The organism is Tildeniella sp. (assembly GCF_059505325.1).
The window spans coordinates 57,672-157,404 of the sequence record NZ_JCACKI010000050.1 but is presented as its reverse complement, the minus strand read 5'-3'; the positions used below and the strand labels follow the sequence as shown (position 1 = coordinate 157,404).

76 protein-coding genes and 1 pseudogene (1 of these 77 running past the window's edge) are annotated in these 99,733 nt (G+C 52.0%); 32 read left to right on the top strand and 45 right to left on the bottom strand.

Features of this window, described 5'->3' with window-relative positions; all coding sequences use genetic code 11:
* Positions 1-203: 203 nt before the first annotated feature.
* The 3 genes from AC5JO6_RS17075 (at position 204) to AC5JO6_RS17065 (ending at position 5,144) form a co-directional block, all read left to right on the top strand.
* Positions 204-3,725 carry a GAF domain-containing protein gene (locus tag AC5JO6_RS17075; RefSeq protein ID WP_496082267.1) on the top strand — a complete coding sequence of 1,174 codons (3,522 nt, stop codon included), beginning with the start codon at positions 204-206 and terminating at the stop codon, positions 3,723-3,725.
* A gap of 50 nt (positions 3,726-3,775) precedes the next feature.
* Positions 3,776-4,723 (top strand): diguanylate cyclase domain-containing protein, encoded by a 948-nt coding sequence (locus AC5JO6_RS17070; protein WP_496082266.1) that lies wholly within the window; start codon positions 3,776-3,778, stop codon positions 4,721-4,723.
* Positions 4,724-4,820: 97 nt separating this feature from the next.
* Entirely contained in the window at positions 4,821-5,144 is a 324-nt protein-coding gene (locus AC5JO6_RS17065) for a hypothetical protein (protein WP_496082265.1), read from the top strand.
* Between the two features lie 113 nt (positions 5,145-5,257).
* Here AC5JO6_RS17065 and AC5JO6_RS17060 read toward each other — a convergent pair whose 3' ends face one another.
* Positions 5,258-6,319, bottom strand: coding sequence for a threo-3-hydroxy-L-aspartate ammonia-lyase (locus AC5JO6_RS17060; protein ID WP_496082264.1), 1,062 nt, complete (start codon positions 6,317-6,319; stop codon positions 5,258-5,260).
* A 220-nt stretch (positions 6,320-6,539) separates the two neighbouring features.
* The gene (locus AC5JO6_RS17055; RefSeq protein WP_496082263.1) at positions 6,540-6,707 is read right to left on the bottom strand and encodes a metallothionein; all 168 of its coding nucleotides are present in this window, start codon (positions 6,705-6,707) and stop codon (positions 6,540-6,542) included.
* Positions 6,708-6,984: 277 nt separating this feature from the next.
* Here AC5JO6_RS17055 and AC5JO6_RS17050 point away from each other — a divergent pair, with 277 nt between their 5' ends.
* Positions 6,985-7,197 (top strand): hypothetical protein, encoded by a 213-nt coding sequence (locus AC5JO6_RS17050; RefSeq protein ID WP_496082262.1) that lies wholly within the window; start codon positions 6,985-6,987, stop codon positions 7,195-7,197.
* A gap of 110 nt (positions 7,198-7,307) precedes the next feature.
* Positions 7,308-9,308, top strand: coding sequence for a potassium channel family protein (locus AC5JO6_RS17045; RefSeq protein WP_496082261.1), 2,001 nt, complete (start codon positions 7,308-7,310; stop codon positions 9,306-9,308).
* 8 nt (positions 9,309-9,316) lie between these two features.
* On the opposite strand, the gene AC5JO6_RS17040 is transcribed toward AC5JO6_RS17045, so the two are convergent.
* The 4 genes from AC5JO6_RS17040 to tal form a co-directional block, all read right to left on the bottom strand.
* On the bottom strand, positions 9,317-10,831 hold the full coding sequence (locus AC5JO6_RS17040; RefSeq protein ID WP_496082260.1) for a cobyrinic acid a,c-diamide synthase CobB: 1,515 nt from the start codon (positions 10,829-10,831) through the stop codon (positions 9,317-9,319).
* A 70-nt stretch (positions 10,832-10,901) separates the two neighbouring features.
* Positions 10,902-12,236 carry a glucose-6-phosphate dehydrogenase assembly protein OpcA gene (opcA, locus tag AC5JO6_RS17035; RefSeq protein ID WP_496082259.1) on the bottom strand — a complete coding sequence of 445 codons (1,335 nt, stop codon included), beginning with the start codon at positions 12,234-12,236 and terminating at the stop codon, positions 10,902-10,904.
* Between the two features lie 161 nt (positions 12,237-12,397).
* A complete protein-coding gene (gene zwf / locus AC5JO6_RS17030) occupies positions 12,398-13,927 on the bottom strand; it encodes a glucose-6-phosphate dehydrogenase (protein ID WP_496082258.1) in 1,530 nt (509 codons plus the stop codon).
* Between the two features lie 97 nt (positions 13,928-14,024).
* Positions 14,025-15,167 carry a transaldolase gene (gene tal / locus AC5JO6_RS17025; RefSeq protein WP_496082257.1) on the bottom strand — a complete coding sequence of 381 codons (1,143 nt, stop codon included), beginning with the start codon at positions 15,165-15,167 and terminating at the stop codon, positions 14,025-14,027.
* A 523-nt stretch (positions 15,168-15,690) separates the two neighbouring features.
* Between tal and AC5JO6_RS17020 the strand changes: the two genes are divergently transcribed.
* Positions 15,691-16,233, top strand: a complete 543-nt coding sequence (locus AC5JO6_RS17020) for an REP-associated tyrosine transposase (protein WP_496082256.1) — start codon at positions 15,691-15,693, stop codon at positions 16,231-16,233.
* Positions 16,234-16,340: 107 nt separating this feature from the next.
* On the opposite strand, the gene AC5JO6_RS17015 is transcribed toward AC5JO6_RS17020, so the two are convergent.
* Positions 16,341-17,513, bottom strand: a complete 1,173-nt coding sequence (locus AC5JO6_RS17015) for a leucine-rich repeat domain-containing protein (protein WP_496082255.1) — start codon at positions 17,511-17,513, stop codon at positions 16,341-16,343.
* 8 nt (positions 17,514-17,521) lie between these two features.
* Positions 17,522-18,169 (bottom strand): Uma2 family endonuclease, encoded by a 648-nt coding sequence (locus AC5JO6_RS17010; protein ID WP_496082254.1) that lies wholly within the window; start codon positions 18,167-18,169, stop codon positions 17,522-17,524.
* A gap of 641 nt (positions 18,170-18,810) precedes the next feature.
* On the opposite strand from AC5JO6_RS17010, the gene AC5JO6_RS17005 reads away from it, so the two are divergent.
* Positions 18,811-20,430: an ATP-binding protein gene (locus tag AC5JO6_RS17005; RefSeq protein WP_496082253.1), complete on the top strand. Its 1,620-nt coding sequence runs from the start codon at positions 18,811-18,813 to the stop codon at positions 20,428-20,430.
* Between the two features lie 134 nt (positions 20,431-20,564).
* On the opposite strand, the gene AC5JO6_RS17000 is transcribed toward AC5JO6_RS17005, so the two are convergent.
* Positions 20,565-21,659: a Gfo/Idh/MocA family oxidoreductase gene (locus AC5JO6_RS17000; RefSeq protein WP_496082440.1), complete on the bottom strand. Its 1,095-nt coding sequence runs from the start codon at positions 21,657-21,659 to the stop codon at positions 20,565-20,567.
* Positions 21,660-21,954: 295 nt separating this feature from the next.
* On the opposite strand from AC5JO6_RS17000, the gene AC5JO6_RS16995 reads away from it, so the two are divergent.
* The 4 genes from AC5JO6_RS16995 to AC5JO6_RS16980 all read left to right on the top strand — a co-directional run bounded on the left by AC5JO6_RS16995 (position 21,955) and on the right by AC5JO6_RS16980 (position 27,910).
* Positions 21,955-23,631 carry a hypothetical protein gene (locus tag AC5JO6_RS16995; protein WP_496082252.1) on the top strand — a complete coding sequence of 559 codons (1,677 nt, stop codon included), beginning with the start codon at positions 21,955-21,957 and terminating at the stop codon, positions 23,629-23,631.
* 115 nt (positions 23,632-23,746) lie between these two features.
* Positions 23,747-24,235, top strand: a complete 489-nt coding sequence (locus AC5JO6_RS16990; RefSeq protein WP_496082251.1) for an MgtC/SapB family protein — start codon at positions 23,747-23,749, stop codon at positions 24,233-24,235.
* Between the two features lie 31 nt (positions 24,236-24,266).
* A complete protein-coding gene (locus tag AC5JO6_RS16985) occupies positions 24,267-25,976 on the top strand; it encodes an ArnT family glycosyltransferase (RefSeq protein ID WP_496082250.1) in 1,710 nt (569 codons plus the stop codon).
* Positions 25,892-27,910 carry an ArnT family glycosyltransferase gene (locus AC5JO6_RS16980; protein WP_496082249.1) on the top strand — a complete coding sequence of 673 codons (2,019 nt, stop codon included), beginning with the start codon at positions 25,892-25,894 and terminating at the stop codon, positions 27,908-27,910. Before AC5JO6_RS16985 ends, AC5JO6_RS16980 begins: the two co-directional genes overlap by 85 nt.
* Positions 27,911-28,221: 311 nt before the next feature.
* Here the strand turns inward: AC5JO6_RS16980 and AC5JO6_RS16975 are convergent, their stop codons facing one another.
* Positions 28,222-28,419, bottom strand: coding sequence for an NblA/ycf18 family protein (locus tag AC5JO6_RS16975; RefSeq protein ID WP_496082248.1), 198 nt, complete (start codon positions 28,417-28,419; stop codon positions 28,222-28,224).
* A gap of 542 nt (positions 28,420-28,961) precedes the next feature.
* Between AC5JO6_RS16975 and thrC the strand changes: the two genes are divergently transcribed.
* Positions 28,962-30,263 (top strand): threonine synthase, encoded by a 1,302-nt coding sequence (gene thrC / locus AC5JO6_RS16970; RefSeq protein ID WP_496082247.1) that lies wholly within the window; start codon positions 28,962-28,964, stop codon positions 30,261-30,263.
* 67 nt (positions 30,264-30,330) lie between these two features.
* On the top strand, positions 30,331-30,606 hold the full coding sequence (locus AC5JO6_RS16965; protein ID WP_496082246.1) for a MoaD/ThiS family protein: 276 nt from the start codon (positions 30,331-30,333) through the stop codon (positions 30,604-30,606).
* Positions 30,607-30,636: 30 nt separating this feature from the next.
* On the opposite strand, the gene priA is transcribed toward AC5JO6_RS16965, so the two are convergent.
* The gene (gene priA / locus AC5JO6_RS16960) at positions 30,637-33,204 is read right to left on the bottom strand and encodes a primosomal protein N' (protein ID WP_496082245.1); all 2,568 of its coding nucleotides are present in this window, start codon (positions 33,202-33,204) and stop codon (positions 30,637-30,639) included.
* 863 nt (positions 33,205-34,067) lie between these two features.
* Here priA and AC5JO6_RS16955 point away from each other — a divergent pair.
* Positions 34,068-35,333, top strand: coding sequence for an RpoD/SigA family RNA polymerase sigma factor (locus AC5JO6_RS16955; RefSeq protein WP_496082244.1), 1,266 nt, complete (start codon positions 34,068-34,070; stop codon positions 35,331-35,333).
* Positions 35,334-35,431: 98 nt separating this feature from the next.
* Complete coding sequence (locus AC5JO6_RS16950) at positions 35,432-37,006, top strand: glycoside hydrolase family protein (protein ID WP_496082243.1); 1,575 nt, start codon at positions 35,432-35,434, stop codon at positions 37,004-37,006.
* Between the two features lie 6 nt (positions 37,007-37,012).
* Here the strand turns inward: AC5JO6_RS16950 and leuS are convergent, their stop codons facing one another.
* Positions 37,013-39,688 (bottom strand): leucine--tRNA ligase, encoded by a 2,676-nt coding sequence (gene leuS, locus AC5JO6_RS16945; protein WP_496082242.1) that lies wholly within the window; start codon positions 39,686-39,688, stop codon positions 37,013-37,015.
* A gap of 284 nt (positions 39,689-39,972) precedes the next feature.
* Between leuS and AC5JO6_RS16940 the strand changes: the two genes are divergently transcribed.
* Positions 39,973-40,911, top strand: coding sequence for an exopolyphosphatase (locus AC5JO6_RS16940; protein WP_496082241.1), 939 nt, complete (start codon positions 39,973-39,975; stop codon positions 40,909-40,911).
* Positions 40,912-41,403: 492 nt separating this feature from the next.
* Here AC5JO6_RS16940 and AC5JO6_RS16935 read toward each other — a convergent pair whose 3' ends face one another.
* A complete protein-coding gene (locus AC5JO6_RS16935; protein ID WP_496082240.1) occupies positions 41,404-42,159 on the bottom strand; it encodes a PspA/IM30 family protein in 756 nt (251 codons plus the stop codon).
* Between the two features lie 109 nt (positions 42,160-42,268).
* Positions 42,269-43,585 (bottom strand): hypothetical protein, encoded by a 1,317-nt coding sequence (locus tag AC5JO6_RS16930; protein ID WP_496082239.1) that lies wholly within the window; start codon positions 43,583-43,585, stop codon positions 42,269-42,271.
* A 334-nt stretch (positions 43,586-43,919) separates the two neighbouring features.
* Between AC5JO6_RS16930 and AC5JO6_RS16925 the strand changes: the two genes are divergently transcribed.
* Together AC5JO6_RS16925 and AC5JO6_RS16920 are read left to right on the top strand one after the other, a co-directional pair.
* Positions 43,920-44,474 carry a DciA family protein gene (locus AC5JO6_RS16925; protein WP_496082238.1) on the top strand — a complete coding sequence of 185 codons (555 nt, stop codon included), beginning with the start codon at positions 43,920-43,922 and terminating at the stop codon, positions 44,472-44,474.
* Between the two features lie 491 nt (positions 44,475-44,965).
* Positions 44,966-45,361: a hypothetical protein gene (locus tag AC5JO6_RS16920; RefSeq protein ID WP_496082237.1), complete on the top strand. Its 396-nt coding sequence runs from the start codon at positions 44,966-44,968 to the stop codon at positions 45,359-45,361.
* A gap of 333 nt (positions 45,362-45,694) precedes the next feature.
* Here AC5JO6_RS16920 and AC5JO6_RS16915 read toward each other — a convergent pair whose 3' ends face one another.
* The 4 genes from AC5JO6_RS16915 to AC5JO6_RS16900 all read right to left on the bottom strand — a co-directional run bounded on the left by AC5JO6_RS16915 (position 45,695) and on the right by AC5JO6_RS16900 (position 52,892).
* Positions 45,695-48,346, bottom strand: a complete 2,652-nt coding sequence (locus tag AC5JO6_RS16915) for a chloride channel protein (protein WP_496082236.1) — start codon at positions 48,344-48,346, stop codon at positions 45,695-45,697.
* A 146-nt stretch (positions 48,347-48,492) separates the two neighbouring features.
* Entirely contained in the window at positions 48,493-49,197 is a 705-nt protein-coding gene (locus tag AC5JO6_RS16910; protein ID WP_496082235.1) for an undecaprenyl-phosphate galactose phosphotransferase family protein, read from the bottom strand.
* Positions 49,198-49,319: 122 nt separating this feature from the next.
* The gene (locus tag AC5JO6_RS16905; RefSeq protein WP_496082234.1) at positions 49,320-50,468 is read right to left on the bottom strand and encodes a glycosyltransferase; all 1,149 of its coding nucleotides are present in this window, start codon (positions 50,466-50,468) and stop codon (positions 49,320-49,322) included.
* Between the two features lie 669 nt (positions 50,469-51,137).
* Complete coding sequence (locus AC5JO6_RS16900) at positions 51,138-52,892, bottom strand: Rqc2 family fibronectin-binding protein (RefSeq protein ID WP_496082233.1); 1,755 nt, start codon at positions 52,890-52,892, stop codon at positions 51,138-51,140.
* 156 nt (positions 52,893-53,048) lie between these two features.
* Between AC5JO6_RS16900 and remA the strand changes: the two genes are divergently transcribed.
* Both remA and gmk read left to right on the top strand, forming a co-directional pair.
* Positions 53,049-53,312: an extracellular matrix/biofilm regulator RemA gene (gene remA / locus AC5JO6_RS16895; RefSeq protein WP_496082232.1), complete on the top strand. Its 264-nt coding sequence runs from the start codon at positions 53,049-53,051 to the stop codon at positions 53,310-53,312.
* A 213-nt stretch (positions 53,313-53,525) separates the two neighbouring features.
* The gene (gene gmk / locus AC5JO6_RS16890) at positions 53,526-54,083 is read left to right on the top strand and encodes a guanylate kinase (protein WP_496082231.1); all 558 of its coding nucleotides are present in this window, start codon (positions 53,526-53,528) and stop codon (positions 54,081-54,083) included.
* 82 nt (positions 54,084-54,165) lie between these two features.
* On the opposite strand, the gene AC5JO6_RS16885 is transcribed toward gmk, so the two are convergent.
* The 4 genes from AC5JO6_RS16885 to AC5JO6_RS16870 all read right to left on the bottom strand — a co-directional run bounded on the left by AC5JO6_RS16885 (position 54,166) and on the right by AC5JO6_RS16870 (position 55,886).
* Complete coding sequence (locus tag AC5JO6_RS16885; protein WP_496082230.1) at positions 54,166-54,708, bottom strand: photosystem I reaction center subunit XI; 543 nt, start codon at positions 54,706-54,708, stop codon at positions 54,166-54,168.
* A 265-nt stretch (positions 54,709-54,973) separates the two neighbouring features.
* Positions 54,974-55,108, bottom strand: coding sequence for a hypothetical protein (locus AC5JO6_RS16880; protein WP_496082229.1), 135 nt, complete (start codon positions 55,106-55,108; stop codon positions 54,974-54,976).
* Between the two features lie 6 nt (positions 55,109-55,114).
* Positions 55,115-55,243, bottom strand: a complete 129-nt coding sequence (gene psaJ, locus AC5JO6_RS16875; protein ID WP_190449101.1) for a photosystem I reaction center subunit IX — start codon at positions 55,241-55,243, stop codon at positions 55,115-55,117.
* A 157-nt stretch (positions 55,244-55,400) separates the two neighbouring features.
* A complete protein-coding gene (locus AC5JO6_RS16870) occupies positions 55,401-55,886 on the bottom strand; it encodes a Photosystem I reaction center subunit III (RefSeq protein ID WP_496082228.1) in 486 nt (161 codons plus the stop codon).
* 210 nt (positions 55,887-56,096) lie between these two features.
* Here AC5JO6_RS16870 and tsaD point away from each other — a divergent pair, with 210 nt between their 5' ends.
* The 7 genes from tsaD to AC5JO6_RS16835 all read left to right on the top strand — a co-directional run bounded on the left by tsaD (position 56,097) and on the right by AC5JO6_RS16835 (position 69,393).
* Positions 56,097-57,143 carry a tRNA (adenosine(37)-N6)-threonylcarbamoyltransferase complex transferase subunit TsaD gene (gene tsaD, locus AC5JO6_RS16865; protein ID WP_496082227.1) on the top strand — a complete coding sequence of 349 codons (1,047 nt, stop codon included), beginning with the start codon at positions 56,097-56,099 and terminating at the stop codon, positions 57,141-57,143.
* A gap of 337 nt (positions 57,144-57,480) precedes the next feature.
* Positions 57,481-59,619: a molecular chaperone HtpG gene (htpG, locus tag AC5JO6_RS16860; protein WP_496082226.1), complete on the top strand. Its 2,139-nt coding sequence runs from the start codon at positions 57,481-57,483 to the stop codon at positions 59,617-59,619.
* A 167-nt stretch (positions 59,620-59,786) separates the two neighbouring features.
* On the top strand, positions 59,787-60,023 hold the full coding sequence (rpmB, locus tag AC5JO6_RS16855; RefSeq protein ID WP_496082225.1) for a 50S ribosomal protein L28: 237 nt from the start codon (positions 59,787-59,789) through the stop codon (positions 60,021-60,023).
* 586 nt (positions 60,024-60,609) lie between these two features.
* A complete protein-coding gene (hpsA, locus tag AC5JO6_RS16850) occupies positions 60,610-66,696 on the top strand; it encodes a hormogonium polysaccharide biosynthesis protein HpsA (RefSeq protein WP_496082224.1) in 6,087 nt (2,028 codons plus the stop codon).
* Positions 66,662-67,537, top strand: coding sequence for a type IV pilus modification PilV family protein (locus tag AC5JO6_RS16845; RefSeq protein ID WP_496082223.1), 876 nt, complete (start codon positions 66,662-66,664; stop codon positions 67,535-67,537). The genes hpsA and AC5JO6_RS16845 overlap by 35 nt, the downstream gene beginning before the upstream one ends.
* 37 nt (positions 67,538-67,574) lie before the next feature.
* Positions 67,575-68,732, top strand: a complete 1,158-nt coding sequence (locus AC5JO6_RS16840; protein WP_496082222.1) for a PulJ/GspJ family protein — start codon at positions 67,575-67,577, stop codon at positions 68,730-68,732.
* 28 nt (positions 68,733-68,760) lie between these two features.
* Positions 68,761-69,393, top strand: coding sequence for a pilus assembly FimT family protein (locus tag AC5JO6_RS16835; RefSeq protein WP_496082221.1), 633 nt, complete (start codon positions 68,761-68,763; stop codon positions 69,391-69,393).
* A 164-nt stretch (positions 69,394-69,557) separates the two neighbouring features.
* Here the strand turns inward: AC5JO6_RS16835 and AC5JO6_RS16830 are convergent, their stop codons facing one another.
* Positions 69,558-71,348, bottom strand: a complete 1,791-nt coding sequence (locus tag AC5JO6_RS16830) for an ABC transporter substrate-binding protein (protein WP_496082220.1) — start codon at positions 71,346-71,348, stop codon at positions 69,558-69,560.
* A gap of 256 nt (positions 71,349-71,604) precedes the next feature.
* On the bottom strand, positions 71,605-72,930 hold the full coding sequence (locus tag AC5JO6_RS16825; RefSeq protein ID WP_496082219.1) for a TldD/PmbA family protein: 1,326 nt from the start codon (positions 72,928-72,930) through the stop codon (positions 71,605-71,607).
* A 5-nt stretch (positions 72,931-72,935) separates the two neighbouring features.
* On the opposite strand from AC5JO6_RS16825, the gene AC5JO6_RS16820 reads away from it, so the two are divergent.
* Entirely contained in the window at positions 72,936-73,067 is a 132-nt protein-coding gene (locus AC5JO6_RS16820) for a hypothetical protein (protein WP_496082218.1), read from the top strand.
* Between the two features lie 227 nt (positions 73,068-73,294).
* Here AC5JO6_RS16820 and AC5JO6_RS16815 read toward each other — a convergent pair whose 3' ends face one another.
* The 3 genes from AC5JO6_RS16815 to AC5JO6_RS16805 all read right to left on the bottom strand — a co-directional run bounded on the left by AC5JO6_RS16815 (position 73,295) and on the right by AC5JO6_RS16805 (position 76,616).
* Entirely contained in the window at positions 73,295-74,158 is an 864-nt protein-coding gene (locus AC5JO6_RS16815; protein ID WP_496082217.1) for a Tab2/Atab2 family RNA-binding protein, read from the bottom strand.
* 173 nt (positions 74,159-74,331) lie between these two features.
* Positions 74,332-75,231, bottom strand: coding sequence for a S1 RNA-binding domain-containing protein (locus tag AC5JO6_RS16810; protein WP_496082216.1), 900 nt, complete (start codon positions 75,229-75,231; stop codon positions 74,332-74,334).
* Positions 75,232-75,845: 614 nt separating this feature from the next.
* Entirely contained in the window at positions 75,846-76,616 is a 771-nt protein-coding gene (locus AC5JO6_RS16805; protein WP_496082215.1) for a dienelactone hydrolase family protein, read from the bottom strand.
* A 414-nt stretch (positions 76,617-77,030) separates the two neighbouring features.
* On the opposite strand from AC5JO6_RS16805, the gene AC5JO6_RS16800 reads away from it, so the two are divergent.
* The gene (locus tag AC5JO6_RS16800; RefSeq protein WP_496082214.1) at positions 77,031-78,014 is read left to right on the top strand and encodes a GntR family transcriptional regulator; all 984 of its coding nucleotides are present in this window, start codon (positions 77,031-77,033) and stop codon (positions 78,012-78,014) included.
* 5 nt (positions 78,015-78,019) lie between these two features.
* Here the strand turns inward: AC5JO6_RS16800 and clpB are convergent, their stop codons facing one another.
* The 5 genes from clpB to AC5JO6_RS16775 all read right to left on the bottom strand — a co-directional run bounded on the left by clpB (position 78,020) and on the right by AC5JO6_RS16775 (position 87,140).
* Positions 78,020-80,719, bottom strand: a complete 2,700-nt coding sequence (clpB, locus tag AC5JO6_RS16795) for an ATP-dependent chaperone ClpB (RefSeq protein WP_496082213.1) — start codon at positions 80,717-80,719, stop codon at positions 78,020-78,022.
* Positions 80,720-80,942: 223 nt separating this feature from the next.
* Positions 80,943-82,565 (bottom strand): iron uptake porin, encoded by a 1,623-nt coding sequence (locus AC5JO6_RS16790; RefSeq protein WP_496082212.1) that lies wholly within the window; start codon positions 82,563-82,565, stop codon positions 80,943-80,945.
* Between the two features lie 380 nt (positions 82,566-82,945).
* A complete protein-coding gene (gloA, locus tag AC5JO6_RS16785) occupies positions 82,946-83,374 on the bottom strand; it encodes a lactoylglutathione lyase (protein ID WP_496082211.1) in 429 nt (142 codons plus the stop codon).
* Between the two features lie 766 nt (positions 83,375-84,140).
* On the bottom strand, positions 84,141-84,914 hold the full coding sequence (locus AC5JO6_RS16780) for a toll/interleukin-1 receptor domain-containing protein (protein WP_496082210.1): 774 nt from the start codon (positions 84,912-84,914) through the stop codon (positions 84,141-84,143).
* 33 nt (positions 84,915-84,947) lie between these two features.
* Positions 84,948-87,140: a COR domain-containing protein gene (locus AC5JO6_RS16775; protein WP_496082209.1), complete on the bottom strand. Its 2,193-nt coding sequence runs from the start codon at positions 87,138-87,140 to the stop codon at positions 84,948-84,950.
* On the opposite strand from AC5JO6_RS16775, the gene AC5JO6_RS16770 reads away from it, so the two are divergent.
* Positions 87,105-87,338: a hypothetical protein gene (locus AC5JO6_RS16770; protein WP_496082208.1), complete on the top strand. Its 234-nt coding sequence runs from the start codon at positions 87,105-87,107 to the stop codon at positions 87,336-87,338. The genes AC5JO6_RS16775 and AC5JO6_RS16770 overlap by 36 nt on opposite strands.
* Here AC5JO6_RS16770 and AC5JO6_RS16765 read toward each other — a convergent pair.
* The 3 genes from AC5JO6_RS16765 to cobO form a co-directional block, all read right to left on the bottom strand.
* Positions 87,332-87,616, bottom strand: a complete 285-nt coding sequence (locus AC5JO6_RS16765) for a type II toxin-antitoxin system RelE/ParE family toxin (protein ID WP_496082207.1) — start codon at positions 87,614-87,616, stop codon at positions 87,332-87,334. The two genes, AC5JO6_RS16770 and AC5JO6_RS16765, sit on opposite strands and share 7 nt — an antisense overlap.
* A complete protein-coding gene (locus tag AC5JO6_RS16760) occupies positions 87,613-87,840 on the bottom strand; it encodes a hypothetical protein (RefSeq protein ID WP_496082206.1) in 228 nt (75 codons plus the stop codon). Before AC5JO6_RS16760 ends, AC5JO6_RS16765 begins: the two co-directional genes overlap by 4 nt.
* Before the next feature lie 111 nt (positions 87,841-87,951).
* Positions 87,952-88,599 (bottom strand): cob(I)yrinic acid a,c-diamide adenosyltransferase, encoded by a 648-nt coding sequence (gene cobO / locus AC5JO6_RS16755; RefSeq protein ID WP_496082205.1) that lies wholly within the window; start codon positions 88,597-88,599, stop codon positions 87,952-87,954.
* A 780-nt stretch (positions 88,600-89,379) separates the two neighbouring features.
* On the opposite strand from cobO, the gene AC5JO6_RS16750 reads away from it, so the two are divergent.
* The gene (locus AC5JO6_RS16750) at positions 89,380-90,582 is read left to right on the top strand and encodes a homospermidine biosynthesis protein (protein WP_496082204.1); all 1,203 of its coding nucleotides are present in this window, start codon (positions 89,380-89,382) and stop codon (positions 90,580-90,582) included.
* Between the two features lie 141 nt (positions 90,583-90,723).
* Here the strand turns inward: AC5JO6_RS16750 and AC5JO6_RS16745 are convergent, their stop codons facing one another.
* The 8 genes and pseudogenes from AC5JO6_RS16745 to AC5JO6_RS16710 all read right to left on the bottom strand — a co-directional run bounded on the left by AC5JO6_RS16745 (position 90,724) and on the right by AC5JO6_RS16710 (position 95,739).
* Positions 90,724-91,371: a YqiA/YcfP family alpha/beta fold hydrolase gene (locus tag AC5JO6_RS16745; protein WP_496082203.1), complete on the bottom strand. Its 648-nt coding sequence runs from the start codon at positions 91,369-91,371 to the stop codon at positions 90,724-90,726.
* A gap of 5 nt (positions 91,372-91,376) precedes the next feature.
* On the bottom strand, positions 91,377-92,612 hold the full coding sequence (locus AC5JO6_RS16740; protein WP_496082202.1) for a DUF1501 domain-containing protein: 1,236 nt from the start codon (positions 92,610-92,612) through the stop codon (positions 91,377-91,379).
* 21 nt (positions 92,613-92,633) lie between these two features.
* Positions 92,634-92,918 carry a hypothetical protein gene (locus AC5JO6_RS16735; protein WP_496082201.1) on the bottom strand — a complete coding sequence of 95 codons (285 nt, stop codon included), beginning with the start codon at positions 92,916-92,918 and terminating at the stop codon, positions 92,634-92,636.
* 15 nt (positions 92,919-92,933) lie between these two features.
* Positions 92,934-93,602, bottom strand: a pseudogene (locus tag AC5JO6_RS16730) (DUF1800 family protein); the annotation flags it as partial.
* A 15-nt stretch (positions 93,603-93,617) separates the two neighbouring features.
* Entirely contained in the window at positions 93,618-94,076 is a 459-nt protein-coding gene (locus AC5JO6_RS16725; protein WP_496082200.1) for a DUF1800 family protein, read from the bottom strand.
* 74 nt (positions 94,077-94,150) lie between these two features.
* Positions 94,151-94,681, bottom strand: coding sequence for a Spy/CpxP family protein refolding chaperone (locus AC5JO6_RS16720; protein WP_496082199.1), 531 nt, complete (start codon positions 94,679-94,681; stop codon positions 94,151-94,153).
* Between the two features lie 105 nt (positions 94,682-94,786).
* Complete coding sequence (locus AC5JO6_RS16715) at positions 94,787-95,164, bottom strand: hypothetical protein (RefSeq protein ID WP_496082198.1); 378 nt, start codon at positions 95,162-95,164, stop codon at positions 94,787-94,789.
* Positions 95,161-95,739, bottom strand: coding sequence for a sigma-70 family RNA polymerase sigma factor (locus tag AC5JO6_RS16710; RefSeq protein WP_496082197.1), 579 nt, complete (start codon positions 95,737-95,739; stop codon positions 95,161-95,163). The genes AC5JO6_RS16715 and AC5JO6_RS16710 overlap by 4 nt, the downstream gene beginning before the upstream one ends.
* Positions 95,740-96,120: 381 nt before the next feature.
* Between AC5JO6_RS16710 and AC5JO6_RS16705 the strand changes: the two genes are divergently transcribed.
* Positions 96,121-97,026 (top strand): SDR family NAD(P)-dependent oxidoreductase, encoded by a 906-nt coding sequence (locus AC5JO6_RS16705; protein WP_496082196.1) that lies wholly within the window; start codon positions 96,121-96,123, stop codon positions 97,024-97,026.
* Positions 97,027-97,140: 114 nt separating this feature from the next.
* Here AC5JO6_RS16705 and AC5JO6_RS16700 read toward each other — a convergent pair whose 3' ends face one another.
* Positions 97,141-98,784 carry a DUF2079 domain-containing protein gene (locus AC5JO6_RS16700; protein WP_496082195.1) on the bottom strand — a complete coding sequence of 548 codons (1,644 nt, stop codon included), beginning with the start codon at positions 98,782-98,784 and terminating at the stop codon, positions 97,141-97,143.
* A gap of 176 nt (positions 98,785-98,960) precedes the next feature.
* On the bottom strand, positions 98,961-99,733 hold the 3' end of the coding sequence (locus tag AC5JO6_RS16695) for a hypothetical protein (protein ID WP_496082194.1). It continues 1,114 nt past the right edge of the window; the window shows 773 of its 1,887 coding nt (coding positions 1,115-1,887); the start codon falls outside the window, past its right edge; its stop codon occupies positions 98,961-98,963.

The window sequence follows — 99,733 nt, the reverse complement described above, 5'->3', positions numbered from 1 at the left end:
ATTTTAGCGGGTGCCTCCTACCTGTTTCCTGAGAAAAAAGTGGGCACTCTATAAACGTCATAAAATTGCGTATTTTAGCGGGTGCCTCCTACCTGTTTCCTGAGAAAAAAGTGGGCACTCTATAAAGATGATGTTGTTTGTCTACGTTTTTGGTGAAGACAACATCTTTGTGCAGCTTTTTTCTTCTCAATGGTTGCCCAGCCATGCAGGCTCCTCTTCCCTCTAATGAAGCTCAACGCCTCGAAGCACTCCTGAGTTATGACGTGCTCGACACAGCCGCAGAAGCTGCTTTTGATGACTTGACAAAGCTAGCGGCTTTGATCTGCGGCACACCGATCGCGTTGGTCAGTCTGCTTGATCAGCGCCGCCAGTGGTTTAAAGCTCGTGTGGGGTTAGAGGCAACAGAAACGAGTCGTGATGTGGCATTTTGTGCCCACGCCATTCTGCAACCGGATGTGTTTGTCGTACCAGATGCGTTAGACGATCAGCGGTTTGCTAACAATCCGTTAGTAACGGGGGCACCGCATGTGCGATCGTACGCTGGGGTACCTCTGGTCAATCCAGAAGGTTATCCACTGGGAACGCTTTGTGTGCTGGACTATGGTCCTAGACAACTGACGGCTCAGCAACTCGAAGCACTGGCAGCGATCGCCCGTCAGGTGGTCGCGCAACTAGAGCTACGGCGTATGGTTGCGACGTTGACCCGAACCATTCTGTTGCAGCAACAGACCGAAACAGAGTACCGTCATCTCTTTGAAAATGCCGTCGAGGGACTCTATCAAACAACGCTAACAGGACGGTATCTCAAGGCAAATCCAATGCTGGCAACCCTCTACGGTTATCGATCGGCAGACGAGTTAATTGCCTCGCTGACACAGATTTCGCACCAGCTTTATGTCCAGCCTGAGCAGCGACAGGCGTTCATGCAGTTAATTGAGGCAAACGGCAAAGTCTCAGGCTTTGAGTCTCAGATTTATCGTAAAACGGGGGAACGCATCTGGATTTCAGAAAATGCACGCCGTGTCTACGATGCCTCAGGAAAACCGCTTGGCTATGAAGGGAGCGTCACTGATATCAGCGATCGCAAGCAGGCAGAAGCCGCCCTGCAATACCAGAACCATCGCGCCAGTTTACTCAACGCCATTACGTTGCGGATTCGCCAATCACTGAACCTGGACGAAATTCTCAACACGACTGTAACTGAAGTGCAGCAGTTTCTCCAGACCGATCGGGTGGTCATCTACCGCTTTGCACCAGACTGGGACGGTACCGTTGTCGTCGAATCTGTTGCCCCCGGATGGACATCGACTCTGGGCATCACGATTCAAGACACTTGCTTCAAAGACGGCGGCTGGCAGCAGTATAACGCTGGCAGAACTCGGGCGATCGATGATATCCAACAGTCATCCTTAGCTGACTGCCACAAAAAACTGCTGACTCAATTTCAGGTCAGAGCCAATCTGGTTGTACCCATTCTTCAGGCGCAGGGCGCGATCGGGCAACCTCAACTCTGGGGGCTTTTAATCGCACATCAGTGTGCTCATCCCAGACATTGGCACACTGACGAAATCACCCTCCTGACGCAACTGGCAGACCAGGTTGGCATTGCCCTGGCGCAAGCGCAACTGCTCGAACAAGAGATGCAGCAGCGCGAGCAACTCACCATTCAAAACCTCGCCCTCCAGCAAGCGAGATTGGCGGCTGACAGAGCTAATCAAGCAAAAAGCAACTTTTTAGCGACCATGAGCCACGAAATTCGTACTCCGATGAATGCGGTCATTGGCATGACTGGGCTGCTGCTCGATATGGCGCTGCCCCCGCAACAGCAAGAGTATATTGAGATCATTCGTACCAGCAGTGACTCTCTTCTAACCATCATTAATGACATTCTCGATTTCTCAAAAATCGAATCGGGCAACCTGGAACTGGAGCAGCAGCCCTTCAGACTGGCGACCTGTATTGAAGAAGCACTGGATTTATTGGCAGCAGGAGCGACAGAAAAAGGGCTAGAACTGGCTTACTGGAGTACCCCTGCTGTACCCCCAATGTTGATAGGCGATGTCACTCGGCTACGGCAGATTCTGGTTAATTTGCTCAACAATGCCATCAAATTTACAGAGACAGGGGAGGTTGTGGTGACAGTTGATGCCCAACCGCTCCATGCTGTGCCGCTTAAAGCAACTGATACCCAATACCTCACCCCACGGTACGAAATTCGGTTCGCTATCAAGGATACGGGCATTGGCATTTCAAGCACTAAGCTAGAACGCCTCTTCAAAGCCTTTAGCCAGGTTGACGCTTCGACCACTCGCCAGTACGGGGGGACAGGGCTGGGTCTGGTCATCAGCAAGAGACTGAGTGAGCTGATGGGTGGCAAGATGTGGGTCGAAAGCCAGCCAGAGGTCGGCTCTACCTTTTACTTCACGATCGTCGCTCAAGTGGCACCAGCGGTCACAGCACCAGCAACGCCGCAATCTCTAACAGGTAAGCGTGTTTTGCTGGTGGATGATAACGCTACCAATCGACAGATTCTGACTCAGTATGCTCAATCCTGGCAAATGCTGTCTCAGTCGGCGGCTTCTGGAGCAGAGGCTCTGGCATTAATGCATCAGGGCGATCGCTTTGATCTGGCAATTTTAGATATGCAAATGCCTGCCATGGATGGCTTGATGCTAGCGGCTGCCATTCATGCTATATCGGATTGCCAGTCGTTACCGCTAGTGATGCTGACCTCGATCGGCAAGCCCGAAAATCTGTCTGAGGAAGACCAGCGACACTTTGCAGCGTTTCTCAATAAGCCCATCAAAGCCGCTCAACTCTACAAAATTTTGACCGATAGCTTAAGTGGACAGCCAATGCCAATATCACAACCGTTCGTGAAAAGCAGCGCGATCGCTGACTCCGATCGCGCCCAGCCCCTCAGAATTTTGTTAGCAGAAGATCACCTAATCAACCAGAAGATTGCCCTGCTGATGTTGCAGCGGCTAGGCTACCGGGCAGATGTTGCAGGGAATGGGCTAGAAGTGTTAGAAGCTCTGCATCGCCAGCCTTATGACGTGGTGTTGCTGGATGTACAAATGCCAGAGATGGATGGACTCGAAGCCGCTCGCTGTATCTGTCAGCAGTGGCAACCGCAGGCGCGCCCTTACCTGATTGCCATGACTGCCAATGCCATGCAGGGCGATCGCGAAATTTGCCTTGCAGCGGGCATGGACAACTATATCAGTAAGCCAGTCCACATGGAGGGACTGGCTCAGGTACTCAGTCGCTGCCAACCGTTGAAGCCGCCGATCGACTCCCTCACACGCAGTCACTCCGTAGACGCTCCAGTCGGTGCTCCAACTGCTGTAACGCCGAGCACGCAAAAATCCATCTTAGATTTAACGGTGCTCGCCTCTTTTCGACAGGAAATGGGGGAAATGGGAGATGAAGTGATCGCTGAATTGATTGATTGCTATCTCACTGAAGCGCCCCTACTCTTACACACAATCCGCAGTGCCATCAATCAACATGACCTTAAAGACATGCAACGCGTTGCTCACGGACTCAAAGCCAGCAGTGCCGCCCTCGGTGCGATTAATCTCAGTCAGCTTTGTCAAGCATTAGAAACCATTGCGCTCAGCGCCCCGATCGATCAAAGCTTGGCAATCATTGCGCGACTGGAGTCTGAGTACAAGCGTGTTGCAGCCGCTCTAAAGCACGAACAGTTACCTCCACTACTATGAACCCTTCTGTAGACCTCTCGTTGATTCGAGCACCCTTGTCCCTTCCTTTTATGCCTAAAGCATCACCGCTGATCCTGCTCGTTGATGACGAAAAAACCATCCGCACTCAAATTCGGCGCTTTCTAGAGAAGGGAAGCTATCAGATTATTGAGGCAAACAATGGCGAAGAAGGCATCAATGCTTGTATTCGCTTTCAACCAGACATCGTTCTGTTAGACGGCATGATGCCGATCATGGATGGATTTGAATGTTGCGCTCAATTACAGTCGTTGCCGGGTGCAGACCACACACCCGTCCTGATGATCACAGGTTTGGATGATCAGGTTTCGGTCGATCGGGCGTTTGCTGCTGGAGCAACCGACTATGTGACCAAACCCATTCACTGGGCAGTCCTGCGTCAACGCGTCCGCAGGCTCATTCAACAATCTCAACTGCTGAAACAACTGGAAACAGCAACTAAAATGTTCCATCGTCTGGCAACTGTGGATGCCTTGACGCAACTCGCTAATCGCATGATGCTAGATGCTCATCTTGATCAGGAATGGCGACGGATGATGCGGAATCAAGAACCATTATCCTTGATTCTCTGTGACGTTGATCTCTTCAAACGGTATAACGACGCTGATGGGTATGGGCACTTAGCTGGGGATGCGTGCTTGCGACAGGTCGCCAACGCCATCGGTGCTGTAACAAAACGTCCTGGCGATCTGGCAGCACGCTACGGTGGGGAAGAGTTTGCGGTGATTCTGCCCAACACTCCGATCGGTGGGGCAGTAGAGGTTGCTGAAATGATTCGATCGGGCGTGAAAGCACTACAGTTAGCCCATCCCAACTCTGACGTGAGTCGGTATGTGACGCTCAGTTTGGGCGTGGCTAGTGGAGTACCCAATCGCACTTTAAACTTTTTGCCCGAAACGCTGATCACCGCAGCAGACAAAGCATTGTATGAGGCGAAGGCGGCGGGACGCGATCGTCTCTGCGTGCACTTACTGTCTTAACTAGAGAGCATAAGCAGTTATAGCCATAGTCACAGGGGTTAGGGCGGGATGCTTGGTGCTGCTAGAACGGCTCTGGGTATTGGTCATAGAGTCTAAGATGAGCGACTTCTCTTTGACTAAAGCGTTGCCTCAAGCACTCAGCTATCTGCTATCAAGTCCCAATCGTCCCTGCTTTGGCTTGATTACCAACGGTAGCGATTTTGTTTTCATCAAGCTTGACCAGACCGAACAGCCCATCTACGCAACATCCAAAGTCTTTTCGCTGTTGGCACCGGATAATGAGTTGGTAGATGTATTGCGCGTCCTTAAGCACTTAGAGGACGTTTTAAAAGTCCGTATACTTGTAGCCTTGGCGACTGAAGTCGCGGCTACACGGACAAAACCTGCCGTCGCAGGTTATAAAGCCCTCGCGTTTCGGTAGTCCGTGTCGGCGGACTTTGTTTACGTAGTCGCGGTTTTAACCGCCAGACGCTTTTCAAACAGCCTCTTAAGACAGTTGATGAGAAGTCAACTACCCGCATAGACCCTATGCTCCTAACTCAGTTCTGCTGCCCACGGAACGCGCGGCTGGGATTTAGGCAGTTTCGTCACTTTGGTAAACAGTTTGCCTGCTTGTTTAAGATCCACATTGCCACCGCTGATGATGACTCCGATACGGGCACCCGGCTCGTTGACAATGCCTTCCAATAAAGCTGCGGTGGCTAAGGCTCCGGTAGGTTCGACGACCAACTTCAGGCGTTCCCATAAAAAGAACATGGCGCGGACGATCGCAGTTTCGGAGACCGTCACCATATCGTGGACATGGTGCAAAATAATGGGGAAGGTGAGTGTGCCGAGCGAGGCAGTACGCGCCCCATCGGCGATCGTGTTCGGATTCTCTACCGTTTGCAATGTTTTGGCATAGAACGATCGCGTGGCATCATCGGCGCGTTTCGGCTCTACGCCAATCACTCGACACGAGGGCGAAAGGGTATGAGCGGCAATCGCGCAGCCCGACAGCAAGCCACCCCCACCACAGCAGACCAGCAGCAAGTCCAGCGCGCCGACTTCTTCGATCAGTTCTTTTGCTGTGGTGCCCTGTCCGGCGATGACGTGAGGATGATCGAAGGGTGGAATGAGTGTCAAGCCCCGATCGCCTGCCAATTGCTGACCTAATGCTTCCCGCGAGTCAGTGAGGCGATTATAGGTTACGACTTGGGCACCATAGCCGCGAGTGGCTGCCAGTTTGACGGCTGGTGCATCCTCTGGCATGACGATCGTCGTGGGAATGTCAAGCAATTGACCCGAAAGCGCGATCGCTTGAGCATGATTCCCCGACGAAAATGCCAGCACACCGCGCCGACGTTGTTCTGCCGACAACTGCACCAACGCATTATATGCACCTCGAAACTTGAATGCCCCAATCCGCTGAAAGTTCTCGCACTTGAAAAAAACGTGGCTCCCCGTCTGGCGATCGACGGTCGTCGAAGTCATTACGGGGGTACGATGCGCCTGACCATTAAGGCGGGCTGCTGCCGCTTCCACATCTGCATAGGTCACAGGTAAGTCAGTAGCGGCAAGGGTCGTTATGCTATCTGGTTGAATGAAGTCCGCCATAGCAACACTGCTAAATCGATACGTACACCCTACACAAATTCAAACGTTGCAGGCACGCGCCTTCGATTCATTCACGGTCGATCGGCAATGTTCACCTCATCGGCTGGCTCACTGAATGATGCGTGTTTCAGCTCTGAACGATTCATTTGAACGGGTGTAGAGCATATTCTGTGGGGGAGTCGAATGGAGCATTCACTCCCCTTTTTCGGTTGAGCGTGGATTAGGTGTTACAGGTGCAACCTTTATGTCCACAGCCTTCTCCAGCCGGATGACCGTTAGCACAGGCTTCCCCGCAGTAAGCTTTGTCATCTTTCATGACGGCATCGGCAACGGGAACAATACAAAGGCAGGAATCGCAAGCACACTTCATTTGAGTCACAGTTGCCATAGTTTTCACCCTATTTGATCTACCAAGTACCATAACATATGAACAGCTATTCATGCATTGTTGAAGCGTCTTTTTGAAGCGCGCTTTGCTAACGCTACTTAGGATTAAATAACATCGAATTTTGTAGGATGTGTTAGGCGCTAGCCGTAACGCATCAAAGTCCGGAGTCGATGCGTTACGCTACGCTTTTCTTGAATGCCGGAACGGCTATACGGCATCCTACGCAGAATTACAGGTTATTCAGTTCACGCTCCTTAAGGGCTGCAAAAAATATGTTATGGATTATGGCAGTCAGCGGTTAGCGGTTAGCCGTCAGCGGTCAGCCTATGATTTAAAGTTGAACGTTACACCGTCACCTTCAGCTAACCCCCAGTACGCGAATGTGGATGCTGCCTCAGATACGGTCGGTGATTTGGCGATCGCCAAGTTCCGCTGTGACTGCAATCCGTGCCGGGTAGCAGTGATGCAAATGCTGCAGACAGGGCAGTGATCTCTTTAGGGCGCAATTGATCGACTCAAACTGTGCTATTACGTTGCTAAAGCCTTCAGCAACGCATAGATGTCTCAACTCTCACGGCGTTGTCACTTAGGATAGACAACATGGGAGAGAGTTCTACAAACCGGAAAGATTCGTTTTTGGTCTGCGGGCTTGGCAGTTTGGGGCAGTACTGTGTCTCGGTACTCAAGGAGTTTGCCGTTACGGTCAATGCGATCGAAGCCTCCCAAGCGCCCATCTGGGAAATTCCAGACCTGACTGATCTGGTTGATTGTCTGCTGATTGGGGACTGTCGGCAGCCAAAGCTACTAGAGCAAGCGGGCATTCGTGACTGTCGGGCGATTCTACTGGTCACTAGCGATGAGCGCGTCAATATTGCGGCGGCATTTGCAGCACGATCGCTCAACCCAAACATTCGCTTAGTGGTGCGATCGGCACAGGAGAATCTCAACGAGCTATTGGGTCACCAGTTGGGCAATTTTATCGCTTTTGAAGCCACACAACTGCCTGCCCCTAGCTTTGCATTGGCGGCTCTGGACAGTGAAACGCAAGGGTTGTTTACGCTGGAAAAGCAGCGTCTGCGGATCACTACTACGCATATTCAGCCAGACCATCACTGGTGCGATCTGCGCCTCCTTTATGAACTGAATACGCCCAATCGTCGTGTGCTGAGGCATTTCAGAGCGACTGTGCTGCCGCCTGCCAATTCCTTTTACCAGTGGGATCCCGATACCCGCGTCCAGGCTGGAGACACCATTACCTACATTGAAGCAACGGAGGCGATCGCAACGACCCCAGTGCTGTCCCATCGACGACGTGGTGCACTTTGGCAGGAACTGTCTCCCGCTTTAGTCTGGCAAAGCCTGCGGCAAACGCTGCATCAATTCTGGCGTGAAGGCACACAAACACAACGGGTTGCCCTGCTTTCTAGCTTTGTGATGCTCAGCCTCTTTGTTAGTGGTGCCGCGCTTTACAAGCTGCAATATTCTGAGCTTACTTTGCAAGAGGCGCTCAATGTCTCGCTGGTTTTAGTCATTGGCGGTTTTGACAATTTGTTTGGGGATCTGAAGTTACCGTTTGCCATCCCCTGGTGGCTGCATTTGTTTAGTGTGGGCATGACCGTTGCTGGCACAATTTTTATCGGTATCCTCTATGCAACGTTGACGGAGCGAGTCTTAGCGTCACGTTTCCAGTTTTTGAAGCGTCGTCCACCCATTCCAAAAGCTGATCATGTCGTGTTGGTGGGTCTGGGACGGGTGGGACAGCGCATTGCCACGCTTTTACAAGACCTGAAACAACCCTTAGTAGGCGTACATGCGATCGCGCTTGATCCAGGCGTACTGCCGCAAATACCACTGGTAACAGGCAATTTTCGCGATACCTTGATGCGTGTAAATCTGGCGACTGCCAAGAGTATGGTTATCGTCACCGATGATGAGGTCGCCAATCTGGAAATCGCGCTGATGGCGCAGGCAGCTAATCCAAACTGCAATCTGGTCGTGCGCGTTTTTGATCCTGCGTTTACTGAGCATGTGGCACAACTATTGCCTGCCGCTAGAGTGATGGGAGCCTACGCGCTGTCAGCAGCAGCGTTTGCTGGAGCCGCCTTTGGTGAAAATATTCTTAGTCTATTTCGCCTGAACGATCGCACGACGCTTGTCACTGAGTACCAAATTGAGCCAACCGATACTCTCAACGGGTGCTTGCTGGCTGAAATTGCTTATGGCTATGGCGTTGTGCCCATCCTGCACCAAAAAGGCGACCATGAACCCGCCCGACTGATGCCGTCTGATGATATCCGGCTACGAGTGGGCGATCGGCTGGTAGTGCTGGCGACTCTTTCCGGTCTACAACGCGTTGAGCGTGGTATCAGCAAAGCTCCCCGTTGGCAGGTGCAGGTCGAAAAAGCCGTTTCTGAAGAAGCTGTTTTTGCAGGAGCAGGCGCGATCGCACGTATTTCTGGCTGTAGTATTGGCACCGCTAGAGAACTGATGAGCCACTTGCCAGCCGTCACGCCCACGTTGCTTCACAAACATCAGGCACAGCGCCTTGTCCGCGAACTGAACAAGCTACAAGTGCTTGCCAGTCTGCTACGCGCCTCCTAGATTGCCGCCTATATCTGAGTGAGACCATACGCGTGGGCTGCACACTGCTTCAAGAAGCGATCGGGGATTTCGGGTCGCGCTCCCCAATGAAGATGGAGGTAGGATGCATGGAGATTGGGGCGATGCCAGCCTTCGTTGGGGAGCGGGGAGTGGGGAGTGGGGAGTAGGGCAAATAACGGAGAATCAGGTTCCTGGGCTAGGTGCGATCGATGAAACTCGTGACCCCAAACGGTTGTGCCTTTGTCTAAAAGGAGACTGTCGTGGAGGGCGATCGCCTGTCGATAGCCCAACGTCAGTCGCTTACCCATCACCGCTGTTGTGGGCAGTATCCCCACCATTGGAAACGCTTGATCCTCAAAGTTGGTAATTTTTTCGCACAGATACATCAACCCGCCACACTCAGCATACGTAGGCATTCCTGACAGGATCGCCGATCGCACAGCCATACGAGCAGCCTCATTCGCGGTCAGTTGCTCAGCAAACACTTCAGGAAAACCGCCGCCAAAGTAAAGCCCCTGCACGTTGTCGGGTAAGGCACGATCGCGCATCGGACTCCAAGGCACGAGTTCGGCTCCCAGCGCTTCGAGCAGATCCAGGTTGTCGGCGTAGTAGAAGCTGAAGGCAGCGTCTTGGGCGATCGCGATGCGGGGGGAGGGTTGAGGGGATGGGGAAGCAGGGGAAGCAGACGGAACAGACGGAGTTTTGAGTTTTGAGTTTTGAGTAGCACTTCGTGCCGCTGCGCTAGAGAGTTTTGAGTTTTGAGTCTTCCCCTGCTCCCCTTGCTCTCCTTGCTTCCCTTGCCCATCTTCTGCCTTCTGCCCTCTGCCTTCTGCCTTCCTCTCCAACAACGGCATCAACTGCTCCCAATCAAAACACGTCTTTCCCAAATGAGCTAGTTGAGCAACGATCGCATTTAAATCTTCCAGTTCGTCGGTAGGCACTAACCCAAGATGTCGATCGGGGATCGTAATCCCATCTTCGCGGCGCAGAACTCCTAGAATCGGTATGCTGAGTGGTTCTAAGGCAGTTTTGAGGAGTTCCAGGTGACGATCGCTGCCGACTCGGTTCAGCACCACGCCAGCAACGTTGAGGCGAGGATCAAACGAACGGTAGCCATGAGCGATCGCCGCGATCGAGTGTGATAAACCACTACAGTTCAGCACCAGAAGGATCGGCAAGTCCAGCAAACGGGCAATGTGAGCCGTGCTAGCAAACCCGTCTCGCCCTGTTGCACCGTCAAACAGACCCATCACACCTTCTACTAACGTGTGGGTGGCAGTTTGACTGTGGGTTTGAGTGTGGTGATCGAAGCACTGCTGCACATAGGCTTCGGAAGTCAGCATCGGATCGAGATTGCGGCACGATCGTCCCGTCACATACCGATGAAACATGGGATCGATGTAATCGGGACCCACCTTAAACGACTGTACCTGCAAACCTTGCTGTCTCAGAAAAGAGAGAATAGCAAGCGTGACGGTTGTTTTACCAACGCCACTACGTTCTCCAGCAATAATTAGCCCCATCTCAATAGTAATTAGTGGTTAGTTGTTAGAGTCTAGAACCAACAACTAACCACTAACAACCAACCACTGCTTACTGCCCATGCAGCTTCAGTACTTTGGCAACAACTGCCAGACTTTCCTCGTAAAGCACATCATGACCCCAGCGCTGTAATTGCTGACTGAGTAGAAACTCAGCTTTCTGATCAGACAGCGATGAAACGACTTCCGTCTGGCACGCTTGGGCGCTACCACCCGCTTCCATTCGCATACAGCCTGTGGTTTCAGAGCAAAGAATGGTGCAGCAGTTTGCCTGTAAGTTGGTGGACGTAATGCGGATACCCACCAGATCGCCTAAAATTTCGCCCCAGTCAGCAGTGGGGATCGCGGCTAATTCGGCAGTGATTTCGCGCTGATTAGCACCCTTAAAGGTAACGTGCTTGAGGTCGTAGTCGCCTCCTGTTTCATGGAAAGCAACGGGTTGCCAATCGAGCCGACTGGCGATCCAGCCCAGATAAAGGAGTGCTTGTGCTGCGTTGCCTTTTTCGTAGTCGATCGCAAGCTGGTCTGCTTCAATGAGAGAAGCCCGACGCTCAGGGGGATCAAACGCGGCTGCCATTAGCTCTTGCCAGGGTTGCAGGCGATGCCAGTTGAGGTCGGCGATGTAGGTACCGTCATCAATGAGTTCTTGAATCTTGAGAAACTCAGACTCTGGGTCGCTGAAGTAGCAGGAATCCAAAATCAAGCAGTCACACGATTCAGCCAGTGCTTTGAAGAGTGCCTGGTCGGGGTTGGGGGTTGCTTTCCACCAAACAAACTGCGGTAGATCTTGAATCATCAGCGATGCGACCAGTTCACCGACTCGCTCCAAGGCTGCTTTTGTGCCCCTCAGCGTAATGTATTCGCAGCAGATAAGAGAACCACCACTGCCTTGCTGCACCGGGCAATAGGCAGAAACTTGAGCGGTCACGCCCTGATCGGCACCTAAAATGGGACAAAGGGTGATGATACGACCAGGGTTTTGAACAGCGATCGCGTCACTGATGCTAAAACCCCGTATGTTTGGGTTGGTGAACTTGATGCGATCGCTCGGCTTCTTTGCAAACTCTTCTCGTAGTTTGGCTAATGTTCCCGGATCAACACGACCTGTAATCGACAAACCATAGGACTTTTGGGCATCCTGCACTGCTGCTTTAGTCATCGGTCCGTGAATGCCATCGATCGGACCTTCATAAAACCCCAGTGCCGCCAACAGTTGCTGAAACTCTTCTGGCTCATAGATCACCATACTGAACGTCGAAGCTCTGCTGGCACCTTGATTCGGCGAATCAGCACTCTGACTATGCCAGATGGCACTTAGCTCCGCCTCAATTTCATCTAAAGAAATATCTTTGGGTCGTTGAAGAGCAACAAGTGGAGTGGTCGTCATAATCAGTGATTGGTTATTAGTTGTTAGTTGTTAGAAGCAATAGGGAGTAGGGAGTAGGAAATCGATTGTTAGCAGCTATTGAAGAGTCAGTGGTCAACCTTAACTAAAAACTAACAACCAACAACTAAAAACTTTTTAGCCTTCATCCCTCATCCCCCTTTTCACAGTCTTCTCCAGTTTCGCCCATTGCTATTCAAGAGCAATTCTGATTCGACGGGTCCCCAGGTACCAGCTTCGTAGAGCGGAATGCTTTCTGGTGGCGCGGGAGCATCCCAAACGTTTAACAAGGGAGTCAGAATGCGCCAGGAGGCTTCTACCTCATCGCCGCGCGTAAAGAGGGTCTGATCACCAAGCATACAGTCCACCAGCAGACGGCTGTAGGCATCGGTGTTTGCCTGACCAAAGGCAGTGTCGTAGCGAAAGTCCATATCAACCGATCGCGTCCTCAACGACGTTCCCGGTGTTTTCACCTCGAAGCGCAGTGCAATCCCCTCATTCGGTTGAATCCGCATCGTCAGAATATTTGGGTTTGCCTGCTTGGCTGCCGACTGAAACATCAAAAACGGCACCTCCTTAAACTGAATCGCGATTTCAGAGATTTTTTTGGGCATCCGTTTCCCTGTTCGCAAGTAGAACGGCACACCTTTCCAGCGCCAGTTGTCGATCGTCAGCTTCAGAGCGGCGTAGGTGGGCGTGGTTGAATCCGTTGCCGCGCCTTCTTCCTGGCGATAGGCTGGCACCGCTTTGCCCTTCATCCAGCCTTCTGTATACTGCCCGCGAATGGCAGAGTTGCCAAGCGTCTCCAGATCAGCCAGGTGAGTCGCTTGCAGTACTTTCACTTTTTCGTTGCGAATGCTATTCGCCTCTAGAGAGTTAGGCGCTTCCATTGCCGTCAGGCAGAACAACTGCATCAGGTGGTTTTGCACCATATCGCGCAGCGCGCCAGCCGTTTCGTAGTAGCCTGCTCGCCCCTCTAGTCCCACCGTTTCGGCGACGGTGATCTGAACGTGATCGACAAATTGACGGTTCCACAGCGGTTCAAAAATGGCGTTGGCAAAACGGAACACCATCAGGTTCTGCACCGTCTCTTTGCCCAGATAGTGATCGATGCGGTAAACCTGTTGCTCATCGCAGACTTTCTGCACCACACGATTGAGCGCCTGGGCGGAACTGAGATCCCGACCAAACGGTTTTTCAATCACGAGGCGCTGTTTTTTAGGATCTTCAATCATTCTGGCTGCCCCAAGTTGCTGAATGGCTTCTGAAAAGAACTTGGGCGCAACGGAGAGATAAAACACTCGATTGCCGCGTGTACCACGCTGTTGGTCGAGTTCTGCTAAAAAGGTTTTCAGCTTTTGGTAATCATCCTGATTGTCCAGATCGCCAGGGTGGTAGAACAAGCCTTTAGCAAAGTCATCCCAGATTGCCTGAGACCCTATCCCGCCACCAAACTCTTCCACGCCTTCGCGCATGTGTTCACGGAAGTAGTCGTGGCTCCAGTCGCGGCGGGCAACACCGACGATCGTCAGTTCAGGTGGCAAGCGACGCTCTCGCTTCATCTGATAGATCGCGGGTACGAGCTTGCGCTGGGTCAGATCGCCAGAAGCACCAAAGATAATGAGAATCTGCGGTTCGGGGATGCGATCCTGTTGTAGACCAACGCGAAGGGGGTTTTCGAGCAGAGTGACCATAGGTGGGGAAAGAGAAGGATAAAGGATAAAGGATGAAGGATTAAGAGGGATAGGGAACAGGGTTAACGCCCACTCCCCACTCCCCACTCCCTACTCCCTAAACGGCTGCCAAGCGGTTCACTTTGTCTTCGAGGGATTGCATCAACGACTGATAGGGTTTGATGAATTTATCGATGCCGTCGACCAGGAGTTCATCCATGACTTCGTCCAGGTTGATGTTGATGTCGGGGTCTTTGAGGCTTTCGATGAGGTTGTAGGACTCCTCAACGCCTGTTTCGATACGGTCAGCCACGTTGCAGTGATCGGCGCACGCTTCGATCGTGGCAGGTGGCAACGTATTTACCGTATCAGAACCAATCAGTTCATCAACGTACATAACATCACTATAGTCAGGGTTTTTGGTGCCCGTACTTGCCCAGAGTAACCGTTGAACATTTGCACCTTTGGCACTCAAGGCTTTCCAGCGATCGCTCTGAATAATCTTTTTATACTCCTGGTAGGCAATCTTTGCGTTAGCGATCGCTACTTTTCCTTTAATTGCGATCAGGCGATCGCGGCTACCAGGTTCGGATGCCCCTTGCTTGAGCTTCGCGTCGATTTTGTCGTCGATGTTGGAATCAATACGGCTGAGGAAGAAGCTGGCAACGGAGGCAATGTTGCTGATGTCCTGTCCCGCAGCGACCCGTTTCTCTAATCCGCGAATGTATGCCCAGAAGGTTTCGACATAGCTGCTTACAGAGAACAACAGCGTCACGTTCACGTTGATCCCTTCGCTGATGACTTGCTCGACGGCAGGAATCCCTTTTGAGGTGCCGGGGATTTTGATCATGACGTTTTCTTTGCCGATCGCCGCATAGTAGCGACGCGCCTCGGAAATCGTTTTCTCTGTGTCGTGGGCAATATCAGGGGGCACTTCGATGCTGATGTAGCCATCTAAACCGCCGGATTCATCATAGATTGGCTTGAAAATATCGCAGGCGTTGCGGATGTCTTCAAAGACCAAAGACTCATAGATCTCCAGCAGCGGCTTCTTAGCTTTGATCCCCGCTTCAATGTCGGCATCGTACATCGCGTTACCCGCGATCGCCTTCTCAAAAATAGCGGGATTGGACGTAATTCCTCGCAGTCCACGGGTTTCAATGAATTTCTTCAAGTCGCCTGACTGAATGAGATCCCGCGCCAGGTTATCCATCCAGATGCTCTGACCGAACTCTTTGATCTCCAAAAGATGATTTGTCATCGTTGTTTACTCCTGAATCAAGTGCTTTACTGTCAACGTCGAATGCTTGTCTCACAATCGATAGCTTAAAAACTTAACGAATGTCCTAGCGGATTGACTCATCCTATTGCCAGAAGTTTTGCTCGCTAGAACTAAGATGGCACCATAATCCATCCTCGAAGCGTTTGACTGAAAGAATACACTCTGAGACTTGGCGTGATGAGGTGCAGCCACGATCGAGCGTTTAGCCGCAGTCTAGCGATTCGTGCGTCTCAACCGTTGGTTGATCTCTCTGATAGCCCTGGTCAGAATCGCTCTGTAGTATTATGACGTTGTGATTCCACCTTCTATCTTAAGAAGGCATGAGAAGATTAGCATTTCCTTTAGAACAACTACAGAAAGCGATCGCTGGTAGGTGTTGGAGCATACCTTAGATCGGTAGGTTGGGTTGAGGAAACGAAACCCAACAGGCAAGATTGATGCGATCGCGATCAATCTTGCCTCAGCCTTGCCCATCCTGAATCTAGTCAGTTGAGGGCAACTCATGCACTACCGCCGTGCCAAAACACCCGGAGCAACGTATTTCTTTACCCTTGTGACCCATCAACGGCACCCAATCTTTCAGCATCCAGATGCAGTTGAACTACTGCGCCAAGCATTTCGCTCCGTCAAACACACCCACCCCTTTACAATCGAGGCGATCGTCATCTTACCGGATCACCTCCATTGCCTTTGGACGTTACCACCGGAGGATGCCGATTTCTCTAACCGCTGGCGCTTGATTAAAAGCAGGTTTACCCGATGCTGCCCTGCCCAATTTCGCCAGCAACGGTCAACGGCTCGGCAACATAAGGGGGAACAAGCGGTGTGGCAGCGACGCTTTTGGGAACATCAAATCGCCGATGAGGCAGATTTTGCACAGCATTGCGATTACATCCATTACAATCCCGTCCATCATGGCTTGGTGAAAGCGCCGAAGGAATGGGCGTATTCAAGCTTTCACCGAGCAGTGCGATGGGGAATGTATACGGAAGACTGGGGCGCAGACAGTAAGTTTCAAAATTTAGATGGGGTAGGCAAAGAGTGATGAGTGTTGGGTTTCATGCTTCAACCCAACCTACAAGATCTGCGATCGCACTAAAATCTGAGGGGGAGTGTATTTCTAGAGTAAGACAAATGATTTAAATTGATCCTTTAGAAATGGCAGATCGAGTCTGATGCAACGGGACAGATCGGTTGACCGATCGCATTCTTTGCCAAGTCAAGTTTCTGCAATTTGGTGAGTGATTTTAGAGCATTTATATCAGTAATTTGATTACGGTTGAGTGTCAGGTTCGTCAAATGGATGAGCGATCGCAGCGCACCGATATCAGCAATTTGATTGGCGCTCAGGCTGAGGTCAGTCAGATTTTTGAGCGATCGCATGGCGCTAATATCCATGAGGCGATTATCGTCGAGAGTTAATTCCCGTAGCTGAGTGAGTCTGTTTAATGGGTTCAGATCACTGACCTCGTTGTGCCGTAAGTCAAGTTGGGTTAACTGGTGGAGCGATCGCAAGGCGCTAAGATCGGCGATCTGATTATCGCTGAGAACCAGTTTTGACAGTTGAGTGAGCGATCGCAGCGCCTCTAGATCAGTAATTTCGTTTTCACCAAGATTCAGTTCCATTAACTTGGTGAGCGTCTTCAGTGGGCTGAGATCGCTAATGCGGTTACGGCGTAGACCGAGGATGACCAGATAGCGCAATGGCTCTAAGGGACTGAGATCGTTGATGCGATTGTCGCTGAGAAGGAGGGTTGTCAGGCTAGTCAGCGATCGCAGGGGACTGATGTCATCCACACGATTACCGATGAGAAACAGCTCGTTGAGTTCGGTGAGTGCTTGCAGTGGCTCAAGGTCAGTGAGGCGATTTTTGATCAGAAAGAGCTTGGTGAGATGGGTGAGCGATCGTAGTGAACTCAGATCAGCCACCCGATTTTCGCTCAAGTGAAGTTCGGTCAGGTCGGTTAGAGCCATCAAAGGGCTAAGATCAACAATCTGATTCTGATCCAGGTTCAGAGCGGTAAGACGGGTGAGCGATCGTAAAGGACTGAGGTCAACAAGACGACGATCGCTAAGCTCCAGCACAGTGATGTGAGACAGGGTTTGAGTTGCCTCAAGGCAGCTAGAGGTCTGCGCTTTTTGCAAAAGTACTGTGACAGTTTGCTGCGTGATGGCAGGAAGACTTGATCGCTGTAAGCAAAGATCGGTAAAGGCTGGGACTGTTTCGGCGGGTAATGTTTGTGCTAAAGCTACAGGTGAACTCCAGGCGAGGTAGAGGAAAAGGGTGATGCAGAGGGCGATCGCGGCATAGTTTCTGTAGAGCATCGCTCAACTCATCGTCCGCTTTGCTGTTTGACCCACTGACGAAACGCACGCAAAGCGGGACTCGTGCCTGCGGTGGCACTCATTTCGACAAATTGGGTAATGCCTTCAACGATGGGGATGGTCGGAAAGGTTGGACTGGTTGCTGACTCGACATAACTGCGATCGCGCAACACGCTTATTTGTAGTTTGCCATCGTCATAGCGCCAAATTTCCGGTACGCCCAAGGCTTCGTAAGCACTCACTTGAGTTTTAGAGGTGACATCAACTTCAATGGCGAGATCGGGGGGCGGGTCGATCGACAAATCCAACCGCTTTTTACCGATCATCTGAGCATGATTCTCGATGTAAAAACAGTTGTCTGGCTCGATACCGTAGCCCATCTCCTGCCGCTTGAAGGTTGTAGAACCAAAACATTCACGGTCAATTTCTAGCTCCTCCAAGATGATCTTGACCATATCGCCAATGATTTCTTTGGCTTTCTCATGTTCTGGCAGCGGCATTCTGATCTCTAAGGTTCCGTTGCTGTAAGCCAACCGAGCAGCGCGGCGATCGCCCAATTCTGCCAGAATGTCTTCAAACGCTTGCCAGCTAATGTCGCGCAGTAGCAAGCGTTGTCCCGGAGGCACGGTGAGTTGGTTCAGTTGGAGTGTAACCATGAAGGGTTAGAGTCTTTGGCTTTCTTCAGTTTAGTGGCAAACTCAGACTGCTTTCGCTGCGGTCGCAGAATAGAAAGTACTGGATGCGATCGCTCTCATCTTAGACACTCTGCACATTCGGACAATGGAGCCTTGGCAATGCCCGAAGTCGAGAACATTCTTCTTCTGTCACTGCTGTCGATAGCGCTACGAAGGCTGCTGCTGAACTATTTACAGTGCCAGAGGCTGCTTGAGGTAACGCCGATTCACTCCTTGACAGTGTGATTGAAGATCTAAAACTTGAAAATCTAACGCTTGAAAATGTGAAGCTTGATAGAATTGCTCCAGAGAGGTATCGCTCGATCGCAAGTCAGCTAGATCACCTTACCGCATTCAGCGATGTACCTGCTGCCGCTCATGAGTGACCGCAGGCGCGGGATGCAGGAGTGCGGCAATTTTCTACAGTGAAGGGCTGGTTGCCTTGAAACAACGCTGGTCATTGTTTTTGATCGCTTGTTTTTACACAAAGGCTGAAAAGCCTACCGAGCCTGTAGTCCTGCTTCCTTGCAGAGGACACAGTAGACAATGATTTGTGCTAGAAATCGACGCACAAACCAGAGGTCAAGTGCTGGAATGTGCCGCTTTGTTTCTCTCTACTACCCATGACACAAACCCCTGCCTCAGATGAATCGCTTTACGAGTTGGCGCTCGAAGCTGACCCGACACTCCCGATTCTTCAGGTCAGTCCAGCGACGCTCAAGGCGGCGTTTGGTGCTCTGATTGATCTGCTCTCCGATCGTGAGTTGCCTGCTGTTGTGTGGGCAAAGCTACCCAGAGGCGAGATCTGGCAAGCTGAACTGGAGCGATATAGCGCGTTAGAAGGTGTTTCAAGAGCGATCTACGTCTTCAAGAACCATCGCGAAGAAAGTGCCGACGAAACTAGCATTGTGAGCAGCACGCTTGTAGACCTCAGCATTGAGTCAGAGCCGCCAGCCGTAAACTCGCCTGAGGCGACTCCCCCTGCATGGCTAGAAATTCTACTTGCTCCAGAGAGCCATTTGCGGCGAGATTACTTTCTGCTGGTGTGGACGGCTCAATTTAGAGGATGCATTCTCGCGCACCGTCCGCGCTCTGCACAACTCGCAAAACTTTCTGGGGGCAATGCGCTGGAGTCGCTGGCTGGCTTAGCAGATGTAGCGTTGCCAGGAGCGATCAACGATAGTCAGGAGCGACGACAGCATTTGCTAATACTCTCGTCGTTTGACGGAAGCTTGATTGAACGCCTCTTAAGTGGCTTAGCACAGGTGCTGACAACCAACGCAACTTTGCCCAGCGCAGCAGCGTCGGGGGAGACAACGGTTGATGTTAGCCTGACGCTGCCTGATGTGGTTGCACATTGGCAACAGTTGACCAGTGTGATATCGACAACCCCAACCGATCCCACCGCCTGGGGACAACTCTTTATGAAACAAATTCAGCGGCAGGAGGAGGTGTTGCAGCGTAGTGCCGTTTACCGACGACAGGCAGATCTAGTAGAGATACTCCAGATTCAAAAAGAGGAGTTGATCAACGCGCTGCGATCGAAAGCCGATTTTATCAACACGGTTGGACAAGAACTGCGAACACCGTTGACCACGATCAAAACTGCCCTCTCGTTGCTGAATTCGCCCAGCTTAAAACCACCACAACGCCAGCGCTACCTGGATCTCATTGCTAAGGAATGCGATCGCCAAAGCTCACTGATTACCAGTTTGTTGGATCTGGTGCAACTGGATCAGGCAGTGAGTCCGACTGCTCTTGAGTCCATTCGGGTCTCTGATATTGTGCCAGGTGTCGTGAGTACCTATCAACCACTCGCTGAAGAAAAAGGCGTAAAGCTATCCCATATGGTGCCTGAAGATTTGCCTGCGATCGCCTGTATGAGCAACTGGCTTAAGCAGATTGTGATCAACCTGTTGCATAACGGCATCAAATTTACACCCAGTGGTGGGCAAGTCTGGGTACGCGCCAGACAGCAAGGCAGCTACGTCAACCTGGAAGTTCGTGATACAGGTGTTGGTATGGCTCCTAACGAACTCCCCAAGATTTTCGATCGCTTCTACCGTATCCGACAAGCATCGCTAGAAGATACCAGTGGGGCAGGCTTAGGGCTAACGATCGTTCAGCAATTATTACTCCACTGTGGTGGCTCCATCTCAGTGAGAAGCAAACTGGGTGAAGGCTCTACCTTCACTGTGCTGCTGCCAATTCGTCAACGGCAAGCTGTACCGCCACTGTCATAAGCCAGGTTGTTCTGGTCGAAGGCTACTAAAAACGGGGTTCAATTCGATGAATTGAACCCCATCTAGAAAGACAAAGACATAGCTAGATTACATCGCCAGAGCCAATTCCTCTAGCAAATGCATCTAGTAATGTCCTAGACCGCGATCGCCTGAACTTGTTCAGACAAGCGTGTATCCTTTTCCTGCCATACCTGACCGTCGAGCGCCATTTGCTCAATCAGGCTAGCAAGTCGCAGTGCCTTGAGTGCCTGCTCACCACCAACAGATGGCTGGTTGCCACCCCGGACACAGCCAACAAAATGCTCCAGCTCAGCGTTGAGCGGCTCAATATTGCTGGTATAAACCTTCTCGATTAACCCATCCTGCCGATAGAGCACCTGACCGTGATCCGTCATGCAGTTGGCTGTTGTGCGCCGATGAATCAAAATCTCGTTGTTGAGAAAATCGGCTTCGGTCAGCGAGTTTTTGCAGTGGGCAGCAATGCGTCGAATTTTGCGATGCGTCACTTTGCTGGATGTCAGCGTTGCCACAATGCCATTAGCAAAGCCTAATGTTGCTGTCACGTAGTCTAAGAAGCCAGAATCGGAGGCGCGACTGCCGCTAGCAGTAAGCTTGACGACAGGCGATGCTGCCAGTTCCAGCATCAAGTCAATGTCATGGATCATTAAATCCAGAACAACAGAGACATCGTTAGCACGATCGGCGTAGGGACTCATCCGATGCGCTTCTAAAGCAAGTAGCTCTTCAGCCTTGAGAATTTTATTCAGTTCTTGAAAAGCCGGGTTAAACCGCTCAATGTGCCCGACTTGCAGGATACATTGAGACGCTGCTGCTGCATTGACCAGCGATTCGGCTTCGGCAATGCTAGCGGCGATCGGCTTTTCGACGAGTACGTGGACACCTGCGTGGAGACAGGTCATACCAACCTGATGATGCAGCCGCGTTGGCACAGCCACACAGACGGCATCAACATGCAATAAAAGATCGCGGTAGTCTTCAAAAAAACGGACTCGATATTTACTAGCCGTATCAATGCCGCGCTCAACGTTGACATCAGCTACGCCCACCAGCTCAACATCTTTCAGCATGCTGAGGACGCGAGTATGGTGCTGTCCCATATTACCAACCCCAACGACACCCACCCGAATCGGTTCGGGATGACTTCGCTGTATCTGCGCGCTCGCAAGGTGTGCGGTCGCTTTCTGTACACCTAAAGAACCAGACGAAATGCTATTTTGCACTTCTATTACTCTCCTCCACCACCGAGAACCTGAATAACCGACACTTATAGAGCCAAGTTAGTCATCCGAATGGTAACATGGCATCTCTATTTGTGAAGAATTTCAAAGCTGTAACAAGGTTCCCCAACGGCAGTAAATTTTCCAATCAGCCTAACAAGGCAATATTTTGTCTTTGATTCTTTTTAAGATTTTGAACATCCCTGGATTATCGGCTAATGAATGCTAGAAATTAGGGAATCCTTTGACCATTGCACCCTGTTTCTTTTGATACTCGTAAGCTCTGATGAAACGTTTTTTACTTCAGTTTAAGCATGGTTTGTTTCGGCAATACGGCATGGCTGGAGGCATGGGTCTATTGCTCCTGATTGGTGGTCTGGCGTTCAAACCCGGTTTGAGGTCAAACGCGGATGTGCCCCAAGTGCTGGCTGGCGGCGATCGTGGAAAAAGTCAAGCAAAAGCGGCATCTAGGGGTGAGCAACGGCAGGAACAGAACCGTCAGATTCGTCCTGAAAATTTTGCGCTTGATCGTTATCCGGTCATCAACAAGAACGAGAAATACTGGCGCAACTTGCTCTGGACAACCGCAGTCGTGCAGCCTCAAGACGCGTTTGTTGCCAGTACGATCGAGCAAATACTGGCAATGGCTGTACGCCCCCGACTATCGAATGCGCAAAAGCGCACGATCGATATGGCAGCGCGGGTCGGCACGCAGCTTTATTTAAGCGATCCCAGTCGTTATGCCAGCCTGGGCGAACAGTTTCGGCAAACCATCGATCGCAGTCCTGATCCTGAATGGGTAGCGATGTCTCTTTCGAGCTTGGCAAGAGGCGGTTTGTCACCAGAGGAAATTCAACCGCTTGTGGGACGGGTGAAAGCACGGTTTCCCAACTGGTCTGCGAATGTCTCCTTGCAAACAACCCTGCGCGAAATGGCGGAGTTGATCTCTCCCAGCACTGTGCCACCGCTGGGAGACTTGCTCAATTGGACGATCGCCCCCAAGCAACTACAGTTGTATGTACTCTGTCAGCGCGATCGATCGGTGTTGTGCCAAACAGTGCTAAAAGATGGCAATGGTGCTTTTGTTCGCCAACCGGATGGACAGCTTTGGTCAGTACCGCTGCTGCTGCGATCGATTCACGACTTGAGCTGGAACTTTATTCGTGGCGAAACGCCTCAGGGCATTTACCGTATGGAAGGCGTGGTGCCTCAGCCGGATGATGAGTTTTTTAGAGCGTACGGTCAGTTTGCACTGGTCAACCTGTTTGTGCCGTTTGAATCAGGTGCCAAGCAATTTGTACCCGGAAAGCCAGGACCGTTTAAGGGCAGTCTGGCAAATTACCAGCGCTTGTTACCCCCATCTTGGCGAAACAACTGGGCGATTCAGGAAAGTTTCTGGGCTGGCAAAATTGGGCGATCGCTCTTCCGCATTCATGGTACGGGCGAATCTCCAGACTTCTTTAGTGGCAAAGACAAAAACCCTGACACTTATAACTGGAATCCCACCATTGGCTGTCTATCGGCTGTGGAGCTGTACAACGAACAAGGTCAGCTACTTCAGGCGGATATGCCCAAGCTCTTGAACGCCCTGCAAACACTCGGCGGCAAAAATTTTGCTGGCTATGTGGTGGTAGTAGATGTGCCAGGAAACGCCCGTCAGCCGATCGCGCTGGATGCGATCGAAACAGCTCTACGCGGCGGTAAGCTCTCGCTCAGCACGACGCGACAGCTACAAACATTGCCCAGCAACGCGCTGCCGACCAAAGCGCTGCAAACCGCAGCCTTTCAGCCACCAAAAGGCGATCGCCAGGTAACCGCTGTACCGACTCAGAACGTTTCACCGTCACCCATCGCATCGATCGCTGATCCAACAGTCAGCCGATCGACACCCAGCTCAAGCATCTCTGTTACGCCGCAGCCAGAGATCAATCCAACGACGCAACCCCTGCCGATCGCGTATTGAGGACATAGAGAATCAGGAGTGGAACATAGCGTTGCACTCAAAACTTCACTGCTCATCCCACGCCTATTGCACTCTATAATGGGCTTTCTAAGTTTTTCTGCATGAAGGTGGCTGATTGACTGTACCTGTAGTATCCCTTTGGGTTGATGCTGGCAACTGGTGGGGGCTTACCTGGCGCTTGCTGTTGGCATCGCTCATCGGTGGCGCGATCGGTCTGAATCGACAAATGTCAGGCAAAGCGGGAGGACTAAGAACGCACATGCTGGTGAGTTTAGGAGCCGCTCTGTTTGTGGTGATTCCCACTGCGATCGACGCAACGGCTCACGCAGATGCCATCAGCCGATCGATTCAAGGGGTTGCAACGGGAGTCGGCTTTTTGGGTGCGGGTGAGATTGTGCATCAATCGCGCACAAGGTCAGGTAAACCAGAGATTAAGGGCTTGACATCCGCAGCCGCAATCTGGGTATCGGCGGCATTAGGAATGATCGCAAGCGTTGGTTTGTGGCAAGTTAGCCTGATTGGTACGCTGCTAACCCTGCTCATTTTGATTGGGGCAAAATGGCTCGAAAAATTTGTGCCTGTCGATCGTAATGAAGAGAGGTAGGCATCAGCGCTGCTTTCTAAAGCTAAAACCTATGCTTCGCAAGCCTTTGCCCTGGGACAACTTAAGTCGCTCATCGATCACCGAATCATGGATCGATCGCCTCTGGTTATTGGGGCTACTACTCGCAGCAGGCGTACTATTTGGTGTCAACCTGGGCAACGTGGCGCTACGAGACTGGGATGAAGGAACCGTGGCGCAGGTGGCACGGGATATCTGGCGATCGCCACCCGGTTCGTGGGTCTGGTTGCATCCAACGATCGCGGGTGAGCCGTATTTGAATAAACCACCGCTGATGCACTGGCTGATCGCGCTGGCATTTCGGCTGGGTGGTGTGAATGAATGGATGGCACGGTTGCCTGGAGCGACGCTCGCCGCGCTCTCGGTACCGTTGCTGTACGGGATTGGGCGGGAATTATTTTCGCGTCGCAAGCCTGCGATTTTTGCTGCGTTGGTTTATTTGACGTTGCTGCCTGTTGTCAGGCATGGACGCTTGGCAATGCTAGATGGAGCCGTAGTGTGCTTCTTCCTGTTGCTCATCTTCTGCCTGCTGCGATCGCGGCGAGATTTACGCTGGGGCTTCGGTATGGGCATCGCGTTTGGACTACTGTGCTTGACGAAAGGCATCGTTGCGCTGCTGCTGGGCGCGATCGCGATCGCGTTTTGCCTGTGGGATACCCCTCGTTTGTTGACTTCTAGCTATGTTTGGAGTGGTGTGTTGCTGGGCAGTGCGCCTGTAGTTGCCTGGTACGGGGCGCAGTGGCAGTACTACGGTCAACAGTTTTTCAACATGAATCTACTCAGCCAATCGCTCGATCGAGTGGTCGTTCCAGTCGAGGGACATCGGGGCGAACCCTGGTACTATCTCCTTGAAGTGCTGAAATATAGCGCACCCTGGCTGCTGTTCTTCCCGCAAAGCTGCCGACTGGCATGGGAAAACCGTAACTTGAGTTGGGCAAAGCTAGTACTGGTGTGGATAGCGGGCTACCTGCTAGTCATTTCGCTCATGAGTACAAAATTGCCCTGGTATGTTTTACCGGTTTACCCAGCGTTTGCGATCGCGGTCGGCGCGTACCTTACTGAAGTCTGGCAGCCATCGGATCTCTTTGGACTACATCAACCAGAGCGTCATCGTTATTCGATTGCCTGGACTGTCATCCTCAGCTTCATTGCGATCGCAGGTTGGGTCAGCAGCGTTTATTTCAGCCCGATGGGGTTGCAGCCTCAACCTGGCTTACCCATCATTCTAGGAGCCGTTTCACTCACGCTAACAACCGCGACTGTGCTGCTGTGGCGACGAGACTCGCAGTTTGTGCTGGTATTGCTTTGGGGCATGTATGTCTCACTGCTGCTGTTCGTCGCCTCGCCCTACTGGCTTTGGGAACTAGGGGAGTCGTATCCAGTGAAGCCTGTTGCGGCGCTTGTTCGCCAGCATACGCCCTCCGATGCGACGGTTTGGACACTCTACCCGTATAGTCGCCCGTCGCTCAACTTCTACAGCGATCGACGCATTATACAAAGTGCTGCCAACGCCAGCCAGCTTCCCCCAGCGTTGCAAGACTACTGGCAAAAAGCCCCCCATCCGTATTTGCTAGTCGAACAGGCAACTCTGGCACAACTTTCCCTGCCCGCCATGCAGCCATTGGGTGCTGTCGAAAAATGGGTTTTGCTGACGCGCCAGCAGGGGATAGCAGACAACAAAATAGCCGCACAAAACAACCGTTTGAGCGAGAGCCAGACATAGAAGGAAAGGGATCGGAGATGGGTGTGAAGGTTGTTCGCGTGATTCAGCCCATGCAGCACTACTGGAAAAAGTATCCAATGCTTGCTTGGGCGGTATGGTTTCTCTGGTTGTTGACGATCGCAGCGATCGCCCTGTTCTGGCAGGTTGGCAGTATTGGGTTGATTGATGAAACCGAACCTCTTTTTGTCGAAGCCTCACGTCAGATGGTGCTCACAGGCAACTGGATTACGCCTTACTTTGATGGTGAACCACGCTTTGACAAGCCCCCACTGATTTACTGGTTGATGGTCATTGCGTTTCAATGCTTTGGCATCAATGAGTTTGCGGCTCGTCTGCCATCTGTACTCTCAGCTTTGGCGATCGTAGGCTTCTGCTTTTACACATTACAGCGTCACGGAGAGCCAGGAGTCAGCGGTCAGCGGTCAGCGGTCAGCGGTCAGCGGTCAGCGGTCAGCGGTCAGCGGTCAGGATCAGCCCAAACCTCAAACCTCAAACCTCAAAACTCCCCACCCCTTACTCCTCACCCCACCGCAAAGCGGAAGCAAGCTACACCCCTCACTTCTTACCTCTCACCCCCTCACCTTGCCGCTTGTCTCGGTGCCACAATGCTACTGCTCAACCCGAACATCTTCTTCTGGGGGCGGACAGGCTACTCCGATATGCTGCTCACAGCGTGTCTTAGCGGTTCACTGCTGGCGTTTTTTGTTGGTTATGCTCAGCTCGATCGCCCCCTCAGTCAAAAGCGCTGGTATTTTGCGTTCTACGTACTGATGGCGCTTGCTGTGCTCACTAAGGGTCCGATCGGCATTCTTTTGCCCGGTCTGATCATCGGCTGCTTTTTGCTATACGTGGGTGAGGGCAGAGCTGTGCTGCGGGAACTGCGGCTACTGAGAGGTGGACTGGTTGTGCTGGTCATCTCGTTGCCCTGGTACGTGCTGGTGACGCTGGAAAATGGCGCGGCATTCATCGATTCCTTTTTTGGCTATCACAATGTTGAGCGCTTCACGCAAGTCGTCAATCATCATGCAGGACCGTGGTACTTTCACCTGCTGGTCATTCTGGTTGGCTTTTTGCCCTGGTCAGCCTCTTTGCCCGCCGCGATCGCTCATGTGAAGCCGCTACAACGTCGCTATTGGCAAGCCCAACCGCGCACTCAGCAGCTTGGGCTATTCGCTTGCTTCTGGTTCCTGGTGGTTTTAGGGTTCTTCACGATCGCCTCGACTAAATATTTCAGCTACACGCTGCCTTTGATGCCTGCCGCGGCGATTTTAGTGGCGCTTCTATGGGCAGATTACGTGACGCAGGCACAGACTCGTCAACAGACTGGCTTTATAGTGAGTGGCATTTTGCAGGTGCTGCTACTGCTGGCGGTGACCGTCGCTATGGTTTACTGCCCCCAGTGGCTAGGGTCTGACCCCTGGATGCCCAACTTAGGCTTGCGTATACAGCAGGCGGGCTTGTCAACGATCGGTGCTGTAATTTGGGGACTAACGACCATCGCGGCGATCGGGCTGTTGCTATGGCGCAGCCGTTGGCTATGGCTGACAAACACACTCGGCTTTCTTGCCTTTTTAATTCTGGTCGGGCATCCGTTCCTGCTGATTGCAGATGCCGAGCGCCAGTTGCCATTGCGACAGCTTGCCCAGATTGTAGTGCAGACCCAGCAGCCCACCGAAGATCTGCTCATGCTTGGGTTCAAAAAGCCGAGCTTAGTATTCTACACTCGCCAGCATGTGACCTATCTGGATCAACCCACGGCAGTAAGCAACTACCTTCAGTCGCAGCCGAGCGATCGCACCGGGGCGCTAATTATTGCTGGAATGGAACCGTTACGGCAACTAAAGCCACAACTCAGGCAATATCAAGTGATTAGCCATGCTGGCGTTTACCGTCTGATACGGGTGGTACGTGCCAACGTTGGGCTGAAGTCATAATCGATCGTAGCTTAACGCGAAACAAACCAGCCAGCTCAGCGATGGAAGGGATTGACCGATAAGTCTAACCTGCAGATGTAGAAGCGGTTTCCGATCGCCATCTCTAAATAGCATCCATTCAGACCAGATGTAGCGATATCGCTAGTCATTAAGGTTAAGCAAGAGCAGTCAATAAGAATAGACGTATCAATATGCGGTCATGCCAAAAAACTAAAGATAACGAGCCGCACTTGACGCCCCAGCATCACCAGCCCTCTTCCATTCTGCTTGAAAGAAAGCAAGAGACAGAGGTCGTCTACAGCGCAGAAGAACTACTGAAACTGAGGACCCGACTCCAATCCCCATTGGTGCTTCAGAAAATGCTTGTACATATTCTCACGCATTACCATTTGCTCATAGAGCTTGATGAGGAAGTCTTGAGCCTGTTCGCGGCTCATGTGCTGCACTTGGGACTCAAAGGAACGGATACTGAATTGCTGCTCTAAAGACAGCTCAACAGGTTGGCTCATATTGGACTCCAGATTGAGAGAGTGTATTCTGACAAACCTTTAACCCGATCGCTCAAGTCAAAGGCTACTTGCGAACGTTGATTTCTTTCATAGTTCCCTAAAAAGAGAAATCTCTATTCGCCTTGTATTACAGAATATAACAACCATTTGACAAAAAACCCATACCCCTCTTGGGGTGATCTCCACATCGATCGCTCTATCAAAAGCCGTGTCTTGCTTTCAGCTTTTCTCAATTTAGATGACAGCACACTGGCTGGAGAAGGATTTGTAGCAGGAAGCACCAATGCTTTCCAGGCTCACAACCGCGAACAGACAATCTGTAGTCAAAGCGACTTTGCAAGTCCGACTTGTAGTCTAACTAAACTAATAGGCAGTGTAAAACGCCAAGTCCCTGATCCTAAAAGGCTTTTCGTATATCCGACTAAAATTATCGGGTATGTTTGACGTGGTTTTTAGCCCGTGTTACCATCATTCGAGTTTGGTACTTAATACTGTCTTTCGTTTTCACACTGTCCTCTGCGTTTACAAAGAGATTTTGACCCATGACTCAGGCAACTCGACCACAAACTAAGTCTGCTGCGACCTTTCGTGCCCTCAAATGTAAAGAGTGTGGTGAAGAGTACGAACTTAAGGCAATGCACGTTTGTGAGTTTTGCTTCGGTCCTCTAGAAGTGGCTTATGACTACGACGCGCTCCGACGATCGGTGACCCGTGAGAGCATTCAGGCAGGACCGCATTCCATCTGGCGCTATCGTCCTTTTTTGCCTGTTGAAACGAATCAGCCGATCGATGTTGGTACAGGAATGACACCGCTCGTTCGGGCAAATCGCTTGGCGCGCCGTCTCGGTCTGAGTAAGCTCTATATCAAGAATGATGCCGTTAATATGCCGACCCTTAGCTTCAAAGATCGGGTGGTATCAGTGGCGCTAACGCGGGCAAAAGAACTAGGCTTCTCAACAGTCTCTTGCGCCAGCACGGGCAACCTGGCAAACTCGACAGCAGCGATCGCGGCTCATGCAGGTTTAGACTGCTGCGTGTTCATTCCTGCCGATTTGGAAGCCGCTAAAATCATGGGCACATTGATCTACAGTCCTACTGTCATGGCGGTACAGGGCAACTACGATCAGGTGAATCGCCTTTGTTCCGAAGTTGCCAACACGCACGGCTGGGGCTTTGTGAATATCAACCTGCGTCCTTACTATTCGGAAGGCTCCAAAACATTGGGCTTTGAAGTTGCAGAGCAATTGGGCTGGCAGTTGCCTGACCACATTGTGGCACCGCTGGCATCCGGTTCGCTGTTCACCAAGATTTACAAGGGCTTCCGAGAATTCGTTGATGTGGGTCTAGTTGCCGATAAGCACGTTCGCTTCAGCGGAGCACAGGCTGATGGTTGTTCACCCATTGCTCAGGCATACCGGGAGGGACGCGATTTTGTCACACCTGTGAAGCCCAGCACGATCGCCAAGTCGCTGGCGATCGGCAATCCGGCGGATGGTGTATACGCGATCGACATTGCCCGTAAAACCAACGGCAACATTGAATCGGTTAACGATGCCGAAATCATTGCAGGCATTAAGCTCCTGGCAGAAACTGAAGGTATCTTTACCGAAACCGCTGGCGGCACAACGGTAGCGGTGCTGCAAAAGCTCGTGGAAGCGGGCAAAATTGACCCTGATGAAACCACCGTTGTCTACATCACAGGCAACGGGTTGAAAACTCAAGAAGCCATTCAGGGTTATATTGGCGAACCGTTCACGATCGAACCCAAGCTAGACAGCTTTGAGCGGGCACTCGAACGCTCACACACACTGGAACGTCTGGAATGGCAGCAAGCGCTTGTATAAGTTGTTAGTTGTTGGCTGTTAGTTGTTAAGTCGCTTGCTAAATCATAGAACTCAAAACTCTCTCACCATGTCTATCAAAGTTCTCATTCCAACTCCGCTACAGAAGCTCACCAATAATCAGGCAACGGTTGAATGCACCGCCGATACGGTTTCTGGTTTGTTGGAATCACTGGAAACAAACTGTCCGGGAATTAAAGCGCGTCTATGCGATGACAAGGGCGAATTGCGTCGTTTCGTTAACTTTTACGTGAACAGCGAAGATATTCGCTTTTTAGACGGTGCCAATACACCCCTGAAAGATGGTGATGAGGTTAGCATTATTCCGGCGATCGCGGGTGGCTGATTGGGTTCGAGGCTACACTCCTGCTCTTAATCAGAGCAAGTGCAGCGGATCGATGTCAATGGTTAGGCTGACGCTGCTGGCGCAGAGTGCTCGAAGCGCAGCGACATCGGGCAGCGTCACTGGCTGGTGGAGCGGCAGTTTAAGCAGAATCTGCCAATGGTAGCGACGGGCAACGCGCAAAATCGTCGCGGGAGCGGGACCCAGACGCTCAACGCCTTGCGCTTCCAGATCAGCGAGTGCAAGTGCGACCCGTTCGGCTGCCTGCTGCACTGTAACTGGGCTACTGCTACCAAAGCGCAATAGCACCAGGCGGCTGTAGGGTGGATAGTGGAGCTGCGATCGATGCTGTAATTCGTCCTCGACAAACCGCTCATAGGCGTGCTGATGCACCGCCTGAATGACCGGAGACTCCGGTGAATAGGTTTGCAGAATCACCCGACCTGGATCATCGCCTCGTCCACACCGTCCTGCTACCTGCGTCAGGGTTTGAAACGCACGCTCACTGGCACGATAGTCAGCCATATGCAGCAACCCATCGGCAGACAGGATGCCTACCAGCGTCACCTGCGGCAAATCAATGCCTTTTGCCAGCATCTGCGTACCCACCAGAATGTCTGCCTCACCAGCCGCAAACTGACTGAGCAGTGCCCGATGCGACCCTTTGGTACGGGTTGTATCACTGTCAAAGCGGATCGATCGCAGGTCAGGAAACTGTTGCGCCAACGCCTGTGCGATGCGCTGAGTACCACTACCAAAATGTTTGAAATACGTAGACTGACAGGTTGGACAGTCGTTTGGCAAGAGTCGGCTGTAGTTGCAGTAGTGGCAACGCAACAAGGGCGTTGCCTCTGTATGGCTGTGGTGATATGCCAGTGACACGTCACAGTTAGGGCAGGTGACGACATAGCCGCAGCTTCGGCACGAAACAAAGGTGCTGTGCCCACGGCGATGAATGAACAGAATGCCCTGCTGCTGCCGTTCCTTCATCGCAATCAGCGCTGATCGCAGCGATCGACTAAACACCGAATGATTCCCTTGATGCAGCTCCTGACGCATATCTACAACTTCGATCGACGGTAGCGGGCGATCGTAAACGCGCTTGGGGAGGGAGAGGAAAAGGTGAGGGGGTGAGGGAAGTTTTGACGTTTGACGTTTGATTTGATCCTGACCGCTGACTGCTGACCGCTGACTCCTGACCGCTGACTCCTGACTCCTACTTTGCACCCAACTTTCTAACGAGGGCGTTGCTGACCCCAACATTAAAGGGCAGTGTTCCAGTTCTGCCCGCCATTGAGCAACGGTGCGGGCGTGGTAGCAAGGGGCAGGCTGATCTTGCTTAAAGCTGGAATCATGCTCTTCGTCGAGCACAATCAGTCCCAAACGGGGCAGGGGTGCAAAAGCAGCCGATCGCGTGCCAATGACAATCTGAGCCTCACCGTTGAGCATTTGTCGCCAGGTGTCATACCGTTCACCGTCAGACAGGGCGCTGTGGTAAACGCAAACTCGATTACCGAAGCGGGCACGGAAGCGATCGGTCAACTGAGGCGTGAGTCCAATTTCTGGCACCAGCACCAGCGCCGATCGCCCTTGTTGCAGGATGGGCGCGATCGCCTGCAAATACACCTCTGTTTTGCCCGATCCAGTCACACCGTGGAGTAAGACCTGAGCAAAGCCAGACAGTGCCTGGAACTGCTCCAATGCTGCCGTTTGATCTGGAGTCAATGACTTTGGTAAATCGGCTGTGACAGTTGGTCCGCCTTCCCGCCGCAGCACTTCCCGCGGTTGGATCACCACCTGTCCTTTTTGTGCCAGCCCCTTCAGAGTGGTAGAACTGGTCTGGCACAGTTGAAGCAAATCGGTTAGCCAAAGTTCGCCTCCTTGCCGCCGAAGGACTGCCAAAATTTCCTGTTGTCTGGGCGTAAGGTCAGAGGGTGATGGTGAGGCAACCAGCATCACGGCTAGTTTCTGCTTGGGGCGGACGGGCGTTGGCGGTTCCAGGTAGTTTTCCACCAAGCCGTGCTTAACCAGCTCTTGCAGTCCTCGGTAGGCGTTTTGACACTGACGCTGTAAGTATTGCCAGCTATAGTCCCCCGTTTTGCTGGAGTTGAGGAGCGTGAGGAGCTGTTGGGCGGGAGAGGAGAGAGGGGAGAAATCGGTTGCGTTGTTAGCCTTTATCCTTTCGCCTTTATCCTTTTTGTTCACTAGCCGCACGCGTCGCTGCGATCGCGACAATAGCCCTGGTGGAAGTGCGACTCGTACAACCTGCATCAGTGGTGTGCAGTAGTAGTCGGCAACGCGGTTCAGTAACTGCCAGTAGGTTGGCGAGAAAAAGCCTGACTGCAAGATGTCTTCAACATCACGGATCTGTGTTGGCTCTAGATCAGCAGGTGGTTGCTCTAGACAGCGAATGGCGATCGCCCCTACCTGCTGCATCCCAAACGGTACGCTGAGAATATCACCCGGCTGAATGACCAGAGGCGGCGGCAACCGATAGGTAAAAATCCCCTGTGCGCCCGGGCAATCGACCAACACTTCAACCCAGATAGTTAGTGGTGCAGTTGTTTGATAATTGGTTCCAGGCTCAGCTAAAACGGACATGCAGCAGACGATGCTCCAGAGAAAAGTAGCCTTGAAACCTGGCGCACATGGGTGCGTAAGGCTCTATCAGGCGTAAGGAAAAAAAAGGAAGACAAGAAGACTGTATCGACCAATAAACCTTCAGCGGTTAAGGGTCTCAGCCAGCGCCACTAACCCACAAGCCATCGTGCCACAGCCGAATGGTTCTCCATACTCTAGCTTGTGGCGGAGTGATTTTCACCCTACCGATAGAGAGGAGATTGTTTGATTGTATGAGAGCCTTTGGTCAGAAAGTTAAAGGTTCGATCGACCTGATTGTGGTCATTGGAAGCAAAAAAAGGTGATGCTCATTACCTGGGTTGGCGACAGCCGTAGCTGACTGGCACTACCAAGTTTCTTGATGGCATTGTTTAAGCGCGAGGTTGTGAGCACCTGGTAATGAAGCTAACTGAAATATGTGCAGTCAGATGCTTCACTAGACCCAAGTGTTTCCTCTACGTAGAGTCGTTTCATTGTTGCAGCTTAGCCTAAGACGCTTCTCACTGGCGCTATCAGTTCTGCTCAGTGCTTGCCAATGCTTTTCCGAGAGATTTTTTCCAAGAGGTCTTTGTCGTTGAGCGAACAAACCAAAATTTTGCTTCAAGTAGCTTAACGGACTGTGATCGCCTTACTGTACAGCAACGTTCATTGCTCATTCCACTTGAGAGACTCATACGTATCCCCAATGCCAAAATCGAACCGTTAAGATCAGCAAATTAAAGATGGTTAAGATGAGCAAATTTACTCAAGCCAAGTTGCTTCTACCTGGGCAGACCTGTTTTTAGTCCGCTGTGTACGCAACGTCACTCCCGAGCTTTTAGCCCTCTCACGCACGAATTCTTAATATGTACCAAAAGTTAACATCGACCCAACCCGCTATCACTTATACGCCTGAAGCTACGCCTACAGATAAGGTTGACTCCCTCGAATCTCTGCAACTAGTGGCAGACGGAGAATTACCCGCTGGGTTGATTGCTGAAGATTTGGGAGAGCCTGACATTGCTGACATTGATGCCGTCGAAGCCGAACTTTACCAGGGTGAGAATGCTGGTGACGACGTGATCAACATTAGCGATGCGATCGACGTTGGCGATGCTACAAGCGCTGATGAAGACGTGGATCAAATTGCCAGTGCGCGTCCTTCCGGGTACAGCAAAACCAGCACTGATGACGCAGTTGGTGCCTTCTTTAAAGAAATGGCACGCTACCCGCTGTTAAAACCAAATGAAGAAGTTGAACTGGCACGACGGATTCGCTATCTGGTTGATATAGATGATGTGCAAACGCGGCTCATTGAAGAGCTTGGACGGTTGCCAAACCGAGAAGAACTGGCAGCCGCTGTAGGGCTGAATGAACGACAGTTGGAGCATCGCCTCTATCGCAGTCGCGTTGCTAAGCGTAAGATGATCCGCTCAAACTTAAGGCTAGTGGTCTCGATCGCCAAACGGTACTTAAATCGAGGCGTTCCATTCCTGGATTTGATTCAGGAAGGCGCACTGGGCTTAAACCGTGCGACCGAAAAATTTGACCCTGATAAGGGCTATAAGTTCTCCACCTATGCGTACTGGTGGATTCGGCAGGGAATTACACGGACGATCGCCAATGATGCCCGCACCATTCGACTGCCAATTCATATTGTTGAAAAGCTGAACAAGCTTAAGAAAGCACACCGTGACTTACGCAAAGAGCTACACCGTAACCCTACCGAGGTCGAGTTAGCTGCCGCATTAGAAGTGACACCAGAGCAACTGCGAAATCTTCAGCAGGTACGCCGTAAGTCGCTATCGCTGAATCACCGTGTTGGCAAAGGCGAAGATACGGAACTGATGGATTTGCTAGAAGATGGCGATACCCAGTCTCCTGAGGCACAGATGAGCGAGACGATGCTGCGTCAGGAAATCTGGGACGTGCTGGGCGACGTGCTGACTCAGCGCGAGAAAGACATTATCTCTTTGCGCTATGGCTTGACCTCCAGCAAACCCTGCACATTGGAAGAAGTGGGTGGTTTGTTTAACCTCTCGCGCGAACGGGTACGGCAAATTCAGAGCAAAGCCATGCGGAAGTTGCGCCGTCCTCAAACTGCGGAACGGTTGAAGAGCTGGCTAGGTTGAATGTTTAGTCTAAAAAGCGCGTCAAAACTGGTATCCTGCATTAGTCTTGTAGGGCAGATTATGGTTGCAGTAATTTGTCCAAAAGTACTGAGTTTGCTATGGGATTTGTACAGTTTCTCCGTCTACGCGATCGCTTGTGGCTGAATCATTCTCCGTTGACACCGTTACAGTCCAGTAAACGCCAGCCTCACCGTCTAATCACCGCTGTTGTGATGGTCAGTCTAGTGGGAGGGAGTCTTGCACCATCCCCTGTTTCTGCACAGACAGCCCCCTACTGCCAACAGTCACTAGCGGCGATCGAACAAAAGGAAGCGTTGCGCCAACTTGCAGCGACTGGTAACCGGGACGCTCAACGGCGTTATGCCAATCTCATTAAGCAGCATGGACAGCGACTGCGTACCTGCCGCAAGCAGTCTTGGCTGCAAAATCAAGCAATCTGGCTCAGGCTTTACCCGTGTGACCTCAAATCAGGCGCGTTAGAAGCTGTTTTAGACCGCATTGTGAATCGCGGCTATACCCAGGTCAATGTGGAAGCGTTTTACAACGGTAAGGTGCTCTTGCCTGCCAACGATAACCCAACGCCCTGGTCTGCTGTCCTGGCTGGCTCTAGGGCAGAAAACACCGATCTGCTGGCTGACATTATTCGCAAAGGACGTTATCGGGGTCTAAAGGTTTACGCTTGGCTCTTTGGCATGAACTTCGGTGCAAGCTATGTCCGTCGCCCCGATAAACAACAAACCCTTGCCCGTAACGGCTTAGGGCAAACTAGCTTGACAGCAAATACGATCGCGGGACTCAGCGTCGAACTGGGCGTTGGCAACCCTGGCGAAGCGTTTGTCGATCCCTACAGTCTCCAGGCACGGCAAGATTACCTTCAGATGGTGCAGTCGATCGCCAAGCGCCGACCGGACGGAGTGCTGTTCGATTATGTCCGTTATCCTCGTGGATACGGTGCGGCATCTGTTGCTGGCAAAATTCAAGATCTGTGGGTCTACGGTGAAGCGTCTCAACAAACGCTGTTGCAACGGGCATTGAACTATCGAGGCATGGAACTGATCCGGCGCTTTCTGGGGCAGGGCTTTATCACGGGTGACGACCTCAGAGATCTGAATCTGCTCTATCCTAACGAGCGAGAACCGCTCTGGCAGGGCTTGAACCCCATGCGGATGACCGCTTCGCTACCGATCGCCCGTCGGGTTGCCCTGTTGCAGTCTGATCTGTGGCAGCTATCGGTGGCTCATGCATCACAGGGAGTATTGGACTTTGTGAATGCGGCGGTTGCACCCGTCCAGCGTCAGGGCATCCCGGCTGGAGTCGTTTTCTTCTCTGATGGCAACCTTAGCGTGGGGCGGAACGGCTTCGACTCTCGCCTCCAGCCGTGGGATCGGTTTCCCAGTTCTCTAGAGTGGCACCCCATGGCGTATGCCACCTGTGGTAACACTGCCTGTATTATGGCGCAGGTGCGACGAGTGCTTAAAGCGGCTCCCCGTGGCACTCAGGTCAAACCCGTTCTAGCAGGCATTTGGCAACAGTCGGTCAGTAATCGTCCTCCGTTAGAAGTGCAAATGCAGGCACTCCAGCGTACAGCACCCCAGGTTCGCACTATTAGCCACTTTGCCTACTCCTGGCAGGAACCAGGGTCTGATCGCGATCGCAAATACTGCCAGCCGTAGGAATGCCTACCCTACTACAAAATTCACCAGTTTTCCGGGCACCACAATCACCTTTTTAATCTCCTTCCCGTCGATATACTTACGCGCAATCTCTGATTCTCGCGCATACTGTTCCAACTCATCCTTGCTCGACTGGGACGGCACTTGCAGGGTACCCCGCGTTTTGCCCAAGATCTGAATCACCAGCGTCATCTCATCTGCTACAAGTGCCGCCGGATCAGCCGTCAGCCATGATTGAACGTGAATCGAATCTGTATGTCCCAACCCATGCCACAGCGCCTCGGCAATGTGGGGTGCAAACGGAGCCAACAGAATTAGCAGCGTCTGAATGCCCTCCGCATAGACAGGCGACTCGTTGCAGGACGCATCGGTTAGCGCATTACTTAGCTTCATCAGCTCTGAAACGGCTGTATTAAACTGATAGTCGCCTTCCAAATCATCGGTGATAGCTGCGATCGCCGTATGGATCGATCGGCGTAGTTCTTTCTCAGGCTTGCTGACCGCTGACCGCTGACCGCTGACCGCTGACCGCTGTTCTCCAAACTCCATCACCAACCGCCAGACCCGATTCAAAAACCGAGACTGTCCTTCCACATCCGCTTCATCCCACTCCAGATCCTTCTCTGGCGGTGCTTTGAACAAGATGAACATCCGTGCAGTATCCGCGCCGTATTTGTCAATCACGTCACCCGGAGCCACACCGTTGTACTTGGATTTGGACATCTTTTCGTAGACCAACTCCAGCGGATCGCCCGTTTCTGGATCGATCGGATGAGTCAAATCGGCAATCTGCGTCGAGATGACGTACTTGCCCGTGCGTGGATTCTTGTAGGTTTTGCCCTGCACCATGCCCTGCGTCAGCAAGCGCTGAAAAGGTTCGTCAAAGTTGAGCAGACCACGATCGCGCAGCACCTTCGTAAAGAACCGCGAATACAGCAGATGCAAAATGGCGTGTTCAATACCGCCCACATACTGATCAACGGGCATCCAGTCGTGTGTTTTTGCGGGATCAAACACCTGCTGACTATCACGTGCATCGGGGTAGCGCAAAAAATACCACGACGAATCAATGAACGTATCCATCGTGTCGGTTTCGCGCCGTGCCGCCGTGCCACAGGTGGGACAGGGCACATTCACCCAGGATGACAGCGTTGCCAGCGGTGAGCCTCCCCGACCAGAAAGTTCCACATTCTCTGGCAGTTGCACAGGCAGATCCGCATCCGGCACCGGAACGGCTCCACACGTCGGGCAATGAATAATCGGAATCGGTGCGCCCCAGTACCGTTGCCGTGAGATCAACCAATCCCGCAGGCGATATTGAATGCGCGCTTTGCCAAACCCTTGTTGTTCCGCGTATTGGACGATCGCCGTTTTTGCCTCTACTGACGGCAACCCATCAAACGCGCCGGAATTGATCAAAACTCCCGGTTCGGTATATGCCTGGGTTAGGGGTGTGGGGTGTAGGGTGTGGGGTGTAGGGGAAGATTCCACTCCCGACTCCCGACTCCCGACTCCCAACTCCCCTCCCTTCCCTTCTGCCTTCTGCCCTCTGCCTCCTGCTCCCCCTGCCCCCTTGTCTTCCTCTGCCTCCCTTACCACCGCTTGAATCGCCAACCCCTGTTCTTTCGCAAACTTGAAATCGCGGACATCGTGGGCAGGTACTCCCATCACTGCCCCTGTACCGTATTCGTATAGGACGTAATCAGCAATCCAAATCGGAATTTCTTCACCCGTAAACGGATTGATTGCCTTACCGCCTGTGGGAATGCCGCGCTTCGGCTTGTCTTCAGCGGTACGCTCCAACTCACTTTGGTCAGAAATTTCCTGCACGAATGCGTCTACGGCTGCTTGGCGATCGCTCGTTGTCACCACTTGCGTCAGCGGATGCTCTGGAGCAAGCACTACGTAGGTCACGCCGTACACTGTATCGGGGCGCGTGGTGAACACGCCAATTTTCTCACCTGAACCGACGATCGGAAACTCCAGGTAAGCCCCAGCAGATTTGCCAATCCAGTTTGCCTGCATCAATTTGACGCGATCGGGCCATCCCGGTAGCTTATCCAGATCGTTCAATAGCTGTTCGGCGTAGTCAGTAATTTTGAAGAACCACTGACGCAGCAGTTTACGCTCGACCTTTGCGCCCGATCGCCACGATTTGCCATCGTTGTCTACCTGCTCGTTTGCCAGGACGGTTTGATCGATCGGATCCCAGTTCACCGCCGATTCTTTCTGGTACGCCAAGCCAGCCTGAAAAAATTGCAGAAAGATCCACTGCGTCCACTGGTAATAATCAGGCGAACAGGTGGCAACTTCGCGGCTCCAATCGTAAGACAGCCCCAGGCGCTTCAGCTCAGTTCGCATCTGGTCGATGTTCTGGTACGTCCATTTGGCGGGATGGATACCGCGATCGATCGCCGCATTTTCCGCAGGCAGTCCAAATGCATCCCAGCCCATCGGGTGCAGCACCCGATAGCCCTGCATCCGTCGCACCCGCGCCAGTACATCCGTGATCGTGTAGTTGCGGACGTGCCCCATGTGGAGGCTACCCGACGGATAAGGAAACATCGACAGCGCATAATACTTTGGCTTGCTGCTGTCGTCTGGTGTCAGGTCTATGCCTTGCTCTGCCCAGGTTTGCTGCCACTGTTGCTCAATTGAAGCGGGGTTGTAACGGGACTCCACGAAAACGGCTCCTACTCAGTCCTCTTGCTACACTCTACCCTACAAAGAAACAGTGGCTACTGCCACGGCTAATCTCTTATGGCTGTCGCCAAGACGCTTAGGACATTGGAATTAAAGATGTATGGAGGCGTTGCCCCAGCCAAGGGGTGAACCCCCTGCACCCCGTCCTAACCCATGTGACTGTAGCTATACAAACCCTCCTGGCAGTTTTTGCGATCGTGTGTAAACCAGATGCGTTTTGGGAAACCTAGATCCAGGTCAGTACTGAAAGGAAGGGGATGTAAATGATCGCAGCCAGTACAAAGTATCGGTTAGTGACTAGAAGTGATTTTGATGGACTCGTCTGCGCCGTTCTACTCAAAGAATTGGATATGATTGACGACATCAAATTTGTCCATCCCAAAGATATGCAAGATGGCAAGATTGAGATTACAGCAAACGATATTACAACGAACCTTCCCTACGTCGAAAGTGCCTATTTAGTCTTCGATCATCACTCTAGTGAAACGATCAGAAATCAAGCGCAAAAAGAGAACTACATCATCGATCCAGAGGCACCCTCAGCCGCCAGAGTGGTCTATGAACACTTTGGCGGGCAAGAGCGCTTTCCTCACCTTTCGCTCGAAATGATGGCAGCCGTCGATCAAGCCGATTCGGCTCAATTTTCCGCTACAGAAATCCTCAATCCTCAAGGCTGGACGCTGTTAAATTTCTTAATGGATGCCAGGACAGGATTGGGACGCTTCAAAGAGTTTCGAGTGTCAAACTACAACTTGATGATGCAGTTGATTGAGTGCTGCAAAACTCAGTCGATCGATGCCATTCTGTCGTTGCCTGACGTACAAGAACGAGTTGACCTGTACTTTGAGCAGGAATCGCGCTTTAAAGCACAAATTCAAGCCTGCGCAACTGTTTACGACAATTTAATCGTGCTTGATTTGAGGCACGAAAACGTGATTTATGCAGGCAATCGATTTATGGTTTACGCGCTTTTTCCACAGTGTAATATCTCGATTCACCTCATGTGCGGACGGCAAAAGCAAAACACCGTTTTTGCTACGGGCAAGTCAATCTTTAACCGTTCATCCAAAACTAATATTGGTGAACTGATGCTGAAATACGGTGGTGGCGGACATGCCAACGCTGGCACCTGCCAAGTTGACAACGATCGCGGAGAAGCAACATTAAAAGAATTGATTGCACAAATTACCGCTGACGGTTAGCTGAATTGGCATACAGAAGACAACGAGCAGCCAAAATTGAGCGTTAACTACTCAACACTCTGGAAGGGAGATGCAAGCCCAATTGATCTGCCTTGAGCTTCGTGTTAGTGAGAAGCAATGGTTATAGCTATGAACACGTTGACACATTGCAGTAAAAAGCTGAGAACTGCTTGTTTTTTGTCTTTAGTCGGACTGACGCAAGCTTCGGAGGTTTTAACTAAGCATCAAGCATCGTTACCAAGGTAGTCGCTTAAACCTCCAAGGTTTTGGTCAAAACGCGTAAACCCTGCTTAAATAACCTTCTGAGTAGCTTTTGTAGGATGTGTTGGCAACAGCCGTAACGCATCACAAGCCCCAGAAGCAATGCGTAACGCTGCGCTTACACATCCTGTGCAAGAATCCGGTTTGATTAAATTCACGATCCTTAGGACTGCTACCGTAGCGCTGCTGCAACGGAAGGAAATGTCAGTGTTGAAATATTGCTTCAAACAACTAAGGCTCTCTCATTTGCTGACGCAGGCGCTCAAGTTCGCTGTCGGTTTGGGAGCCTAAAGCAGTTTGACTGGGAGGTAATTGAGCCGCTTGCGAACCGCCAGCAAGCTGATTTTTCATGGCAGCAAGTTCAGCTTCAACCTCATCCGCTTCACCAAGGGAGGCAATGCGCTGCTCCAGATCGTCTGTGCCTAACTCTGCAACGGCTTCAGATTGCGCCTCAAGCTGCAAGACTTTTTCTTCCATGCGCTCAAAGGCAGCGATCGCGCCACCTGTACCGACACGCCCCATCATGTCGTTGATCTGCTGAGATGCCTTTGCCGATCGCGCTCTAGCAATGTACAGATCTTTCTTGGTTTTGGCTTCGGAGATTTTACTCTCCAGCTTCATCATATTCTGCTTGAGCTGCGTCACAATCGTAGACTGCTGCTCAATCTGCGATCGCATGGCTTCTGCGGTATCTTGATAGGATTTACGCCGCGTCAATGCCTCGCGCGCCAAGCTTTCGTCTCCTTTTTGGAGCGCCAGTTGAGCGCGACGATACCATTCATCCGAGGTCGTTTGCGCCTGAGAGCCTTGGCGCTCGGTGCGTTTTTGGGTGGCGATCGCTTGAGCAACCGCTTGCCGCAGTTGGATCAAATCCTCCTGCATATCCAGCACGGCTTGCTCCAGGATTTTCTCCGGGTCTTCAGCACTGCTCACCAAGCTGCTCAGATTGGCGCGAATCACTCGCATGATTCGGTCGAAAAGTCCCATACGGCTCTCCAGATGCGACGGTTTTAGCTTTTGAGCACTTAGGCGGTATGACCTCGCTCAAAACGCAAAACTTTTCTCAATCCTACCGTACCTTTTCTGTTCGTACCCCTTACCGTTTGTAGATTTCAGCAGAAGGAAGCCCTTGATCGTGGAGCTTCTGAACGTTTGTCTTCACCTCAGTTTCACTACGCGCGGCACCGAGCTGAACGATCGTTCTGCCATCAGGCAAGGTTCGCACAAAGGCATCCGGTACGACCTTCCTGGCATTCTCCAGGGTCTGGTCGTTTTCAAAGGGAATCCCTACCTTATATTGGTAGGAGCCTACTCCAGCACCGTTGCCACTGGAGGCTGCTGAAGGATTTGTAAGCGGTGCAGGGCGAACCGTTGCGACAGGTGCCTGCGCTGGAGCAAAACGTCGTGGTGCAGGTTGGGACGGTTCAACAGTCCTCACTGTAGAGGGGCGGCTCGGAGCAGATGTCACTGCTGGAATGGGTGCCTGTGGGGGCGCTGAGGGTGCTTGGCTACGAGATAGCTCTACGGGCGAGGTCGGTGCTGCTGTCGTTGGCGAGGCGATCGCTGGCTTACCCGTCGGAGTCACCGTCGGTTGAATTGACGAGGGTAGAGACGATCGACCGGGGTCAAGGACTCCCAAATTGTTTGGATCGAGAAATGGCAGCGCACTGTTGGCAGGATTCGGCGGGAGGGGTGGTGCCGCTGGTACTGGGGGTTGCCCCGGTGCGGAAGAAGACTGGTTCAGCTTAGCCAATGATCCAAGACTGGATGGATTCATAATGACGTAGCCAAACATGGCGCTGGAGAGCAGCAGTAATAGCATAGAACCTAGACCCAGCGGCGTGAGTAGGCTCTGCATGAAGTTTCGCTCTGCCCGCACTTCGGCTTGCTCATCGGCAAGGCTGCGAAGCAGCTCCTCAGAAGACTCTAGATAGTCGCCCAGATTAGGGTCGGCAGCAGGCGTAATCGTATGAGCCTCGTCTCTTTCTGCGGCTAGGGATGAGTCAGCACTGCCGCCCTGCGCAGGAGGCATTGCAGGCGTTCTAAGGGCGATCGCGGTATCAAACGGCTGCGGGTTTGCCGTAAATGCAGGAATGGGTTTATAAGTATCGGGCGCGATCGGTTGCCCAGCCACATCCATCAGACGGTCTTCGAGAGCTGGTATTGGCTGTGTAGTATTCGCACTATTGCGATCGCTGGTAGCCGCAACAGCAATCAGATCCAATTGCTGAGACGGTTGCTTTCGCCTGGCTTGAGGTACTGCACGCCCACCGTTCGCCCGCTGTCGCCTGTAGCGCACCAACTCATCCTCCAGCTGCATATCTAGATTTACCAGAGCAAGACTGAGCACTGGATGTAGAGCGATCGCTGGAGACGATAGGGTAGACGGTTCCACCTTAGAATTTTGACGCATGACGCATTTCCTACCAAAACGCTGACTGATATTAGTGCTTGAAGCTAGTTTTTGAAGTGAATCGTCGCTTAACCAATGGGCTGATTTAAACTAATGGCTGCATAGCTACAGCGGTTGCTTTTTGTCCTAGTTTATAAAAGCTGTGACGCTTCAGACGAAGTTAACTCCAACAGTTTTAGCTGATCCCTAACAATTGCATCGATCCACTTGTGATCCTTGTAGATGCGCTGCCGTCTAGTATTACCGATCGCCAGCCATTTGAGTGCAGACGTTGAGCTAACGTTATACACTTTTTTACGCGTACTCGCACCCCCTTCATGCTTTCGTTGACGCTATGTCCTTTAAATCTGTCGATCACGTTTTGGGTCAACTGGGCGATCGCTATCGTGCCTACAACCAGCAGCACACCCAGCGGCTATTACGGGCTTGGGTAGAAGCCGTTGGACCGGTAGTGGCAGTGCAGACGCGACCACTCTCGATTTATCACGATGTGTTGCGGGTTGCCACCTCCAGTTCTGCATGGGCACAGAATTTGGTTTTTGAGCGTCAGCGCATTTTGACGAAGCTCAACGGCATCCTCTCGTTGTCACTTGTAGACATTCGGTTTTCAAGCGCTCAATGGCAAGAACAGCCACGATCGGCACTGAACGCTTCACTGCAAGCACAGCTGTGGCAGCAACATCCCAGTCGCCTGACAGATACCGTACGTGCCGACACACAACGACCAGAGACGCTGACTGACCCGCTACAGGCATTCCAGCATTGGAGAAAGCTCATGCGATCGCGCACCCAAAATATGCCATCTTGCCCTCGGTGCCAATGCCCCACCCCACCAGGCGAATTGCAGCGTTGGGAAATGTGCTCCCTTTGCATAGCGAAACAATGGTAGAGGTAGCGACTCATCGCTTCGCAAGCATTTCAGGTTGTAGTTTTTTAGAAACCAAAAGCTGAACTTTCAGTAAGCAGGCTGCTGAAAATGTTACTTTTCTAACTGCTAACTTACGTGGTATCACGCTTGTTTTGGGTTAAATGCAGATAAGGTCAGCAGAAATTCCTCAAAGATACGGCTTTCGGAGGATGTTTTGGGATGTAATCTGAGGACAATAACCGCATTTTTGGCTCAAATAAAAGGCTGGCTTGAGCTTGATCCTTTACCTGTTTAAGACAAAATCAGACTGTTTATGACGATTTTGAAGCGATCCCACTAGCAAAAGTGTTGCTCTTGATTGCGTGAAGGTGAAGAGAATCTAAAAGCCTTTTTGTTACCAAAACCGCTCAGATAGTTGCAGCAGAAAGCTTGTAGCGTTTAACCGATCAGATCTACGGAAATGGTTGAGTTCAGAATGAAACTAATAACGCTCTTAAAAGATTCCTTTAGTAATGAAAACCTTACACTCTTCAACGTCTGTTTGTCGGCGCTGTCGCTACTATGAGCCAGAAGGACGGCGCGGAGGACATTGTCAACAGCTAAACGTGAGCGTTCAGGGTGCCTGGTCTGCTTGTGTGCTGGCGATCCCACCGTTTTCTCCAGCGTGGGAGAATTTTGAGGACATTATGCTGTGGCAGCAGAAGACACTGGCTGCGATGGAGGATGCTGCACTGGTAGACTCTCTAGAGCTTGCTGCCTATGCTGACGAGATAGCTGAGGTTTCATCGACCTTGAACGATCGCGGTTCCCTAGAACGAAGTTCCAGCGGTACTGCGCCTCATCAGGTGCTAGAGCCATTGTCAGTCGAACCTAAGCAAACAACGGGAATCAAAGCGCTGTGGATGTGATCCCTTTAGCGAACACTTAGAGGCTGGCAGTCAGGAGTCTGCCTTGTGGAACTCTGCTAGATGTTAGCTGTTTAAATGCTTCAGGCAGAAATGTCGCTAAGGATCGTGGATTTAATAAAGTAGGGTGTGTTGTACCATCTCACTAAACTGTGGCTACACAGGTACGCTTCGGCTGGCGGTCAGCGGTCAGCGGTCAGCAGCAAAAACGAATCTGTAAGGCGATTTTATAGAATTGGTATAAAGCCTTCGGCATGGCTTCGCTAAAGGCAACGCCGTCACGCACCAAACGCTGATCGATGGGTGAGAGCGCGATGAGCTGATTTACAGTCACCGCTAAGAACCACTGACGATCGCCTTTCTGACTAAAATCACTGTACAGTCACAGTGCCGGGTAATCGTCTCAGGGATATTGCCTTGAATTGCCTGCTGGAGTAGTCCTTCTCGACTGGCACCAACGACAATCACATCGCACTGATCGTTCTGCGCCATGTCAATGACCGCGTCAGAAACTGAGTTTGCACAGACGGGGAGTGTGATCACGCTGGTCTGGAGGCGCTGCCTGAGGAAACTTGCATCCTCTTCCAACAGGAGTTGGCTTTGGGCATCGTCAGATGGGTGGAAGACTTGACAGAGACGAATCTCAGGGTTCTGGCTGAGAGTCACCAGAGCTGGCAGTAGTTTCAGCGCGTGCTGCGAATTGGGTCCCCCCGCGATCGGCAGCAGCCATCGGTTCCAACCCATGACATGTTGCCCATGATCACTGGGTGCTGCGGCGACTATCGGCGAAAGCCTGCCAGCGGTTTCACCCAGTTTTACTAGCACAACATCGCAGCTTGCCTGCCGAATCATCGTATCGACGACATCACCAAAAATCCGACCTGGTGTAGAGGTGCTACCCTTCCAACCCATCAGCAGCAGATCGATGTGCCGATCGCTGATCGTGTCTAAAATTGCCTGGTCAGTACTCTGTGCCGCTCGAATTTGCGTGTGTACCAAAATGCGTTTGGCGTTACCCTGCCTGACAGCTTGCCTTAAAAGACGGCGGCTCAAAGTTGTATTCACGGTCACTTCTGCTGGTGACGCGTGACGCGGTACGGGAATCACCTGCAAGCATTCGACCTCATACTGACGTTCCTGGGCGATCGCAAAGGCTAACTTGAGCATCCTGTTGGCGGTTTGAGGATTGCTGAGCGGTAAGAGCAACCGACCCCGACCCGTTGCAGGCGCTCGTGTTTGGTAGACGACATAGGACGGTTCCACTCTGGGTCCCAAGTGATCGGAGCCACCACGGAGCTGGTCAGATTCGACCTGTAAGATATCGCTACGAGTAATGATCCCCACGAGTTTGCGATGGTCTGTGACTGGCAAGCGCGAAAGCTTGTAGCGAGAGAGCAAGTAGAGGACATGACTCAGCGTATCGGGCGGACTGACGGTAATGGGCTGCGGTGTCATGATGTCTTTCAACGAGGCAGTGCCCGGTAGCTGTCGCTGTGCTACTTTGTCGAGGTCAGTCAAGGTGACAATGCCAACCAGACGGCTGTCATCCACCACTGGAAAGCCACGATGGTGCGATCGCGCGAATGCCTGCATCACATCATCTAACATCATTTGGCTGCTCAAGGTTTCGACTTTTTGCTGCATCACGTCCGCAGCAGTAAGCCTTGCCCAGAGACCATCCTGTACCACGGCTGGCTCAATGCGAATCCCTTTTAAGTCCAACAGATGTGTATAGATTGAGCCTGGAAACAACCGCTCTGCTACCAGGTAGGCTGTCACAGAGCTAATCATGAGCGGCAGCACCAGGCTGAAATTCGTCGTGATCTCAAAGACGATGACGATCGCCGTAATGGGGACTCTGGCAGAAGCTCCCAGAAAGGCTCCCATCCCCGTCAGCGCGTAAATCACTGGTTCGCCACCGAGAAATACCTGCTCAGCCATGCCCACAAGATGCCCCAGCGATGCGCCTAAAATCATGCTGGGAACGAACAAGCCCCCTGGCACCTCTACGCCGCAGGCAATCATGGTTAAACCAAACTGCACCACAAACGCAAATGCCACCATGCGCCAGTCGGTTTGGCTGCTGGTGAGAAAAACTTCCAGCGCATAGCTATCGCGGAAGGGTACAGGTAGAAGGGCGATCGCTGTGCCCGACACCAGCCCCGCCAGACCAATGCGCCACATGAGACTCACCCGTAGAGTCTGACGGCACCAGCGAATGCTATAGAGAATGCCGTGATTGAAAAGTGTCGACAGCACACCTGCCAGCAAACCCAAAACGAGAAAAAAGGGAATTTCTGCCAGCGAAAAACTGGTCTGATAGCTAAGTGGATTGACCCCTAAGTGCAAGTTTGGTCCAGCTAACACACGCGATGTCACGCCACCAATAAATGATGCCAGGATCGCCGTACCCAGCGTCAAATTGGAGAAATCCTGAAGGAGTTCCTCAATGACGAACATTACGCCCGCGATCGGCGCGTCGAAACTGGCAGCCAAGCCCGCTGCTGCACCTGCCGCAATCAGTTGACGCTGATGTTCGGGTGAGGCAGGCAGCCAACGGCTCAACTGTGCTGCTAACGCTGCCCCAATCTGAATTGTGGGTCCCTCACGCCCCAGCGCGAATCCAGAACCTAACGCTAACGTTGTGCTGACCAGCTTCACCACAGCCACGCGAAGATTGAGCGCGATCGGCACATACGCCAATGCCGCTTTCACTTGCGGAACACCGCTACCCGATGCTTCTGGAGCCGCTCGTTCAACCAGTAAGCCAACTAAAAGCCCACCAACCAGCCCAACCGTTGGTATCAGTAACCAGGTGGGCAATGCCAGCGCTTCTTTCAGCCGCCAGCCACCTAACCAATGAATACTTTGCTTCAGCAAAACGGCTGCCAGCGCAGCAACAAGACCGATTAAAATTGCCTCAAGAATTGCCAGCCGCTTAGGAGTCAGCAGGAGGGCGATCGATTTGAACGTGATCGGAAACGGCATTAGCCAGCGCTCATGAAGATCTCTGGAGTTACTGCTGCCAGACTGTCTATGGGCAGCACCGTTAGTTTAGCCAATCACTCAATCGTGCACACACTCACTTCAGCCAACCGCAATGCCGACTGCAACGCAATCTATCACTGACTCAATTAATACGCCCCGTTGTCTTTTGGGTAGAGGATGACACCGATCGTGCGGGCGACAATCCACAAGTCCATTAAGAAACTGCGAAAATTGACGTAATAGATATCAATTTGAACACGCCTGGGATACGGAATATCATTCCGTCCAGAGACCTGCCACAGCCCCGTAATACCTGGACGAATGCTGAAGGCGCGATCGGCGTAGTTGCCGTAGCGTTCCAATTCTTCCGTTACCACTGGGCGAGGTCCCACAACGCTCATATCACCCTTGAGGACATTTAAAAACTGCGGGAATTCATCCAGGCTAGTAGTGCGCAGAAAGCGACCAATACGAGTAATGCGTGGGTCACGCCGCAACTTAAAATTGCTTTGAAATTCTTGACGCAGCCTGGGTGAGGTTTCCATCATTTCCACCAGTACCTCATCCGCGTTTCGCACCATCGTTCTAAACTTAATGCAGCCAAAGGGTTTGTAGTTCTTACCCACGCGCTCTTGGACGTAAAAAACGGGACCGCGGGAACTCAGCGCAATGAGAACGATCAACAGCAGGTAAACCGGGGCAAAAACAATGAGAACCGTTAAAGAAAAGGCAACGTCAAACAGCCGTTTAGCAAACGCTCCATTTAAAGCATGATCAAATAGCGGTATCAAACCACGCTTTAAGAGTGCACGAATTGTCTTGCCAGAGATTAATTGGCTTTCGGCAGTCATTTTACTCCTTCACACATCCACACCACACAGTCATTATCATAAAGCCACTCACCCTATCTACACAGTTTTTGGTGTTAATTCAAGTGAAAAACTGCGACGATCGCATGAACCAGTCGTTATTTTCAGAGTGAAAGTTGCTGCTGGAATTCTCTGTAACAGCGCTCCAGAAAGGCTTGGTAGTGGTCTTGAAAGACACTGGGACTGAAGGATAGCGCGTGCGATCGCACGATGTCTGGATTTAGTGCTGATTGATACTGTTCAAACGCGTTCACCGCATCGACGATCGCGGCTTCAGTCTGTTCATAAAACAGTAAGCCCGTGCCCATCTCACCATATTGTTTGACATCGCGCACGGTCTCTAAAGTTCCCCCCAAGCCATAAGCAATGACGGGCGTACCACATGCCTGAGCCTCTACCGGAGCAATGCCAAAATCCTCAAAGGCAGCATAAACAAACGCTTTTGCCTGTGCCATATACTGCTCAACCACCGCATCAGGCTGCCAGCCCAAGATCTGGACATTCGGTTGTGCCAGTTGCTGCATGCGCTTGAGTTCTGGTCCTCCACCAATCACCACCAGTGGTTTTCCTAACTGGTTGAATGCTTTCACGATGAGCGAGATTTTTTTGTAGCTCACCAGACGCGAAACGGTGACATAAAAGTCCTGCTTGTGCGCCTGGAAACGAAACCGATCGGTATTCACGGGTGGATAAATCACTTCTGCCGAACGACGATAACAGCGCCAAATGCGCCGTGCCGTATGGTGAGAGTTCGCAATGAAATAATCGACCCGATTTGCCGAGAGCACATCCCATTGGCGCAGACGGTGCAGCAGGTAGCGCGTGAACCAACCCGGCACACCCTGACCAGCACTGCTGTTTTGCAAATAATCGAAGGTCATATCCCACGCATAGCGCATCGGTGCATGACAGTAGCACACGTGCAGTTGATTCGAGCCAGTGAGAACGCCTTTGGCAACCGCGTGTGACGATGACAGGATCACATCGTAGCCACGCAGGTCAAGCTGCTCGATCGCCAGCGGCAGCAACGGCAAGTATTTTTGTACGCCCCTGCGGGCAAACGGAAAGTGCTGCAAGAACGTGGTGCCGATCGTGCGCTTAAACAGATAGCTCTCAGGGTTCGTCGATTCAAAATCAATCAGCGCATAGACATCTGCATCTATATGCTTGAGCATTTCCTGCACGACCAGTTCGGAACCGCCCGTTGCTTGAGGTGTCAGCCATTCATGCACCAGTGCATACTTCAATGCCACAGCAGCTTGTACTATCTCTTAGACCGTTTACTCTGGTGCAACTATAAACTACTGGGGGCGACAGCAATCCTATTTGCTTTGGCATAGCGATCGGGTAAAGCGGTCAGCGGTCAGCGGTTAGCTTTCAGCGGTTAACTCTTAGGAACAAGGATAATCCCCTGCAATGTTGCCTCACTCTAGCTCTCTCCCAAAGGAGAAACAGAATCTGGCTCCCTTCACCTTGAGGAGAAGAGTTGGGGATGGGAATGGCAGCGATCGCAACTCTCACAGGTCACTCAAGCCACAGTCCTCAGCTTTTTATTAACGCTTACGCTGACCGCTGACCGCTGACCGCTTACGCTAACCGCTGACCGCTTACGCTAACCGCTGACCGCTGACCGCTGATCGCTAATAACTAAACCACGCTCCATAAAAAAGACCAGCACAAAGGCTGGTCAAAATACAGAATACGTTGCTCTCTTGAAGTGGAAGAAACCAATCTGTGCGTTCCCAAACGTACAGCGGGCTACTAATTTTTAGTATTCCCTCGGTTCGGTCTTATTGTAGCAAGATACACATACTTTTTTTCATAAAAATTTACGCTCTTTAGCTTTAGATCATCCTAAAGGAAGACGCTCGTCATCCCAAATATCTCCGAAGCCTGTTTCCAAGTGCCGCCCGTTCTCAACTTTACCTGCTCATCCCCTGCCCTAGCACAAACCGCTCCCCCTCATGGGGTTTCGCCCACAGCGTCCGCTCATGCTTGTAAACGGTCATCCCTGGCTTTGCGCCCTTTGGCTTGTAGACGTGTTTCGGCTCTGTGTAGACAACGGAGACTTGTTCACTTTGGCGTGCTCGACTGTAGTAAGCTGCCAAATTTGCAGTAAATTGCAGGTCAGTCACATCTGGAGCGGCACCTGGCGTTAAACGCAGTAGGACATGGCTGCCCGGAATTTCCTGCGTATGAAACCAGAGATCATAGTCTCCTGCTGTCCGAAACGTGAGCTGATCGTTTTGGCGATTGTTACGTCCGACAAGCACTTCGAGACCGCTGGGTGTGGTGTAGCGATAGGGATGACTTTGCGAGTCTTTCTGGGTCAAGTTAGCGTTACGATACTCTGGGTCATTCAAATAATGCTGTTGAATCAGTTCGTCACGAATTTCATCAAGGGTATTAAGGTCTTCAGGAGTCTGGTAGGTTTTCAGTTCCACGATCGCCGCTTCAACCTGCTCCAGATAGTGAATTTCGGCATTGACCTCTGTTAATAGGGGTGCGATCGCGTTGCGGGCACGCTTCAGCTTTTGATGCTGCTTGTAGAAAGCTTGCGCATTTTGCACCGCATTTTTTTCAGGATGCAACGGGATCGTCCTTGGCTCCTCAGTTGTGAAGTCGGGCAACGTAATCGCTGACATCCCTAACTGCCAGTGCTGCAAATTTGCCATCAGCAAATCGGCTTGCTCACGGTAGCGATCGGCAACCTCAGACTGCTGTAAGCGTACCTGAAACACGTTCGCCTTCACGCGCAGCTTTTCCAACACGGTGTGAAGCTTTTGAACCAATTGATGACGCAGTTGGACAAATTCCTGGCGATCGATCTGGCTAGTGTAGTAGCGATCAACCACCGTTTGAACGCGATCGACGGCTTGGGTCATGCCCCATCCCAGCACGGTGTAACCATCAGTCGTCCATCCAGGTTGAAAGGTTGCCTGCTCCAACGCTTGCAGCCACTCCTGCCAATGGTGAAACAACCGTTGCCAATCATTTTGCTGGAGGCTGTCAGTGGACTGGTCAGGGCTGAGTGCCGCTGCACTGATCAACGAGAGCGTGAGTGCAGAACTGAGTCCACGGTAGTTTTGCTGCAAATTGCGTCGCAGCGCACCCGGCACCAGGCTCACGCGCTCCTGCCAGCGATCGAAGGATTCCGTTAGCTTGGGCGTGGGATCGGTCAAGGGTGGCGGCAGTGTGTACACGTCCCCTGTCTGGATGGGTCGCACACTGGATTGCTGAGCGCTCACCTGATGGGCGGCTGTGACGATGACATTGTCCTGATTGGCAAGCACGACATTGCTATACTTACCCATGATTTCGACGTAGAGATGCCAGAGCGCTGGTTCTCCTGGACGTTGAGTAAACTGAAGATCAAGGGCACGTTCCCACGGCGCGATCGGAGCAATTGCATCCAACGCCAAACTCCCCAATTGGTGCTTTAGCTGTTGGCTAAACGTAAAGGTGTCTGGAGTGCGGGGTGGCGCATCGCTACTGCAAAGACGCGCTGCTTGAGGATGCCAGGAAAGCATCAGCCAGCCACGCTGTTTGAGGGTGCGTAAGCCTAGATAAACCGTATAGCGATCGCGCTGATAAACCTGCTCCAGGCGAGCTGGTAGCCATTCAGTTCGCAGTTCTGCGCCGATCGCGGTAAGGGTAGTAAAGTCAACTGGTTGCAAGAGATGTGAGGAGTAAAGGGTGGAGACGATCTGGCTGCACCATATGCTCGTACCAGTCTTTTTTTAGCGGTTTTGCCTGGTGGCACCGTTTTTTGTGGACTACGATAGAAGACTACGTTTTGCTAGGTTTCGTATCCACTTATGCCCTCAAACCGCATGGACATGAAGCTGATCAACATTGGGTTTGGTAACATTGTCTCCGCAGGCAGGGTGATTGCCATCGTGAGCCCAGAATCTGCCCCCATCAAGCGTATCATTACTGATGCGCGAGACAGTAAGCAGTTAATCGATGCTACGTATGGTCGTCGCACACGAGCAGTGATCATCACCGACTCCGGGCATGTTATCCTATCAGCCATTCAACCAGAAACGGTGGCGAATCGGTTCGTTTTCAGCAAGGATGCACAGAGCGATGCTTAACCTGGTAACACAGGTGCTGCAATAGATTTTGTGATGCTGGTGTCAAGTCGTAGAGCCAAAAGTTTAAAGACAGTTGATAAAACGATCGCCGCGACTCGAACTTAGCGTTTGTGTTGCCAGAAGGTGCTTTTTTAGTTGAAGATGAAGAACAAGATAAAGAATTATTAATATTCTATCGCTTTAGATCGTCCTTACTGAGGGTGGGAAGCTGGCATGGGAGCACTAATTGTTTTAACGGGACCAAGCGGGGTCGGGAAGGGCACACTGCTACGATCGCTGATTCAGCGTCATCCAGAGCTTTACCTTTCAGTCTCAGTCACCACTCGATCGCCGCGTCCTGGAGAGATTGATGGCAAAAATTACTATTTTGTCACCCGTAGTACTTTTGAGCGTATGGTTGCCAGCGGTGAACTGTTGGAATGGGCGGAGTTTGCTGGTAATTTCTACGGCACCCCCCGTCATGCTGTCGAAGAACAAATCCGTGATGGCAGACGCGTGATTTTGGAGATTGAGCTGCAGGGGGCACGCCAGATACGCCAAAACTTTCCCGATGCCCTCCAGATTTTTATTCTGCCGCCGTCTCTACTTGAATTGGAAGATCGCATCCGCAGTCGAGCACAGGACAGTGAAGAGGCGATTATCCGTCGTTTGCAGCGCGCTCGGACAGAGATCAATGCTGCCGACGAATTTGATACTTGCATTGTCAATGATGACTTTGCCAAGGCGCTCGATCGCATCGAAACCACTCTCTTTGCTACAGCGGCGCGTTAGCCAGAGTGCTACATCAGACACTACTGCGCCAGTTTGCCATTGCTAATTTGTCGTTGCTAATTGGGCTAAATTTAATGTGTTGCTAGAGGCGAAAGAGCAGCAACAAGACGGCTGCAAAGATTGCACCAGCAGTACCACCGAACAGAAACCCACGTGCCATCGCCAGCCAACCTTGAGGCGCATCTAAATCGGTGGGCGGGTTTGGCGTAGTCAGCGTCGCAATCGGCGGTGAGGGCATACTCTCGGCATAAATCGCGATCGCCAGTGTGGCAATTACAATCGTGCCGATCGTTGCAAGCAGTCCTGCAAAGAGCGCCAGATGAGTGTCGCGCAGAGGACCCAGTACCACAAAGGGACCTAATAACCAGAAGCCATGGGAGAGACCGACTTGTAGCCCTCTCTGAAACGACGATACGCCTTGACGATAGGCAGGCAACTGATTGATAAACCAACGGGTGAACTTGGAGCTATTGATCGGAGTCGCTAAGTTCCCGTCCTGGGGATTACTCACAGCGTAAGACGCTACGAACGGCAGTGCAGACTGTTTGAAGTCGCTTGATGTTGAGCACTGGCTCATTTGGTTTCGTGCTCCACCAGATTGATGGTCGGACTGGCTAACTGTCATACCTCTCCTCATTCCGCCTGTCCAAATTGCCATCACCCTCAAACCAGACATTGTTTAACAGACCGTGCTTAACAGACCGTTCACAACTCAAATTCTAAACTGAACCACATCCGTCATAATGTTGCGTTCAATGCATTTATGAGGATTGGTAGACTTAGGAGTTGTACAGAAACAGCATGGTAGCCGTCAGCCGTCAGCCGTCAGCGAAAAGCTGATCGCTGATCCAAAAGGGTGCAGTTATTTTTTTAGCAAGCTCTTAGGTTAGCTACAGAACAGAGCCAGACGCGGTTGGTCGATCGACCATTACACCATTATTCGTAGAGAGGGGCTGCGATCGTTTGCGATCGCAGCCCCTCTCTGCCATGACATCAATGTCTTTGCTTTGCGATACCCGACCCAAGCGATTTTAAGGCATCGGGTGAAACAGTAAATCTGGGAAAAAGCGGTTGAACTCAATGAGAATGCCTGCCGTGAACACTAACCAGGCAGTCAGAATCACAGGAGCCGTCGAAAGATACTTGAGGAAATATTGCATAAAGTGTTCTCCTGAAGACTGAAAACTCAACTCTAGATGACGAAATCCAAACAATGGACTCTGGACACCTTTTGCTCAGAGCGAGCCACACGAATCACGTCGTTACCTGATGTGCTGTCGCAAGTTGCAAGTCCAAAGTTCAAATTGTGCGGACAGGCTAACGGACTGAAACAGGAATTTCATCATCCTTCGCCGTCAGTTCACCCGTTGTGAACTCTTTGATGGCTGCCAGGGGCCAAGCAAACCCAGAAAGGGCATACTTTAGCGCCAGTGGAACGTTGATGATGATCTCATCTTGCTCGGGAGACGAGCCTTTCTTGACTGCCTGAAGGTAAGCACGACCAACCCAGCCAATCCAACCCGCAATATAGAGAAAGAGGATGCTTGGAATCGCAAATTCACCAGCGTGAGCCGCCGTTGGGTCAACGACCAGATGAGGTAGACCTTCTTCACCGCACAGAACGCCTGAATTGGCGTAGAAATCAAAGCGCTGCTTGGCTGTAGCGCTAACTGAGTCTTTTGCCCGCTGAGCGAACGCAGCTGAATCTTTACAAGGTGTTAGGTTAGAGGCACTGGCTGCGGGAATGGAGACAAACCCGAACCAGAGCATGACGACGAGCACTAGAGCAAACAACCGTTGCATGGAATTGTTTCCCTTCTTTTTAATTACAAAATTCACAAGACAAAACGCACAAGACAAAACAAGGCAATTTTTTGCACAAACCGCTTGGTTAAACAAATTAGAGGTCTTGCAACGGTCGGTTCACTAAATTAGCATCGTGCCGTTTGAAGCGACCCCTGATGCAGTCTAAGCTACAAGAGGCAGTTCATACCTTAAAAAAGGTACCAGCAAATGGCGACGGTTTTGGCGATTGAAACAAGTTGTGACGAAACGGCAGTAGCGATCGTGGACGATCGTCACGTTCTAAGTAGCGTCATTTCATCACAAATTGCCATTCATCAGCCCTACGGCGGCATTGTGCCCGAAGTCGCCTCGCGGCAGCACGTGGAGATTGTGAACGGCGCGATCGCCCAGGCAATGGACGAAGCAACGTTAGATTGGTCTAACATTGACGGCATTGCAGCCACCTGTACGCCCGGTTTGTTAGGTGCGCTGCTCGTCGGGTTAACTGCTGCAAAAACGCTGGCGCTCCTCCATCAAAAACCACTGATCGGCGTGCATCACCTGGAAGGACACATTTATGCGTCTTACCTGACCGCTACTGACCTCCAGCCGCCCTTTCTCTGCCTGTTGGTTTCGGGTGGACATACCAGCTTGATTTACGTGAAGGATTGCGGTCACTACGAAACCCTGGGGCAAACCCGCGATGACGCGGCTGGGGAAGCCTTCGATAAGGTAGCGCGATTGATGCACCTGGGCTATCCCGGTGGACCCATCATCGATCGCCTCGCAAAAGATGGTAATTCCAAAGCCTTTCCCCTACCAGAAGGGCAAGTATCGCTACCAACCGGAGGGTTTCACCGCTACGATTCCAGCTTCAGCGGCTTAAAAACAGCCATGCTGCGACTGACTCAAAAGCTCCAACAAGAAACCGAATCGCTGCCGATCGAAGACTTAGCCGCCAGCTTTCAGGCAACCGTTGCCAAAGCGCTGACCAAACGAGCGATCGCCTGCGCCCTTGACTACGGACTCAACACGATCGCAGTGGGTGGTGGAGTCGCAGCAAACAGCGGTTTACGTCAACATCTACAAACCGCCGCACACGCTCATAACCTGCGCGTCCTCTTTCCACCGCTCCAGTTCTGCACCGACAACGCCGCCATGATCGCCTGTGCTGCTGCCGATCACCTCAACCGAGGGCATACGTCACCATTAACGTTGGGTGCTCAATCACGTATGGCGATCGCCGATGTCATGCAGCTTTATGCCCACTCTTGATAGAAGGCAGAGGGCAGAAGGCAGAGGGCAGAAGTGGGGAGTAGGGAGTAGGGAGTAGGGAGTAGGGAAGGCTAAGGGTAAAAGGCTGACTCCTGAATTCTGACTCCTGAATTCAAACCTCAAAACTTTTAACTCAAAACTCTCCCCCTGCTTCCCCCGCTCCCTCTGCTTCCCCCATTTCCCCATACCTCTCTCCCCAGGTAGGGAAATCCACATCTGCCAGTGAGGTCATCCTCTCAGTACAATCAAAAACAACTAGCCAGTAGCAACACTGGATTCCCTTCTTTTCGTCATCAACCTGCTGAAATCAATTTGTTGAAAAGCCTGGAGTATCACTATGACGACTGTTCTCGAAAAGGGCAATATCAGTATTCATACTGAGAATATTTTTCCCATCATTAAAAAATGGCTCTACTCAGATCACGAAATTTTTCTGAGAGAGCTGGTTTCTAACGCTGTCGATGCCATCCAAAAGCTGAAAATGGTGTCTTATTCGGGTGAGCTTCCCGGTGACTTAGGCGAACCTGAAATTGTGATCACGATCGACAAAGCCCAGAAAACCCTGGCAATTACTGATACAGGTATCGGCATGACGGCTGATGAAGTAAAGCAGTATATCAATCAAGTTGCCTTCTCCAGTGCCGAATCATTTGTCGAAAAGTATAAAGCTGCTGGTGATCAACAAATCATCGGGCATTTTGGGCTGGGTTTCTACTCGTCCTTCATGGTGGCGCAGCGAGTCTATATCGACACCCTTTCCTATAAACCAGAAGCGCAAGCGGTGCACTGGTCGTGTGATGGTTCTACCGAATTTGAAATTAGTGAATCGACTCGGAGCGATCGCGGCACTACCGTCACGCTTCTCCTTCAGGACGAAGAACAAGAATACCTGGAGCCGTATCGCATCCGGCAGTTGATCAAAACCTACTGCGATTTCTTGCCCGTACCCATCAAGCTAGAAGTCAAAGAAGCGGCTCCAGACACGGCTCCTGCTACCGAAGCAACAACTGAAGCGACGGCTGAAGCAACCATCGAAGCCCCTACCGCGATCGAAGCGCCCGAACCGAAAGCACCGGAACAGATCAATCGGCAAAAGGCTCCGTGGAAAGAATCGCCCAGTAACCTTACGTCAGAAGACTATCTGGAGTTTTACCGCTACCTCTACCCATTTCAGGAAGAGCCGCTGCTGTGGGTGCATCTCAACACTGATTACCCCTTCGTCGTCAACGGCATTCTCTACTTCCCCAAACTCAAGCCCGACGTGGACACGACAAAGGGACAGATCAAGCTCTTCTGCAACCAGGTCTTCGTCAGCGACAACTGCGAAGAAGTCATTCCCAAGTTTCTGCTGCCTCTGCGTGGGGTGATCGACAGCGCCGATATTCCGCTCAACGTCTCCCGGAGCTTCTTGCAGAACGATCGCACCGTGCGCCGTATTGCCGACTACATCGCCAAGAAAGTAGGCGATCGGCTCAAAGAACTCTACCGTGACAACCGCGAAGAATACGTCCGCTGCTGGCAAGACCTCGGCACCTTCGTCAAATTCGGCTCCATCAACGACGACAAATTCAAGAAGCAGGTAGAAGACATCCTCATCTACCGCACAACCGCGAAGTTGGGTGAGGTGAGAGGTGAGAGGAGTGAGGTGAGTGAAGAGGCACCAAAGATTGAAGTGCAATCGGCTGACGGTGACGCATGGCAGGATGTATCCACTTCTTCCCCTGCCTCCCCTGCCCCCTCTGCCTCCCCTGCCTCTTCACCCCCCTACACGACTCTGAAGGAATACCTGGAGCGCAACAAAGACCAGCATCCCAACCGTGTCTTTTACTGCACCGATGAAGTCGCTCAAACGACCTATGTCGAGCTTCACAAGCAGCAAGGGTTGGAAGTCCTGTTCATGGACTCGTTTATTGATAGCCACTTCGTCAGCTTCCTGGAGCGTGAGCATCCCGATGTGAAGTTTTCGCGGGTGGATGCTGACCTTGACGAGACGCTGATTGACAAAGATAAGCCAGCCGATCTGGTTGATCCAGCGACGAATCAAACTCGGAGCGATCGCATCAAAGATTTGTTCCAAAAAGCGCTCAACAAACCCAAGCTCACCATTCGTACCGAAGCGCTCAAGTCCAGCGAGGCAAAGGGTGTACCGCCTGCAATGGTGCTACTGCCCGAACATTTACGGCGGATGCAAGAGATGACCGCACTGATGCAGCAGCAAGCCGTACAGTTCCCCGAAGAGCATATTCTGCTGGTTAACACCTCGCATCCACTCATCCAAAACCTGGTGAGCTTGAGTCAGGGAGCCATCATCCAAAGCGAAGGACAATCCCCCTCTGCTGAATTAGCAAACCTGATCTGCCACCACGTCTACGATTTAGCACTCATGGCGCAGAAGGGCTTTGACGCCGAAGGGATGCAAGCCTTCGTGGAGCGATCGAATGCGGTGCTGACCCAACTGACCGATCGCGCTTCATAGGGGGAGAAATCATTGCCAGATCCCCGACTTCTGAACGGCTCAGCCAGTTCAATCTGCATTGAATGCAGAAGTCGGGGATCTTTGTCTCCTACTTCCTGATTTTCAGTTAGTTGTATACAATAGTGAACTGGTTACCTATTTCGTAGACGCACACTTCGGAGATTGCTATGTCCCGTCAATGTCAACTCACTGGTAAAAAGGCAAACAATGCCTACGCCGTTTCCCATTCCCACCGTCGAACCAAGAAAGTGCAAGAAGTGAATTTGCAGTGGAAGCGGATCTGGTGGTCTGAGGGCAACCGTTGGGTGAAGCTACGGCTTTCCACAAAAGCAATCAAAACCCTTGAGCATAAGAGTCTCGGTGTCTTTGCCAAGGAAGCAGGCATCAATCTCAATAAGTTTTAGGGTGACTGGCAGGCTAGTTACAATGAGCACTGTTCGTAAGGAACGTGTCATAAAAAATCGGGTGATCCCTCAGGGTTGCCCGATTGCTGGTTTCAAGCAATCTTTTTGAGCCAAGCATTTGAAGCGATTTGACCACTGGTCAAAAAATGTTTGAAGTCCCGATCGCTTCAGGCACTCACGTGGGTACTATTGATGCATCTCTTCGTCCTAAGTTGGTAAAGCTTTCGTGAAGCGGCAATCTGCAAAACATACCATACAAGACAACGTCAACTATTCTGGCTGAATGAACGTTTTTACTGAGGTACGTGTTTACTAAGGTACGTGTACTGGCTACCCCTCCGTTAATTTGCTGATAATTTGCTGATTGCTATCTCTCTTTACTTCGGTCGAACTCGTGGCTTCCCGGTTGATTACAGGCTGTTTGAACTGTTACATAGTGAGCATCTACATCAGAAATTTGTGAGTCTTTAACAAAAAGCGATCGCTATCATTTTGCAGAGACCCCTCACTCTGCCCTCTGTAATGCCCATTTGCTCACTCTGTGAGTTCAGTCCAACCTCTCGCCTAGTCGCAGGAAGCAGCTATCATGTCAGACCGTAAATTAGCCAAGGCTGTTCAAACCCTTTTCAGGCAGGCTACCCGCCTCGCTCGTCAGATAAGTCGGGCATTCATGGCGTGGCTGTTGCGGACTGCCCTGGTTGCCAACCGCAACACGCGATCGACGGCAGGCTTCGTGTTGCCAACCACCATCTTACTTATTCTCATTGTGTCGTTAACAGCAGGTGCCCTGAGCTACCGCGCCTTTAACACCAGCACACGCACCATCAACGAAACGCAGAACCGCGTCATTTACAATGCGGCAACCCCTGCGGTCGATCGTGCCCGCGCCAAAATCGAATTTCTTTTCGACTCCACGAAAGACACCCGCTACCCTGGTGGTGTGCCGTCAACGGACTTTCTAGCATCAATGCTGCTCAATACCAGCCCCGGAACCTCTCTCAATGGTTCTGCGCCAGCGGGTCCACTACGCCTTAACGGTCTAGATCCCTACACACTGCCCGATGAACTGGCGTGGGGTACAGGCAACGGGTTTGCCACTGGACGGCTTGATAGCAATGGCGATGGTACGCCTGATAACGCCTGGGGCTTCCGGGCAGACACCGATGGCGATGGCACGGTTGATGCCACGATCGTCTACTCGATCGCTCTTTCGATTCCACCCAACACTGGCACTGGCAACAACATCACGCAGGGGTGGCAGCGTTTGGTTGCCCTTAGCGATGCTGACAAGGCAAGGGGTATCGCTGGCGCTGACCCTCGATCGCCCGTACCCTACGCTCGCACGGGTCCATTGAGCAACTCGCCTAGCGCTGCTGGATGCCGTGGCTCGGGTAGCGGTGGCTCTAGCGTTGAGCAGGGTTGGTATCAAGACACCAGTAACACCGCCGTTTTGCGTCGAAACTTTCAGGTGGATGCATTTGTACTGCCTGACGGTGTCACCAGAGAGGGTGGTACGGCTAACTTCGCCACTCTGGAGTTCCAGCAAGACCGGGTGCTCAACCGGGGCAACAAGTGGGGAGCCTGGTTCCGCAACGACCTGGAGATCTTTCCGGGTCCGCCGTTTCAGTGGAACGGGGCGATGCATACCGAGGGCAACCTGATCATTGGCAACAACAGCTTCAGCGCTTACTTAATTAGCGCACCGAACTCTTGCCTGTGGTACGAGTCTTCATCGGAAATTACGGTCACAGATGTCACCCCTACCGCCAACAACGGACAGGATTTTCAGGGGCAGGTAGTGAGTGGGCTGGTTGGTAACAACAACTATGGCGGCAGCAGCCTCGTTTACATCTGGAACCAGAACTTTGACCCACTAAATCCTAGTAAACAAACGCTCGATTCTGGTACCGACTCGGTTAACGGCAGCAGTCCCTTCAATATCTCGATTGATCCGTTCAAAATTCAGGAAGACAACAGCTACAAACCACGAACTGGTACAAACAATCGGGGTGTGCGGGTTGCAACTTATGACACCAGCAATCTGAAAAAGCGGATCTTTAACCGTACAGAGTCTGCGCCCTATGTCGATGATACCTATCGGGCAGACGATCGCTACGGTCCTAAGCAAAAGTACAGCGACCAGGTACAAATTCCAGCAGGCAAGAAAATTGGCGACCTGATTGCCGCCAGCGACAACGTTTCTGTTACACCCGGCACAATTACCCTTCCCGCCGATCCCTCCTTGACGGCTCAGAATGACCCGAACGCCAAGCCCGGTGACACACCCAACTTGGGCTTGGATGGCTACTGGGAACGTCGCGCGCGCTTCCAGGGCTTGCGAGTGCTGGTAGGGCAGCGTTTGGAGTTAGGCAATACCTACGGCTGGGTCACGCCTCAAGACCGTCCAGCTTCGGTTACCAATGATGCACAAGAGCAGACGTACCTTCAGACCGCCGCACCTGTACCCACAGTTATTAACGGTGCGGCAACGATCGGTAACGGCGATTACCGTCAATTGCGAAGCAACCTATATGTCAACTCGACTGACCCCAACGTCATAGACCCAGATAAGAGTGATGATGAGGGTGATCCTCTCTATCCAACGCACTCTACGACCCTTACTCATGAAGCTCGGCAGCGACGGGCGCTACGCGACAATTTGGCAGCCGTTCAAAGCACTGCTGTTTATCACGCAGCAGTTGACAAGGACTATCCGGTTGCGTGCATGGCAAGCGTAGTGCATCCCGGCTCACCGCTGACACTACAGCAGTCGCTGAACTTTGTGCCGACAGTGTTTGTCGATAGCACCGCAACAGGTGTTGACCCTGCCAATAACAACAACCCGAGCACAGTTGATACCGCGCTGATGACCGATTTCTTCAACGGTCGTGGTACGGATGGCTGGGAGTTTGATTCTCCTGGCGGCAACAAAGCAACATTCCTCACCGATATTGCGGATGCCAGCAGCCCCTTACGGATTGCGCTACTAAACCTGGCGCAGTTTGCAGGCGACCACGTTAGTGATACAAAAACGGGCGCGTTTCCACCCACGCAAGAGGCGGGTCAGATTCACCCTGATCCTGAGTTTGCGATGTGGGGGAACTTTTCAAACCTGCGACGGACGCTGGTGCGCTTAAATGCAGTTGGCTATGACAATCTCAGCATTGCTGACAAAACCTACATTCATACAGCAGCCTGCACATTGGGTATGTTGGCGTACAACGTCGATCGCGTCCAGCGGTTTGACCCCACCAACTTTAAGAACGATGTGATTCGCCCCGGTCAAGGTTCGCCGATTATGACCACGCTGGTGGGCGACCTTTACAAGCTGATGGATGGCACAGTCAATGAAGCGGCTGGCAACTTTGAAGTCTTGCCGAAGGGACGATTGGCAACCTATGGCTACGACCCGAACGGCGCATTTGATATTGCTAGTTACAATGCGCGGGACTACGATCGCGTTCCAGCGGAGGCATACCTCGGTAAACTGCGGGAGTACATTGCCGCTACCAACTCCACCATCAACCCCAGTAACGATCCCCGTTATCGCCTCGCCGAGCTAATCTTCACCTATTTCCAACTCCGGCGCGATCGTACCTTTGGCTTCCGTCCGTCTCCAGCCGCTAATACCTGGAACTTCAACCCGTACGTAGCACAAATCCAGGGCAAGCTTAATCTCTGGTCGTCTGCCTGCGACCCCAACGTGTTTGCCATCAACGACCCGACCGGAAAACAAACGGGCGAAAAAGGCGCGATCGCCCATGCTGGACCGATCGCCCCAGGCTCAACCATTTCCAAGTTTGAAGTTGATCCAACGGTCAGCATTTCGCGGCTGGCGCTGTCTCGGCTCTGTGGCACCGTCATTCCTCCCGGCGCAGTGCGCGACTATCCTGGTGATGTAGGGTTTCCGGCACGCAATGGACTTGAGGCAGGGAATACCACTACACCTCCTACTATTCCTGGTACTACGGCTGGAGATTTTGTTACCCCAAACTCACCAGACACCTTGACCACGCTGAGATACATTCCAAAGGTCGACGGTACAGCAGGTGCAACCTCTGTCTTTTCCGCAGATACGCCACGCAAGTCGTCGCTCGGCGTGAGCGCTACCTCCGCTTTCGCCTTCAAGGCAGGAGTAGCGACCTCTCAGACTAACCTGAATCGCTATGATCTCTACCCCTACACGGCTACTCCAACGGGTACAATTCTCAATAACAACGGCTACCCGTACCTGTCCGCCTCGGTAGCACCGAAATGGCCCGCCCTCTATTACCTTTTTCCAGAGGTGTCACACAGCCATTTGGGCGCGGTTGAAGACACTGGCGGTGCCACAATTACAACAGGTACACCACCGCTAACAACGCCTGTGGCTCCTGATGGCGTTGGCATTGGCAACCTGAAGGATAATAGTGGTGGTGGTGCTGTGAACTGGGAAGATGATGTTGACCATCGTCAGCCAACAGGACGGCTTACCTATCCGCTTGTTGCCTCTACGTTTGTTGGCACTCCACCCACTGCTAGTGCCAGCAACATCCTACCAGCGGCACTACAACCCTGGGCAGAACCCTACATTACTGATGCTTACATCAGCGCCGCCAACCAAACGGTGACATACAATCCAGTTGACACTCTCACAGCACCGATCATTCCGCGTTATAGAGACATGGGTTATGTCGTAGATGCGGCGGATGATCTTGATCCTGTCACTGCTGGCATACAGCAACCCATTAAATTCAAAGATCTAAAATCTGCCAATTCACTAACATACAATTACAAAACGTTTGGCAATCCTCTAGCTGATCTCTCGGTGGCAAGGCTTGCTCTTCAGCCCCGGAGACTGCCGAATACAGGAGGCTTTGTCACTGCCAATAATCCGTTTGCCATTTCCAACAACAACCCCTGGCAACTGCCTATTTCAACTCTGTCTAGTGTCTCCGCCGTAGCGCAAAACACGCCACCTAATCGTATTACGGCACCCAACGGTACTGCGGTGACAGGAATAACGGCTGTGATACCGTTCCTCGATCGGGCTTTATTCAACGGACGCGAATGGCTGCCTGCACGGGTGACAGATTTTGACCTGGGGATGCTGCGTCGTACAAAAGTGAACGCAACGGTAAACCTCGCCTCATTGCCCGTGACTGATGCAAGTGATGTTTGGCTACCTCTTAGCGGCATTGTGTATGCCTTCCGCGAAGACGCTGTGCGAGAAGATGCCATCAATCGTCCAGGATCGGCATCCGTCACTTATACCAACGCCGCAAGTCCCGACCCTGCATTGCAAACTGATCCAGAGGTCATCACCAATACGCTGATCTCGAAGAAGCCAGTGGACGGTGTGCCTGACCCGGATCGTCGCCCGTACGGCTTTCGCTTACGGAATGGCTCACAGCTCAAACGTCATGCGAGTACGAGCGTTCCGGCTCAAGACAACATTCGTGGACTCTCCTTCTTTACCGATAACCCGCTCTACATCATGGGGAACTTTAACCTCCATCAGGATGGGGCAGACGACACTGTTGGTGCTCGGTTGGAAGAGTTTAAGCAACAGTTGCCGAACGGTAGCTACAACGAAACTGATTTCTATGGTCGTACAGACCGGGAAAATGCCTTTGCCGATCGCGATGGCGATCGCTGGCGACCATCCGAAATTCTGGCAGATGCCATCTCGATTATTTCCGACACCTTCTGCGATGGGAGTGTCCTCGACACGTTCATGAGTGCAGGCGATGGGAGCAACGCGACGCTCATCCCCTCAACGTACGAGGGGCGAAACAGGACAGACTCCGGTTTTGCCTTCCCTGCGGGCTTCCTTCCTTATCGGGTCAGTGCAGGCAACAGCGGCGGTGCCAGCGTTTATACCACCACCGCCAGCGCTCTGTACGGACGGGGCTGCGTTAATGGTAGAGAAACCAGCTTCCTGAACCAGAACCGTCCTTCAAACAATTTGCCCACTACTCCGACAGTGGGAGGTGCCACTGCCTGGGGTTGGCTGCGAGAGAACCCCTATGACATCTTCTCGCCAATTAAGGTCTCACGTAATGGGGATGGTTTGGCAATTCAAGCGCAAATAGACTCGCGTCCGGCAAGCCAACAACCGCTGCTTCCTCCACTGCTTCCTGCAACTCCTGGCGCTTCGCCCTTGAGTGGAAAGCCACTGATGCCCCTTCCATATTCCAATGCTCAAGTTGGCGGCGCTTACTACAACATCGCCAATGATAGTCGGACGAGACAGGACGCTGAGAACACTCGCGTTAACACGATCGTCGTTAGTGGGCTGATTCCGTCCAAGAGCGGGCAATCTTACGGTGGTTTGCACAACTTCCCTCGCTTCCTGGAAGGCTGGGATCGCCTCTGGTTTGCAGGTTCCTTCTTGCAGCTCAACTTTAGCAACTACGCTACAGGTCCCTTTGACCAACAGGTTTGGGAGCCTGGTACAACGCCCACTGCGGGCAATGAGCGCATTACGTACTACAGCCCGCCCGCTCGTCTCTGGGGTTACGATGTTGCCTTACAGAAGTCTCCAGCCGGACCAGCCGCCGCACGCTTTGTCACCGCAACGAAAGACCGTAACGAGTTCTATCAAGAACCCGCCGCGAATGATCCGTATATTCGGAACCTCTGCCTGGCGCTGCCGAATGCCCTCTTCCCTGATGCCAGGTGCCCATCCTGATCCCGTCGAAATAACCATCCTGGAGCATCGTGCCATGCGAGTGAGTTCAACCCGGTCTGCCAGTGGATCTACTGAGCGATCGCAACCGTCTAAATTAGTGTCTCGATGGGCGCTATCGCGCTTGACAACCAATCGTCGATCGCAACCCGCAGAGCAAGGGCTGACGATTATTGAATGCTTGGTGGCGATCGTGATCATTTCGCTCACGGTCGTAGCGATTACGCCGCCTATCATGCTTGCGACTGCCAGCCGCATTCAATCGCGCAAGGTTGAAAAAGCAAACCAGGTCGCTCAGGGAGAGATCGATCGCGTCCGCCTGCTGGTTGAACGCGGCTCCTACCAACTGACTGAGCTGCCTGGAACGGTGGGTGCTATTAATGGCACTACCGCCAGTAACGCGATCAACTCGTTTGGTGCAGCTTCAGGTAGCCCGACTGGTGGTCCACTCTACTCCACAGCATCGTGTTCTACGTATCCAGGTGTGAGCGCTGCTGCGACCGACCTTGTTCGCGTGGATGTGGATGGCGACTGCACGCCAGAGTATGTCATGCAGGTTTTTCGCACACCGGGCTATGCGCCGTCTCCCCCAACTCCAACGGTGCCGTTTTCCTTTGAGATGGGAGTCAGGGTCTATGCTTACTATCCGCCACCGCAGCCCTTTATCCCACTCGACACAACAAAAGCATCGTTGAGGATGGGTACAGGACCCTTGGATTTGGCTGGTGGCAGGCGACGACCGATGGCGGTTTTGTACTCCAAGATGGCGCGTAACGATTCCAGTCGATCGCTCGGTCAGCTTTGCATTCAAAACGGCGGCACCACAGCCAACTGTAATTATTAATTTTCAGGCTTGATCCTTTTGCTAAACGGTAGAAATCATGGCTAGACCACGCGTTATCGCTCGTTTGAAACGGCTCTGGGCTGCCTACAGAAGGCGGCAACAGGCTGGGTTTACGCTGATTGAGCTACTGGTTGCGATGTTTGTCGGCGGTCTGATCACCGTGAGCCTGCTGGCGCTGGTGGTGCAGTTGGTCGATGTCAACCAGCGCGATGCCTCTCGCAGCGAAACCCAGCGAGATATGCAGGCAGCCATGAACTACATCACCCAGGAGCTTCGAGAAGCCGTCTTTGTGTATGACGGCGATTGTCTTCAGGGTACCGCCGCGATTACGGCTGCCAACTTTGGCACCGAATGCCCTGGTGTCATTAACCACATTCCAGCCGGACTGACTGCGGCTAGCGCTGGTAGTCAGCCAATCCCCGTCCTTGCGTTCTGGCGTGCCGACCCTCTGCCTCAGGGTTTGCTTGCCGCCTGTGCCACCAACTCAGGTAGCCTGGACGAACCGGATGCCAGCTTTCCAGCCGCAGTCTTGGGCGTACCTTGCCTTTCGGGTCGAAGCTACACACTTGTCGTCTACACCCTCGTTGTTGACTCCAGCACAACCGATACCTGGCAGGGACGTGCGCGGTTAGTACGCTACCAGTTACCTCAGTTTGCAAGTGGTGCGACTACTGCCTTGCAAACCAACCAGGGCTACGTCGATCCACTATCATCCCCGAACTCTAGCTTTCAGCAGTGGCCCTTCCAGTTAGCTACAGTGAACAACGTCTCTTCGGTAACGAATGCTCAATCAGCCCGTCCGCCAGGAGCAGATTTGAATGCTGTGATTGCCACTGGTAGTGCGCAAGTGCTGGTTGATTATGTGGACGACGGTCAATTAGCCAGACCGACGCTGTCGTGTCCAGACAGAGCAACGAGTGCCAACCCTTTTGCAGCGACTCCTGTAAGTAATGCTGCGTTTAACTTCACTAATATTCGGAGCTTCTATGCCTGCATACGGGGGAAAACCTATCAGGCACCAAGCACCGAACAAAGCGTCAATCAGGAAGTGCAGGTCTTTTTAGTTGGCAACGCGCAGGGACGACCAGGGTTCCCGTTGAGAACCGCTTTGCCCAGTGGCGTGATTGAAAGTCAGGCGTTTCCGCTGTCAACAAGGGTGCTGACGCGAGGCATCGTCAACAAGAGTCCCAAATAGTAGTCTGTCTACCTGGAGGAGAACGACGATGAAGCAACGAACTCGCTTAAAGCGCTCAACTGGCGGTTTTACACTGCTTGAGCTGCTGGTGGTCATTATTGTTATTGGCGTGTTGTTTGCGATCGCGGCTCCCGGTTGGGACACCATTTTGAGCCGTCAGCGCGTCTCTGCTGCCCGTGAACAGGTCGTGCAGACGATTCGCGTCGCGCAAAGTGATGCCAGACGCTCTCGATCGCCACGAGCCGTTGTGTTTGATATGAGCACAGCGAGTAAACCCAGAATCGCTAACGTACCGTACATCCCAGATAATACTCAGGCGACTGCGAACAGAAACACTGTCCTTATCAACAACACCAGCGGTGCCTGGGTGCTGCTGGGCAATGGTAACGTCAATGCAGGTACCCTTAGACTGACTGTGAATGGCGCAACGACCAATGCCGCAAACACGTTTCCTCTACTGATCTTTGACGGAAATGGCGCGATCGCCCAAACGCCACTTGTGCCCGCGACTCAAACGATACCGAGCGTAATTACAGTCTCACGCGGCAACAACACAGGCAGAGCTACCGATCGCTGTGTGGTTGTCGCAACTCTTCTGGGAGCGATTCGCACAGAAGAAGGGGCGTTTAATGCAGGCACTGGCAAGGGCTGTCCTCTCTAATTGCCGATTCTTAATTGGGCGTTGCTGAATGAAAATATGAATTGCCCTCATCCCAAACCCTTCTCCCCAAGGAGAAGGGCGTAGAACTCCTGTTCCCTCTCCTTTTGGGAGAGGGCTAGGGTGAGGGCGAATTTAGGCATTCATACATCAATTCAGCAACGCCCTTAATTGTTGGTCACTTTTAGTTCGTAAACATTCCAGAGAGAGCCGCGCGTATCTAAACCAGAGAACTGTACGCCTTTAACGCGATCGCGGATGGCTGAGAGTGCTGTAGGTGTTACCAGATGGATCACAGGCAACTGTTCCTGGACAATGCGTTGAAAGTCAGCGTAGATCTGTTTGCGTTTATTTTCGTCATACTCTCTTGCCCCGGCGATGAACAGGCGATCGATTTCCTGCTCCCAATCTGAGACAACCCAGTTTTTGATGGGTGGCGAACCAACGCTGGGACCTTGATTAAAGTCATGAGAGGTGCCGGAGCTAGTCCAGTAGTTCGCGCCGTCATTCGGCTCTACGCCACCTGTGTAGCTGATGAAGTAGCATTCCCAGTTACGGTTGCCGACGCTCTCGACCATCACGTTAAAGTCAACCGGATTCAGGTCAAGCTGAATGCCAATGCGCTTTAAGTCTTGCTGCATCTGAGCAGCGAACTGTTGCCCGCTGCGGCTGCCTGCGGGCAGGATCATCGTAAACCGAATGCGGTTGCCATCTGCGTCAAAGAGTTGTCCTTTCGGATCGTATTTGAAGCCCGCACCCGTCAACAGTGCCTTTGCTTTTTGAGGGTTGTGTTCATAAACCTTCAAGCCTTGCTGGGGTGATAGAAAGTAGGGGCTTTGCACAGAAATCGGTGAGTTTTGCAGTTCGCCAATCCCGCGAAACAGGTTGTTGATGATGCTCTGGCGATCGAGGGCGTAGGCAATTGCCTGTCGAAATGCTTTGTTGGTAAACCAGCGCGTTTTGATAGGGTCAACGAAGGGTTTGCCGTCGGCGTTCGTCGCACGATTCTGGTTTAGTGCAATAAAGGTCGTGCCTGAAGCGGCTCCACCATTGAGAATCGCAAACTTACCGCGCTGCTCCTCGCGCTTGAGCAGAGAAAAATCTTCGGGACGTAACCCAGCCATATCCAAATCGCCAGACCGAAAGCGCAACATACGCCCATCACTGTTTTCCACGACTTGCCAGATGATGCGATCGATATACGGCAAAGCTTCACCTTGAGCGCCCTTACGCCAGTAATAAGGATTGCGGCGATAAACGATCCGCTGGCTGCTAGTGTAGCTTTCGATCGTATAGGGTCCGTTCGTGACGATTTCGGTTGGGTTAGTATCAGTGCCCCAGGTAGAGAGAAACCGAGGATTGCCATCGGGTCCTTTCGTGAAAACCGTTTGACGGAGGCTGTGAGCGGGCAGAATTTTGGCAACCAGTGCCCGAACAAAGGGTGAAGAGGGTTCTGGCAGGATGAACTCAATGCGGCGATCGTCCAGTTTCTTCACATCTGGTAAGAGCTTTTTTTCGCCAATGCGAAATGAATCCCGCACATCAGTGGGAATGGTTTCGTTCAGATACACATCTTTGTAGCTGAACAGCACGTCGTCTGCTGTTAAGGGCTGACCGTCTGACCATTTCATCCCTTCCCGTAGAGTGAACGTGATGCGCTTTTTATCCGCTGAGACTTGCCACGATTCTGCCAGAGCCGGAACAACCTCTGCCGTAAGACCATGTTCATCCACCAGCCCATCGAAGGTGAAGGAGAAGACATTCGGCACGGAGTTATTGAGCGCGTAGTTGAAGGTTTTGGGGTCTGTAGTCGTGCTGATGACAAGCTGTGGGATGCGAGCTGCTTGACTTTTCAAGTTTTGCGGTTGGCAGGCAGAAAGGACGATCGCTGCAAGCGCTAAGCCAGCCAAAAGCCAGTAACGCCACCGTTGAATGTACGCAAACGCTGCCACGCTCATAACCAATTCCCACGCTTTCTAATGGATTCGAGACTGACCAGATTCAAAACACTGGAACGTTTACCAGTCTACTGTCGGTAGCTTCTAGTCTAAAGTTTAAAGCTTAACGCGATGTGCAACTAATTCGCCCTCATCCCCACCCTGCTCCCTGGGGAGAAGGGCTTCCAGACCGTTCCGGTTCCCTCTCCCATCGGGAGAGGGCTAGGGTGAGGGCAGTTTTGGCAGGCATTTTAGGAAAGTCGCACATCGCGTAAGCTTAGCTTCGCCCAGTCACCGATAACCCATCCACGATGAGCGACGGTGTGTAGCAAGAGCCGTTCCAGTCAGCATCGCCACCCAGCGCAATCAATTGCTTCAGCGCCGTATAAACGTTGCCAGACACCATCGTATCTTTGACTCGACCGATCACCTCACCGTTTTTGACGCGGTAGCCCAGGTCAACGTTGATGGAAAACTCGCCCGAAATGCCTGCCCCGCCACCGAGCATTTGGTCGATAATCAACCCATTGTCGAGGGTGGCAATCAGTTCTTGTAAGGATTTACCTGTAGCAGCGCTGCCTGCGGGCTGAATGATGATGTTGAATAGTCCAGGAGTCGGGTAGCTACCCAAGCCAGGGCGAAAGCCATTGCCCGTAGTGCCGCTGCCGATCGCCCGTCCTGTCGTGAAATCGGCGTAGAAGAGCTGTAGCACACCGCGATCGATGAACGTGATGGCGCGAGTTGGTGTGCCTTCGTCATCAAACGGACAGCTAAAGGGACCGATGTTGGGCTGCTGGGAAAGGGTCAAGCCTTCAGATGTGACGCGTTCGTTCAGGCGATCGCTCCAGGGTGATGCACCTTCCAGCACTTGCTTGCCGCTGAGTGCCGACTGCACCGTACCCCACAGCATATCAGCAGCTTTAGAGGTGAATAAAATCGGTACGCGTCCGGTTGGGGGTGGCGTGTTGTCTTTCGCCCACTCCAACCGCTGCAAAATTTGGTGTGCCACGGCGATCGGATCAAGGCTCTGCCGCTGTGTCTGCCCATCCGAAACGCACAGAAAGTCATCGCCGCGCACCCATTCGGCGGAGAGGTAGCAACTGAGAGTCGTGTCGGTGTAGCCGCAGTCTAAACCGTTGGAATTGAGCAGGCGGGTGGTTTCAGCATCACATTCCCACTCAGCGGTGCAGATCAGGTCTGGGTTCGCTTCACGAACGATGGCGATCGCCTCTCGTCCCCAAGCGACTAATTGCTCCACGGGCACCGTTTCGCCTAAGTCTGGATACTGAGTTTTGGCGGCACCTGCTAGCTCGATCGTTTCTGGTTCGTTAAGCTGGCTCAGGGCGATCGCTCGATCAACCAACGCCTGTGGCTCGACCGGACCGTAGGCAACCGCTAAACCAGGACAACCGTTTCGCCACAGGCGTAATGCCGTCCCTTCTGCCTGAGCGCTTTCTAGCTGCTTAAGGCGATTTGCCTCAAAGAAAACTGGATATGCTAGCGATCGCGATTGTAAAACTTCTGCCGCTTCTGCCCCTGACCTGGCAGCCAATTCCAGCAGTTGATCTGCTAAGGTTTCGTGTTGCAAGTCGTCGGAACTCATAATATGTGAGCGAACGGAATGTGAGTAGGGAGCTTTTAGCGGTCAGCTATCAGCTTTTAGCGGTCAGCTATCAGCTTTTAGCGGTCAGCTATCGGCTTTTAGCGGTCAGCTATCAGCTATCAGCAGTCAGCTTTTAGAGGCAGAGCAGGCGCTAAACGGCGAATAGATGCTTAACCGCTGGTTTCTTAAAATAAACTCATGCTTGTAAGAGCAGTCAGCCAACTGCTACACAGAGGCAAATTGCACCAGTCAATGACTCCTGCACTCATCGCTGACCGCTGATAGCTGACCGCTGACCGCTGATAGCTGACCGCTGACCGCTGATAGCTGACCGCTGATAGCTAATTGCTTACTAGAGATCACTTTACGCTAAGTTGACCGTCTGTAATAGCCAAAAGCCAGCGAACGCTTCGATGTTGGGATCGGCTTGAATGGCAAGGAAGTGAACGCCACGACACTGCTGTTTCGCTGCCTCAAAGTTTTGCGCTTCGGTTTTTACCTGTGAGTTCGCAAGGCTGGCGAGATTCCAGCGATCGTTCAGCCCCGTCTCTAGCAGCAAGCGGTTGGGATAGTCGCCGTCAAACTTCACGCCAGCTACCTCTAAACCCGACATCCAGGCAGCTAAGGGAGTCGCACGCGCCGAAAAGATCAGCAACCCCGGAATTTGGGCTTCTGGTGCTAACCCTGCGAGAGCAAGAGGAAACGCTTCACCAAAGTCGATCGTCCACTCGTTCATCTCGGCGATCGCACTGGCTGGCAGCGTGACGAATTGCCATTTTTCTCCTAGCAACGCATCGGGCAATGGCTGCGGCGGCGTTTTGGCAAAACTAACAGAAGGATTGGTACCCGGTTGGAACCCTGGCAGTGCGGGATAAACGTCCTGAAGGCGCTGCTGAAGCCACTGATTCAACACAAACGTGCGCTGGCTGAGTTGAGCCGGAATCCCTAACTCTGTGCAGGCTTTAACGATCATGTTGTTCATTGCCTGCCGGAAAAAGCGGATTTTGTCGGGAGGGTTGGGTGCCTGCGCGATCGCCGCTTCAATGACACCTTTCAACCGCACCGAGTTGACTTCAGCACTGGAGCAAAATTCGGCATAGCGAAAAAGGGATTCGGGCTGGCGATCGACCGTCAATGGGCTTTCGCAAACCAGCACTTCCCAGATTTTTTTCTTGTTCTCATCCAGGATGGGACGAGAGTAGAAGTCGAGTTCCCAGACGGTGAGCATAGGGGAGAGAGGGGTGAGGAGTAAGGGATGCAGGAGAGGCAGGGGAAGCAGGGGAGGCAGGGGAAGCACTGGTTAATTGAGGATTCAGCAGTGAACAGCCAGCCTAAGGCTTTTAGCCTTTCTCTCTCCGCTCCCCCTGCTCCCTCTGCTCCCCTTGCTTCCTCCGCCTCCCTTCACTCTCCCAAGATCGCTATTCTCGCCCGGTCTTGACGCGATTCGGCTTCTGCCATGACATCGGCGGTTTTTTCCAGCATTTCGCCGGGGTAGTTTTCGAGCACTTTTGTGGAGAGTGAAATTCTGCCTTTGCCTTCATCCAGACCTGCGATCATGGCTTTGATGGGTTGCCCGACCTGAAATAAGCCTGTCAGGGATTGGATGTAGTTTTTGCTGATTTGGTTGATGTGCAGCAACCCAGTGGTGCCGCCAAATTCAACAAACACACCAAAGGGTTTGATGCTGGCAACTTTGCCGTCTACCAGTTGCCCAATTTCGAGTTGGCTAAAGCTGGCAGTGCGGGTAGCAAGGCGGTTAGAGAGCACGAGCTTGTCACGAGCCTGATCAATTTCCAGGATGCTGGCGCTGAGTGTGGTGCCTTTGAGCGCTTCGAGGTCTTCACGTTCGACGAGGTGCGATCGCGGAATAAACCCCCGCAACCCTTGTATATCAACCGTGACACCACCTTTATTTACGCCTGTCACTTTTACCTGGTAGCTCTGATTGCTATCTTGAGTTTCTGCCAACCGATCCCAGGCTTGCTTAATCTCCAACTGCTTCAGCGAGAGCGTGACCTGACCATCACCGTCTTGCTCGCGGATGATCAAAAACTCGCACTCTTCGTTGAGGGGGACGATCGCCGAGGGATCTGTAACACCCCGCAGGCTTGCTTCATTGGCAGGCAGAAAGGCGAGTGACTTCGCGCCAATATCGACGTAAATACCATCAATTTCGTAATTGACAGCCTTACCTGTAATCATCTGCCCTTGCTGAAATTGGTAATTGTGTTGCTCCAGCCCTCTCTCAAAGTCCTCCATCGAAAAGGACTCAGCGGCTGGGCGAGTTGATTTAGCTTCCATGAGACAAGCGAACATAGTCGGCTTTCCTACTATAGTCCGTTGGGTTGGAGAGTTTTGAGTTTTGATTTAATTTAGCGGTTAGGGCTTTGCGGTTTAATAACCGACCAATTAACCACGGTTAGCGGTCAGCGGTTAGCGGTCAGCGGTCAGCGGTCAGCGGTTAGCGGTCAGCGGTCAGCGGTTAGCGGTTAGCGGTTAGCGGTCAGCGGTCAGCGGTCAGCGGTCAGCGGTCAGCGGTCAGCGGTCAGCGGTCGGAGTGTCGAGCGTTGAACTCGGAGTGCCGAGCGTTGAACTCGAAGTATCGAGCGTTGAACTCGGAGTATCGAGCAATGAACTCGAAGTATCGAGCAATGAACTCGGAGTGTCGAGCGTTGAACTCGGAACATCGCGCTTGGAGGTCGGAGTTTTGAGCCTAGAGGTCGGAAGGTCGAGCTTAAAAGTCGGAGTTTTGAGCCTGGAGGTCGGAGTATCGAGCCTGGAACTCGGAACATCAAGCTTGGAGGTCGGAAGGTCGAGGTTTGAACTCGATACGCCACGTCCAAACTTGCAAATTCCGCTTCTGGCTCACACATGCTTCATCCTTTAGCCCTTAGCCTTTCCCTACTCCCTACTCCCTACTCCCTACTCCCTACTCCCCACCCCTCTCCTTTCAACACGCTTTCAAACAACTCCTTCACCTTCTCCCACGCATCAGCAGCGGCTTCAGGACTGTAATCGGGACGCTGATCGCAGAAGAAGCCGTGACCAGAGGGATAGCGGAAAAAGCGATGGTTGATTTGATGCTCTTTGAGCGCGGCTTCGACCTGATCGATTTGCTCCACTGGAATCAGGGGATCGGTGGTGCCGAAGAAAGCATAAAGAGTGCCGTTGATTTCTGGCGTACGAGTGAGCGTGGGCGCGCCGCCACCGGGAGTCATCGTGGCAATGCCAGCACCATAGAACGATGCTGTGGCTTTGACATCAGGCAGGGTGGCTGCTAAGTAGACAACGTGTCCGCCAAAGCAGAAACCGATCGCACCGATCGCGTCCCCTTCAACCGTTGGCAATGTTCTGAGGTAGGCGATCGCGGCTTGCACGTCGCTTAACAGCTCATCGGCTCTCGTTTGATCTTTATATTTGCGTCCTAGAGTGGTACTGTCGGCATCGTAATTGCCTTCAAAACTGGGGGCACTGCGCTGAAAGATGGCAGGCGCGATCGCCACATACCCTTCTTTAGCAAGGCGCTCTGTCACACTGCGAATATGACTATTCACGCCCCAGATTTCTTGAACAACCACAATGCCGGGATAGGTGCCGCCACCCGTTGGTTCTGCGAGGTAAGCATCAATTTGCAAGTCGTCATGAGAAATTCTGACAGCAGTCGTCTGAATTGCGTGGTTGGTCATGGTAAGAGTTAGCTCAGATAAGTATTGGCTCAGATTAGATAAACAGTCATCGAACTCTAAGCTTCACTGCAACGGGCTAGAATCTCGTTGCTTGCTGTCGTTCGTAGTGCGATCGCACTGCATCGGTTCACTGCCCTTCCAGAAATTGCCACAGATTCCTGAACATCACAACCACTTCCGAATGATGTTGGTGAGAGTAACAGAAGTATTGTTTTTTAAATAACATCTTCTTACATTGCACCTGCCTGGGTGAAGCTGTCTTAGCCTTCAAGCCTTTAGGCTTGTCTAAGGATGCAAGACAATGCTGCATCAAGGAGTGCTGCATCTAAGATAGAGCTAAAGATAAAGATGTGTGATCCCTACGACTGAGTCGCATCGTTAAACGCTTCCTTTAGAGCGCGTGGAGGCTCTTGCATGGTTCAGTTTCATATTCAGACGGAAAGCGACATTCCAGCATCGACACAGCTTTACAACCAAATTCTGTTTGCGATCGCGTCGCGTCAGTATCCACCAGGACATCGACTGCCCAGCACACGTCAATTGGCGATGCAGACAGGCTTACATCGCAATACGATTAGTAAGGTTTATCGTCAGCTTGAAGATGCAGGCGTGGTTGACGCGCAAGCAGGTTCTGGTATCTATGTGCGAGATCAAGCGCATGAAGATGTGGCAAAAGTGCGATCGCCCATTCTTGACCAGCATCCCGAAGCCTATAAGGTGGTGCAAAATAGCCTGGACGACTTGCTGAAGCGGGGCTGTTCGCTGAATCAGGCGCGGGAACTCTTTCTGGCAGAAATTGATTGGCGGCTGCGCTGTAGTGCTCAGGTGCTGGTGACGGCTCCCACGCACGATATTGGTGCAGGTGAAGTGATTGTACGTGAGTTGGAGCGAGCGCTCAATATTCCGGTGCAGTTGGTGCCGATCGAAGAGCTGGATCAAATTCTTGATCAAACCCGCTCTGGTACGGTTGTCACCAGTCGGTATTTCATTGCTCAGGCAGAGGCGATCGCCGCTCCCAAATCGGTGCGCGTGATCCCCGTTGATATTTATGACTTTGATGCCGAAATCAAGCTCATCAAGCGGCTTGCAAAAGGCACCTGTATTGGAGTTGTGAGCCTTAGTTCCGGTACAGTCGGCGTGGCGGAAGTGATTATTCACAGTTTGCGAGGCGAAGAACTGCTGGTGATGACGGCTCAAGTGGGCGATGGCTACAAGCTAGGTGCGATTGTTCGCAGTGCCCAAACGATCATTAGCGATCAGGCAAGCTGTAACGCCGTCAAGACCGCCATCTCTGCGGCGAGAGAAGACTTGATCCGTCCACCACAACTCGTTTGCTGTGAAAACTTCATCGTTTCAAAGTCGATCGAGCTGCTAAAACGAGAGCTTGGCTTGGAGTAAGCGTGTCAGTTGACGGCTGAAAGCTCACTGTTGGCAGCGACTGGCTTCTTGTTAAAGGTCAACGCATCATCAACCAGATCAATCAAGATGGTGTCGCCTTCGGTGAAGGTGTTTTCGAGAATTTTGGTGGCGATCGGGTTTTGCAGTTGGCGTTGAATCGCACGCTTCAGCGGACGAGCGCCGTAGGTTGGGTCGTAGCCTGCGGCAGCAATGAAGTTTTGAGCTGTGGTGGTGAGTTCCAGGGTAAGTTTCTGGTCTGCCAGCAGGGACTGAATGCGGTTGAGTTGGAGTCGCACGATCTGGCTGAGTTCGCTGCGCGTAAGCGTGTGGAAGAGAATGATGTCGTCTACACGGTTGAGAAATTCGGGACGAAAGTGCGATCGCAATGCATCCGTCACGCGCTCCTGCATTTCGTCGTAGCGATCGTCATCGCCTGACAGATCGAGAATATGGTCACTGCCGATGTTGCTCGTCATCACAATGACGGTATTGCAAAAGTCAGTGGTGCGTCCCTGTCCATCGGTAATCCGTCCGTCATCCAGCACTTGCAACAGAATGTTGAATACGTCGGGATGTGCCTTTTCGACTTCATCCAGCAGCACGACCGCATAGGGTTTGCGGCGGACGGATTCAGTCAACTGTCCGCCTTCTTCATAGCCAATGTATCCCGGTGGTGCGCCAATGACCCGCATGACCGAACTTTTATCCATGTATTCCGACATGTCAAGCCGGATCATGGCATCGTCTGCGTCAAAGAGAGATTGTGCCAAGGCACGGGCAAGTTCCGTTTTGCCGACTCCGGTGGGTCCCATGAAGAGGAAAGAGCCGATCGGTCGTCCAGGATCTTTCATCCCTGCACGGGCACGACGGATGGCAGCGGAGACGGCTTCGACCGCTTCAACTTGTCCAACAACGCGTTGATGAAGATGGCTTTCTAACTGGAGCAGCTTTTGCCGTTCGGTTTCTAGCAGGCGATTGACGGGAATGCCCGTCCAGGTAGCAACGATTTCGGCGATATCGGACTCGGTGACTTGTTCGCGCAGCAGGGCACCACCATCGGATTGAATGACTCGAAGCTGTGCTTCATACGCGCCGCGCTCATCTCGAATGCGTGGCAAGACAGCGTGGAACAGTTCACCTGCTTTCTTGAGTTTGGTGTTGCGCTCGTATTCTTCGCTTGCCTTAGCGAGGTCTGCCTCTCGCTTGAGCTGCTGAATTTGGAGTTCGATTTGCTCTTCTTCTTCTTTTTTGGCGTTGATGCCATCTAGCAAGCGCTTCTCGTTCTGCCAGTGAGAGTTAAGCTGTTCTTGCTTTCCGAGCAACTGCGCCATTTCTTGATCAATGCGATCGAGCCGATCCTGGGCAGAGCGACCCGCACCAAAGACATTGCCAGGGTTTTGCTTTTCGGTTTCTAACGACAGCTTTTCCATCTCAAGCTGCATGATACGCCGATCGTACATCTCCAGTTCGGCGGGCTTGGAGGTGATTTCCATTTTCAGATTGGCGGCGGCTTCATCGATTAGATCGATCGCCTTGTCGGGTAAGAAGCGATCGGCGATGTAGCGAGACGAAAGCGTGGCAGCAGCAACCAGAGCTGAATCGGTGATTTTGACCCCATGATGCACTTCGTAGCGTTCTTTCAGTCCCCTCAGGATGGAGATTGCGTCTTCTACACTGGGCTGATCGACAAACACCTGCTGAAAGCGACGTTCCAGAGCGGCATCTTTTTCAATGTATTTGCGGTATTCGTCGATCGTCGTTGCGCCAATGCAGCGGAGTTCGCCTCGCGCCAGCATGGGCTTCAGCAGATTACCTGCATCCATTGTGCCCTGAGCGGCTCCAGCACCAACGACCTGATGAATTTCGTCGATGAACAGTACGATTTGTCCATCAGAGTGGATGACCTCTTTGAGAATCGATCGCAGCCGATCCTCGAAATCGCCGCGAAACTTAGCACCAGCGATCAGCGAACCCATATCCAGCGAGATCAGCCGTCGATTTTTGAGCGATTCTGGGACATCGCCGTTGACGATCCGCTGCGCCAATGCCTCAATGATCGCCGTTTTGCCAACACCCGGTTCACCAATCAGCACGGGATTATTCTTTGTACGACGAGACAGTACCCGCACCACCCGCCGAATTTCTTCATCCCGACCAATGACTGGATCGGTTTTACCTGCCCGTGCTTTTTCGGTGAGATCTTGCCCATACTTTTCTAGCGCTGCATAGCGGTTTTCGGGGTTTTGATCCGTCACTTTTTGGCTACCGCGCACGTCACGAATGACGGTCTCTAGCTGTTTGACATCCAGATTAAAGCCTCGCAGCAGCCGCAAGCCTAGCCGCGAATCAGTCGCAAAGCCCAGCAACAAATGTTCGACCGAAATGAATTCATCCTGCCAGTCTTCTCGCGCTTCGTCGGCGCGATCGAGCATGATATCCAGGTTGCGTCCCAGGTAAAGCTGATCGTTGCTAGGCACTTTGGGCTGTCGTCGCACAAAGTCCTCAATTTGCTGCCCCAAGCGAGTTGTATCAACGCCTGCTTTCGTAAATACCTTCGCTGCCAGCCCGTCTTTTTGTTCCAACAGAGTGATAATCAGGTGCTCTACTTCCAGTTGCTGTTGCTTGTAGCGGCGAACAACATCCTGCGCCTGTACGATCGCTTCCCATGCTTTGTCGGTGAACTTATTCGGGTCAGTGGGCTGCATTTGTGATTCTTAAACTTACAAGTAAATATACGGTGTGCCAGCGTTTTCAGTATAGCGAGATTAGCTAATGGCTATCAGCGGTCACGTCTGAGCGATCAGCTATCAGCGATCAGCTATCAGCCATTGGCTATAGATCGTTCGGGTGGCGCTGAAAGACTGAATTCTCTCGATTCTTGTTCCAAGCTGACCGCTGACCGCTGACCGCTGACCGCTAATCGCTTCCTCAGAACGAGTAAACCAACCGCAATAACCATTCAAAAATAGTACCGCGATCGCGATTGTTGGGGTTTGTCACTACAGTCACTGCGGGAGTCACGCTGATATTGTCGTTGAGCAGAAAGCTGTAGAACACTTCGAGGTTGGTTTGTGTGGCATCGCCGAGATCTTTTTCGACGAAAGGTTGACCGATCGCTAGTCCTGCGGTTGATCCAGGAATGAACAGGCGACGGGCGATAACGCCGATCGCCCAGCTTTTGGGCGTTAAGTCTAAATTCTGGTTGAGTAGTGGGTTAAAGCCCTCGTAGCTGCCGATCGCAAACCGACCAAAAACGGCAAGCTGACGGTTGAGTGACCATTCAGCATTGATGCCGCCTGCGAAGATATCAACATTGTTAACGGTCGCTTTGGTGAATTGCAGTCGAGCAATGATGTCTTTGCTGAAGTCGTATTCGACTTCCAGACTGCCCTGGTTGCGATCGCCAAACAAGCCGCCTTCAGTGATACCACCGTTCGGGCGTTCCGCATCGGCTGCAACATACAGCGCTCGCACTGTCAGTGGTAAGGTTGCAGGCTTCCAGGTCAAGACGGCTCCTGCACCACCGGGGCGATCGATTTGATTCTGCACAATCAGCGGATTGTTAGTGAAGAAGCTGGAGGAGAAGTTTTCGGTAGAGTCATTGGCAAAGCGGTTGTAGTCAATAAAGTCTCGCGGTGACACGCGTGCTCCGACTGTTAACTCAAACCCTGCCGCAGGCTGAAAGGTATAGTACAGCTTGCTCAGCCGCACGGTGCTGTCTACACCGACATAGTCCAAACCCCCGCCATCCGCCAGCAAGCCGAGTGTGCCCAGCAGGTTTTGTCCGCGATTTTGGGCACGTCCGATCGCGTCGTTCCCATTATTGCCAGCCTCTAGCTGGGTACGCAGCAAGGTATTCGGCGCAAAGCTCGTTCTTAAGTCTAAGCGCGTGCGAAACAGAACGGTGCTGCGGGCATTGGAGCCATCCGTCAACCCGATCACGGTTTGCCCCTTCAGTTGAGTCGTGGTTGAAAATTGCTTCTGATCCAGGGTGGAAACCTGACTGTCGAGCTGATTCAAACGATCGCGTAAATCAGTCGCAATGCGCGTGTAGGATGCCTGAAGCTGTTGTGCTGTGGCAAAATCTTCTCGTAGCTGGGTAACATTCCCCTGATTCGACACATATTGCTGCGAGATGGCATCCAGCACACGCGCCACTGCTGCCGCGAATTCGTTGCGTGTCAATGCTTGATTGCCGCGAAAAGTACCATCTGGGTAGCCGATCGCCACACCATAACGTTCTGATAGTGCCTGTAGAGTCTGGTATGCCCAATCGGTCGGGCGCACATCACTCAGTTCGTTGACCGATCGCACCTGAGCCATAGAGCCATCAGGTGGCGCTTCACAAGTCGCTTCAAGCACATCAGGCTGAATCTGTTGTGGTATTGCAGCACAGCGAGATAGAGGACGATCGTCCGACACAGCGGTCGTTGGTGTCTCTGAACTATGGACAGATCCCTCTTTTGGGGCAGGGGTTGCCCAGCCAGGAACCACCAGACCAAGCATCTCCAGAGCGCTTAGCCCTCCCACTAACCAGACTGTTCCTTTCACGCTGCACTCCTCACACAGTTTTCGGTCTGCCTATACACAAAGACAGTCCTAGCTAAGCCCTATCAGGAGTTTACACGGTAATTGGAAGTGAGGAGTGAGGGGTGAGGAGTGAGGAGTGAGGGGTGAGGAGTTTTGAGTTAAACCAGTTGTTAGTTGTTGGTGCATGAGCTTTTCGTGCGTTCTTCTAAAAACTAAAACTAATCGGTAAAAACTCCTCTTGCCTCTTGCCTTCTGTCGAGCGGTCAGCTTTTAGCCTACCTTCGGGAACCAAGCTACATCCTTTAGCCTTTCCACCCCACTCCCCACTCACCCTTCTGACTCCTTCTGACTCCTTCTAACAACTAACAACCAAAAACCAAAAACTCCCTCTGCCTTCTGCCTCAAACCCTCGCCGCTTGTGGCTGCTGTTCTGCTGCTGCCGTCTGGTTGCGGAGTTGAATCAACTCAACCTTGTAGCCGTTGGGATCTTCAACAAAGGCAATCACAGTCGAACCGTGCTTCATGGCTCCTGGTTCGCGGGTAATCTTGCCGCCTCGATCGCGAATGTTGGCACAGGTGGCGTAAATATCATCAACGCCGATCGCAATGTGACCGTAGGCATCGCCGAGATTGTATGACTCAGTGCCCCAGTTGTAGGTAAGCTCCAAAACGGTATGGTCGGCTTCGTCGCCGTAGCCCACAAACGCCAGTGTAAATTCACCACCGGGATAATCTTTGCGACGCAGCAACGTCATACCGAGCACATCGCAGTAAAACTTGAGAGATTCGTCTAAGTTGCCAACGCGCAGCATGGTGTGGAGTAGTCGCATTGCTAAAGCCTTATGTGATTGACTGCCTTTATGGTAAACACTTAGCGACCCAGAAGGCACGATCGCCTCTCACCGCTTTAATATTAATGACTGATGTCAGGTAGCCATTTAAGCGAAATGCCTTAACGTTCAAGCAAATACAGCCAACACTGAAGCAAAAAAGCTGATTGCTCTAACGTTTTTCACTAATCAACCAGCAGAATCAACAAACGCTTGAACGAAATCGACTATTGCTTATGCATTACTGATGAATGCTTGAGTGAAACAAACAAACACTCAAGCAAAATCAATTAACGCTTAAGTGAAATCAACAAACGCTTAAGCAAAACAAATAAATGCTTAAGTAATACTTATGAGTGGTCGAGCTAAACAAACAAACGCTCCAGTCGAATCAGATGTCGCTTAAGCAAAATGAAAATCAGCTTTCTCGCTCAATCAACCGATCGCTCACTGGCACTGGAGCGACGATCATTCGATCAACCCTCTGGATAGTTTGCTCAGTATTCGGCATCTCTCTCTTGCCACTTTGAACTTTAGCTTGGAGAGTCGATCGCTCACTTCAGAACGTGTGTTGGGTTTCGTGATGCTTCACTGAATTTGGAAGAGGGGCGATCGCCTTGTTTTCCACCGCGTAAAGCTTGTGCGCTCGACCTTAACAAACGAAGGCAACAGAAGCGATCGCAGAGAGATTAGCTTAGAATGAATAGCATTTATTCAACTGGCAAATCGCGCAGGAATTAGAGTTGGCTGTGAGGAGCGATCGTAGCTATGCGTTTAGCCGACGTTCGATCGCGGTAAACAACGCCTCAAAATCATCCTGACTATGAAGATCGGGCGTGAGCGTATTCATATTTTTGAAGATGTCTGTCAGTGCGGCAATGGTGTTGCGGATTTCGGTGTATTGATCAATTTCGTCGCGGAAGCCTTGCAAATGAGCAGCGCTTACTCCTCTCATTGCCTCGTCGAGCGCTTTAGTTTCATCTTCCCAATGTTTAATATATTTGATTCGCTGTATTGGCTTGTAGATGTCAGCATCTGATAAGACGATAGGGAAAATGCGATCATGAAATTTACCGTTTTTTGAGACTTGTACTAACTCAAACATACAGTTAGGAGATCTCAAGTATTTATCGCTGATGACTGCGATGACACACTTTCCACGCCCTATGCGTTCCATAAATGACTGGATCGATTCTTTGTAAACTACTTCTCGTTTGTCACGAATGATGGTGATACCTTTTTCTTGCAAAGACGCATCAAGTCGGTTGACGAATGCTTCCCGCTCATCACCCCAGGCATATGAAATAAAAACTTCCTTGCTAGGCTTTGATGCAAGAAGAATCTCGCTAAGAGCATTCAAAACATTTGAAGTTTCAGAAAGACTTGAATCTCCTTGAAATATTTCCAGCATTGCATCTAATAATATTTTTCTTTCTTCAATCCTAGCCGTCTCAATTTCTTCTTGGCATTTCGCTTCTTTTGCTTTAATAAGCATGTTGTAGCTTTCTTTCATAGCTCGAAGTAGATCATCTTTTTCCATGTCAATTAGAAAGAGAATTTAAGTGCCAACAAATTACTCAGCATCCTCATTTTTTGTTTCAGTGTCCAATCTTGTTGCCCGTTTAGACTCCAGAAGCTTGGCTTTTAACAATTTTTGATACATCTCCAATTCAGTTGTTTGAGCGCTTACTTTTTCTTGCAGTTGCCTTTCTATAATTGCTAAAGCTTGAATTGCATTTTCTTCAACAATTTGATTTGCTCGTACGCGCTCAGGCTCAATGCCATCAAGCAGTTGCTTGACGCTCACTCGTTCTTTCAACCCGGTAGGGATGAAGCTAGTTTCTTCTACTTCTTCTAGGGCGAGTAAATGCTGATAGTCAATCGGTTCAATCTCTGGATGATGGGGTAGAGGAATTTTTTCTTTAACGTCCAAGCTGGGGATGGTTTGATGAATGGCAGCAAACTGGGCACGAATGACGGTGAGAAAGCGACGACGACCGTGTTCGGTGCCCGTGACGCGGATGAAGATTTTCTTATCTTCCCGGTCTGCTTTAATCAGCGCGATGTTGTTTTCGTATGCCAGCACGACTCCATTGCGCCAGTAGGTGTGCTGATGGATCTTGTCGTTCATGCGGACGATGAAGCGAGAGATGATGCTGGTGGGCAACACTTTGTAGTGATACTGAAAGGGCAGTGCGTCGTGCCAGTCTCCAGTGTAGGGTTCTTCTTTGGTCAACAGATCGGGCAGCAGAAACTTCTGATCGTGGAAACCTTCGAGGTCAAAGCAGAGTTCAAACTTTTGCATCATGTCGATGATGAAGAGATGCTTGCTGCGGGGATAGCGGCTGCGATCGAGGATGCGAGTGAGGTGGCTGCGTTCTAGAATGCCCCGATGCTCGGTGATCAGTTGTCTGTCGTTGAGGATGCGATACACGCCGTTTGTCACCCACTGCGGATTGAGGACGTGGGTATCTTCTAACCGTGGGTCGTCGCAGAAGTTGAGCACAATGCCGAGGTCGTGCAGGAAGCCGACCAGTGTGGTCTGGCTCAATTCGTCGGTGATGCCTTGCGCGTTGCAGAGCTGCTGATACTCAGTGTAGGGAATGTAATCGTGCTCGATCGCTTCAAGCTGTTGCTTGAGCATAAACCAGGAGAGGGGCAGCGGGTCGTAGATGTGTTCCAGTGTATCCACTTCTTGTGTAATGAGCGATCGCAGCGCATCGATGCCCTCACCCGTCTCGCAGGAGGTTTCCACAATGGCTTTGATCTGCGGGTACTTGGTCTGCAAGCCACGGCGATCAATATCCAACGGCTGTTGATCGACCTGATTGCCCACAATGATGATGGGTGAATCGCCGCCAAAGCTCTGGATGATCTTGAGCCAGTATTCCAGTCGGTTTTCGTCTTCATCCTGACGGGCATTGAGCACCAGCAGGTAGAGACTGCGCTTGGTGAGAAAGAACTGATGGGTGGCGTGCATGATCTCCTGCCCACCAAAATCCCACACGTTGAGGCGAATGGTTTGCTCTTTGACTGGAAACTGCCAGGAGTGAATCTGAATGCCCTCAGTTTTGCGTTCGTGTGGGTTAAAGACTCCCTCGATCAAGCGCTTCACCAGAGACGTTTTACCAACGTTACCCTGTCCAACCACTATCATTTTGGCTTCATTGAGAGGACGTGTTTGTTCTTGCTGAAGCTGCAAATAATAGTTGAGAATGGCAGCAGGATCACCCCAAGTGTGTAACTCCAAAACCTCTGGTGGGATTGGAAGGGCAGTCTCTCGTATATCTAGCGTTCGGAGTTGAGTGAGTTGTGCCAACTCTGGTGGTAGTGCCGTCAATTGATTATGGCGGAGATCAAGTACTCTGAGGTTAACAAGTTGACCTACCTCGCTTGGTAGTGTTGTCAGTTGATTACGGCGAAGATCAAGCGCTTCGAGGTTAGTAAGTTCGCCCACTTCGCTTGGCAGTGTTGTCAATTGATTGTCGCTGAGGTCAAGTTCGCTAAGGTTAGTGAGTTGATCAATCTCAGGTGGCAGCGTCGTGAGTTGATTGCTGTAAAGATAAAGCCTTTTGAGATTAGTGAGTTGAAAAATTTCGCGTGGCAGCTTCGTTATCCGATTAAGGCGGAGGCTTAGCTTGCTGAGGTTGATGAGTTGACCAATTTCGGGCGGTAGCGCAGTCAAATTGCTGCCAGAAAGATCAAGCTCTGTTGCTTCCTCGAGGACAGCTTGTTTGATGATTTGCAGCAGTTCTTCGTTAGTCATGGGCAAACCTCACAGGTTGAGCGATCGCGCACTGGCGTGAGGGGCGATCGGGGGTGGCGAGAAACCGGGTTTCTGACCATTATTTGGATGTTAACCGTATATCTCGTGAAGAAACCCGGTTTCTGTGAGACTCGCGCGATCGGGTACGCTGGCTCATCCTGGGAGAGAGGACGTGTGAAGGGCGATCGCAGTCAATAAACTTCATCGTGCGTACCGATATCGAGCAGAACAATGACTTCGCTATTGGCTTCTGCATCTTGCTCAATGGAGAAGACAATCCGACAGTCATAGCCACACGTGCAGGATTGCAGACCGTCCAGCTTACCGCTCAACTTATGGGTGCCTAACGTCGGAGCAAAGATATCTGCTTCCATTTGTTGCAGCGTTGCTTCAATGCGTTGCTGGAGGTCAGCGTTGCGTTTCACAAACTTGCGAAAGGCTCGCTGGAACTTTGGGGTTAAAACCAACGCCCTCATGCGTCTGGCTCTTGCAAAGACTGACGCAACACCCCAATGACAGCCTCGGCTGACTGGCTTTGAAATTTACCCTCATGGAAAGCAGCCAGAGTTTCTTGGGCATCCGCAGCGATTTCGGCACGGCGACTTTCGTAGTGGCGGTTTTGCAGGATGCTAATCAGCATTTCCTGCTGCTCGTACGGCAACTGTAAAGCGGTTTCTAGAACCTGATCGAGGGTGTTCATAGCGTGGGCTATTACCTCTAAGGTTAAATGGTTTGTAAAACTGAGTAAATTCTATCGCTCATCGCCTCTACACGTATCGTGAAGAAACTCGATTGTCTTCCACACTGTGCCTCAAAACTCAATACCAGGTTGCGCCTTTACGCCCTGTTCGCGGAAGGGATGCTTGACCAGCGTCATTTCGGTCACAAGGTCAGCGCGATCGCACAACACCTTCGGTGCACCTCTACCCGTCAAAATGACATGGGAATCGGTTGGTTTTTGCTCCAGTCCTGCTAACACTTGCTCAACGGTCAAGTAGCCCAATTTGAGTGCAATGTTGACTTCATCGAGCAAAACGAGTTTGAAATCGGGATTCTGGATGAAGGTGAGAGCTGTTTCCCATGCTTCTTGAGCTTTTTGGGTATCGCGATCGCGATCCTGCGTTTCCCAGGTAAAGCCTTCGCCCATCGCATGAAATTCCAGTTGTTCTGACCAGTGACTAAACGCAGCTTTCTCTGCTGGTTCCCAGGCTCCTTTGATGAACTGAATGATCGCCACTTTATAACCGTGACCGAGCGATCGCAGCACCATACCCAGGGCAGCCGTCGTTTTGCCCTTGCCGTTGCCTGTATTGATGATGATTAAGCCTTTTTCCTCAACCATTCCAGCAAGGCGTTGATCCTGCACCTCTTTACGCCGCTCCATTTTCTGACGATGTTGGTCGGCAGTCAGAGAGGCGCGATCGGATGGTTGATTGGTTGAAGTCACGTTCACGGTCATTGCAGATAATCAGATGTGATGGAGCTAACAGGCATCTAGCGTGAGACGGCGAAACTGATGTTGTATAAGCTACAGTCTGCGACAAATGACCCAAAAAATCATCCGTTTGGTGAAGAACCCCTGAACGATTAGTGTTAGATTAATGGTGCTTGTGTCGAAGGTTGTATAAAAGCATTGAAACTTCCTTCCTTAACCGGGTATCCTTGGAGACCGCTCTGGTACCTGGAGATGAAACTGAAGCGGAAGCGGCAATGTGATCCCGCGCTATCCTGGGTTGACCGCTGTGAAGCACCCAGTATGAGCTGACCGACCTGTAACTTAAGGTTCACAACCTGTAGAACCTGGCTAGAAGCGCTTTGTAACAAAATGCCTTTAGCGCCTACAGCTTGAGAACTGGGTCGGTCAAGTTCTCTATAGGAGAATTTCTTGAACCAAATACCGCATGGGTTCGATCGCTACGCTGTCTCACTTTGATGCGAGTCGGTCGTGCGGAGTTCTATGGTTTGGAACTTTTTGCGATCGCCCGTTAGAGCCGCTGTCGTTGTTTGAAGCAATGCCTTCATGCACACATTTGTCAGCGTGTTGAGCGTTGCCCATTGGAGCGGGAAACCTGAGTTTAGCTAGCTGAATTACTGCCCATTCTTGTCGAGCCTTTCTTTAACGGTTCCACCGAACTGCGATCGCTCGCCCCTGCTTATGTTGGGGTGTTGGTCACGTTGAGGTGATGTCTGTAAACCCTCTCTATTCTTTTATGCTGTCCACTTTTGTTGGAGTCAAACAATGTCGAAATTGCTCAGTCACAAAATCGCACCCTCCCCCATGCCTGCCGCGATCAGCGTCGTTGACCTGATTGATGGCTACTTCACGGCATACAATTCCGCCCGTCTGCGCGAAATCTGTCACCTGTTAACCCGTGAAGTGATGCAACCCGGTGTCACCGTGGGCTTGAGCCTCTCCGGTGCCATGACACCCGCAGGTTTTGGGGTTTCAGTATTAGCACCCCTGATGCGCCACGGGTTTGTGGATTGGATCATCAGCACGGGCGCGAACTTGTACCACGATATGCACTATGGTCTAGGGCTGGAACTGTACTCCAGTAGCCCCTTTCTGGACGATGTGAAGCTGCGTCAAGAGGGTCGTATTCGCATTTACGATATCGTGTTTGACTATGATGTGTTGCTGGAAACCGATGCGTTTTTGCGCGAACTGTTAAAGGCTGAACCGTTTCAAAAGCGCATGAGCACGGCAGAATTTCATTACCTGTTGGGCAAATACGTGAGCGAAGTCGAGAAGCAAGTGGGCGTGAAAAATTCCTGTCTGCTGGCGACTGCCTATGAGTGTGGCGTGCCCATCTATACGTCGTCTCCTGGCGATAGCTCGATCGGCATGAACATTGCCGCGATCGCCCTCGAAGGCTCTCAACTGGTGCTCGATCCATCGCTAGATGTGAATGAGACGGCGGCGATCGCCTATGCAGCGCGTGATAGTGGCATTCCTGATGTGGAAGGTCGAAGTGCAGCTCTGATCATCGGTGGCGGCAGTCCCAAAAACTTCTTGCTGCAAACTCAGCCCCAACTGCATGAAGTGTTGGGTCTGGAGGAGCGGGGACACGACTACTTTATTCAGGTGACAGATGCTCGTCCTGATACAGGTGGTTTGTCAGGTGCTACACCGAGCGAAGCCGTCAGTTGGGGCAAGGTTGATCCAGAGGAGTTACCGAATACGATCGTCTGCTATACCGACAGCACGATCGCGCTACCCATCATGACTGCCTATGTGATCGACCAGTGTGAGGCTCGCCCGTTGAAGCGGTTGTACGATCGACGGGAAGCGCTGTTAGCTAAACTTCAAGCTGACTACCTCGCTGCCAAGGCGAATGCAACCCATTCAGTATCGTCTCCCATCCCAGTGGTTGAGCCTGCGGTACGGGAATTGGTGGCGACCTATCCTTGCGGAACGCCCATCCGCAGCGGACGGAAGTAGGGAGTAGGGAGTGGGGAGTAGGGAGTAGGGAGTAGGCAAGGCTAAAGGCTAAAGGCTAAAAAGCTGACCACTGAGTTCAATCAACTCAAAACTCTCCCCCTGCTTCCCCTTGCTCTCCCTGCCTCCCTTGCTCCTGACTCCTCATTCCAAGTCTCGCTTGAAGCCGCAAAAATTCTGGATTGCCTGCCAAATCTCAGAGCTAACATCTGTAAGGGCATGATCGCTGTCCAGTTCGATCAACTGCACCCAGGGACGGTTTCTTGCAAAGTCAACGCTTGCCTGTAGAGGAATCACATCATCGTGCTTGCCATGCAGAATCAGGGTTGGGAGCGATCGCCCAATTGCTTCCTCCCGATACTGTGCGGCATCGGTCACAAAGCCATAGCTGAGCGGGAGTTTTTTCGCCTCGCCATAGTGATAAACCGGAAGATAGCCGTCTGTTTGCCACTGCCTTACTTGCACATCACCTAAGCGTTGTAGCCAGTGATTGAGAAAGCCGAAGGCAGGAGCCAGCAAAACGAGGCGATCGACTTGTGGGTGGCGTTCCCCTAACCAGGCAGCAGTGAGTCCCCCAAAGCTGGAACCGAGCAGCGTCAAAGGTTCTGGTGCGGGTGGCAAGAGTGCTTCCACCTGTTGAATCTGGCGGCTAAGAGTGAGGTGGGTAAAGTCGCCCTGATTGAGATCGGGAATAATCAAAGGAATGTTGAGGTTGGCAAAGCGATCGCTCAAATCTCTTGCTTTGGTCGATCGTGGACTGGACGCAAACCCGTGTAGGTAGATGTAGCGCATAAGCCTTACACGACGCTGACTGCTTTGCCAGGAGTATAGCCCGGAAAGACTTGAGCCAGTTTCGTTCGGTCTAAACCCATGTGTCGATCGAGGACATTCCCAATTACATCACGGAAGTCAGTGGTAACGGGTACATCGCGTCCCTGGTACAAGCGATCGCTCCCTAATCCGTCCCATTTGCCGTAGATCTTGCCGCCACGCACGCTGCCGCCTATAACCCACATCACGTTGCCATGCCCGTGATCGGTGCCACCGTTGCCGTTTTCGTAGACCGTGCGCCCAAATTCTGACATCACAACGATCGTGGTATTGGCATACGCAGAGCCAAGTCCTGCTTGCAACGCTGCTAACCCTTTGCCAAGCTGATTGAGGTTACGGGCAAGCTGTCCCTGACTGGAGCCTTGATTCACGTGAGTGTCCCAGCCGCCCAGCGCCATAAATGCCAGTTCGACTTTGGGATCACGGAGCATCACGTTGGCTAACCGTCGAGCATCGCTGGCGAATCCATTCGGTAAGGGTGCGCCGTTGTTTGCCATCTTGGTTTCAGCATCCAGATCTTGTAGCAGTGCTTTGCGGGCGGCTCGTCCGTCGCGGTAGGTTTGGCTCAGCGTGTCATTGCGATCGTAGAGTTTGTCAAAGGCAGCGGCAACCTGGGGACGATCGAGCGGGATGGCGTTTGCAGCACCCCGTCCAAGCGCAATGCTGGCAACTGCCATACGTCCAGAGAGAATGCGTGGTGTCGTTGCGCCCACATTCACCGCTTGAATCGGGTTGCGCCCAGACATGACTGCCAGCAAGCGATTCATCCAGCCATCGGATGTTTTTTTCATGCCAGGAGTCCCGCTCTCCATGTTGTCTTGCGCGTCAAAGTGCGATCGTGAGGGGTCAGGCGAACCAGAGGCAGGGACGAAAGCAAGGCTACCCTGCTTCCAGAGAGGCATAAGATCGCTCAGGGCAGGATGCAAGCCAAACTGACCGTCTAGATCCAACGCGCCTCCTTCTTTGCCAGGTTGCGGAATGGCGATTTTGGGTCGAGCGTTGTAGTAAACCGCTTCTTGATAAGGCACCACAACGCTCAGTCCATCGACTGCACCGCGCAAGAAGATGACAATCAGGCGTTTAGAGTTTGCCATTGGGCTTGTTTGGGCATTGGTTCTGGTTGCCCAACCGTGAGTGCCGATCGCCACCAGCGTTGAGGCAGAGAGCATACCAGCATGACGAAGCCATTCGCGTCTGTTCATCGGAGGGGCACCATAAGACAATCAGGAGTAAGCGATGTCAGTTGCAGTTCTGTAAATTTCTTCTTGAATAAATTTGATTGCAAGGCAGTTCACACCGAGGACAATCCGCGCATACCAGCGCAGTTGTTCAATCTGGCTCAATAGCTGATCGACGAGTTCCGGTTCCAAACAGTGAATGACTAAGGTTTGGTGTGCATCCAGGCAAAGCGGACATGCAATTAAACTGCTGAAGAAGAAGGAGCGGAAGCGTTGCAGTCGATACTGCTCCAGCATGATTAAATCATTGGTGGTGAGTTCTAAGGGCATAGCTTCCTCAAAGGACTATCGGTGCATGAATTCGGGACTTCCCAGCATGAGTGCCGCTCGGAGTTGGGCTGGGCTGGCGGCGATCGCCTGTTGCGTCTTGATAGAGAACGGTTGACCAAGCGTTTTTGCTAATTGAGTCGCGTCGATAGGCTGCATGGGAGTTGCAGCTAGTGTCGATCGCGTTGGCATTGAGTCAAGTACCGAAGGCATCGTTAAGCCTGAGCGATCGGGTGTGGCACTTGCCAATGTCGATGGCAGTACTGTCGGTGTGGGCGCGATCGCTCTTTGCAGTGGCATCCGTCCGCTGGCAAGCGCGGTCGCAAAGCTAAGACGGCGAGTCATCGCGTCTGGGTTTAACCAGGCATCTTGTGTGTTTTTGTAGCCATCAGGAGTGGGGCAACCGTAGATAGGCATCCCCAATTGCGCCAGGGTATTGTTTAACGGTTGGACATTCGTTACGGCAAGTCCGGTCGCTCGCACTGCCGAAATCACATACTGGTAGGGTGTTTTGAACTTAGCGCTGTAGTATTGAGTCTGCCAAAATTCAGTGCTTTGGAAAAGTGTCTTTAGTACTGAGCGGATATTGCCATTGGTGGCAAGATAGTGTTTGGTCAGGCGATCGACCAGAGACTTTGGTGGGTTGTCAGCGACAAAGTACTGTGCCAGTTCGTAGCTGATGTGTCGGGCAGTGACTGGACTTTACCAAAAATCCACCATCACTTCTTCGAGCTGACGTGGACTTTCGGTTGCCCGCAGTAGGCGTGCTTGAATTGCCTGCTGCATCACGGCTCTAGTTCTTTGGCGTAGTGCCTTTCGTTCCTCTGGCGTTAGTTTTTGCGCGTTACCAGGCTGATACTGTGACAGCAAAACTGGTGGCATCAAATTGAGGGTATCTAATTGAGCAAGCTGATTGGTTAAAGACGACGGTTCGGGGATGGAAGAGGGCAATAGCTGCTGCTGAATGTAGCGATCGACTCCCATCTGCTCCACCCTTTGCACGTCACCTGGACGGGAACCAAAGCTCAAGCGATTGAGCACGTGCAAAATTTTGGGATCAGCGGGTGTAGCAGCAGTTGCGAGGCTACCAAGCGAACCCCAAGGCACTACTCCAAGCCAAAGCAACGCGGTTATTCTCCAGACAGTTGGTTTGAGGCGCATGGTAAAAGTAGCGATAGAACAATAGACCTGCATTCTGGTCAGACGATCGTCCTGCTTAACCGCAACCCAGAGCCTTAGATTTGACCTGGCTGCTTGCGTTCTCCTCGTTCTCGCCACTCGCGTGGTCGATCGCCACCATTTTGTCGTTGCTTCTGCATCTGGCTTGCAAACGTCCGTCGCTGGTCAGCGTTCAGTACGTTCCGCGTTGCCAACATACTTTCAAACTGAGCATCAGCCACTTGCTGCTTGAGCGTTTTAACCTGATTGTATTTTTCCCGAATCTGTGCCTCCGATGCGTCTCCACCCATCAGTGCCTGCAATTCCTGCCTGGACTTACGAACAGCGTGCCGACCCTGACTAATTTTGTCCTTATACTGACTGCGAATGACGCGCATTTTTTGTAGCTGGTCAGCACTGAGGTTTAGCTCCTTGAGCCAGCCCATTTCTTTAGGGCTGTCGGGCATTGCTGATCCGGTTGGGCTAGGAGAAGTCGCTGGCGTTTGAGCCAGTGGCTGGAACCGTAGTGAAGCAGGGTTGGCGATCGCCACAGCGCCCCCAAGAGCAACAAGAACAGCCGCAAGGATAGAAAGACGACGGGGAGACATGAGAACACTTCCTTGGAAGAGAGAGAGAATGAGAAGCGAAGAGGGCAGGAGCGCATTCGAGGTTGAACGAACTAACGGCTGCTAGGCGCTTAACAACGAACAACGTCAATTAGTCGTGCCATCGTTAAACAGCGGTACATCTTCATCGGTAGCGCCGCTACTGAGGGTGCCTTGCCAGTTGCTTTCGATGAATGCCTGTAAGTTAGCAAGTTCGGCAGCGCTGGGTTTCGCTGGCATCAATGAACGGTAGCCAACCACACTTGCCAGTAACCCTGCTGCTAATGTTGGCGGCACCAACCAGGCGATCGATCGTTTGGTTCGCGGGTGCGATCGCCGAAACCGTGCCAGTTCATCCTGCGGCGGCAATGCCTCGATCGCCGCCAAAAGCTGCGTCTCTAAAGCAGAATCAGCCGGAGGTATCTGAGGACGATGTTGCTTCAAGAAATCGACCAACTCGTGGTCGTCGTTTGGAAATTGACTCATAATTGGACTCCTTCCTTCTGGAGAAATTGACGCATCGCAGCGCGGGCGTGGAACAGGCGAGACTTAACCGTACCAACTGGAATATCAAGCAGCTCAGCGACTTCTCTTTGGGGCACTTCCTCAAGGTCATGCAGCACCAAAATGGTACGGTGGTCGAAGCTCAGCGTTGCCAGTCCTCGTTTGACTAAATCCTGATAGTGCAGGTGCATCACGCCAGGATCATCATGCTGAGTCACGGTTTGGCTGCTGATCACCTGAAGACGCGATCGCCCTTGAGCGACTGCCCGTCGCTGATCAGATGCCACATTCCAGGTAATGCGATAAAGCCAGGTGGAGAACTGAGCCGTTTGGCGAAACTTTGGTAAACCCTTCCAGGCACGTAGAAACACCTCTTGCACTAGGTCATCCAGCATGGATGCATCGCACAGTTGATAGAGAATCGATCGGACTCGCTGCTGATGCCGACGATAAAGCTGGCGAAAGCACTGAGTGTCTCCTTGAAGACACCGCTGCACCAGGTGGTGATCGGATTCACCCTGTGGGCGATCGCTAGACACTGTTGGCACAACTGACACCCGGAAAACTCACTGCCTCCATTTTGCCGTTCTATGGGTATAAGACAGTGTGCTGCACCAAAAGGTTCAACGGAGTGGGTAAATTGGTACAGGAGAGAAGTATGGGTGTTTGGATCTGGAAACAAGCAATCAGCAGTCAGCAGTCAGCGGTCAGCAGTGAAAATTACCAGTTACCGAAGCGAAGCAGGAGTCAATCAGTAGTCAGTGACTTTGAAAGAAGGTTACAACGATTGCTTTCAGACTGCGATGTGTACTTCATTTAGCTGCAAACTGTTGTAAGCGAACGCGATCGACCGCTAAAAGGAGTCCCGCGATCGCAAAGTAAAATTTTGCTCCACCCCCTCACCCCCCACCTCCTCACTCCTCCACCCCCTCCCCCTCATGTCCCATCCCCTCGCTGCCAAAGTTGTCCTCATCACAGGTGCCTCTGCTGGAATCGGTGCAGCACTGGCACGCGTGTTATCAGAGCGTTTTCATGGCGTTCGATTAGTTTTGGCGGCACGTAATGAAGCAAAGCTAGAGGCTGTTGCCGCTCACTGCCGGGATGTTGGTGCCGAGGTGCTCACCGTTGCGACCGATCTGGCACAACCGGATCAGGCGATCGCCCTTGCTGCCAAAACGCTGCACCACTTCGGACAGATCGATGTTCTGGTGAACAACGCAGGTTACGGGCAAATGGGACCGTTGGAGTTGGTGCCCATCGATGCCTGTCACCGTCAGTTTGCGGTGAACCTGTTAGGACCGCTGGCACTCACGCAGGCAGTGATTCCCCATATGCGCGATCGCGGTGGTGGACGGATCATCAACGTGAGTTCGATTGGCGGTCGATTAGCGTTTCCGATCGGCGGACTCTACAGTGCTTCTAAATTTGCGCTCGAAGCCGTTAGTGATGCTCTGCGGATGGAATTAGAACCGTTCAATATCCAGGTCAGCGTTGTTGAACCCGGTCCCGTTAGCACTGATTTCATCGGCGTTGCAGGTACACACGCCAAGCAGGCGATCGCTGATCCAGAAACCACCCCTTACAGTGCCGCATTCAAAAAATTGGCGCAGCTAGAGCAACAAACTAGCAGCAACGCCTGGACTTCGGAACAGGTTGCCCATGTCATCATCAAAGCGATCGCGGCCGATCGTCCTCGTCCTCGCTACGTCGCGGCAACAGGCGGTGATTTTCTGCTGTTTATGATGCGACGGGTGCTGCCAACCTGGATGGTCGATCGCTTCTGGCAGCGGTTTTATGGCATTGACCTGGTGGCGAAGGAGTGGAGGGGAAAGGATAAAGGATGAAGGCTAAAGGATAAAACAGGGTAAAAAAAGGGAGTGAGAAACCCGGTTTCTGACCTTATCTGAATGCTTGACGACATCTGCTCATCAAAAACCGGGTTTCTGTGTAGGCTCTGTTCACGGCGTGGGAGTGAGATTTTGCTGTGTGAACATTTGCCATTGAGCGGCAAGAGCAGGCTCGGTTTTGAGATTGCGTTGCAACAGCACCACACCATCTTGAAACGCCTGAATGCCGTATTCTTGCGTCTGTAGGAGTGGATTGATGAGTTGCAGGCTGCGTTGCAGCAAATTGCGTTCGAGCTTAAAGGCTGGCTGATACTGCTGAAATTGCCACAGGTCAGCCACGATATAAGCCACCTTTTCAGGCTGCTGCGCCTCGTTACGAAACTGAATGGATTCTGGAAACCGGACGATCGCCTGCCGACTCGATAAAGACGGAATCAAATACGTCGTTGCAGCCACACTCGCTTGAGGTGGAATTTGGGCGATGACAGTACGTGCCTGTGGGGCGTGTTGTAGCTGCTGTAGGGGCGATACGTAGACCCACGGGCGAATGGAATCGGGAATCAGAAACGACAGCGATCGGTTGGGATTGGAAGCAACAGTGAATAGAAGCGAGAGCGCCAGACAAAACGCCCAAATGCGACGCATTCTAGGTTGAAAGGCGTTGGGATGCTGAGACCACCAGAGAATTGCCCCGTAAAATAAGCCTGGTACTGCCAGCGTGGCATAGCGAATGTTGATCGATAGCGGTGTCTCCCCCCGCATGAGCAGTAATTCTAAGAAGGGAAACGCTGCCAAAACCCAGGCATCCGCAGCAATGGCAGGCACAAACGCCAGCGGCAGCCAGTGTTGAACCAAATAACCCAATTTCTTGGGAAAGCGCGAAAAAATCTCTGCCAGAATTTGACCGGGCTGCGACAAAATTGCCCCGATCGCCTCGACAGGTGACGCTGCCTTCCCGCCTGTATACTGCCCAAACCGCTCGACAATCAGGCGCTGCGACACATCAGATGAAAACATGGGCATCACCACATTCGTCAGCAGCAGAATGTACGCGACCGCGATCGCAAACAGCGCGACTCCTACACGCCACTGACGACGACGGATCACCAGATACGCGCCCACGCTCAGCAGCGTGACACCTGCATCTTCTCGCACACTCAAAACGAGGATCGCCGTCACCCAAAACAGCACCCACCATCGCTTTTCCAGTGCCAAAAAGAGGCTAAAAAGCAACAACGGTAGCGGATTGTAGTCGTGAAAATTGCCCAACGTGGGACCTACTACCGCATTCGCACCGTAAAAGCTAATAGCGATCGCCACCGAGAGCGCTGGTGCTAATGACTGTCGCGCCAACGCATACAGGACTAATCCAGCCGCAGCCACCAACAACACCTGTAAAACGCTCAGGGTTGCAGGAAACGGAAACAGCGCGTAAACGGGCAGCCAGAGCAAAAAAATCGGATTAAAGTGCTGCCCTAAATGGCGGTAAGTGATCAGCGGCATCGCGCCCTGATGGATCACATCAGCCGATAGCGCCGATGATAACGAGCTTTCAAACAGCCTGCCATGCAAACTGTTCCAGAAAACTTGGTTAAAAATCCCCTGATCATAAGAGCTATAGAGACTGTAGTGACGATACAGCAGCAACAGTAAGCAACCAGCAGCAAACAGCATTGCCACCACCATTACTGGCTGCCTGGCAAACTGCCGCAGACCAAACGCGTTCGATCGCTTCATCACTATTGGTAAACGCATTCCAGAACTCATCCCTCGCACTTAAACGTGATCGCTATCGTTTTCAAACGCTTTTGCAACAGGCTGAACTCTACTACAGGATGTGTCGCATCAACCGTTTAAATGGGTCTAGCTTCTAAACATTACAGGGTCTAGGTTGACCGTCCCTACAGACAAACGGCTTCTGCATCAAGCTATCAAGTTTCTCGACCAATGCAATCCGCTTGCAAAACAACAAAATCCGCAGTCTCGAAGACCCTACAGCGCTCCATCGCTTGCGCTAACACCGGAGTCTTTGCCGTCGCTAAATGCGATCGCGCTTCGGCATTTGCTGGCTCAAAGAGTTTCAGCCAGCGATTCTCCAAATAAGCGGGCGTAAACGCTGTTCGCTCTACCAACCAGAAGTCAACGCCATACGTCTGCACAAACGCTTGCACCGCTGCGGCATCCAGACTGTAGTGGGCACGAATCAAGTCGATCGCGCGCTGGCGTATTTGATTGTAGTAAGCCGGATGATAGGGAATGGCGTACTTGGGAGAAACCAACACCGATCGCTGTGCAAAGACAGAGAGTCGATCCGCCTCGATCGACAGTGTGGCAATCAGACTATCCTTTGGCTGCTGCTGCAAAAACTCATACAGTGCGGGCACCTTTCCTACCACCAGTCCCGCTTTGGTAAAATGTTTTGCCCAAAAAATCTGTGGATAAAAAACCAGGAGAATCGCCACTAAAACGGCTGCACCCCACGCAACATACCGCACGTTTTTGCGTTGCCAACGCGTCCGATATGCCCGTGCCGCCGCATCAATCAGGATGCATAACGCTAATCCTCCCGCGATCGCCACCACTATCCGCAGCGTATGCACAGTATAGCGACTGGGCAGAAACAAGCGAAACAGCAACGCATGAGCCGCCAAAAACAGACCGATCGCAGCAACCAGCATCTGCGGTAGTAACACAACCTCCGGGC

Excerpts from the sequence above, each read along its gene's own strand:
- AC5JO6_RS16775 (WP_496082209.1), bottom strand. The coding sequence starts at position 87,140 with ATGACTAACGAAGAACTGCTGCAAATCATCAAACAAGCTGTCCTCGAG.
- AC5JO6_RS16750 (WP_496082204.1), top strand. The coding sequence starts at position 89,380 with ATGTCGAAATTGCTCAGTCACAAAATCGCACCCTCCCCCATGCCTGCC.
- AC5JO6_RS16975 (WP_496082248.1), bottom strand. The coding sequence starts at position 28,419 with ATGAGCCAACCTGTTGAGCTGTCTTTAGAGCAGCAATTCAGTATCCGT.
- AC5JO6_RS16810 (WP_496082216.1), bottom strand. The coding sequence starts at position 75,231 with ATGGAAGCTAAATCAACTCGCCCAGCCGCTGAGTCCTTTTCGATGGAG.
- clpB (WP_496082213.1), bottom strand. The coding sequence starts at position 80,719 with ATGCAGCCCACTGACCCGAATAAGTTCACCGACAAAGCATGGGAAGCG.
- AC5JO6_RS16780 (WP_496082210.1), bottom strand. The coding sequence starts at position 84,914 with ATGGAAAAAGATGATCTACTTCGAGCTATGAAAGAAAGCTACAACATG.
- AC5JO6_RS17045 (WP_496082261.1), top strand. The coding sequence starts at position 7,308 with ATGGGAGAGAGTTCTACAAACCGGAAAGATTCGTTTTTGGTCTGCGGG.
- opcA (WP_496082259.1), bottom strand. The coding sequence starts at position 12,236 with ATGACGACCACTCCACTTGTTGCTCTTCAACGACCCAAAGATATTTCT.
- AC5JO6_RS16740 (WP_496082202.1), bottom strand. The coding sequence starts at position 92,612 with ATGAACAGACGCGAATGGCTTCGTCATGCTGGTATGCTCTCTGCCTCA.
- AC5JO6_RS16705 (WP_496082196.1), top strand. The coding sequence starts at position 96,121 with ATGTCCCATCCCCTCGCTGCCAAAGTTGTCCTCATCACAGGTGCCTCT.
- AC5JO6_RS16925 (WP_496082238.1), top strand. The coding sequence starts at position 43,920 with ATGTCCTTTAAATCTGTCGATCACGTTTTGGGTCAACTGGGCGATCGC.
- zwf (WP_496082258.1), bottom strand. The coding sequence starts at position 13,927 with ATGGTCACTCTGCTCGAAAACCCCCTTCGCGTTGGTCTACAACAGGAT.
- AC5JO6_RS16930 (WP_496082239.1), bottom strand. The coding sequence starts at position 43,585 with ATGCGTCAAAATTCTAAGGTGGAACCGTCTACCCTATCGTCTCCAGCG.
- AC5JO6_RS16910 (WP_496082235.1), bottom strand. The coding sequence starts at position 49,197 with ATGACTGCCGAAAGCCAATTAATCTCTGGCAAGACAATTCGTGCACTC.
- AC5JO6_RS17065 (WP_496082265.1), top strand. The coding sequence starts at position 4,821 with ATGAGCGACTTCTCTTTGACTAAAGCGTTGCCTCAAGCACTCAGCTAT.
- AC5JO6_RS16885 (WP_496082230.1), bottom strand. The coding sequence starts at position 54,708 with ATGACAGTTAGCCAGTCCGACCATCAATCTGGTGGAGCACGAAACCAA.
- gloA (WP_496082211.1), bottom strand. The coding sequence starts at position 83,374 with ATGCGACTACTCCACACCATGCTGCGCGTTGGCAACTTAGACGAATCT.
- AC5JO6_RS16935 (WP_496082240.1), bottom strand. The coding sequence starts at position 42,159 with ATGGGACTTTTCGACCGAATCATGCGAGTGATTCGCGCCAATCTGAGC.
- AC5JO6_RS16940 (WP_496082241.1), top strand. The coding sequence starts at position 39,973 with ATGATCGCAGCCAGTACAAAGTATCGGTTAGTGACTAGAAGTGATTTT.
- AC5JO6_RS16830 (WP_496082220.1), bottom strand. The coding sequence starts at position 71,348 with ATGAGCGTGGCAGCGTTTGCGTACATTCAACGGTGGCGTTACTGGCTT.
- AC5JO6_RS17015 (WP_496082255.1), bottom strand. The coding sequence starts at position 17,513 with ATGCTCTACAGAAACTATGCCGCGATCGCCCTCTGCATCACCCTTTTC.
- AC5JO6_RS16950 (WP_496082243.1), top strand. The coding sequence starts at position 35,432 with ATGGGATTTGTACAGTTTCTCCGTCTACGCGATCGCTTGTGGCTGAAT.
- AC5JO6_RS16955 (WP_496082244.1), top strand. The coding sequence starts at position 34,068 with ATGTACCAAAAGTTAACATCGACCCAACCCGCTATCACTTATACGCCT.
- AC5JO6_RS16805 (WP_496082215.1), bottom strand. The coding sequence starts at position 76,616 with ATGACCAACCACGCAATTCAGACGACTGCTGTCAGAATTTCTCATGAC.
- AC5JO6_RS16700 (WP_496082195.1), bottom strand. The coding sequence starts at position 98,784 with ATGCGTTTACCAATAGTGATGAAGCGATCGAACGCGTTTGGTCTGCGG.
- psaJ (WP_190449101.1), bottom strand. The coding sequence starts at position 55,243 with ATGCAATATTTCCTCAAGTATCTTTCGACGGCTCCTGTGATTCTGACT.
- AC5JO6_RS16995 (WP_496082252.1), top strand. The coding sequence starts at position 21,955 with ATGAAACGTTTTTTACTTCAGTTTAAGCATGGTTTGTTTCGGCAATAC.
- AC5JO6_RS16715 (WP_496082198.1), bottom strand. The coding sequence starts at position 95,164 with ATGAGTCAATTTCCAAACGACGACCACGAGTTGGTCGATTTCTTGAAG.
- AC5JO6_RS16765 (WP_496082207.1), bottom strand. The coding sequence starts at position 87,616 with ATGAGGGCGTTGGTTTTAACCCCAAAGTTCCAGCGAGCCTTTCGCAAG.
- tsaD (WP_496082227.1), top strand. The coding sequence starts at position 56,097 with ATGGCGACGGTTTTGGCGATTGAAACAAGTTGTGACGAAACGGCAGTA.
- AC5JO6_RS17075 (WP_496082267.1), top strand. The coding sequence starts at position 204 with ATGCAGGCTCCTCTTCCCTCTAATGAAGCTCAACGCCTCGAAGCACTC.
- AC5JO6_RS16745 (WP_496082203.1), bottom strand. The coding sequence starts at position 91,371 with ATGCGCTACATCTACCTACACGGGTTTGCGTCCAGTCCACGATCGACC.
- tal (WP_496082257.1), bottom strand. The coding sequence starts at position 15,167 with ATGACAAATCATCTTTTGGAGATCAAAGAGTTCGGTCAGAGCATCTGG.
- AC5JO6_RS16835 (WP_496082221.1), top strand. The coding sequence starts at position 68,761 with ATGAAGCAACGAACTCGCTTAAAGCGCTCAACTGGCGGTTTTACACTG.
- AC5JO6_RS16920 (WP_496082237.1), top strand. The coding sequence starts at position 44,966 with ATGAAAACCTTACACTCTTCAACGTCTGTTTGTCGGCGCTGTCGCTAC.
- AC5JO6_RS17055 (WP_496082263.1), bottom strand. The coding sequence starts at position 6,707 with ATGGCAACTGTGACTCAAATGAAGTGTGCTTGCGATTCCTGCCTTTGT.
- htpG (WP_496082226.1), top strand. The coding sequence starts at position 57,481 with ATGACGACTGTTCTCGAAAAGGGCAATATCAGTATTCATACTGAGAAT.
- rpmB (WP_496082225.1), top strand. The coding sequence starts at position 59,787 with ATGTCCCGTCAATGTCAACTCACTGGTAAAAAGGCAAACAATGCCTAC.
- AC5JO6_RS16815 (WP_496082217.1), bottom strand. The coding sequence starts at position 74,158 with ATGCTCACCGTCTGGGAACTCGACTTCTACTCTCGTCCCATCCTGGAT.
- AC5JO6_RS16915 (WP_496082236.1), bottom strand. The coding sequence starts at position 48,346 with ATGCCGTTTCCGATCACGTTCAAATCGATCGCCCTCCTGCTGACTCCT.
- AC5JO6_RS16870 (WP_496082228.1), bottom strand. The coding sequence starts at position 55,886 with ATGCAACGGTTGTTTGCTCTAGTGCTCGTCGTCATGCTCTGGTTCGGG.
- remA (WP_496082232.1), top strand. The coding sequence starts at position 53,049 with ATGGACATGAAGCTGATCAACATTGGGTTTGGTAACATTGTCTCCGCA.
- AC5JO6_RS16720 (WP_496082199.1), bottom strand. The coding sequence starts at position 94,681 with ATGTCTCCCCGTCGTCTTTCTATCCTTGCGGCTGTTCTTGTTGCTCTT.
- AC5JO6_RS16735 (WP_496082201.1), bottom strand. The coding sequence starts at position 92,918 with ATGCCCTTAGAACTCACCACCAATGATTTAATCATGCTGGAGCAGTAT.
- AC5JO6_RS16725 (WP_496082200.1), bottom strand. The coding sequence starts at position 94,076 with ATGCGCCTCAAACCAACTGTCTGGAGAATAACCGCGTTGCTTTGGCTT.
- AC5JO6_RS17040 (WP_496082260.1), bottom strand. The coding sequence starts at position 10,831 with ATGGGGCTAATTATTGCTGGAGAACGTAGTGGCGTTGGTAAAACAACC.
- AC5JO6_RS16845 (WP_496082223.1), top strand. The coding sequence starts at position 66,662 with ATGCCCTCTTCCCTGATGCCAGGTGCCCATCCTGATCCCGTCGAAATA.
- gmk (WP_496082231.1), top strand. The coding sequence starts at position 53,526 with ATGGGAGCACTAATTGTTTTAACGGGACCAAGCGGGGTCGGGAAGGGC.
- AC5JO6_RS16985 (WP_496082250.1), top strand. The coding sequence starts at position 24,267 with ATGCTTCGCAAGCCTTTGCCCTGGGACAACTTAAGTCGCTCATCGATC.
- AC5JO6_RS17070 (WP_496082266.1), top strand. The coding sequence starts at position 3,776 with ATGCCTAAAGCATCACCGCTGATCCTGCTCGTTGATGACGAAAAAACC.
- thrC (WP_496082247.1), top strand. The coding sequence starts at position 28,962 with ATGACTCAGGCAACTCGACCACAAACTAAGTCTGCTGCGACCTTTCGT.
- AC5JO6_RS17020 (WP_496082256.1), top strand. The coding sequence starts at position 15,691 with ATGCACTACCGCCGTGCCAAAACACCCGGAGCAACGTATTTCTTTACC.
- AC5JO6_RS16800 (WP_496082214.1), top strand. The coding sequence starts at position 77,031 with ATGGTTCAGTTTCATATTCAGACGGAAAGCGACATTCCAGCATCGACA.
- priA (WP_496082245.1), bottom strand. The coding sequence starts at position 33,204 with ATGTCCGTTTTAGCTGAGCCTGGAACCAATTATCAAACAACTGCACCA.
- AC5JO6_RS16760 (WP_496082206.1), bottom strand. The coding sequence starts at position 87,840 with ATGAACACCCTCGATCAGGTTCTAGAAACCGCTTTACAGTTGCCGTAC.
- AC5JO6_RS16980 (WP_496082249.1), top strand. The coding sequence starts at position 25,892 with ATGGGTTTTGCTGACGCGCCAGCAGGGGATAGCAGACAACAAAATAGC.
- AC5JO6_RS16965 (WP_496082246.1), top strand. The coding sequence starts at position 30,331 with ATGTCTATCAAAGTTCTCATTCCAACTCCGCTACAGAAGCTCACCAAT.
- AC5JO6_RS17050 (WP_496082262.1), top strand. The coding sequence starts at position 6,985 with ATGGATTATGGCAGTCAGCGGTTAGCGGTTAGCCGTCAGCGGTCAGCC.
- AC5JO6_RS16825 (WP_496082219.1), bottom strand. The coding sequence starts at position 72,930 with ATGAGTTCCGACGACTTGCAACACGAAACCTTAGCAGATCAACTGCTG.
- AC5JO6_RS16840 (WP_496082222.1), top strand. The coding sequence starts at position 67,575 with ATGGCTAGACCACGCGTTATCGCTCGTTTGAAACGGCTCTGGGCTGCC.
- hpsA (WP_496082224.1), top strand. The coding sequence starts at position 60,610 with ATGTCAGACCGTAAATTAGCCAAGGCTGTTCAAACCCTTTTCAGGCAG.
- cobO (WP_496082205.1), bottom strand. The coding sequence starts at position 88,599 with ATGACCGTGAACGTGACTTCAACCAATCAACCATCCGATCGCGCCTCT.
- AC5JO6_RS17005 (WP_496082253.1), top strand. The coding sequence starts at position 18,811 with ATGACACAAACCCCTGCCTCAGATGAATCGCTTTACGAGTTGGCGCTC.
- AC5JO6_RS17010 (WP_496082254.1), bottom strand. The coding sequence starts at position 18,169 with ATGGTTACACTCCAACTGAACCAACTCACCGTGCCTCCGGGACAACGC.
- AC5JO6_RS17060 (WP_496082264.1), bottom strand. The coding sequence starts at position 6,319 with ATGGCGGACTTCATTCAACCAGATAGCATAACGACCCTTGCCGCTACT.